The sequence below is a fragment of the Amycolatopsis vastitatis genome, from assembly GCF_002234595.1.
Lineage (GTDB): Bacteria > Actinomycetota > Actinomycetes > Mycobacteriales > Pseudonocardiaceae > Amycolatopsis > Amycolatopsis vastitatis.
In genome coordinates this window covers 55,599-168,798 of sequence record NZ_NMUL01000005.1, presented here as the reverse complement: position 1 = coordinate 168,798, position 113,200 = coordinate 55,599, and the positions used below count along the sequence as shown (strand labels likewise).

Annotated in this window: 116 protein-coding genes and 3 pseudogenes (2 of these 119 only partly in view); 66 read left to right on the top strand and 53 right to left on the bottom strand. The window is 70.6% G+C overall.

The features are described from left to right. Positions 1–242: the 5' portion of a hypothetical protein gene (locus CF165_RS04390; protein WP_093946105.1), read on the bottom strand. The gene continues 133 nt to the left of window position 1, outside the view; only the first 242 of its 375 coding nucleotides appear in the window; the start codon lies at positions 240–242; its stop codon lies beyond the left edge, outside the window. A gap of 113 nt (positions 243–355) precedes the next feature. Here CF165_RS04390 and CF165_RS04385 point away from each other — a divergent pair, with 113 nt between their 5' ends. The 13 genes and pseudogenes from CF165_RS04385 to phoU all read left to right on the top strand — a co-directional run bounded on the left by CF165_RS04385 (position 356) and on the right by phoU (position 11,770). Beyond that, a complete protein-coding gene (locus CF165_RS04385; RefSeq protein ID WP_093946104.1) occupies positions 356–1,021 on the top strand; it encodes a VC0807 family protein in 666 nt (221 codons plus the stop codon). 32 nt (positions 1,022–1,053) lie between these two features. Continuing rightward, positions 1,054–1,746 carry a GntR family transcriptional regulator gene (locus CF165_RS04380; protein WP_167441353.1) on the top strand — a complete coding sequence of 231 codons (693 nt, stop codon included), beginning with the start codon at positions 1,054–1,056 and terminating at the stop codon, positions 1,744–1,746. Further along, a complete protein-coding gene (locus tag CF165_RS04375) occupies positions 1,743–2,738 on the top strand; it encodes an ADP-ribosylglycohydrolase family protein (RefSeq protein WP_093946102.1) in 996 nt (331 codons plus the stop codon). Before CF165_RS04380 ends, CF165_RS04375 begins: the two co-directional genes overlap by 4 nt. After that, complete coding sequence (locus CF165_RS04370; protein WP_093946101.1) at positions 2,735–3,610, top strand: PfkB family carbohydrate kinase; 876 nt, start codon at positions 2,735–2,737, stop codon at positions 3,608–3,610. The genes CF165_RS04375 and CF165_RS04370 overlap by 4 nt, the downstream gene beginning before the upstream one ends. Continuing rightward, positions 3,607–5,040, top strand: a complete 1,434-nt coding sequence (locus tag CF165_RS04365) for a purine-cytosine permease family protein (RefSeq protein WP_093946100.1) — start codon at positions 3,607–3,609, stop codon at positions 5,038–5,040. The genes CF165_RS04370 and CF165_RS04365 overlap by 4 nt, the downstream gene beginning before the upstream one ends. Next, complete coding sequence (locus CF165_RS04360; protein WP_093946099.1) at positions 5,037–5,564, top strand: cysteine hydrolase family protein; 528 nt, start codon at positions 5,037–5,039, stop codon at positions 5,562–5,564. The genes CF165_RS04365 and CF165_RS04360 overlap by 4 nt, the downstream gene beginning before the upstream one ends. Positions 5,565–5,574: 10 nt before the next feature. Then, a pseudogene (locus tag CF165_RS54040) lies at positions 5,575–6,039 on the top strand (NACHT N-terminal Helical domain 1-containing protein); the annotation flags it as partial. A gap of 58 nt (positions 6,040–6,097) precedes the next feature. After that, a complete protein-coding gene (locus tag CF165_RS51060) occupies positions 6,098–6,436 on the top strand; it encodes a leucine-rich repeat domain-containing protein (RefSeq protein WP_158226732.1) in 339 nt (112 codons plus the stop codon). A 29-nt stretch (positions 6,437–6,465) separates the two neighbouring features. Next, a complete protein-coding gene (locus CF165_RS04350; RefSeq protein ID WP_093946098.1) occupies positions 6,466–7,299 on the top strand; it encodes an alpha/beta fold hydrolase in 834 nt (277 codons plus the stop codon). 86 nt (positions 7,300–7,385) lie between these two features. Then, positions 7,386–7,970, top strand: coding sequence for an isopentenyl-diphosphate Delta-isomerase (idi, locus tag CF165_RS04345; protein ID WP_093946097.1), 585 nt, complete (start codon positions 7,386–7,388; stop codon positions 7,968–7,970). Between the two features lie 99 nt (positions 7,971–8,069). Beyond that, a complete protein-coding gene (locus tag CF165_RS04340) occupies positions 8,070–8,774 on the top strand; it encodes a GGDEF domain-containing protein (protein WP_093946402.1) in 705 nt (234 codons plus the stop codon). Between the two features lie 807 nt (positions 8,775–9,581). Next, the gene (locus CF165_RS04330; protein WP_093946095.1) at positions 9,582–11,021 is read left to right on the top strand and encodes an LCP family protein; all 1,440 of its coding nucleotides are present in this window, start codon (positions 9,582–9,584) and stop codon (positions 11,019–11,021) included. An 83-nt stretch (positions 11,022–11,104) separates the two neighbouring features. Next, entirely contained in the window at positions 11,105–11,770 is a 666-nt protein-coding gene (phoU, locus tag CF165_RS04325; protein ID WP_093946094.1) for a phosphate signaling complex protein PhoU, read from the top strand. Between the two features lie 175 nt (positions 11,771–11,945). On the opposite strand, the gene pstB is transcribed toward phoU, so the two are convergent. From pstB to CF165_RS04295, 6 genes are all read right to left on the bottom strand, one after another. Beyond that, on the bottom strand, positions 11,946–12,722 hold the full coding sequence (gene pstB / locus CF165_RS04320) for a phosphate ABC transporter ATP-binding protein PstB (RefSeq protein ID WP_093946093.1): 777 nt from the start codon (positions 12,720–12,722) through the stop codon (positions 11,946–11,948). A 10-nt stretch (positions 12,723–12,732) separates the two neighbouring features. Further along, positions 12,733–13,653, bottom strand: a complete 921-nt coding sequence (gene pstA, locus CF165_RS04315) for a phosphate ABC transporter permease PstA (protein ID WP_093946092.1) — start codon at positions 13,651–13,653, stop codon at positions 12,733–12,735. Positions 13,654–13,655: 2 nt separating this feature from the next. Further along, a complete protein-coding gene (pstC, locus tag CF165_RS04310; protein ID WP_093946401.1) occupies positions 13,656–14,576 on the bottom strand; it encodes a phosphate ABC transporter permease subunit PstC in 921 nt (306 codons plus the stop codon). Positions 14,577–14,773: 197 nt separating this feature from the next. Then, positions 14,774–15,904, bottom strand: a complete 1,131-nt coding sequence (gene pstS / locus CF165_RS04305) for a phosphate ABC transporter substrate-binding protein PstS (protein WP_093946091.1) — start codon at positions 15,902–15,904, stop codon at positions 14,774–14,776. A 225-nt stretch (positions 15,905–16,129) separates the two neighbouring features. After that, the gene (mshD, locus tag CF165_RS04300) at positions 16,130–17,035 is read right to left on the bottom strand and encodes a mycothiol synthase (protein WP_093946090.1); all 906 of its coding nucleotides are present in this window, start codon (positions 17,033–17,035) and stop codon (positions 16,130–16,132) included. Between the two features lie 70 nt (positions 17,036–17,105). Beyond that, positions 17,106–17,864, bottom strand: coding sequence for a winged helix-turn-helix transcriptional regulator (locus CF165_RS04295; protein WP_167441352.1), 759 nt, complete (start codon positions 17,862–17,864; stop codon positions 17,106–17,108). A gap of 152 nt (positions 17,865–18,016) precedes the next feature. Between CF165_RS04295 and CF165_RS04290 the strand changes: the two genes are divergently transcribed. The 9 genes from CF165_RS04290 to CF165_RS04250 all read left to right on the top strand — a co-directional run bounded on the left by CF165_RS04290 (position 18,017) and on the right by CF165_RS04250 (position 24,102). Beyond that, a complete protein-coding gene (locus CF165_RS04290) occupies positions 18,017–18,916 on the top strand; it encodes an LmeA family phospholipid-binding protein (RefSeq protein WP_093946088.1) in 900 nt (299 codons plus the stop codon). A 10-nt stretch (positions 18,917–18,926) separates the two neighbouring features. Then, on the top strand, positions 18,927–19,352 hold the full coding sequence (locus CF165_RS04285; protein ID WP_093946087.1) for a TlpA family protein disulfide reductase: 426 nt from the start codon (positions 18,927–18,929) through the stop codon (positions 19,350–19,352). Between the two features lie 265 nt (positions 19,353–19,617). Then, entirely contained in the window at positions 19,618–20,049 is a 432-nt protein-coding gene (locus CF165_RS04280; RefSeq protein WP_093946086.1) for a DUF4395 domain-containing protein, read from the top strand. 88 nt (positions 20,050–20,137) lie between these two features. Continuing rightward, positions 20,138–20,974, top strand: coding sequence for a sulfurtransferase (locus CF165_RS04275; RefSeq protein WP_093946085.1), 837 nt, complete (start codon positions 20,138–20,140; stop codon positions 20,972–20,974). Then, on the top strand, positions 20,974–21,285 hold the full coding sequence (locus CF165_RS04270; protein ID WP_167441351.1) for a DUF1416 domain-containing protein: 312 nt from the start codon (positions 20,974–20,976) through the stop codon (positions 21,283–21,285). Before CF165_RS04275 ends, CF165_RS04270 begins: the two co-directional genes overlap by 1 nt. A 232-nt stretch (positions 21,286–21,517) precedes the next feature. Beyond that, positions 21,518–22,132 (top strand): heme-binding beta-barrel domain-containing protein, encoded by a 615-nt coding sequence (locus tag CF165_RS04265; protein WP_093946083.1) that lies wholly within the window; start codon positions 21,518–21,520, stop codon positions 22,130–22,132. Between the two features lie 4 nt (positions 22,133–22,136). Next, positions 22,137–22,733 (top strand): 5-oxoprolinase subunit PxpB, encoded by a 597-nt coding sequence (gene pxpB / locus CF165_RS04260; RefSeq protein ID WP_093946082.1) that lies wholly within the window; start codon positions 22,137–22,139, stop codon positions 22,731–22,733. Continuing rightward, positions 22,730–23,578 carry a 5-oxoprolinase subunit C family protein gene (locus CF165_RS04255; protein ID WP_205660762.1) on the top strand — a complete coding sequence of 283 codons (849 nt, stop codon included), beginning with the start codon at positions 22,730–22,732 and terminating at the stop codon, positions 23,576–23,578. The genes pxpB and CF165_RS04255 overlap by 4 nt, the downstream gene beginning before the upstream one ends. Before the next feature lie 98 nt (positions 23,579–23,676). After that, complete coding sequence (locus tag CF165_RS04250) at positions 23,677–24,102, top strand: hypothetical protein (RefSeq protein ID WP_205660761.1); 426 nt, start codon at positions 23,677–23,679, stop codon at positions 24,100–24,102. Here the strand turns inward: CF165_RS04250 and CF165_RS04245 are convergent. Beyond that, positions 24,081–24,929 (bottom strand): aminodeoxychorismate lyase, encoded by an 849-nt coding sequence (locus CF165_RS04245; RefSeq protein WP_093946081.1) that lies wholly within the window; start codon positions 24,927–24,929, stop codon positions 24,081–24,083. The two genes, CF165_RS04250 and CF165_RS04245, sit on opposite strands and share 22 nt — an antisense overlap. Before the next feature lie 31 nt (positions 24,930–24,960). On the opposite strand from CF165_RS04245, the gene ygfZ reads away from it, so the two are divergent. Genes ygfZ through CF165_RS04230 form a run of 3 tightly spaced genes read left to right on the top strand, consistent with a single transcriptional unit; the run spans position 24,961 to position 27,642 of the window. Continuing rightward, on the top strand, positions 24,961–26,100 hold the full coding sequence (gene ygfZ, locus CF165_RS04240; protein ID WP_093946080.1) for a CAF17-like 4Fe-4S cluster assembly/insertion protein YgfZ: 1,140 nt from the start codon (positions 24,961–24,963) through the stop codon (positions 26,098–26,100). A gap of 49 nt (positions 26,101–26,149) precedes the next feature. Continuing rightward, positions 26,150–26,710: an RsiG family protein gene (locus tag CF165_RS04235; RefSeq protein ID WP_093946079.1), complete on the top strand. Its 561-nt coding sequence runs from the start codon at positions 26,150–26,152 to the stop codon at positions 26,708–26,710. Continuing rightward, entirely contained in the window at positions 26,707–27,642 is a 936-nt protein-coding gene (locus tag CF165_RS04230; RefSeq protein WP_093946078.1) for an asparaginase, read from the top strand. Before CF165_RS04235 ends, CF165_RS04230 begins: the two co-directional genes overlap by 4 nt. An 81-nt stretch (positions 27,643–27,723) precedes the next feature. Here the strand turns inward: CF165_RS04230 and CF165_RS04225 are convergent, their stop codons facing one another. Next, positions 27,724–28,620, bottom strand: coding sequence for a DUF8083 family protein (locus CF165_RS04225; protein ID WP_167441350.1), 897 nt, complete (start codon positions 28,618–28,620; stop codon positions 27,724–27,726). 207 nt (positions 28,621–28,827) lie between these two features. Between CF165_RS04225 and CF165_RS04220 the strand changes: the two genes are divergently transcribed. Next, the gene (locus CF165_RS04220; protein WP_093946077.1) at positions 28,828–29,022 is read left to right on the top strand and encodes a DUF3073 domain-containing protein; all 195 of its coding nucleotides are present in this window, start codon (positions 28,828–28,830) and stop codon (positions 29,020–29,022) included. A gap of 119 nt (positions 29,023–29,141) precedes the next feature. Beyond that, positions 29,142–29,996, top strand: coding sequence for a 3-hydroxybutyryl-CoA dehydrogenase (locus tag CF165_RS04215; protein ID WP_276209716.1), 855 nt, complete (start codon positions 29,142–29,144; stop codon positions 29,994–29,996). On the opposite strand, the gene CF165_RS04210 is transcribed toward CF165_RS04215, so the two are convergent. From CF165_RS04210 to CF165_RS04195, 4 genes are all read right to left on the bottom strand, one after another. Beyond that, entirely contained in the window at positions 29,987–30,772 is a 786-nt protein-coding gene (locus CF165_RS04210) for an ECF transporter S component family protein (RefSeq protein ID WP_093946397.1), read from the bottom strand. The two genes, CF165_RS04215 and CF165_RS04210, sit on opposite strands and share 10 nt — an antisense overlap. A 74-nt stretch (positions 30,773–30,846) precedes the next feature. Continuing rightward, a complete protein-coding gene (locus CF165_RS04205; protein ID WP_093946075.1) occupies positions 30,847–32,457 on the bottom strand; it encodes an ABC transporter ATP-binding protein in 1,611 nt (536 codons plus the stop codon). Further along, positions 32,454–33,512: a CbiQ family ECF transporter T component gene (locus CF165_RS04200; RefSeq protein WP_167441349.1), complete on the bottom strand. Its 1,059-nt coding sequence runs from the start codon at positions 33,510–33,512 to the stop codon at positions 32,454–32,456. Before CF165_RS04200 ends, CF165_RS04205 begins: the two co-directional genes overlap by 4 nt. Beyond that, positions 33,502–34,134: an SCO2322-related protein gene (locus CF165_RS04195; RefSeq protein ID WP_093946073.1), complete on the bottom strand. Its 633-nt coding sequence runs from the start codon at positions 34,132–34,134 to the stop codon at positions 33,502–33,504. Before CF165_RS04195 ends, CF165_RS04200 begins: the two co-directional genes overlap by 11 nt. Positions 34,135–34,210: 76 nt before the next feature. Between CF165_RS04195 and CF165_RS04190 the strand changes: the two genes are divergently transcribed. The 3 genes from CF165_RS04190 to CF165_RS04180 all read left to right on the top strand — a co-directional run bounded on the left by CF165_RS04190 (position 34,211) and on the right by CF165_RS04180 (position 36,964). Then, a complete protein-coding gene (locus tag CF165_RS04190; protein WP_093946072.1) occupies positions 34,211–35,119 on the top strand; it encodes a Gfo/Idh/MocA family protein in 909 nt (302 codons plus the stop codon). Between the two features lie 267 nt (positions 35,120–35,386). Further along, positions 35,387–36,043 (top strand): VanZ family protein, encoded by a 657-nt coding sequence (locus CF165_RS04185; protein ID WP_093946071.1) that lies wholly within the window; start codon positions 35,387–35,389, stop codon positions 36,041–36,043. A gap of 174 nt (positions 36,044–36,217) precedes the next feature. After that, entirely contained in the window at positions 36,218–36,964 is a 747-nt protein-coding gene (locus CF165_RS04180) for a GNAT family N-acetyltransferase (RefSeq protein ID WP_093946070.1), read from the top strand. Here CF165_RS04180 and arfB read toward each other — a convergent pair. The 6 genes from arfB to CF165_RS04150 form a co-directional block, all read right to left on the bottom strand. Beyond that, positions 36,961–37,377, bottom strand: coding sequence for an alternative ribosome rescue aminoacyl-tRNA hydrolase ArfB (gene arfB / locus CF165_RS04175; RefSeq protein WP_093946396.1), 417 nt, complete (start codon positions 37,375–37,377; stop codon positions 36,961–36,963). The two genes, CF165_RS04180 and arfB, sit on opposite strands and share 4 nt — an antisense overlap. A 65-nt stretch (positions 37,378–37,442) precedes the next feature. After that, on the bottom strand, positions 37,443–38,513 hold the full coding sequence (purM, locus tag CF165_RS04170; protein WP_093946069.1) for a phosphoribosylformylglycinamidine cyclo-ligase: 1,071 nt from the start codon (positions 38,511–38,513) through the stop codon (positions 37,443–37,445). A gap of 28 nt (positions 38,514–38,541) precedes the next feature. Continuing rightward, positions 38,542–40,068 (bottom strand): amidophosphoribosyltransferase, encoded by a 1,527-nt coding sequence (gene purF, locus CF165_RS04165; RefSeq protein WP_093946068.1) that lies wholly within the window; start codon positions 40,066–40,068, stop codon positions 38,542–38,544. A 118-nt stretch (positions 40,069–40,186) separates the two neighbouring features. Then, the gene (locus CF165_RS04160; protein ID WP_093946067.1) at positions 40,187–40,492 is read right to left on the bottom strand and encodes a hypothetical protein; all 306 of its coding nucleotides are present in this window, start codon (positions 40,490–40,492) and stop codon (positions 40,187–40,189) included. Then, positions 40,479–40,718, bottom strand: a complete 240-nt coding sequence (locus CF165_RS04155) for a DUF397 domain-containing protein (RefSeq protein ID WP_020642237.1) — start codon at positions 40,716–40,718, stop codon at positions 40,479–40,481. Before CF165_RS04155 ends, CF165_RS04160 begins: the two co-directional genes overlap by 14 nt. A 254-nt stretch (positions 40,719–40,972) precedes the next feature. Continuing rightward, positions 40,973–41,851, bottom strand: coding sequence for a Sco1979 family transcriptional regulator (locus CF165_RS04150; protein ID WP_093946066.1), 879 nt, complete (start codon positions 41,849–41,851; stop codon positions 40,973–40,975). Between the two features lie 200 nt (positions 41,852–42,051). On the opposite strand from CF165_RS04150, the gene CF165_RS04145 reads away from it, so the two are divergent. Further along, positions 42,052–42,849: an SAM-dependent methyltransferase gene (locus CF165_RS04145; protein ID WP_167441364.1), complete on the top strand. Its 798-nt coding sequence runs from the start codon at positions 42,052–42,054 to the stop codon at positions 42,847–42,849. Between the two features lie 17 nt (positions 42,850–42,866). Here the strand turns inward: CF165_RS04145 and CF165_RS04140 are convergent, their stop codons facing one another. After that, positions 42,867–43,247 carry a sterol carrier family protein gene (locus CF165_RS04140; protein ID WP_167441348.1) on the bottom strand — a complete coding sequence of 127 codons (381 nt, stop codon included), beginning with the start codon at positions 43,245–43,247 and terminating at the stop codon, positions 42,867–42,869. Between the two features lie 56 nt (positions 43,248–43,303). On the opposite strand from CF165_RS04140, the gene CF165_RS04135 reads away from it, so the two are divergent. The 6 genes from CF165_RS04135 (at position 43,304) to CF165_RS04110 (ending at position 50,101) form a co-directional block, all read left to right on the top strand. Further along, complete coding sequence (locus CF165_RS04135; protein WP_093946063.1) at positions 43,304–44,008, top strand: type VII secretion system-associated protein; 705 nt, start codon at positions 43,304–43,306, stop codon at positions 44,006–44,008. Between the two features lie 120 nt (positions 44,009–44,128). Then, on the top strand, positions 44,129–44,959 hold the full coding sequence (locus tag CF165_RS04130; protein WP_167441347.1) for a lysozyme: 831 nt from the start codon (positions 44,129–44,131) through the stop codon (positions 44,957–44,959). Between the two features lie 172 nt (positions 44,960–45,131). Beyond that, on the top strand, positions 45,132–46,001 hold the full coding sequence (locus CF165_RS04125; RefSeq protein ID WP_093946062.1) for a lysozyme: 870 nt from the start codon (positions 45,132–45,134) through the stop codon (positions 45,999–46,001). Between the two features lie 175 nt (positions 46,002–46,176). Then, positions 46,177–47,121 carry a hypothetical protein gene (locus CF165_RS04120; RefSeq protein WP_093946061.1) on the top strand — a complete coding sequence of 315 codons (945 nt, stop codon included), beginning with the start codon at positions 46,177–46,179 and terminating at the stop codon, positions 47,119–47,121. 4 nt (positions 47,122–47,125) lie between these two features. Beyond that, a complete protein-coding gene (locus tag CF165_RS04115; RefSeq protein WP_093946060.1) occupies positions 47,126–48,238 on the top strand; it encodes a pentapeptide repeat-containing protein in 1,113 nt (370 codons plus the stop codon). Between the two features lie 261 nt (positions 48,239–48,499). Continuing rightward, positions 48,500–50,101 (top strand): IS1182 family transposase, encoded by a 1,602-nt coding sequence (locus tag CF165_RS04110; protein ID WP_205660760.1) that lies wholly within the window; start codon positions 48,500–48,502, stop codon positions 50,099–50,101. A gap of 478 nt (positions 50,102–50,579) precedes the next feature. Here CF165_RS04110 and purL read toward each other — a convergent pair whose 3' ends face one another. After that, complete coding sequence (purL, locus tag CF165_RS04105; RefSeq protein ID WP_167441346.1) at positions 50,580–52,886, bottom strand: phosphoribosylformylglycinamidine synthase subunit PurL; 2,307 nt, start codon at positions 52,884–52,886, stop codon at positions 50,580–50,582. Positions 52,887–53,226: 340 nt separating this feature from the next. Here purL and CF165_RS04100 point away from each other — a divergent pair, with 340 nt between their 5' ends. Both CF165_RS04100 and CF165_RS04095 read left to right on the top strand, forming a co-directional pair. After that, a complete protein-coding gene (locus tag CF165_RS04100; RefSeq protein WP_093946058.1) occupies positions 53,227–54,861 on the top strand; it encodes an ABC transporter ATP-binding protein in 1,635 nt (544 codons plus the stop codon). Next, positions 54,858–56,603 (top strand): ABC transporter ATP-binding protein, encoded by a 1,746-nt coding sequence (locus CF165_RS04095; RefSeq protein ID WP_093946057.1) that lies wholly within the window; start codon positions 54,858–54,860, stop codon positions 56,601–56,603. Before CF165_RS04100 ends, CF165_RS04095 begins: the two co-directional genes overlap by 4 nt. 93 nt (positions 56,604–56,696) lie before the next feature. On the opposite strand, the gene CF165_RS04090 is transcribed toward CF165_RS04095, so the two are convergent. Next, positions 56,697–58,271 carry a GMC family oxidoreductase gene (locus CF165_RS04090; RefSeq protein ID WP_093946056.1) on the bottom strand — a complete coding sequence of 525 codons (1,575 nt, stop codon included), beginning with the start codon at positions 58,269–58,271 and terminating at the stop codon, positions 56,697–56,699. A gap of 156 nt (positions 58,272–58,427) precedes the next feature. Between CF165_RS04090 and purS the strand changes: the two genes are divergently transcribed. Both purS and purQ read left to right on the top strand, forming a co-directional pair. Beyond that, positions 58,428–58,667, top strand: coding sequence for a phosphoribosylformylglycinamidine synthase subunit PurS (gene purS / locus CF165_RS04085; protein ID WP_093946055.1), 240 nt, complete (start codon positions 58,428–58,430; stop codon positions 58,665–58,667). Further along, the gene (gene purQ / locus CF165_RS04080) at positions 58,664–59,341 is read left to right on the top strand and encodes a phosphoribosylformylglycinamidine synthase subunit PurQ (RefSeq protein WP_093946054.1); all 678 of its coding nucleotides are present in this window, start codon (positions 58,664–58,666) and stop codon (positions 59,339–59,341) included. Before purS ends, purQ begins: the two co-directional genes overlap by 4 nt. A 287-nt stretch (positions 59,342–59,628) precedes the next feature. Here purQ and CF165_RS04075 read toward each other — a convergent pair whose 3' ends face one another. Beyond that, entirely contained in the window at positions 59,629–61,125 is a 1,497-nt protein-coding gene (locus CF165_RS04075; RefSeq protein WP_093946053.1) for an aldehyde dehydrogenase family protein, read from the bottom strand. 34 nt (positions 61,126–61,159) lie between these two features. Further along, positions 61,160–62,305 carry an MFS transporter gene (locus CF165_RS04070; protein ID WP_093946052.1) on the bottom strand — a complete coding sequence of 382 codons (1,146 nt, stop codon included), beginning with the start codon at positions 62,303–62,305 and terminating at the stop codon, positions 61,160–61,162. Between the two features lie 60 nt (positions 62,306–62,365). Here CF165_RS04070 and CF165_RS04065 point away from each other — a divergent pair, with 60 nt between their 5' ends. Continuing rightward, a complete protein-coding gene (locus CF165_RS04065; protein ID WP_093946393.1) occupies positions 62,366–63,304 on the top strand; it encodes a DUF5937 family protein in 939 nt (312 codons plus the stop codon). A 44-nt stretch (positions 63,305–63,348) separates the two neighbouring features. Next, positions 63,349–63,984: an MBL fold metallo-hydrolase gene (locus CF165_RS04060; RefSeq protein ID WP_093946051.1), complete on the top strand. Its 636-nt coding sequence runs from the start codon at positions 63,349–63,351 to the stop codon at positions 63,982–63,984. Here CF165_RS04060 and CF165_RS04055 read toward each other — a convergent pair. The 3 genes from CF165_RS04055 to CF165_RS04045 form a co-directional block, all read right to left on the bottom strand. Next, entirely contained in the window at positions 63,981–64,676 is a 696-nt protein-coding gene (locus CF165_RS04055) for a DUF2334 domain-containing protein (RefSeq protein WP_240521444.1), read from the bottom strand. The two genes, CF165_RS04060 and CF165_RS04055, sit on opposite strands and share 4 nt — an antisense overlap. A 75-nt stretch (positions 64,677–64,751) precedes the next feature. After that, a complete protein-coding gene (locus CF165_RS04050; protein ID WP_093946049.1) occupies positions 64,752–65,216 on the bottom strand; it encodes an NADPH-dependent FMN reductase in 465 nt (154 codons plus the stop codon). Next, positions 65,137–66,141, bottom strand: coding sequence for a phosphoribosylaminoimidazolesuccinocarboxamide synthase (locus CF165_RS04045; protein ID WP_093946048.1), 1,005 nt, complete (start codon positions 66,139–66,141; stop codon positions 65,137–65,139). Before CF165_RS04045 ends, CF165_RS04050 begins: the two co-directional genes overlap by 80 nt. A 47-nt stretch (positions 66,142–66,188) precedes the next feature. Here CF165_RS04045 and CF165_RS04040 point away from each other — a divergent pair, with 47 nt between their 5' ends. Beyond that, positions 66,189–66,995: an SAM hydrolase/SAM-dependent halogenase family protein gene (locus tag CF165_RS04040; protein ID WP_093946047.1), complete on the top strand. Its 807-nt coding sequence runs from the start codon at positions 66,189–66,191 to the stop codon at positions 66,993–66,995. On the opposite strand, the gene CF165_RS04035 is transcribed toward CF165_RS04040, so the two are convergent. The 9 genes from CF165_RS04035 to CF165_RS03995 all read right to left on the bottom strand — a co-directional run bounded on the left by CF165_RS04035 (position 66,878) and on the right by CF165_RS03995 (position 75,902). Continuing rightward, positions 66,878–67,759 carry an MOSC domain-containing protein gene (locus tag CF165_RS04035; protein ID WP_205660759.1) on the bottom strand — a complete coding sequence of 294 codons (882 nt, stop codon included), beginning with the start codon at positions 67,757–67,759 and terminating at the stop codon, positions 66,878–66,880. The two genes, CF165_RS04040 and CF165_RS04035, sit on opposite strands and share 118 nt — an antisense overlap. Before the next feature lie 42 nt (positions 67,760–67,801). Then, positions 67,802–68,542 (bottom strand): amino acid ABC transporter ATP-binding protein, encoded by a 741-nt coding sequence (locus tag CF165_RS04030; RefSeq protein WP_093946046.1) that lies wholly within the window; start codon positions 68,540–68,542, stop codon positions 67,802–67,804. Continuing rightward, positions 68,539–69,300 (bottom strand): amino acid ABC transporter permease, encoded by a 762-nt coding sequence (locus CF165_RS04025; protein ID WP_093946045.1) that lies wholly within the window; start codon positions 69,298–69,300, stop codon positions 68,539–68,541. Before CF165_RS04025 ends, CF165_RS04030 begins: the two co-directional genes overlap by 4 nt. A gap of 59 nt (positions 69,301–69,359) precedes the next feature. Next, positions 69,360–70,142 carry an ABC transporter substrate-binding protein gene (locus tag CF165_RS04020; RefSeq protein WP_093946044.1) on the bottom strand — a complete coding sequence of 261 codons (783 nt, stop codon included), beginning with the start codon at positions 70,140–70,142 and terminating at the stop codon, positions 69,360–69,362. 47 nt (positions 70,143–70,189) lie between these two features. After that, positions 70,190–71,005 (bottom strand): substrate-binding periplasmic protein, encoded by an 816-nt coding sequence (locus tag CF165_RS04015; RefSeq protein ID WP_093946043.1) that lies wholly within the window; start codon positions 71,003–71,005, stop codon positions 70,190–70,192. A gap of 119 nt (positions 71,006–71,124) precedes the next feature. Continuing rightward, complete coding sequence (gene purB / locus CF165_RS04010; protein WP_093946042.1) at positions 71,125–72,552, bottom strand: adenylosuccinate lyase; 1,428 nt, start codon at positions 72,550–72,552, stop codon at positions 71,125–71,127. A 67-nt stretch (positions 72,553–72,619) separates the two neighbouring features. After that, positions 72,620–73,960, bottom strand: a complete 1,341-nt coding sequence (locus CF165_RS04005; RefSeq protein ID WP_240521443.1) for an N-acetylmuramoyl-L-alanine amidase — start codon at positions 73,958–73,960, stop codon at positions 72,620–72,622. A gap of 60 nt (positions 73,961–74,020) precedes the next feature. Then, the gene (dgoD, locus tag CF165_RS04000; RefSeq protein WP_093946040.1) at positions 74,021–75,166 is read right to left on the bottom strand and encodes a galactonate dehydratase; all 1,146 of its coding nucleotides are present in this window, start codon (positions 75,164–75,166) and stop codon (positions 74,021–74,023) included. 13 nt (positions 75,167–75,179) lie between these two features. After that, positions 75,180–75,902, bottom strand: a complete 723-nt coding sequence (locus tag CF165_RS03995) for an SDR family NAD(P)-dependent oxidoreductase (protein WP_240521442.1) — start codon at positions 75,900–75,902, stop codon at positions 75,180–75,182. 66 nt (positions 75,903–75,968) lie between these two features. Here CF165_RS03995 and CF165_RS03990 point away from each other — a divergent pair, with 66 nt between their 5' ends. From CF165_RS03990 to CF165_RS03980, 3 genes are read left to right on the top strand one after another with little or no spacing between them, the layout of a single operon-like run. Then, positions 75,969–76,586 (top strand): bifunctional 4-hydroxy-2-oxoglutarate aldolase/2-dehydro-3-deoxy-phosphogluconate aldolase, encoded by a 618-nt coding sequence (locus CF165_RS03990; protein ID WP_093946039.1) that lies wholly within the window; start codon positions 75,969–75,971, stop codon positions 76,584–76,586. Then, a complete protein-coding gene (locus tag CF165_RS03985) occupies positions 76,579–77,586 on the top strand; it encodes a lactonase family protein (protein ID WP_093946038.1) in 1,008 nt (335 codons plus the stop codon). The genes CF165_RS03990 and CF165_RS03985 overlap by 8 nt, the downstream gene beginning before the upstream one ends. 40 nt (positions 77,587–77,626) lie before the next feature. Continuing rightward, on the top strand, positions 77,627–78,331 hold the full coding sequence (locus CF165_RS03980) for a FadR/GntR family transcriptional regulator (protein WP_093946037.1): 705 nt from the start codon (positions 77,627–77,629) through the stop codon (positions 78,329–78,331). 59 nt (positions 78,332–78,390) lie between these two features. Here the strand turns inward: CF165_RS03980 and CF165_RS03975 are convergent, their stop codons facing one another. The 3 genes from CF165_RS03975 to CF165_RS03965 are packed head-to-tail and all read right to left on the bottom strand — an operon-like array spanning position 78,391 to position 80,237. After that, the gene (locus CF165_RS03975; protein WP_093946036.1) at positions 78,391–78,984 is read right to left on the bottom strand and encodes a TetR/AcrR family transcriptional regulator; all 594 of its coding nucleotides are present in this window, start codon (positions 78,982–78,984) and stop codon (positions 78,391–78,393) included. Between the two features lie 34 nt (positions 78,985–79,018). Then, positions 79,019–79,735, bottom strand: a complete 717-nt coding sequence (locus CF165_RS03970; RefSeq protein WP_093946035.1) for a hypothetical protein — start codon at positions 79,733–79,735, stop codon at positions 79,019–79,021. Further along, the gene (locus CF165_RS03965; protein WP_093946034.1) at positions 79,728–80,237 is read right to left on the bottom strand and encodes a SigE family RNA polymerase sigma factor; all 510 of its coding nucleotides are present in this window, start codon (positions 80,235–80,237) and stop codon (positions 79,728–79,730) included. Before CF165_RS03965 ends, CF165_RS03970 begins: the two co-directional genes overlap by 8 nt. A 136-nt stretch (positions 80,238–80,373) precedes the next feature. On the opposite strand from CF165_RS03965, the gene CF165_RS03960 reads away from it, so the two are divergent. The 3 genes from CF165_RS03960 (at position 80,374) to CF165_RS03950 (ending at position 82,894) form a co-directional block, all read left to right on the top strand. Then, complete coding sequence (locus CF165_RS03960; RefSeq protein ID WP_093946033.1) at positions 80,374–81,396, top strand: threonine aldolase family protein; 1,023 nt, start codon at positions 80,374–80,376, stop codon at positions 81,394–81,396. Positions 81,397–81,410: 14 nt separating this feature from the next. Next, positions 81,411–81,989, top strand: a complete 579-nt coding sequence (locus CF165_RS03955; RefSeq protein WP_093946032.1) for an HAD family hydrolase — start codon at positions 81,411–81,413, stop codon at positions 81,987–81,989. An 83-nt stretch (positions 81,990–82,072) separates the two neighbouring features. Next, positions 82,073–82,894 carry an SAM-dependent methyltransferase gene (locus CF165_RS03950; RefSeq protein ID WP_093946031.1) on the top strand — a complete coding sequence of 274 codons (822 nt, stop codon included), beginning with the start codon at positions 82,073–82,075 and terminating at the stop codon, positions 82,892–82,894. Between the two features lie 3 nt (positions 82,895–82,897). Here CF165_RS03950 and CF165_RS03945 read toward each other — a convergent pair whose 3' ends face one another. The 9 genes from CF165_RS03945 to purD all read right to left on the bottom strand — a co-directional run bounded on the left by CF165_RS03945 (position 82,898) and on the right by purD (position 90,736). Continuing rightward, positions 82,898–83,086, bottom strand: coding sequence for a hypothetical protein (locus CF165_RS03945; RefSeq protein WP_093946030.1), 189 nt, complete (start codon positions 83,084–83,086; stop codon positions 82,898–82,900). A gap of 101 nt (positions 83,087–83,187) precedes the next feature. After that, positions 83,188–84,405: a pyridoxal phosphate-dependent aminotransferase gene (locus tag CF165_RS03940; protein WP_093946029.1), complete on the bottom strand. Its 1,218-nt coding sequence runs from the start codon at positions 84,403–84,405 to the stop codon at positions 83,188–83,190. A 9-nt stretch (positions 84,406–84,414) separates the two neighbouring features. Beyond that, the gene (locus CF165_RS03935; RefSeq protein ID WP_093946028.1) at positions 84,415–85,554 is read right to left on the bottom strand and encodes a transglycosylase SLT domain-containing protein; all 1,140 of its coding nucleotides are present in this window, start codon (positions 85,552–85,554) and stop codon (positions 84,415–84,417) included. Between the two features lie 20 nt (positions 85,555–85,574). Continuing rightward, entirely contained in the window at positions 85,575–85,886 is a 312-nt protein-coding gene (locus CF165_RS03930) for a hypothetical protein (RefSeq protein WP_093946027.1), read from the bottom strand. 132 nt (positions 85,887–86,018) lie between these two features. Further along, positions 86,019–86,777, bottom strand: a complete 759-nt coding sequence (locus tag CF165_RS03925; RefSeq protein ID WP_093946026.1) for an ESX secretion-associated protein EspG — start codon at positions 86,775–86,777, stop codon at positions 86,019–86,021. Between the two features lie 2 nt (positions 86,778–86,779). Next, entirely contained in the window at positions 86,780–88,351 is a 1,572-nt protein-coding gene (locus CF165_RS03920) for a PPE domain-containing protein (RefSeq protein ID WP_093946025.1), read from the bottom strand. 9 nt (positions 88,352–88,360) lie between these two features. Further along, complete coding sequence (locus tag CF165_RS03915) at positions 88,361–88,930, bottom strand: DUF3558 domain-containing protein (RefSeq protein ID WP_093946391.1); 570 nt, start codon at positions 88,928–88,930, stop codon at positions 88,361–88,363. Between the two features lie 25 nt (positions 88,931–88,955). Further along, positions 88,956–89,336: a hypothetical protein gene (locus CF165_RS03910; protein ID WP_205660758.1), complete on the bottom strand. Its 381-nt coding sequence runs from the start codon at positions 89,334–89,336 to the stop codon at positions 88,956–88,958. 125 nt (positions 89,337–89,461) lie between these two features. Beyond that, on the bottom strand, positions 89,462–90,736 hold the full coding sequence (gene purD / locus CF165_RS03905) for a phosphoribosylamine--glycine ligase (RefSeq protein WP_093946023.1): 1,275 nt from the start codon (positions 90,734–90,736) through the stop codon (positions 89,462–89,464). A 180-nt stretch (positions 90,737–90,916) separates the two neighbouring features. Here purD and CF165_RS03900 point away from each other — a divergent pair, with 180 nt between their 5' ends. The 3 genes from CF165_RS03900 (at position 90,917) to CF165_RS03890 (ending at position 94,659) form a co-directional block, all read left to right on the top strand. Further along, positions 90,917–92,068, top strand: a complete 1,152-nt coding sequence (locus CF165_RS03900; protein WP_093946022.1) for a glycerophosphodiester phosphodiesterase — start codon at positions 90,917–90,919, stop codon at positions 92,066–92,068. 55 nt (positions 92,069–92,123) lie between these two features. Continuing rightward, positions 92,124–93,047, top strand: coding sequence for a serine hydrolase domain-containing protein (locus tag CF165_RS03895; protein ID WP_240521441.1), 924 nt, complete (start codon positions 92,124–92,126; stop codon positions 93,045–93,047). A gap of 70 nt (positions 93,048–93,117) precedes the next feature. Beyond that, on the top strand, positions 93,118–94,659 hold the full coding sequence (locus CF165_RS03890; protein WP_093946020.1) for an amino acid permease: 1,542 nt from the start codon (positions 93,118–93,120) through the stop codon (positions 94,657–94,659). On the opposite strand, the gene CF165_RS03885 is transcribed toward CF165_RS03890, so the two are convergent. Continuing rightward, positions 94,586–95,863: an MFS transporter gene (locus CF165_RS03885; RefSeq protein WP_093946019.1), complete on the bottom strand. Its 1,278-nt coding sequence runs from the start codon at positions 95,861–95,863 to the stop codon at positions 94,586–94,588. The genes CF165_RS03890 and CF165_RS03885 overlap by 74 nt on opposite strands. Before the next feature lie 156 nt (positions 95,864–96,019). On the opposite strand from CF165_RS03885, the pseudogene CF165_RS03880 reads away from it, so the two are divergent. Then, positions 96,020–97,709 (top strand): annotated as a pseudogene (locus tag CF165_RS03880) (cation:proton antiporter). Between the two features lie 108 nt (positions 97,710–97,817). Next, complete coding sequence (locus CF165_RS03875; RefSeq protein WP_093946018.1) at positions 97,818–98,315, top strand: OsmC family protein; 498 nt, start codon at positions 97,818–97,820, stop codon at positions 98,313–98,315. A 7-nt stretch (positions 98,316–98,322) separates the two neighbouring features. Here the strand turns inward: CF165_RS03875 and CF165_RS03870 are convergent, their stop codons facing one another. Continuing rightward, the gene (locus CF165_RS03870) at positions 98,323–99,609 is read right to left on the bottom strand and encodes an adenylosuccinate synthase (protein ID WP_093946017.1); all 1,287 of its coding nucleotides are present in this window, start codon (positions 99,607–99,609) and stop codon (positions 98,323–98,325) included. Positions 99,610–99,685: 76 nt separating this feature from the next. Here CF165_RS03870 and CF165_RS03865 point away from each other — a divergent pair, with 76 nt between their 5' ends. The 4 genes from CF165_RS03865 to CF165_RS03850 all read left to right on the top strand — a co-directional run bounded on the left by CF165_RS03865 (position 99,686) and on the right by CF165_RS03850 (position 103,123). Beyond that, a complete protein-coding gene (locus CF165_RS03865) occupies positions 99,686–100,366 on the top strand; it encodes a hypothetical protein (protein ID WP_439098490.1) in 681 nt (226 codons plus the stop codon). A 245-nt stretch (positions 100,367–100,611) separates the two neighbouring features. Continuing rightward, positions 100,612–101,151, top strand: coding sequence for a hypothetical protein (locus CF165_RS03860; protein WP_093946015.1), 540 nt, complete (start codon positions 100,612–100,614; stop codon positions 101,149–101,151). A gap of 202 nt (positions 101,152–101,353) precedes the next feature. Further along, positions 101,354–101,992, top strand: coding sequence for an HNH endonuclease family protein (locus tag CF165_RS03855; RefSeq protein ID WP_205660757.1), 639 nt, complete (start codon positions 101,354–101,356; stop codon positions 101,990–101,992). A gap of 18 nt (positions 101,993–102,010) precedes the next feature. Beyond that, the gene (locus CF165_RS03850; protein WP_093946014.1) at positions 102,011–103,123 is read left to right on the top strand and encodes a glycosyltransferase; all 1,113 of its coding nucleotides are present in this window, start codon (positions 102,011–102,013) and stop codon (positions 103,121–103,123) included. A 42-nt stretch (positions 103,124–103,165) separates the two neighbouring features. On the opposite strand, the pseudogene CF165_RS03845 reads toward CF165_RS03850, so the two are convergent. Beyond that, positions 103,166–105,044, bottom strand: a pseudogene (locus tag CF165_RS03845) (FAD/NAD(P)-binding protein). Positions 105,045–105,348: 304 nt separating this feature from the next. Between CF165_RS03845 and CF165_RS03840 the strand changes: the two are divergent. The 3 genes from CF165_RS03840 to CF165_RS03830 all read left to right on the top strand — a co-directional run bounded on the left by CF165_RS03840 (position 105,349) and on the right by CF165_RS03830 (position 108,705). Next, positions 105,349–105,645: a hypothetical protein gene (locus tag CF165_RS03840; protein ID WP_093946013.1), complete on the top strand. Its 297-nt coding sequence runs from the start codon at positions 105,349–105,351 to the stop codon at positions 105,643–105,645. 314 nt (positions 105,646–105,959) lie between these two features. Further along, complete coding sequence (locus CF165_RS03835) at positions 105,960–107,219, top strand: MFS transporter (protein WP_093946012.1); 1,260 nt, start codon at positions 105,960–105,962, stop codon at positions 107,217–107,219. A gap of 322 nt (positions 107,220–107,541) precedes the next feature. Further along, positions 107,542–108,705 carry a sensor domain-containing diguanylate cyclase gene (locus CF165_RS03830; RefSeq protein ID WP_093946389.1) on the top strand — a complete coding sequence of 388 codons (1,164 nt, stop codon included), beginning with the start codon at positions 107,542–107,544 and terminating at the stop codon, positions 108,703–108,705. A gap of 3 nt (positions 108,706–108,708) precedes the next feature. Here CF165_RS03830 and CF165_RS03825 read toward each other — a convergent pair whose 3' ends face one another. Next, positions 108,709–109,353 (bottom strand): TetR/AcrR family transcriptional regulator, encoded by a 645-nt coding sequence (locus CF165_RS03825; protein WP_093946011.1) that lies wholly within the window; start codon positions 109,351–109,353, stop codon positions 108,709–108,711. A gap of 88 nt (positions 109,354–109,441) precedes the next feature. Here CF165_RS03825 and CF165_RS03820 point away from each other — a divergent pair, with 88 nt between their 5' ends. Further along, positions 109,442–110,665, top strand: a complete 1,224-nt coding sequence (locus CF165_RS03820; RefSeq protein ID WP_093946010.1) for a lipase family protein — start codon at positions 109,442–109,444, stop codon at positions 110,663–110,665. Positions 110,666–110,720: 55 nt separating this feature from the next. On the opposite strand, the gene CF165_RS03815 is transcribed toward CF165_RS03820, so the two are convergent. Next, a complete protein-coding gene (locus tag CF165_RS03815; RefSeq protein WP_093946388.1) occupies positions 110,721–111,131 on the bottom strand; it encodes a DUF3151 domain-containing protein in 411 nt (136 codons plus the stop codon). Between the two features lie 231 nt (positions 111,132–111,362). Between CF165_RS03815 and CF165_RS03810 the strand changes: the two genes are divergently transcribed. The 3 genes in view from CF165_RS03810 to CF165_RS03800 are tightly spaced (at most 22 nt apart) and all read left to right on the top strand, a layout consistent with a single transcriptional unit that may run on beyond the window. Continuing rightward, positions 111,363–112,535: a hypothetical protein gene (locus CF165_RS03810; RefSeq protein WP_240521440.1), complete on the top strand. Its 1,173-nt coding sequence runs from the start codon at positions 111,363–111,365 to the stop codon at positions 112,533–112,535. A 22-nt stretch (positions 112,536–112,557) separates the two neighbouring features. Further along, on the top strand, positions 112,558–112,839 hold the full coding sequence (locus tag CF165_RS03805; RefSeq protein ID WP_093946008.1) for a type II toxin-antitoxin system Phd/YefM family antitoxin: 282 nt from the start codon (positions 112,558–112,560) through the stop codon (positions 112,837–112,839). Beyond that, positions 112,832–113,200 carry the 5' portion of a type II toxin-antitoxin system VapC family toxin gene (locus tag CF165_RS03800; RefSeq protein ID WP_093946007.1) on the top strand. The gene runs 36 nt beyond the window's last position, so only the first 369 of its 405 coding nucleotides appear in the window; its start codon is at positions 112,832–112,834; its stop codon lies beyond the right edge, outside the window. The genes CF165_RS03805 and CF165_RS03800 overlap by 8 nt, the downstream gene beginning before the upstream one ends.

The following is a 113,200-nucleotide window of genomic DNA, read 5'->3' as shown; positions in this document are numbered from 1 at the left end:
TGCGCCAGTACGAGCCCCAGGAACACGGCCGCGTGGAGGATCGGACGGGCCGAGCCGCCACCCGGCCGCCACGCCAGCACCGCGGCGACGACGTGCACCATCGCCACGACGAACACCGTGTACGCCGAGGCGCTGTGGAGAGCGTGCCCGCTCGGAACGGTCAGCAGCAGGCCGGCCGTGACCGGTGCGAGGAAGACGGCCAGGGTCTGCAGCGCGATCGTGACGCGCAAGAAGGTTGCCATGCGGACCCGACGACGCAGCCTCTCGAAACGTGAGGCGCACCGTGACATCTGTCAGCCCGAAGTCGTGGCGGACAGCATCCTTCCCGGGCCCGCCTTCGCGACAAGCTCTTCTCATGACGACGAAGACGAACCAGCCCGCCAGCTCCCTGGTCAAGACCCTCGCGATCGAGATCGCCGTTCCCACCGGCGTCTACTACGCACTCCACTCGTTCGGCGCGAGCGACTTCACCGCGCTCGCCGCCGCCGGCGTCTTCCCGCTGGTCCGGACGCTCTACCAGTTCGCCAAGGACCGCACGCTCAACGGCCTCGCCATCGTCGTCCTGGTCACGAACGTCGTCGGCATGCTGTTGACCTTCGTCTCCGGCGACGCCCGGATGATGATCGCCAAGGACTCGCTCGGCAGCGGCATCACCGGCCTGGTCATCCTCGTCTCCGCGTTCACCGCGGCCCCGATCATGACCAAGACCATGCGCCCCTTCCTCACTCGGGGCAATGCGGAACGGGAAGCCGCATGGGAACGCCTGAGCGGCACCGCGCGGTTCGACGCCGTCCTGCGGCGCTGCAGCGTGATCTGGGGCATCGGCTTCGCGCTGGAAAGCTCGGTTCGCATCGTCGGCGCGTTCACGCTGCCCGTCGCGACCATGGTCTGGCTGAGCACCACCATCTTCGCGGCCGCCTTCGCGGTCATCATGGTCATCTCCGGCAAGGTCGCCGAGAAGGCCGGGAAGATGATCGCCCACGAGGCGGAGGCCGAAGCCCAGGAGCTGGTGGCCGCTTGACCACCCGCGGCCGGACCTGTACAGGTGTGTACATGTTCAGCAAGCGGCAGCAGCTGGTCGGGGACCTCACCGACCTGATCCGCTCCGGGCAGCTCGCCCACGGCGAACGGCTCCCCGGCGAGAACCAGCTCGCCCTGCGGTACCAGGTCAGCCGCGGCACCGTGCGCAGCGCGTTGTCCGAGCTGCAGCAGCTCGAGCTCATCTCCACCCAGGCGGGCGTCGGTTCGTTCGTCACCTTCGACGGGGTCCAGCTCGACCAGCGGATCGGCTGGGCCCGGGCCCTCGCCGACGCCGGTGCGCCCGTCACCACCGAACTCCTCGGCATCGAGACCGTCGAAGACGCCGCCCTCGACGAGGAGTTCGGCGAGAAGACCTACGTCGCGATCCGGCGGGTGCGGCGGGAGCACACCCGCGGGATCTCGCTGGAAACCGCCACCGTGCCCGCCGTCGGACCGCTCGCCGCCCTCCCCGAAACGGGCCTGCGGGACGGTTCCCTCACCAAGACCCTCGAAGCCGCCGGGCGGATCTCCGTCGGCGGCGACCAGTGGATCAGCACCGAACGCCTCGATGGCTGCGCGGCCGAACTGCTGGGCCGCGCCATCGGCGAACTCTTCCTCCGGGCCGAACGCACCTCCGTCGACGTCGAAGGCCGGCTCGTCGAGCGCGTCGTCAGCCTGCTCGACCCGGACCGCTTCCAGTTCCACCTCACCTTCGGACACCGATGAGCGCGCGGGACCGGGCGCTCGGCGCGTTCACCGGGCTGGCCGTCGGTGACGCGCTCGGCATGCCAACACAGTCGATGTCCCGCGCCGCCATCGCCGCGACCTACGGCCCGGTGACCGGCCTGCTCACCGCCGTCGCCGAGCAGCCGGTCGCGCCGTCGATGCCCGCCGGGTCGGTCACCGACGACACCGAGCAGGCCGTCCTGCTGGCCCGCCTGCTCATCGACGGCCGCGGCACCGTCGACCCGCACGTCTTCGCCGACGCCCTGCTGATCTGGGAGGCGGACATGGTCCGCCGCGGCTCCGCGGACCTGCTCGGCCCGTCCACCAAGCGGGCGCTTTCCCGGCTGCAGGACGGCGTCCCGGCGGACGAAGCCGGCCGCACCGGGACGACCAACGGCGCGGCCATGCGGGTCACGCCGGTCGGCATCGCCACACCTTCCGAAGACCTGCACACGCTGGTCGACGCCGTCGTCACGACCGCGCGGGTCACGCACAACACCAGCCTCGGCATCGCGTCGGCCGCCGCGGTCGCCGCCGCCGTTTCGGCCGGCGTGGACGGCGCGAGCCTGGCCGAAGCCCTCGACGCGGGCGAGCGCGCGGCCGTCGTCGGCGGGGAACGCGGGCACTGGGCGCCCGGCGGCGAGATCGCCGCCCGGATCCGGTGGGCACGGGGCTGGGTGCGCGGCATGGCCCCGGCCGCCGTCGCCGACGCGGTCGCGCGGGTGATCGGCACGTCGGTCGCGTCGCAGGAGTCCGTCGTGGCCGCCTTCGCGCTGGCCGAAGCCATGGGCGACGACCCGCCCGCGGCGCTGCGCCTGGCCGCCGGGCTGGGCGGCGACACCGACACCGTCGCCGCGATCTGCGGCGCGATGCTCGGTGCCGCGCACGGCATCGGCGCCTTCCGCCCCGACGTCGTCGAGACCGTGCTCGCCGTCAACCGGCTCGAATTCGGGCCGCTCGTCGACGAACTCCTGAAGCTGCGCCGTCGATGACCGGGCGGCTGGTGCACACCGGACAGGTCGTCGTCGACCTCGTCATGGCGGTCCCGGCCCTGCCGCCCCGCGGCGGTGACGTCCTCGCTTCGTCGACGAATCTGTTGCCTGGCGGCGGTTTCAACGTGATGGCCGCCGCCGCGCGGTCCGGTGCCGACGTGCTTTACGCGGGAAGCCACGGCACCGGCCCCTTCGGCGACCTAACCCGCGCCGCCCTCGCGGCCGAAGGCGTGGCCGTGGCGCACGAACCACTGTCCGAAGTGGACACCGGGATCGTCGTCGTTCTCGTCGACGCGAGCGGTGAACGCACCTTTGCCACGGGCACGGGCGCCGGCGGACGGCTGCACGCCGAACTGCTCGACCGAGTCACCCCAAAGAATGACGACGTCGTGTACGTGAGCGGATACAGTTGGTTGCACGAGATCAATCGCGCGGCCCTCATCGAGTGGCTGCCCCGGCTGCCCGGATCGAAGATCCTTTTCGATCCCGGCCCGCTCATCACCGACATCAACCCTGGAGACCTTCGTGACTTGCTGTCCACAATAGACATACTGAGCTGCAACGCCCGCGAAGCCGAGGTGCTGGGCGAGCTGCCGCCCGTCGCCGTCGTCCGCGAAGGCGCGAAGGGCTGTCGCGTCCACGAACACGGCCGGATCACCGACGTCCCCGGGTTCCCGGTCGAGGTCGTGGACACCACCGGCGCCGGCGACACGCACTGCGGTGTACTGGCCGCGGAGCTGCTGCGCGGCAGTAGCCTCCTCGACGCCGCCGTGCGCGCCAACGCGGCGGCCGCGCTGTCGGTGACCCGCCACGGCCCCGCGACCGCGCCCGGCCGCGAGGAGATCGACCACCTGCTGGAGGCCACGCGATGACCGGTTCTCGCAAGCTCGAGGTGGAGACCAACGGCCTCGACGTCATCGACGACGCCGAGCGCCGCGGGACGCCACGCCAGCTGTTCTGGCCCTGGTTCGGCGCGAACGTCTCGGTGCTCGGGCTGAGCTACGGCTCGTTCACCCTGGGCTTCGGCATCTCGTTCTGGCAGGCGCTGATCGCCGGCGTCGTCGGCATCCTCTTCTCGTTCCTGCTGTGCGGGTTCATCGCCATCGCGGGCAAACGCGGGTCGGCACCGACGATGCTGCTCTCGCGCGCAGCCTTCGGCGTCCGCGGCAACCGGCTGCCGTCGGCGATCTCGTGGCTGCTCACGGTGGGCTGGGAAACCGTGCTGACGGCGTTGGCGACGCTGGCCACGGCGACGGTGTTCGAACGCCTCGGCTGGGGCGGCGGGACACCGACGAAGGTGGTCGCGCTGGTCGTCGTGGCCGCGCTGACCGTCGCCGCCGGGGTGCTCGGCTTCGACGCGATCATGCGGCTGCAGACGTGGATCACCTGGATCACCGGCGTGCTCACGGTCGTCTACGTCGTCCTCGTGGCCGGCGACGTGCACTGGGACGCGGTCCGGGCGCTGCCGTCCGGCTCGCCGCAGCAATGGGTCGGCTCGCTGGTGTTCCTGATGACCGGCTTCGGTCTCGGCTGGGTCAACGCGGCCGCGGACTACTCGCGCTACCTGCCGCGGTCGTCGTCGAGCCGCGGCGTGGTCGGCTGGACGGCGTTCGGCGCGTCGGTGGCACCGCTGGTGCTGCTGGTCTTCGGGCTGCTGCTGGCCGGGTCCTCGCCGGACCTGAACAAGGCGATCGCGGCGGACCCGATCGGCGCGCTGACGACGTTGCTGCCGCTGTGGTTCCTGGTGCCGTTCGCGATCGTCGCGGTGCTCGGCCTGGTCGGCGGCGCGGTCCTGGACATCTATTCGTCCGGGCTGGCGCTGCTCTCGGCCGGGCTGCGCGTGCCGCGGCCGGTGGCGGCGCTCGTCGACGGCGTGATCATGGTGCTCGGCACGGTCTACATCGTGTTCTTCGGCGGCGAGTTCCTCGGCCAGTTCCAGGGTTTCCTGGTGACGCTGGGCGTGCCCGTCGCGGCGTGGTGCGGCGTGATGCTCGCGGACGTCCTGCTGCGGCACCGCGACTACGCCGAGCAGGAGCTGTTCGACCCGGCCGGCCGGTACGGCGACGTCCGGGTCGGGCCGATCGCGCTGGTGCTGGTGGCCACCGCGCTCGGCTGGGGCCTGGTGACGAACACGTCGGCGGACTGGCTGAAGTGGCAGGGCTACCTCCTCGAGCCGTTCGGCCTCGGCGGCCGGGACGGCTCGTGGGCGTTCGCGAACCTCGGCGTCCTGCTGGCGCTGGTGCTCGGCTTCGCCGTCACGCTGCTGACCCGGCCGCGCGTCCGCGCGCAGGAGGCGGCGTGAAGGCGATCCTGGCGGTCATCGACCTGCAGAACGTCTTCGCGGACCCGGCGAGCCCGTGGTTCACCCCGCGCTTCGCCGAAATCGTGCCGCGGATCCAAAGCCTGGTGACGGCGTTCGGCGACGACGTCGTGTTCACCCGGTTCGTCGCGCCCCGGCAGCCGGAAGGGGCGTGGAAGCAGTACTACGCGCGGTGGCCGTTCGCCCTGCAGCCGCCGCACGCACCGCTGTACCAAGTGGTCGACAGTTTCCAGCCATCGTCCACTGTGGACGCGACAACGTTCGGCAAGTGGCACGCGCGCATGGCGACCCGGGTGGGCGGCGCGAGCCTGGTCCTGGCGGGCGTGTCGACGGACTGCTGCGTCCTTTCGACGGCGCTGGCCGCGGCGGACGCGGGCGTCGACGTCACAGTGGTGGCCGACGCGTGCGCGGGTGCCGACGACACGAGCCACGCGAAGGCCCTCGACATCATGCGGCTGTACGGCCCGCTGGTGAAGGTGGCCACGACCGCCGAGGTGCTGGGCTAGCCTTGGCTCGGTGAGCCTCGAAGCCTCGGCGATCGCGTTGACCACGGCGGTGGTGAAGGCCGCCGCCAAGATCTGGCTCGGGGATCGCCCGATCGCCGCGGACGCTTCGGCCAAAGCGCTCGACCTGCTGGAGAAGCAGGTCACCGGGCTCAACGACCGCCGCAAGCTCCGGCTGCTGTTCACCAACCTCGAATCCCGGGTCGCCGATCGGCTGCTGCCCTTCCTCGACGTCGAGTTTCGCGCGTTGCCGGAGAACGAGCGCGCGGCCGCGGTGGACGCGGTGCACGAGACGTTCGAACGGGCCGCGTTGACCGATGACGACCTGTTCGCCGCCGACCTCGATGCCGCGTACCTCTACCGCTACCTGCTCCGGACCGTCCCCGGCGTCACCAGGCTCCTCTCGGCCGACGCGACCGAGCTGGACCAGCGGGTGCTGCGGGAATGCTGCGCGTACCTGGTGCAGGTGACGAGCACCCTGCCGCGCTTCCAGCCGGGCGCGCTCGTCAAGATCCTACGTTCCCGGCCTCGAAGACTTGCAGACGCTGTCCTATTTGGACCAGCCGCACCAGCTCGATTTCCGGCGCTGCCCGCACCTCCGGGACATCCGGGCCCTGCTCCGCTGGGCCGGCAGCCTGACCCGGCTCGGCTTCGCCGAATGCCCCGACGTGGATCTGAGCTCGCTTTCCTCCCTGACCGGACTCCGGGTGCTGGACCTCTCGGGCACTCCCATTCCGGACCTTCGGCCCGTGGCCGGTCTCGGCGAACTCCGGGAGCTGCACTTGTCCAGCACCAGAGACATCGATCTGAGTCCTCTCGCCGACCGGCCCGACCTCAAGGTGCAAGTGACCATTCACCCCACGCTCTTCGACTGAGACGCAGCAGCAAGCGATAAGTTCGGACCGTGATCGACCACATCAGCATCCCCACCGAGGCCGGTTCCTTCGACGCCATCGCGGCCGGGCCCGAGGACGGACGGCCCGTGCTGCTGCTGCACGGCTTCCCCGAAGCCGCCATCGAGTGGGAGCACCAGGTCGCCACCCTCGGGGTGCTCGGGTTCCGGGCCGTCGCGCCGGACCAGCGGGGGTACTCGCCGGGCGTGCGGCCCGAGCAGGCGGGCGACTACTCGATCGATCACCTCGTCGGGGACGTCGTCACCATCACGGAAGCACTGGGCTGGCCGAAGTTCGACCTCGTCGGGCACGACTGGGGTGGCGCCGTCGCGTGGTGGACCGCCGACGCGCACCCGGAGCGGCTGCGCAGCCTCACCGTCGTGTCGACGCCGCACCCCGCCGCGCTCGCCGACGCCATGAAGACCGACGAGGACCAGTACCTGCGGACCCGCTACATGACGGAGTGGCGGCAGACCCGCGTCACCGAGCGGCGGATGCTGGAGAACGACGCCCGTGCGCTGCGCGACATGTTCGAGCGGCGCGTGTCGCCGTCCAAGGTCGACGACTACGTGCGGCGGCTGGCCGAGCCGGGCGCGCTCACCGCCGCGCTCAACTGGTACCGCGCGGGCCGGCCGGGCGGGAAGATCGGCAAGATCTCCGTGCCGACGCTGTACATCTGGAGCACCGAAGACGTCTCGTTCGGCTCCACCGCCGCGCTCGACACCGCCAACCAGGTCACCGGGCCCTACCGCTTCGAAATGCTCGAAGACGTCACGCACTGGGTTCCCGAAGAGGCTCCGGAGGCCGTCACCACGCTGCTCGTCGAGCACCTCAACGCGCGGTGACGGCGCGTCACCCCGCCGGGCGGACGGACCGTAACCCACCCGCCTTGCGGTACGGCCCACCGCGGGCCGTCGTGTTCACTGGGCGGGTGGACACCGCGACCGAACCCGAGACCGAGCAGATCGTCTTCGTCACCGAGGACGGCGTGCCCACCGGCGAGACCGGCCCGAAACTGGCCAGCCACCACGAACACACCCGGTTGCACCTGGCCTTCTCGTGTTACGTGCTGCGCCGCGACGACAACGCTCTGCTGATCACCCAGCGCGCCCTCCACAAGAAGGTCTGGCCGGGTGTCTGGACCAACAGCGTCTGCGGCCACCCCGCCCCCGGCGAGCCCCTCGAGGACGCCGTCGTCCGGCGCGCGGCGTACGAGCTCGGGCTGCCCGCGCTGTCCGGGCTGCGCTGCGTGCTGCCGGCCTACCGCTACCGGACGCCGCCGTTCCAGGGGATCGTCGAGAACGAGTTCTGCCCGGTGTTCGCCGCGTGGGCCGACGCCGAGCCGTCGCCGAACCCAGCGGAAGTCGGAGACTGGCGATGGGTCGCTTGGACCGACTACACCGAGCTACTGAACGATCCGACGGCTGATGTGAGTTACTGGGCAAAGGATCAGTTCTCCCAGCTCAAGGGCATTGAGCCGTTCTCCGGACTCGGAACCCGAGACTCCGAAGAGTAATCGATCGGCTCCCGTTTGAGCGAAATTCACCTTCGTCCGCACCGACGCCTCAAGCGCGGCCTCCGCCGCGACGACAACCAATGCGTGGTGGAGGTGGGCGTGGTTGCCGAGAGCGAAGGCGCGATGCCCTGGCCCGGCAGCCCGCCGCCCCAGCAGCCGGACCTGCTCCGCCTGCACGAGGCCATCGCCGGTCTCTTCGCGACCCAGGGCGACTGGCGCCGCGCCTACCAGCACCTGCGGTCCGCGCTGGACATCGCCCGCGACGGCAGCCTGCGCGACGCGCTGACGTCGAGCTACAACCGCCGTTACCTCGACGAGCGGCTGTACGGACCGTTCACCGACCGGCAAGCGGCCCGTTCGCCGCTGGGCATCGCGCTCGTCGACCTCGACCGCTTCAAGAGCGTCAATGACACGTACGGTCACCTCGTCGGCGACCGCGTGCTCCGCCGGGTCGCCGATCTGCTCCAGGAGAACCTGCCGCCGGACGGCTTCTGCGCCCGCTACGGCGGCGAGGAGTTCGTGCTGTGGCTGCCCGGGGTCGACGCGGGACACGCCGTCCGCATCGTCGACGACGCCCGCCTCCGCGTCGCCCGTCATCCCTGGTCAGAACTCCAGCCGGGGCTGCGGGTGACCATCAGCGCCGGACTGGCGCACCACGCACCGGGATCCGGGACTACGCCCACATCACCGGAGCGGCAGCTGCGCAGCGCGGACACCTTGCTTTATGCGGCCAAACGTGCGGGCCGGAACAAAGTGGCCTATCACGACGCGCAAACGACGCAGTTAATGACCCACTCTGAGTAACGCAAACACCGCATTACTCCGCTTTGACGAGCAGGTGCATCACCCGTTTGTCGACGCACACCGGCCGTTCGTCGACTCAAGGTGAAGAAAATTCCGGGAGGGTGTCGTCACGAACGGGGGGTATCCGTACGATAACGAAAACCTCCCGGGGAACGATCACTTCCCGCGGGGGAAGACGGCCATGAAGACCTGTGTTCGAAAGGAGACCGAGTGCCGGACGAGCACGACAGCCCGGGAACCGGTCGCCGCCTCGACGGACCGGCGCGGCCCCGGGCCGGCAGGCGCCGGTCGATGGAAGACCAGGGCGGGATCAGCGTCTCCGACGTCGTCGCGAAGACCACCGGCGTCCGCCCCCTGCCGGTCCGCGAGCAGCAAGACCGCTCCGACCAGCCGGGACAGCGCGGCCGCGCCGCCGAACCACCCGCTCCGGCGGCTCCCGCCCGGGCCGCACGACCGCCGCGTGCGGCGCGGCCCGCGCAGGCTCCCGCCGAAGACCCAGTACCCACGGACGCCACACGTCAATCGCGCCCGCCGCGACCGCGTCAGCCGCGCCGCACGACCGCCGCCGCCCCGCTGCCCGAGGCCCCGCTCCAGCGCCGCCCGGCCGCGAACACGGGCCAGCAGACGTCGGCCGCACCCCAGCCGCCGCGTCGGCCCCGCCGCCCGGCCGCCGAAGCTGCCGCGCCCCAGGCCGCCGAGGGCGTCACGCCTCGCCGTCCCGCCGGCCCGGCAGCCCGGAGACCGGCAGCCGTCCCCGAGGGGGCCGCCCCGGCACCCGACGCACCGGCCCGGCCCCTGGCCGCCGGCGTGCCGCCGCGCGCCGAACTCGACCCGCTGACCATGACCGACGAGATGGAAGCGATCGACGAGGCGACGCAGTACCGTCGCAAGATCGACCACACGCTCGCTCGGTTCTCGGCCGCGCACGACGAGATGGAAGCCGAGGAGGCGAAGCGACGCGAACGCCGTGAGCGCCTCTCGCCGGCTTCACTGCTCGAAAGCACGCGTACGGCGCTTCAGCGCGTCGTCACTCCGACGCCGTCAGCGGAAGAAGAGGCCGACGCCGCCGAGAAGGCCGAGCAGGCCCGGCTGCTGGAGAAGAAGCGGCGGAAGATCGAGCGCTCGGCCCGGTTCGGCCGGATCGCCGCGGCCGTCGTCGCCGGTCTCGTGTTCCTCGGCATCGGCGGCGCGTGGGGCGCCCAGACGTACTTCGACGCCAAGTTCACGCAGGTCTCCGCGCTGGACGAGAACTCGGCCGACATCCAGGACGCCGCCGCGCAGGCCAACGACGAGAACTTCCTGATGGTCGGCTCCGACACCCGCGACGGCGCCTCCGACGAGGAAGGCGTCGGCACCGCCGACAGCACCCCGGGGGCGCGCTCGGACACCGTGATGGTGGCGCACGTCCCGGCCGACCGGAAGCGGGTCGTCGTCACGTCGTTCCCGCGCGACCTCGAGATCAACCGGCCCGAGTGCCAGCGCTGGGACCCGGTCCAGAACAAGACGACCGAGGAGAAGGTCCCCGCGCAGAAGATCGCCAAGCTCAACACCGCGTACGCGGTCGGCGGGCCGGCGTGCGTGACCAAGGTGATCCAGCAGATCACCGGCCTGCGGATCAACCACTTCGTCGGCATCGACTTCAACGGCTTCAAGGAGATGGTCGACGCGGTGCACGGCGTCACCATCCACAACGAGATCCCGATCGACGACGGCATCCTCGGCAAGGTGCTGCTGCAGACCGGCGACGTGACGATCTCGGGCGACCAGGCGCTGAACTTCGTCCGCGCCCGGCACGTCAAGGGTGACCCCACGTCGGACTACGGCCGCATCAAGCGGCAGCAGGAGTTCATCGGCGCGCTGCTGAAGAAGGTCATGTCGTCGGACGTCGTGCTCGACCCCGGCAAGCTCAGCGACTTCATCACGGCGTTCGCGAAGGCCACCTTCGGCGACAACCTCGGCGTCAAGCAGATGATGACGCTGGCGCAGTCGATGAAAGGCCTGGACCCGACGAAGATCACCTTCCTCACCGTGCCGACGACCGGCATGGCCAACAGCCGCGGCAACGAGGTCCTCGTCCTCAGCAAGACGAAGTCCCTCTTCGACGCGCTGCGCAACAACACCGCGCTGCCCGACCCGAACGCGCCGGTCCCGCGCAGCGAGCAGGCCCCGCCGACCAGCACGCCGAAGTCGAAGAGCAGCGGAAGCTCGAAGTCGACCACCACCCGGAAGAGCGGCAGCACGGGCTGATCCGCGAGGATCGTTAGACCGGGTTCACGTGCGGTTCACCCGGCGATGCGGTATTCGGTCACGGTTGGCCGTAGGGTTGGGCCATGCGTGAGGCTTACCATGTCGAACTCGAACAGCTCGCCGACCACCTGGCCGCGATGTCCGTCCAGGTCGCCGACGCCATGGAGCGCGCCACACGGGCACTGCTGGAGGTCGACCTCAGTCTCGCCGAGCAGGTGATCAGCGACGACGCCAAGGTCGACGACGCCCGTGCCCAGTGCGAGGAGCAGGCGTACGCGCTGCTCGCCCTCCAGGCCCCGGTGGCGACCGATCTGCGTACCGTGCTGGCGGCGATCCACGCCGCGGAAAGCCTGGAGCGGATGGGCGACCTGGCCCTGCACGTGGCGAAGGCCGCGCGGCGCCGTCACCCGGAGCCGGTGCTGCCCGACTCAGTCCGGCCGTACTTCGCCGAGATGGGCGAGGTCGCGGTCAAGCTGGCCCGCCAGACCGAGCAGGTCATCCACTCCAAGGACGTCGAAGCGGCGAAGACGATCGAGTCCGAAGACGACCAGGTGGACGACATCCACCGCCACCTGTTCACGGTCATCATGGACCGCGACTGGCCGCACGGCGTGGCCGCGGCGGTCGACGTGACGTTGCTGGGCCGCTTCTACGAGCGCTACTCCGACCACGCGGTGTCGGTCGCGAAGCGGATGATCTTCGTGGTCACCGGCAAGATGCCGGGCTACGGCTCCGACGAAGACCTCTGAGCCGCACCGACGAAAAGGGCCCCTGGCCACTCGGTCAGGGGCTTTCTCATGCGCCCGAAGCGCCCCAATGTGGCGTTGGTTGCGTCCAACGCACCGAACGCCACATTGGGTGCGTTGGACGCACCGAACGCCACATTGGGGCGCATGAGAACCGGCGCGACTGTCCTTTTCGGACTCAGCCGAAGCGACCGGAAATGTAGTCTTCCGTGGCTTTTTCGTTCGGGTTGGAGAAGATCTTCTCCGTGTCGTTCAGTTCCACCAGCCGGCCCGGCTGGCCGACGCCGGCGAGGTTGAAGAACGCCGTCTGGTCGGAAACCCGCGCCGCCTGCTGCATGTTGTGCGTGACGATGACGATCGTGTAGTCCTTCTTCAGCTCACCGATCAGGTCCTCGATCGCCAGCGTCGAAATCGGGTCCAGGGCCGAGCACGGCTCGTCCATCAGCAGCACGTCCGGCTGGACCGCGATCGCGCGGGCGATGCACAGCCGCTGCTGCTGGCCGCCCGAGAGGCCGCCGCCCGGCTTGTTGAGGCGGTCCTTGACCTCGTTCCAGAGGTTCGCGCCGCGCAGGGCGCGCTCGGCGATGTCGTCGAGGGCCTTCTTTCCCTTGGTGCCACCCAGCTTCAGCCCGGCGACGACGTTGTCCTTGATGGACATCGTCGGGAACGGGTTGGGGCGCTGGAACACCATGCCGATCGTGCGGCGCACCTGCACCGGGTCGACCGCCGACGCGTAGATGTCCTCGCCGTCGAGCAGCACCTGGCCGTCCACGCGGGCGCCGGGGATGACTTCGTGCATGCGGTTGAGCGTGCGCAGCACCGTCGACTTGCCACAGCCCGACGGGCCGATGAACGCGGTGACGTTGCGCGGCGGCACCGACAGGGTGACACCGTCCACGGCGTGGAACTTGCCGTAGTAGATGTCGACGTCCTTGACATCGAGTCGTTTGGCCATCAGGAACAGCTCACTTCTTCTTCGGGGCGACGAGGCGCGCGAACACGGTGGCGAGGAGGTTGATCAGCGCGATGATGAGCACCAGGGTCAGGGCCGCGCCCCAGATCCGGTCGAAGCCGACCGAGCCGGGGTCCATCGGGTTGCTGACGCGCTCGTTGTTCATCAGCAGGGGCAGCGCGGCCTGCTCGCCGTGGAAGATGTCCCAGTTCGTGTAGGCCGAATAGCCGACGAGCACCAGCAGCGGCGCGGTTTCGCCCATCACGCGGGCCAGCGCCATCATGACGCCGCCGACGATGCCGGACAGCGCTGTCGGGAGCACGATCTTCATGATCGTCTTCCACTTCGGCACGCCCAGCGCGTACGACGCCTCGCGCAGGTCGTCCGGGACGATCCGCAGCATCTCCTCCGACGAGCGGACGACCACCGGGATCATCAGCAGCACCAGGGAAAGCGACACGGCGAAACCGCTGCGCGGCATGCCGAGCGTGGTGATCCACAGCGCGTAGATGAACAGCGCGGCCACGATGGACGGAACACCGGAAAGGATGTCCACCATGAACGTCGTGGCCTTGGCGAGCCGGCCGTTGCGGCCGTACTCGACGAGGTAGATCGCGACGAGCATGCCGATCGGCACGGCGATGATCGCGCAGACGAGGCCCTGCAGCAGGCTGCCGATGATGGCGTGCAGCACGCCGCCGCCGACCTCGTCGGACAGCACGTCCCCGAAGTCCTCGGTCCACCAGTTGCTGTACGGGATGCGCTTGATGCCGTTGACGACCACCGTGTAGAGCACCCACACCAGCGGGACGACGGCGATCAGGAACGAGAGCCAGACCAGCGTGGTCGCGAGCCCGTTCTTGATCTTGCGGGCCGGGCTGACCTGCTGGAACGCCGGAGTCGACGCGGGCGCTTCGAGCGAGGTGACGGACATGCTCAGTCCCCCTTCTTGCCGATGACGGACCGCGCCGCGAAGTTCACGACGAAGGTGAGCACGAACAGCACCAGGCCGGCCGCGATGTACGCGCCGGCCGAGACCTCGTTGTTGAACTCGCTGTAGTTCGCGGCGATCTTCGACGCGAAGGTCGCGCCACCGTCGAAGAGGCTCCAGTCGAAGTTCTTGCCCTGCGGGATCAGCAGGATCACGGCCAGCGCGATCGTCTCGCCCAGCGCTCGGCCGAGGCCGAGCATGGACGCGCCGACGTACCCGGCCTTGCCGAACGGCAGCACCGTGGTCCGGATGACCTCCCAGCGGGTGGCGCCCAGCGCCAGCGCGCCCTCGATGTGCGGGGTCGGCGTCCGCTCGAACACCTCGCGCGAGAGCGAGGTGATGATCGGCAGGATCATCACGGCCAGCACGATGCCGGCGGTGAAGATCGTGCCGCGCACGCTCGGCGCGACGTTGCCGGGAGCCAGCAGCGGGAACCACGAGAACGTGTCGTTGACCCACTGCGTGAACGGCTCGATCGCCGGCGCGAAGACCAGGATGCCCCAGAGACCGAAGATGATCGACGGGACCGCGGCGAGCAGGTCGATGACGTACGCGAACGGCCGCGCGAGCCGCGGCGGCGCGTACTGGGTCAGGAACAGCGCGATGCCCAGCGAGATCGGCATCGCGATGACCAGCGCCACGAGCGACGTCGCCACGGTGACCTCGAGCAGGTCGAGGATGCCGAACGACATGTTCGCCGGATCGCTGGTGGACCAGCCGTGGTTGGTCAGGAAGTTGGCCTTGTCGGCCTTCAGCGCCGGGATCGCCTGGATCAGCAGGAAGAGCCCGATCAGGCCGATCAGGCCGACGACGAAGATCCCGGCCCCGGTGGTCAGGTTCTGGAAGATGCGGTCACCGGGCCGCACCTTCTTCGGTTTCTCGCTCGCGGGCGGCTGCGGCGCCGCCGGGGAGCCTGGTTGCTCCGAAATCGGGACCTCCGGGGGCGTCGTGGCGGACGACGAACGCCCACCGGGGTCGCCGGTGGGCGTTCGCGTCGAGGATGACTCGCTCATCAGCTACTTCTGACCAGCCTCTATCACTCGTTAGTCAGTCGCAACGCCGGTCAGGAGATCGCCTTGACGGCGGTCAGGACCTTGGTCTGCAGCGACTGCGGGATCGGCACGTACCCCTTGGCGGACAGCGGCTGCTGACCGTCGGTCGCGGCCACCGTCAGGAACGCCTTGACGGCCTTCGCGACGTCCGGGTTCGAGTACTTCGAGCAGACGATCTCGTAGGTCGTCAGCAGCAGCGGGTAGGCACCCGGGGTGTTGCTGGCGTAGATGCCGTTGAGGTCGAGCGCGAGGTCGTTCGTGCCGTCCTTGAGGAACTTGGCCGCGTCCAGGGACTTCGCCACGTTCTCCGAGGAGAGCTCGACGCCGCCGGAGCCGCTGTCGATCAGGGCGGGGGTCAGGCCGTCCTTGGCGAACGCACCCTCGACGTAGGTGATGCCGCCGTCGGAGGCCTTCACCGCGGTCGCGACGCCGTTGGAGCCCTGCGCACCGTTGCCGACGCCACCGTTGAACTTCTTGCCGGCACCCTTGGTCCAGTCGGCCTTCGCCGCCGCGCCCAGGTACTTCTGGAAGTTGTCGGTGGTGCCCGACTCGTCGGAGCGGGAGACGACCTGGATGGCCTTGTCCGGCAGGTTCAGGCTCTCGTTGCCCTTGACCGCCTTGATGGCCGGGTCGTTCCACTTGGTGATGGCGCCACTGAAGATCTTGGCGGTCACCGACGGGGTCAGCGTCAGCTTGTCCACACCGGACAGCTTGTAGGCGACCGCGATCGGGCCGACGACCAGCGGGATGTTCCAGGCGTCGCTGGCGCAGCGGGCCTTGGCAGCCGCGGCGTCGGCGTCCTTGATCGGCGAGTCCGAGCCGCCGAAGTCGATCTGGTTGGCGTTGAACTGCTTGACGCCCGCGCCCGAGCCGCTCGGGTTGTAGTTGACCTGCTGGCCCTTGCACTTCTTGCCGTACTGCTGCGTGAAGATGTCGATCGCGTTCTTCTGCGCCGACGAACCTTCCGCGGAAAGCGGGCTCTTGCCGCCGCACTCGACGTCGGCCGTGCCCGTCGCGGCCGGGGCGGCAGCGGAGTTGGAGCTGCTGCTGTTGGTCGCCGCGGGGTCGGAACCACAGGCGGCGAGCACGAGGGCGGCGCTCGCGACGATGCCCACCGCGCTCAGGGGCCGCATGATCTTCACTGCTGTTTCCTCCATCAGGAGCTTGACCGGGTCGTCGCGGCGTGCTGCCGCGCCGGATCCGGACATTAGGCAGCCCCGGTGGACGGTCTCCCCTGTCCGGATGAACGGAAAGTGAACAAGCCCTGGGATGTGAGGAGCGCGACTAGCCTGAGAGAGGCCCGTGTCCCGCCCGTGACCTGCGCGTTCGCGCACCGTGACGGACTGTTCGCGCGGCGTCCATCGTGTTCACCGACCGTACTGGACGTCGGTTTCGTGACGGGCAAACCCGAGCTTGGTGTAGACCGCCAGAGCCGGTGCGTTGTCGCCCTCGACGTACAGGATGATCTGCCGCAGCCCCCGGCTCGCGAGGTACCGCAGCCCGGCCAGCGTCAGCGCCCGGCCGAGGCCGCCGCCCTGCGCGGCGGGGTCGACGCCGACGACGTAGACCTCGCCGACGCGCTCGCCGTCGAACCGGCCCGGCGTCGGCTCGTGCACCTTCGTCCAGTGGAAGCCGATCACCTCGCCGCCTTCTTCAGCGAGAAAGAAGCCGTCGGCGTCGAACCACGGCCGCTGTTCGTCGGCGCGCACGTCGTCGACGGTCAGCGCGCCCTGCTCGGGGTGCCAGTCGAAGGCCCGCGCGTTGACCCCGACCACGGCGTCCTCGTCCTGACCCGGCACGAACGTCCGCAGCGAGACGCCGTCGCGCAGCACGGGCTCCGGCCAGTCCGCGCCTTCGACGCGGGTGTGGAGGATCAGCAGCTCGCGCTTGCGCTCCAAGCCGGCCTTCTGGGCCAGCCGCCGCGCTCCCGGGTGGTCGCCGTGCGCCCAGACGCGGAACCCGACCGCGGCACGCTCGTCGAGCGCCTGAAGCAGCTTCGCGCCGTAGCCGCGGTTGCGGTGGACTGGGTGCACGAACAGCTCGGCGACCTGGTGCCCGAACGAGTTACCGGTCGTGTTGAGGTGGGCGTAGCCGACGACGTCGCCCTCGACGCAGGCGACGAGGTGCTCACCGCCGTCGAACTCGCCGGGCAGCGGGCCCCCGGGCTCGACCTCGGGCCGCCCGTCCGCCTCGCGCACGGCCAGCAGCAGCCCGCGGACGTCCTCGAGCTGCTTCTCGTCCAGTTCCTGGCGCCACTCGCCGTCTCCGCTCACCCTGCGACCGTACCCGCGCGCGGCGCAACGCGACGGCTGTGCGAGACGTCTTCTGTGCGCGGAAGGGGGATCAGTGCGTGAGTTCGGGAGTATCGGCCGGGGCCTCGGCGGCCGCCTGCGCGGGCACGCCCGCCGGACGCGGCGCGCCGCTCTTGGCCGGCCGCTCGAACTTGTAGCCGACGTTGCGCACGGTCCCGATCATCTGCTCGTGCTCGGGGCCGAGCTTGGCGCGCAGCCGCCGGACGTGCACGTCGACCGTGCGGGTGCCGCCGAAGAAGTCGTAGCCCCAGACCTCCTGCAGCAGCTGGGCGCGGGTGAACACCCGGCCGGCGTGCTGCGCGAGGTACTTGAGCAGCTCGAACTCCTTGTAGGTCAGTTCGAGGGTGCGCTTGCGGAGACGCGCGGTGTAGGTGGCCTCGTCGATGACCAGCTCGCCGACCCGCAGCTCGGCGTCGACCTGCTGGGAACCACCGTCGCGGGTCGTCACCAGCCGCAGCCGGGCGTCGACCTCGGCCGGGCCCGCGGTGGGCAGCAGGATGTCGTCGGTGCGCCACTCGGCACTCACGGCGACGAGCCCGCCCTCGCCGACGACGGCGATGATCGGGGTGGCCGCCTCGTCCTCGCCCGTGCCCTTGAGCAGGCGGCAGAGGCTCTTCGCCGAGGCCAGATCGCTGCGTGCGTCGAGGAGGATCACATCGCGGTGACCCGCGTCGAGCAGGGCCGTCACCTCGGGAGCGCGGACGCGTACGGTGTGCGGCAGCAGGTCCAGCGCGGGCAGCACCGAGGTGGCGTCGGCCTCCGCAGTCAGTACCAGAAGGTCCAGGCTCATCAGCCGCACCGCCTTCTCGAGTCGTCGCCGCTCAGCGGCGTTGGTCGGTGCTAAGTGAGAATAGCGGCTGAACGGCCGGGCACCTAACCCTTGCTGGATCGATCACACCTGGAGAAATCCGGGTGTCCCCGACGAACAGGAGTACGGACGCGATGGTGAGCAGGCCCGTGACCCGGGACGACCGACCCGCACCGAGGCCCGACGCACGACGCCGCGGCCGCCGTGCCCGCCGCTGGGTGATCGCACTGGTAGTCCTGGTGTTGCTGCTGGTCGGCGCCGATTTCGGGGCCGCCGCGTACGCGGAGCACATGATTTCGCAGAAGGCCCGCACGCAGCTGCAGCTGAGCGACGACCCGTCGGTCACGATCCACGGTTTCCCGTTCCTCACGCAGGCGCTCGGCGGTGACTACAGTCACATCAGCGTGTCCGCCGCCGGCATCCCGGTCGCCCAGAAGCTGCAGGACGTCGCGGTGAACGCCGAGCTCGAAAACGTCAAGGCGCCGCTGTCCGACATCACGAACGGCAACACGAAGGCGATCACCATCGGCGAGCTGACCGGCTCGGTCACCATCAAGGCGGCCGACCTGGCCCGCCTCTCGCCGCTGGACAAGATCAAGGACCTCCGGATCGAGCCGTCGACCACGGAGTACGTCAAGAACGGCGACGCCGGGCAGAGCGAGCCGACGCCGACCACCACGAAGACCACCGAGGGCCAGGCCGACCAGGACCAGTCGAGCACCGGTGTCCGCATTTCGGGACACCTTCAGTTCGCGGGCCGCGATCTGGAAATCTTCTGTTTCGCGATGATCGAGGCCGACGCCGCCAAGGGAACGATCAACTTCCTCCCCAAGCGGCTGCAGTTCGGGAACGACCAGGAGACCACCGTGGTCCCCGCGGCCGTGCAGAAGGCGCTGATGCCGAACTTCGGCGTGTCGATCAACACGAAGGACCTGCCCCTGTCGGTCACCCCGACCGGCGTGCAGGTGCAGAGCGGATCGGTGACGATCAAGGGCAAGGCGGCGAACGTGTCGTTCGCGGACCTGAGCAAGTAAGGAGCGGCCGGTGACGGGGCTGTGGGTGCTCGTGGCGACGCTGGTGGCCGCCGTGGCCGCCGGCGCGCTGCTGCGGGCGCGCAACGGCCGGGTCCGGGACGCCAAACCCGCCCGCGAGCTGCCCGCGCCCGTCACCGACGTGCTCGACCCCGCGTCCGCCGTGACGCTGGTCCAGATCTCCACCACCTTCTGCGCGCCCTGCCGGCACGCGAAGGCCGTGCTCGCGCCGCTGGCCGAGCGGACGGCCGGCCTGCACCACGTCGAACTCGACGTGACGAACCAGCCGGAGGTCGCGCAGTCCCTCTCCGTGCTGCGGACGCCGACCACGATCGCACTGACCCCCGACGGCCGGGAGCTCCTGCGCGTCCGTGGCGTCCCCAAGGGGCCCGAACTGCTCGAGGCCCTGCGGCCCCATCTCACGACGCGGACACCCTGACCAGGGCGTTGTCCCAGAAACCGGGAACCGTCCCAAGGGATGAACGTGGTTCCCACTCTGAGGGAGCTCTGGGTACCCTCGCTCCCGTGACCGGGCTGACCACCTTCTTGACGCAGCGACGCGCAGTCGACCTCTGCCGCGTCCGCAGCAGCCTGTGTCGCGCTCAGTCCGACCGGCGCTGACCGACGTCCGGTCCCCAGCCAGCCCTGATGCCGCTGACGCGTGCCGTTCGCACGCACCCCCTCTGCTCCAGCTGGAGGAACGAATGCCCGCCGGACCGGCCGTCGACCCGCGAGGCCCGCGGTTCGCCGCCATCCTGACCACGATCGTCCTGGCGGTCGTGCTGGTCACCGAGTGGTGGCCGCTGCTGGCCCTCCAGACCGTCGTGTTCGCGATCGGTGCCTTCGTCGGGCTGAAGCCGGCGCCGTACTCGATCGTCTACCGCGCGCTCCTGGCCCCGCGCCTCGGCCCGACGGACGAGCGGGAGGACGCGGCACCGCTGCGGTTCGCCCAGGCCGTCGGGTTCGTGTTCGCCCTGGTCGGCACGGTCGGCTTCGCGCTCGACGTCCCCTCGCTCGGCATCGTCGCGACGGCGTTCGCGCTGTTCGCGGCCTTCCTCAACGCGGCCTTCGGCTTCTGCCTCGGCTGCGAAATGTACTTGCTGATCAAACGCTTCACCCCCGCCCGCGCGTCCTAGAAGTCCATCCATGCCCCCGCCACCACCCTCAACGGAAGGCGCTTCGCGCCGCAGTGTTATTCCGACCCAGAAAGAGAGTTCTGTTCACATGAGCCGTGAAGACGTCCTGGTCACCACCCAGTGGGCCGAAGAGAACCTGGACACCCCCGGCGTCGTGTTCGCCGAGGTCGACGAGGACACCACCGCCTACGACGCCGGCCACATCCGGGGCGCGGTGAAGTTCGACTGGCGGAAGGACCTGCAGGACGGGGTGCGCCGCGACTTCGTCTCCAAGGAGGGCTTCGAGAAGCTCCTCTCGGAGAAGGGCATCTCCAACGACGACCTCGTGATCCTCTACGGCGGCAACAACAACTGGTTCGCCGCGTACGCGTACTGGTACTTCAAGCTGTACGGCCACGAGAAGGTCAAGCTGCTCGACGGCGGCCGCAAGAAGTGGGAACTCGACGGCCGTGAGCTGAACTCCGACGAGGTCAAGCGCGCCGCCACCGACTACAAGGCGCAGGACCAGGACCTGTCGCTGCGCGCGTTCCGCGACGAGGTCGTCCAGTCGATCGGTTCGAAGAACTTCGTCGACGTGCGGTCGCCCGACGAGTTTTCCGGCAAGCTGCTCGCCCCGGCGCACCTCCCGCAGGAGCAGTCCCAGGTTCCCGGCCACATCCCCGGCGCGCTGAACGTGCCGTGGGCGAAGGTCGCCAACGAGGACGGCACCTTCAAGACCGAGGAAGAGATCAAGGAGCTGTACAAGGACGAGGGCATCGACGAGGGCAAGGGCACCATCGCCTACTGCCGCATCGGCGAGCGCTCCTCGATCGCGTGGTTCGCGCTCCACGAGCTGCTGGGCTACCAGGACGTGAAGAACTACGACGGTTCATGGACGGAATACGGCTCGCTCGTCGGCGTGCCGGTCGAGTTGGGAGCTAAGTGATGGCGGTTGACGACAGCTGCGGCGCACCGGTCCAGGAGGCCACGCCGTCGGACTACGACACGCGCGGGCAGGTCGTGCTGGCCGGCAAGGTGACGGGCGCGAACGGGCCGGTCGGCGGCGCGTTCGTCCGGCTCCTGGACGGCGGCGGCGACTTCACCGGCGAGGTCGTCTCGTCGGCCGACGGCGACTTCCGCTTCTACGCGGCGCCGGGCGAGTGGACGGTCCGCGCCCTGCACCGCACCGGCAACGGCGAAGCCTCCGTCACCGCGGACGGCCCCGGCCTGCACCAGCTGGCCATCTCCGTCGCCTGAGTTCCGTTCCGCGTGAAGGCCTTCCTGCTCCGGCAGGGAGGCCTTCACGGCGTTTCCGGGCGGGTGACTGTGCTCACCGCGGCGACCCTGGGCAGGCCCGGCCGCGGCCGGGCGGACTAAGCTCCCACCCGTGGAAGCTCTGTTTACGACCTTGCTGGTCCTCGCGGGCATCGCGATCACCTGGTTCGCCGTGTACGTCGTCTACCGGCTGTACGCGGACCAGCGCTGACCCATGACGGCCAGCGGCGACGAAGCCATCGTGGCAGCGGAGAGGCGCGCGGAGAGCACTCGCGCCCGCAACCTCCCGCTGTGGGACGACCTGCCCATCCCCAACGACACCGCGAACCTGCGCGAGGGGCCGAACCTCAACGACGCGTGCCTCGCGCTGCTGCCGCTCGTCGGCGTCTGGCGCGGTGAGGGCGAGGTCGGCTACCCGACCATCGACGGCCCCCGCAAGTTCGCGCAGCAGCTGACGATCTCCCACGACGGCCGGCCGTTCCTGATCCACGAGTCCCGCGCGTGGCTGCTGGACGACGACGGCAACGTCATCCGCCCCGCCGCCCGCGAGTCCGGGTTCTGGCGACCGCAGCCCGACGACACGATCGAGCTGCTGCTCACGCACAACACGGGCATCGTCGAGCTGTACTACGGCAAGCCCCGCAACCAGACGTCCTGGGAGCTCGGCACCGACGCGGTGATCCGCACGGCCACGGCCAAGGACGTCACCGCGGCCCAGCGCCTGTACGGCCTGATCGAAGGCTCCCTCGGCTACGTCGAGGAGCGGGCGATGATGGGCCAGGAGATGCAGCCGCACACCTCGGCCCTGCTGCAGCGCGTCGCCGGCTGACGCCGTGCGCTGGCGGCGCTGTGGCGAGGACGCGGCCCTGCTGGACTGCGACTCTCTGGAGCAGATGCGGGCGGCGCACGCGACCGTCCAAGCGGCGCGTCCCGACGGCGTCGTCGACCTCGTGCCGGGCGCGCGCAGCCTGCTGGTCGTCGGAGCCGTTGCGGCAGTGCGGGCGCTGCTGGAGGACGCCGATCTCTCGCACCCACCGCCGGGCGAGTCCCGCGAAGTGACCCTCGACGTCCACTACGACGGAGAAGACCTCTCGCTGGTCGCCTCGGACGCCGGAGTTTCCCCGGACGCCGTCGTCGAGCTGCACGCCGAGGCCGTCTACACGGTCGCCTTCACCGGGTTCGCCCCCGGCTTCGGCTACCTGACCGGGTTGCCCGAGCCGTTGCGGCAGCCTCGCCTGGAGTCGCCGCGGACCCGCGTCCCCGCCGGGTCGGTCGGGCTCGCCGGTGAGTTCACCGGCGTCTACCCGCGCGAGTCGCCGGGTGGCTGGCGGCTGCTCGGGCACACGACGGCGACGCTGTTCGACCCGCACGCCGACCCGCCCGCGTTGTTCGCGCCGGGTGACCGCGTCCGCTTCCGGAGCGTCCGATGAGGTGCCTGGAAGTGCTCGACCCGGGCCGGTACGCCCTCGTGGAGGACCTGGGCCGCCCCGGTTACGCCCACCTGGGTGTCGCACCTTCGGGCGCGTTGGACGCGGCTTCGCTGCGGCTGGCGAACCGCCTCGCCGGCAACCCCGAAACCGCCGCGGGAATCGAAGCCCTGCTCGGCGGCCTGTCGGCGCGGTTCACGGCGGCGGCGACGGTGGCCGTGACCGGCCCGGCCGTCGCGGTTTCCGTCGACGGCCGCGCGTTCGGCTCCCACGTGCCCGTCCCGGTCCGCGCCGGACAGACCTTGACGCTGGGCACCCCGTCCGCCGGGCTGCGCTGCTACCTGGCCGTCTCCGGCGGGATCGCCGTCGAGCCGGTGCTGGGCAGCCGGTCGCGGGACGTCCTCTCCGGCATCGGCCCCGAGCCGCTGAAAGCCGGGGACGTGCTCCCGCTCGGCGTCCCGGCGGGAGTTCCCGCGGGCGCGGACGTCGTCGTCGGAGTTCCGGCGCCCGCCGACCTCGTCGTCCCCGTGACGCTCGGCCCGCGCGACGACTGGTTCGACGACCCGGCGGGCGGGCTGTCGGCGGGGTGGACGGTCACGGCCGAGTCGAACCGCGTCGGCCTGCGCCTGGAGGGGACGCCGCTGCGCCGGGCCGTCGATGGCGAGCTGCCCAGCGAGGGCGTTCTCACGGGTGCGATCCAGGTGCCGCCGAGCGGGCTCCCCGTGGTGTTCCTGGCCGACCACCCGACCACCGGCGGCTACCCCGTCGCGGCCGTCGTCAAAGCGGCCGGCTTGGGTGCCCTCGCGCAGGCTCGGCCGGGCACCCGAATCCGGTTCCGGCCTTCCTGAGCAAGGCGTACCGCCACGCGGGTGAGAGCCGGGTCACGCGGTGCACCCGTCCGGGTAGGGGCCGGAACCATGTCGCGCCGTCACCCGTCCTCATAGGCGTGGAACAGGTGACGATCAGCGGTGGCACGGGTTTCCTCGACGTGAACACGCGAGCGCGGGCGGAGCTGCCGCAGGCCCTGCGGATCGCGCTGGCCACCGGGCAGCTGCGCCGTCCGCTGGCCACCACCCTGGGGCCGGTGCTCGACCTGCTCGTCGACGGCGACTACCACGTGAGCGGCCCCGAGCGTCTGCCCGACGACCAGCTGCTCACCCCGACCGACGCCTGGCCGCCGTCCGACGAGTCCCGCGTCGGGTACTACCGGACCGCCATCCGCACCGGCCACCGGCCGGTCGCGGTGGTGCTGGCCGTCGGCGAACGCGAGCTGATCATCGACGGCCACCACAAGATCGCCGCCTACCGCGCCGAAGAGGTCGCCCCCGCCGTCGTCCGGATCAGCCAGGGTCAGGCGTATTCGGCCTCGTAGGCCGCCACCAGCTCGGCGTACACCGCCGAGGAGTCGGGCAGCCGCTCGCCGTCCAGCGTGTGCACACGGGTCAGCTTGCGCACGCTCGACGCCATGAAGACGCCGTCGCCCTCGACGAGGTCCCGCACGGTCAACGGCGCCACCTCGACCGCCCAGCCCGCCTTCTCGGCGCCGCGGAACAACGCGGCCTGGGTCGTGCCCGGCAGGATGCCGATGCTCGGCGGCGGCGTGACGAGCGTCCGCCCCTTCGCGAGCACCACGGTCGACGTCGGGCCTTCGAAGACCGAACCGTCGGCGGCGGTGAAAATCACATCTTCGGCCCCGCGGCGCCCGGCTTCGCGCAGCGCGGCCATGTTGACCCCGTAGGACAGCGGCTTCGCGCCGAGCAGCAGCCACGGCGCGCGCTCGGCGAGGTCCGGCGCGAAACCGCGCTCCAGGGTGATCGCGGCGACGCCGTCGGCGCGGGCCCGCAAGATCGCCGGCGAGACCTCGGAACCGAGGGCGAAGCCGGTCGGCACCGCGGCCGGATCACCGTCGGATCCCCGCGTGTACACCAGTTTCAGCACCATCTCGCGGCCGCCGGCCCACCTTTCGAGCGCGAGCGAAACGACCTTCTCCCACGCCGCGAGGTCGGGCTCGGGCAGGTCGAGCATGGCCGCCGAACGGGCCAGCCGGTCGAGGTGCGGCCGGAGTTCGCGGGGCTTGCCGTCGGCGACGAGGATCGTCTCGAAGACGCCGTCACCGCGCATCAGCCCGAGGTCGTCGACCTTGATCTGGGCCACATCGGGATCGGCCTGGGTTCCGTCGAGGAGGACGAGCACGCGCATGCCGTCACGGTACTCACCTAGGCTGGGCGGTATGCCGTACCGCTCGCCGCTGCTGGACGTGCCCGGATCGATCCCCCCGCCCGAGTCGGACACTGCCCATCCCGAGGCCGGCGTCCCCTGGCATTGGGGAGACCCGTTCGCGGAGCAGCGCACGGCCTCGCGCGGCGTGGTCGTGATCGACCGATCGCACCGCGAGTTCATCGCCGTCACCGGCGAAGAACGGCTGTCGTGGCTGCACCTGGTCATCTCGCAGCACGTGACCGAGCTCGCCGAGGGTTCCGGCACCGAGGCGCTGGTCCTCGACAGCCAGGGCCGCGTCGAGACGCACATGGTGCTGGCGCACCTCGACGGCACCGTGTACCTCGACACCGACCCGGGCCCGAGCGTGACGAGCGCGCTGCCCAAGGGCGGTCCCCAGACGCTGCGCGAGTACTTCGAGGCGATGAAGTTCTGGTCCAAGGTGGACATCCGCGACGCGACGGGCGAGCTGGCGCTGCTCACCGTGCTCGGCCCGGACGCCGAGCGCGTCCTGAGCGCGGTCGGCGCCGAGGTCGGCCCGGAGCCGTACGCGGTGGCGGCGCTGCCGGGTGGCGGCTTCGCGCGGCGGATGCCGTGGCCCGGGCGGTGGAGCGTCGACCTGGCCGTGCCCCGCGCCTCGCTGGCGGACTGGTGGAAGCGCCTGACCGACGCGGGCGCCCGCGCGGCCGGCAGCTGGGTGTTCGACGCGCTGCGCGTCGAGTCGCTGCGGCCGCGGCTGGGCGTCGACACCGACGAGCGCGCCATCCCGCACGAGATGGGCTGGGTCGGCTCGGCCGCGCACGTGGCGAAGGGCTGTTACCGCGGCCAGGAGACGGTGTCGAAGGTCCACAACGTCGGCCGTCCGCCGCGGAACCTGCTCCTGCTGCACCTCGACGGCTCGCCGGAGGTCACGCCGGAGACCGGCGACCCCGTGCTGCTGGACGGCCGGACGGTCGGCCGGATCGGCACCGTGATCCAGCACCACGAGCTCGGCCCGATCGCGCTGGCCCTGATCAAGCGGTCGACGCCGGTGGGCGCGGAGCTGCTGACCGGCTCGGAGGACAACCTCGTCCAGGCGGCGATCGACCCCGACTCCGTGCCTTCGGAACAACCCGCACCGGGGCGTACGGCGGCGGCCCGACTTCGTGGCTGATCGAAAGCCCCTGACAGCGAGATCACGCTCAACCGGGATAAACTGCGCTGTGATCGAAGTGCGGCCCGGCGGCAGGCGGCGGATCGACCGCGTGCTCGGCCCGGGATACCTCAGCGGCTTGAGTGAGCTGCCGCTGAAGGTGCTGCGCGAGCGGCGCGACGAAGCGGCCCAGGAAGAAACCGACCTGTCCTACCTGCGCCGTCTCCTGCACGCCCGGATCGACATCGTGCGCGCGGAGCAGGCGCGGCGCAGCTCCGGCGGCGAGGCGAGCATCGTCGACCAGCTGGCCACGATCCTCGCCGACAACGCGCTGGGCCCGGCCGCGGGCTCGGGACGTCACCAGCAGCTGGAGCCGTCGCGGGCCGGCGAGCACCGGCGGCACGCCGAAGCCCTGATCGGCGACACCGACCTGACCGACGTCGAGTCCCTCTCGGACGAGAAGCTCGCCTCCGCTTTGGACACCTACGCGAGCGAAGAGCTGTCGGTGTCGTCCTTCCGCCGCGAAGTCCAGGGCGTGATGGACACGCTCAACGCCGAGATCGCGAAGCGCTACCAGCAGGGTTCGGCCACTGTGGACGAGCTGCTGGAGAACGAAGGCCGCGCCGAGTGACCAACCCCGTGCTCGCCGAAGTCGTCCGATCCGGCTTCGTCGAAAGCGTCCACCGCGGCGCGCTCGTGGTCACCGGTCCCGAAGGCGAAGCGCGGCTCGCGCTCGGCGACGTGGTTTCGCCGGTCTTCCCGCGCTCGTCGAACAAGCCACTGCAGGCCGTCGGCATGCTCCGGGCGGGGCTGGACTTCACGGGCGAGGACCTGGCGCTGGCCTGCGCGTCCCACTCCGGCGAGCCGGGGCACGTCAAGCGCGTCCTCGAACTGCTGCGGGCGGCCGGCCTGGCCGAGGACGACCTCGCGTGCCCGCCGGACTTCCCGCTCCACGTGCCGAGCATGCGCGACGCCGCCGAGCCGCGGCGCGTGACGATGAACTGCTCCGGCAAGCACGCGGCGATGCTCACCACGTGCGTCCAGGCGGGCCGGCCGACCGCGGGCTACGAGGCACCGGACCACCCGCTCCAGCAGGCGATCGCTTCGGCCGTCGAGGAGCTGACGGGCGAGCCGATCGCCCACACGGGCGTGGACGGCTGCGGCGCGCCGCTGTTCGCGTTCTCGCTGACCGGGCTGGCCAGGGCGTTCGGCCGCGTCGCTCTCGCTTCGGACGGGCCATTGCGGACGGTGGCGTCGGCGATGCGCGCGCACCCGTGGCTGGTCGCGGGCACCGGGCGCGAGGACACCGAGCTGATGTCCGCCGTGGACGGTCTGGTCGCGAAAGCCGGCGCCGAGGGAGTCCAGGCCTTCGCCCTGCCGGACGGCTTCGCGGTGGCCATCAAGATCGACGACGGCACCAAGCGGGCCTGCGCACCGCTGGCGGTGGAGGCGCTGCGGTACCTGGGAGCCGACGTGTCCGGCCTCGAAGCCCTCGCCCACCCTGTCGTCTCGGGTGGCGGCCGCCCGGTGGGCGAAGTACGGGTGCCGGAGCTGCGTGGCTGAGCTGAGCAGCCCCCGTTTTCCACGTTACCGGCAGGCACCGACGGTTCCGGGTGCCGAAGTCCGCGGGCCCGGTCGCCGTCGCTAGTTCGAGCGTTCGCGGGCGGCCAGGTCGCCCCAGAACTCCCGCAGGTCGGAGAACAGTTCGGCCAGCTCCTCGACGTTGCCGGAGCGCAGCGCGTCCAGGATGTCGTGGACCTCGTCGGCCGTGTTGTCGGCCTCCAGGACCGGGTCGGCGAAGAGCTGCACGAGGCCGCCGTAGTCCAGCTCGACGACGGAGTCCGGGTGGAAGCTGTCCAGCCACCGCCGGGTCTCGAAGAGCACGCGCCCCGGCCCGGAGTCGCCGAAGGTCTGTTCCAGCAGGTCACCGGCCTCGCGCGCCCGGTGCTGGGCGTCGGCGAGCGTGGCGCGCCAGGACAGTTCCCGCTGCGGGTCGTCGCGGCCGCGGCCGAGCACCAGCCGGCGTTCGTCCGGCTCGATCAGCACGAACCACGGCAGGGGAACGGTCCAGGTGGTGGAGAGCGTGTGCGCCGCCGTCGTGCTCAGGTCCGCCATGGCCGACTTGGTCCGGCCGCGGATCGTCTCCTGGGTGAAGCCGCCTTCGTCGAGGACGACGTTCTTCAGCGCCGGGTGCGCGTCGCCGAGGAAGGTGACCAGCGCGGCGGCCGAGCGGGCCCGCAGCTCGAGCGGGCAGACCAGCGGCCCGTTTTCGGCCTTGCCACCGGGCACCTCTTCGGCGTCGAGCACCAGGACGTCGGTCAGCAGGCTCGGCGCGGGACGGCCGTCGGCGAGCTCGGCGGGCAACAGCCGCCGCGGCGCGGCCACCTGTGACTTGAGCCACATGGCCTGCTCGCGCGCGCCCGCGTCCGTCCGCCGCAGCTTGGCCGCCGAGGCGGCCGCGCACAGCCGTTCGTCCGGCGGGTCGCCCAGGGCGAGCAGCGGTTCGTACACCCGCAAGTAAGCCACGAAGGGACGGAGCACGGGTAGATCGTGGCACGTTTACCTGCGCCGATCGCCACCGACCGGCCGGTAACCGGTGTCCGGCGAACACTGTCGGCTCCGGCACACCGTGCCACGTCGCATCCAACCCCCCGGACACGGTACGGTGTGAGCAGGAAAGAATTGTCGAGACGATGCGGGGCCGCCGATTCCCCCGGCCGCCCCGCCCCTGTGCGAGGGGGTCGAGCCATGGGGCGCGGCCGGGCTAAGGCCAAGCAGACGAAGGTGGCGCGTGAGCTCAAGTACAGCTCGCACGAGACCGACTTCGATGCTTTGCAGCGCGAGCTGTCGAGTAACTCCTCGAATGATCATCATCACCCCGAGGAGTCCGACAGCCGGTATGAGGACCCGTACGACGACGGGTACGACGAGTACCGTCGTTGAGCACGCGTAAACGCGCGAGGGCGACGCTGGGCATAGCCCCGGCAACCGCCCTCGCGCGTCGCGTGCTGCCCAAATACTGTCCACAAGCGCGGGCTGCGAAGCGATGAAGGAGTGAGCCGGTGGTAAGTCGGGTTGGAGTCGTCGGAGCGGGACTCATGGGTTCCGGCATCGCCGAGGTGCACGCCCGGTCCGGATTGGACGTCGTGGTCACCGAGGTGAACCAGCCGGCGCTCGACGCGGGGAAGGCCCGCATCGAGAAGTCGCTGCAACGCGGCGTCAAGAACGGCAAGCTCTCCACCGAGGACGCCGACGCGGCCCTCGGCAGGCTCCGGTTCACGACGGACATCGCCGAGTTCGCCGACCGCGACCTGGTCATCGAGGCGATCCTCGAGCAGGAGCAGGCAAAGGTCGACGTCTTCCGCCAGCTGGACAAGATCGTCGAGGCCGAAGACGCGCTGTTCGCGTCCAACACGTCGTCGATCCCGATCATGAAGCTGGGCATGGCGACGAGCCGTCCGCAGCAGGTGGTCGGCATCCACTTCTTCAACCCGGTGCCGGTGCTGCCGCTGGTGGAGCTGGTGCCCTCGCTGCTGACCAGCGAGGAGACCGCCCGCCGCGCGGAGGAACACGCGACGACGGCGCTCGGCAAGACGGTCATCAGGTCCCAGGACCGCGCCGGGTTCATCGTGAACTCGCTGCTGGTGCCGTACCTGCTTTCGGCGATCCGCATGATCGAGTCGGGTTTCGCCTCGGCGGAGGACATCGACCGCGGCATGGAGCTGGGCACGGCCCACCCGATGGGCCCGCTGCGCCTGTCCGACCTGATCGGGCTGGACACCATCAAGGCCATCGCGGACTCGATGTACGCGGAGTTCAAGGAGCCGCTGTACTCGTCGCCGCCGCTGCTGCTGCGCATGGTGGACGCGGGTCTGCTGGGCAAGAAGACCGGCCGCGGTTTCTACTCCTACAGCTGACTCTGGTCGAACCCGACGGGCGCGTCGAAGGCCGCCCGCCGGGCCGCCCGGCGAAGGACGGTCAGAACGGCCGGTCCCAGCAGGACGATGGCCACGGCGTTGGTGACGGCTCGGCCGGTGTCCCAGCCGAGGGTCGACGTCAGGACCGTGTAGACGGCGAACCGGTGCAGGTTCTCCGGCAGCGGCGCACCGGGCACGAAGCCGAGTTCGGTGGCGGTGCCGGCGAGGAACGGCCACGTCCACAGGCTCATCAGCACCCCGAAGAAGTAGGCCGCGAACACGCCGTACGCGACCAGCAGGGCGATCTCCGCCTTGCCACGGGCCTTCGGCAGCAACCCGGCCCCGAGCCCGATCATCGACGACGCGAGCATCTGGAACGGCAGCCACGGCCCGACCCCGGCGGTGAGCAGCGCCGACGTGAACAGCGACGTCGAGCCGAGCACGAACCCGAAGCCGGGCCCGAACACCCGCCCGGCGAGCACGAGCAGGAAGAACACCAGCTCGACGCCCCCGGTGCCGGCCCCGAGCGGCCGCAGACCGGCGTTCACCGCCGACAGCACACCGAGCAGCGCGAGCGCCTTGGCGTCGATGCCACCGCGGGACAGCTCGGCCAGAACGACGAGGATCAGCACGGGCAACGTCGCCATGAACACGAACGGCGCATCCATGGTGTGCGCGGCCGCGCTGGGCTGGGGGTGCGCGAAGAGTGGCCAGCAGAACATGGCCAGGCCGAGGAGGCTCGCGACGCTCAGGACGAGCGCGGGCCGCAGCGTCAGGCGGACGGCACGGGGCCGGAGCGTGCTCGCCTGCTTCGGCCCCCCGCCCCCACCCCCGCCCGCCTCCGCCGCCCTCACCGCAATGCCTCCGCGACCTCGTCGACCGTCAGCCACGGTTCCGGGGCCAGGATCTTCGCCACCTGGGGCGCGAACGCCGGCGAGGCGACGATCACCTCCTTCGTCGGGCCGTCCGCGACGATCTCGCCCTCGGCCATGACCACCACGCGGTCGGCCACCGTGGCCACGAACTCGACGTCGTGGGTGGCAAGCACCACCGCCCGGTCCTGCGAGGCCAGCTCTCGCAGGACCGCGGCGAAGCGCCGTTTCGCGTGGTAGTCCAGGCCGCGGGTGGGCTCGTCTAGCAGCACGACCGGCGGGGCCGCCGCCAGCTGGACCGCCAGCACCAGCGCCAGTCGCTGCCCTTCGGAGAGATCGCCGGGGTGCGCTTCACCGGCGATCCCCGGGGCGAGCCGGTCCAGCAGGGCCCGGGCCGTTCCCGCCGGTACCTCCGACTCGGTGTCCGCCTGTGCGCACTCGGCGTCCACCGAATCGAGGTACAGCAGGTCGGCCGGTGTCTGCGGGACCAGCCCCACGCGCCGACGGGCCACTCGTGGCTTGAGCGACGCAGGGTCCGCGCCGTCGACGTCGACCTTCCCCGCCGACCTCGGCCCGCTGCCCTGCACCGCCCAGAGAAGCGACGACTTGCCGGAGCCGTTGCGTCCCATCAGCGCGATCGTTTCCCCCGGCCCGGCACGCAGGTCGACCCCGCGCACCGCCAGGACATCTCCGTATCGGACCACCACCCCTCTCACATCCAGTGCCGAACCGGTCACCGAGAGACTACGACCCACCACCGACAGATTTTGACGATCCCGCGGGAGACGAGACCGCAGCGGCCCCGCGACCCGGCGAGCGTCCCGGACCGACAACGGCAGCGGTGACCAGCCCGCGAGCCGGCCCAGCTCGGCGATCGGCGGTGCGATCGACGACGTCGCCAGGATCTCGGCGGGCGGCCCGGACCGCACCGAACCGTCGCCCGGCAGGTACAGCAGCCGGTCGGCGTACTGGACGACACGCTCCATCCGGTGCTCCGCGACGACCACCGTGGTCCCGAGGTCGTGCACCAGCCGCGTGATCACCGCGAGCACGTCCTCGGCGGCCGTCGGGTCCAGCGCGGACGTCGGCTCGTCCAGAACCAGCACGCGGGGGTGGGCCGTCAGCACCGAGCCGATCGCGACCCGCTGCTGCTGCCCGCCCGAAAGTGTCCGAAGTGGACGGTTGCGCAGCTCCGCGATGCCCAGCAGGTCCAGAGTTTCCTCGACCCGCTTGCGCATGACGTCCGGCGGCACGGCCAGCTGCTCCATCGCGTACGCGAGTTCTTCCTCGACGGTGTCCGTCACGAACCCGGATAGGGGGTCCTGCCCGACGACGCCGACGACCGAGGCCAGCTCACGAGGCGGAAACCGCGCGGTGTCCAGGCCGTCGACGCGCACCCGCCCGGCCAGCCGCCCGCCGGTGAAGTGCGGGACGAGCCCGTTGATCGCGCCGAGGAACGTCGACTTGCCGGCTCCGGTCGGCCCGGCGACCAGCGCCAGCTCACCCTCCTCGATCTGCAGGGAGACGTCCGAAAGCACCGGCCGCGTCGCGTCCGGGTAAGTCACCGTGACCCGCGAGAACTCGATCACCGGACAACCTCCGGCGAAGGGGCGACGAACGCCGGGAGCACCGCGACCACCAGGGACAACGCGTGCACGAGGGAGACTTCCGGCCAGCGCAGCGGGCTCAGCGACGGGTACAGGTTCCCCGGGTCGACGCGGGCGGTCACGAACAGCAGCCCGCACGCCCCGGCGCCCGCCGCCACGACCAGCGTCTCCGGCCACCGCCACGGATCCGGCCGGTACGCCGTCCGCCGCACCCGCCGCCCGCCGAGGACGAACCCCGCGACCGCCACCGCCAGCCCGGCCGCCAGCAGCGGGACGCCGAGCCAGGGCGTCGTCCCGTCGAGCACGCCGTAGACGCCGACGCACACGCCGACCAGCCCTGACAGGACGCACGAAGCGATCAGCAGCCGCACGCCAGGGCTCAAGTACGCCCGGCGGCCGTAGCCTCGGGAGTCCATCGCGGCCGCCAGCCGCAGCGCCCGGTCCATCGCGTCCTCCAGCACCGGGACCACGATGCCCTTGACTGCCCGCAGCCCGCGAGTCCGGCCGGCCCGCAGCCGGCGGGCTCGCCGCACGCGCTGCACGCTCTCGACGAGCTGCGGTGCGACCGTCAGCGCCACCGTCACCGCCGTGCCCACCTCGTACAGCGCTCCCGGCACCGCCTTGAGCAGGCGTTTCGGGTTGGCCAGGGCGTTCGCCGCGCCGACGCAGATCACCATCGTCGCCAGCCGCAGGCCGTCGTAGAACCCGCCGAGCAGTTCCTCCGCCGACGTCGGTCCGAGCAGGGACAACCCGGCGGTCAGGGGGATTCGCGGCAGCGTGAACAGGACGTGCCCGCCGTTCTCGCCGCCGATCAGGATCCGGAACAGCACGCGTGACGCGACGATCAGCGCGCCGACGTAGGCGTACAACCGGAACGCCAGCGCCCAGGGCGCGTCACTCCGCCGGTTCGCGACGACGAACCCGGCGACCGCGATGATCAGGCCGAGCAGCAGCGGGTTCGTCGTCCGGCTGGCCGCGACGGCCAGCGCGAGCGCCCAGATCCACCAGGCGCCGGGGTGCAACGCCCTACTGTTCACGCCGACGCCGCCGGCGCGACGAGAGGTACACGCCCGCCCCGCCGATCACCAGGATCACCGCGGCGCCGATCACGAACCCCCACGGGAATTCGATGTCGCCGGCTATCGAGACGTCCGGGACAGCCGTCCCGGTTTGCCGCACGGGCGCCACTCGCGGCGGCGCCGGCAGGTCGTTCGCGGACTTCGGACGCGCGAACGCCCACCCCTCGAACCCGCCGGGCACCGGCTTCGCCGTCTGGGCGCCTTCCTGGCTCGACTGCCAGGTACCGCCCGCCGACGCGTGCCAGTAGCTCCAGTACGCCGTGGCCGACGGCATGCCCGCGCAGGACTCCACGTCGGGGCCCGGCTTGCCGTTGATCCGGCAGGCGATGGCGAGGCCGTACTTCTGCGAGCCCGCGACCTCGAACCCGGCCTCTTGCAGGGCGGCGATGCCGTTCGCGGGCGTGCCGGGGGCGCAGCGGATCAACGGCCCGGGGCCCAGGTCGCCGAAGTCGACGACCACCGTCACGCCGCCACTCGCGGGGCACGCGCCCTCGGTCGCCGTCGCCGACGCGGGTGCGGCGCCCGTGAAGCAGGCAGCGAGCAGCAGTGCACAGACGGCGACGAAACGGGACGCGATCATGCAGGCACCTTAACCAGGCCGGCAGCGCCGAAGGTGCGGTTCCGGCGCGAGGCGGGACACACCTAGACTGCGGGCCGTGGGACAGCTCATCGCGGACGGACAGCTGCGCGTCGGCCTGATCGGCGCCGGCCCGTGGGCGACGACGGTGCACGCGCCCGGACTGGCGGATCACCCCGGCACGGCGCTGACCGCGGTCTGGGCCCGGCGGCCGGAGGCGGCGCAAGCGCTTGCGGAGACGCACTGCACGAACGCCGCAAGCAGTGTCGAGGAGCTGTTCGAGCAGGTGGACGCGGTCGCCCTCGCGGTGCCGCCGTCGATCCAGGCGGAGCTGGGCGTGCGCGCGGCCGAAGCCGGGAAGCACCTGATCCTGGAGAAGCCGATCGCCGCCGACCTCGAGGGTGCGCGACGGCTGGCCGACGCGGTCGCGGCCGCTGACGTCGCCGCGCTCGTCGTGCTGACCCTGCGCTACTCGGCGCAGACCCAGGAGTGGCTCGCCGACCTCGCCCAGGCGGGCGGCTGGGCCGGCGGTGGGGCGCGCTGGCTGTCCGGGGCCCTGCTCGGCGGCCAGTACGCGGCGTCGGAGTGGCGCCAGGACGACGGCGGCGCGCTGTTCGACATCGGCCCGCACGCGCTCGACCTGCTGGACGCCGCACTCGGTCCGATCACCGAAGTCGTGGCCGCCCGGCGGAGCCCCGGCGATCTCTGGCACCTGATGCTGGCGCACGAAGGTGACGTGATCAGCACGGCGACGCTGTCGCTGCGGCTGCCGGTGCAGCCGACCGTCGTCGAGGTCGCCGTCTGGGGCCGGCACGGCTACCGGACGCTCGGGCGCAAACCGGGCTCGGCGCAGGAGTCCTACACCGCATTGCTGGACGACTTCGCGGCGATGATCGCGAGCGGCACGACGACGCACCCCTGCGACGTCCGGCGCGGCCTGCACCTGCAGGCATTGCTCGAGCAGGCGCGCGAACTGGCCGCGAAGTAGTACACAGGGGCACTTCTCGCCCTTTCCTTGCACCACAACACTTTCGCACTTTTCCCTGAAATTCATCCACAGGGTTGTCCACAGCCTCCACTGTGGACAGTGCGCACCTCGACCGAACCACGGGAAGGCCAACCGCGCCACCGGAAAGATCACCGAATAGTGCGGTCCGCTCAGAGTGCCGAGTCGATCTTGTGATGCGAAGGTGATCTTGGGAGGGGTCACTTCATCGCGCATTGTCGATCTTGAGGGGTTCGAGAAGGGAGGCGCATGGAATCTCTGCTGCGCGCCTTCTGGGGGATGATTCCGGTTTCGGCCATCGCGCTGCCGTACGCGCTGCTCGGCTGGCCGCTGCTCGCGGCCCGGCGCCGCCGAAGACTGCCTGCCCGCTACGCGACCGCGACCGCCGGCGTCGACAGCGCTGTCTTCTTCGTCGCCTTCCTGGTGTTCTTCCTGGTCACGATGCCGGTGGGCGGCTCCGCCGACAGCACGCTCGACCTCGTGCCGGGTGCGGACATCACCGCGGCTTTCAGCAGCGATGGTTCACTCTGGCAGGTGGTTGGCAACGTTCTGCTGCTGAGCCCGCTCGGCGCGCTGCTCCCGTTGCGGATCCGTCGCCTGCGCGCGCTGCCGCGGGTCGCGCTGGCCGCGTTGATCGCGTCGGTGCTGGTGGAAGGTACGCAATATCTGATCCACAACGGGCGCGTGACGTCGACGGACGACGTCCTGCTGAACACGGCGGGCGCGACGCTCGGAGCGGCCCTCAGCCGCCGCGGCTGGCGTTCGCTCGACGTGCCACCGCCGGCCCCGGTCGTGATCCCGGTGCCTCGCCGGACGATCTGCGAAGCTCCGGCGCTCAAGCTGCGGGTGCCGCGATCGGTGTGGGACACGCGTTACGCGGCCATCGCGCACCCGGAACGCCGGTAAACCGGTTGCGGGGCCATGTCAAGATGGCCGGGAAGAGCCCCTTCGAGTCAAGGAATGACTGCCTATGCCTGGCGCCGCCTCCGGCGTCGGCCTTCGCTAGGCCCGGCGCCCAGCGATCCGCCCGCAAGCCTGTCCGAGGGCTGCGGTTCCTTGACGTGCTTTCGAAAGGCTCGAATGTCTGCCATCCAGACCTATGTCCGCAAGACCGCGCCCCGTGGCCGCGAGACCGAGCGGGTCGGCCCGTTCCTCGCGACCTACTCACCCGGCACGGCGCACCCGATGCTCAACTACGCGATCCCGGACGACGGCGCGAAGCCGACGGCGGCCGAGATCGACGCACTGACCGGGGCGTACCGGCGGCGGGACCTGCTCCCGCGGCTCGAGTACTTCACCGACGTCGCTCCCGACCTGGAGAAATCGCTGGTCGAAGCGGGGTACGGGCTCGAACGGCGAGTCCCGCTGATGACCTGCACGCCGGCCGAACGGGTCGGCAAACCGGTCCCGGCGGGGATTCGGCTGCGTGTGCCCGAGTCCAGCCAGGACTTCCGGCGCATGCGCGAGGCGCAGAACACGGCGTTCGGCGAACCCGCGGACGTCGGCGACGACGAGGTCGAGCGCCTGAAGTCCGGAACCGGGGTGCGGCACCTCCTGGCCGAGGACACCGCCACCGGAGCGATCATCGGCGGCGGGCTCGCGCTCGAAATCGTCGACGGCACCACCGAGATCGCCGGGATCGCCGTGCTGGAGGCGTTCCGCGGCCGCGGCGTCGCCGCGGCGCTGACCTCGCACCTCACCCGTGAGGTCCACGAGGCCGGTGCGCACACGGCCTTCCTCACCCCCGGTGACCTGGGGATCGGGAACGTCTACGCCCGCGTCGGCTACCGGCCGGCGGGCGAGTGCGTGCATCTGTCGCTGGGTTAGTCCTCGAAGCGGCCGGAGCGGCCCCGTTTCACGTCGCTCCGGCGCTTCTTCGACGCCAGGCGGCGCTCCTTCGAACCGCGAGACGGCTTCGTGGGACGCCGCTTGGCAGGCGGCGGGGCCGACGCGTCGAGCAGCAGGTTCGCCAGGCGGCCTCGCGCCGCTTCGCGGTTCTGCAGTTGCGAGCGGTGTTCGCTCGCGGCGATCGTCAGGACGCCGTCGACCAGCCGGGAGCCGAGGCCGGTCAGCACCCGGTCACGCAGGTGCTCCGGGATCGACGGCGACGCGGCGACGTCGAAGGACAGCTCCACCCGCGAGTCGGTCGTGTTCACGCCCTGCCCGCCCGGGCCGGACGACCGCGAAAAGCGCTCGCTCAACTCGGCTCCCGGGATCGTGAACCGGGAGCCGATCACCACGTCTTCGGCTGCCACACCCTCAAGTGTGACAGCCGCGATCAAGTGGCTTCTTTGAAGAGACGCTGTCAGAACCGCGGGTGGTCGCCCGCGAGCACCGCGCGCGGGCCGTCGACGTCGCCGGCGGGCTGGACGTCGCCCAGCACCCACGCCGGGACGTGCCGCGCGGTGAGCATGGCCAGCGCCCGGTCGACGTCCTCGGCACCGACGATCGCGACCATGCCGACGCCCATGTTGAACGTCTTCTCCAGCTCGGCCCGCTCGACCTTGCCGCGCTGGCCGATCAGCGCGAACACCGGTGCCGGCGTCCAGGTGCCGCGGTCGAGCCGGGCGACCAGGCCGCGCGGCATGACGCGGGCCAGGTTGGCCTCGAGGCCACCGCCGGTGATGTGCGCGAACGTCCGGACCTCGGTCTCGGCGGCGAGCGCCAGGCAGTCCTTCGCGTAGATCCGCGTCGGCTCCAGCAGCTCCTCGCCGAGGGTGCGGCCGAACTCTTCGACGTGCCCGCCGAGGGGCATCCGGGCGATGTCCAGCAGCACGTGCCGGGCCAGGGAGTACCCGTTCGAGTGCAATCCCGACGCGCCGAGGGCCAGCACGACGTCACCCGGACGGACCTTTTCCGGCGAGAGCAGCTGAGACGCCTCGACGACGCCGACGCCGGTGGCCGACATGTCGTAGTCGTGCTCGCCCATCATCCCCGGGTGCTCCGCGGTCTCGCCGCCGAGCAGGGCGCAGCCGGCCTTGACACACCCCTCGGCGATGCCGCCGACCAGCGCGGCGATCTTCTCCGGGAATACCTTGCCGACGGCGATGTAGTCCTGCAGGAACAGCGGCTCGGCCCCGGTCACGACCAGGTCGTCGACCACCATGGCGACCAGGTCGATGCCGACCGTGTCGTGCTTGTCCAGCGCCTGCGCGACCGCGATCTTCGTGCCGACGCCGTCGGTTGAGGACGCGAGCACCGGCTCCTTCCACTTGTCGAGCTTCAGGGAGAAGAGCCCGGCGAAACCGCCGACACCACCCATGACCTCGGGTCGCGTCGCCCGCTCGGCGTGCGGCTTGAGCAGCTCGACGGCTTGGTCGCCGGCGTCGATGCTGACGCCGGCGGCGGCGTACGTGGCGCTCGTGGACTCGCTCACGGTGGAAGGACTCCCTACTGGAAGGAACTCACGGACGCCGGACGGCGTCTTCGGCACCGTACCCGGCGGGGCTGACGGGGGTCGCCGCGCCATTGACCGCGTCGAGGCTTTCGAGCAGGTGTTTCCCGATCAGCGCGTCCTCCGGGAGCGGGATCGGGTACTCGCCCGAGAAGCACGCCGTGCACAGCCGCGACTTCGGCTGCTCCGTAGCCGCGACCAGGCCGTCCAGGGAAATGTAGCCCAGTGAGTCGGCTCCGATCGAGCGCCGGATGCCGTCGAGGTCGACGCCGTTCGCGACCAGCTCCGCCCGCGACGCGAAGTCGATGCCGTAGAAGCACGGCCAGCGCACCGGCGGCGACGCGATCCGGACGTGCACCTCGAGCGCGCCGGCCTCCCGCAGCATCCGGACCAGCGCGCGCTGGGTGTTGCCGCGGACGATCGAGTCGTCCACCACGACCAGGCGCTTGCCGCGGATGACGTCGCGCAGCGGGTTCAGCTTGAGCCGGATGCCCAGCTGGCGGATGGTCTGCGACGGCTGGATGAAGGTGCGCCCGACGTAGGCGTTCTTCACCAGGCCGGTGCCGTAGGGAATGCCGGAGCCCTGCGCGTAGCCGATGGCCGCCGGCGTGCCGGACTCCGGCACCGGCATGACGAGGTCGGCCTCGACCGGCTGCTCGGAGGCGAGGCGGCGGCCGATCTCGACGCGCGTGGCGTGCACGCCGCGGCCGGCGATCGTGGTGTCGGGGCGGGCGAGGTAGACGTACTCGAAGACGCAGCCCTTGGGGTCCGGGTTCGCGAACCGCGAGGAACGCAGGCCCGCGGCGTCGATGGCGATCAGCTCGCCCGGCTCGACCTCGCGGACGAACGACGCGCCGACGATGTCGAGGCCCGCCGTCTCGCTCGAGACGACCCAGCCGCGCTCGAGCCTGCCGAGCACCAGCGGGTGTACGCCGTGCGGGTCACGCGCCGCGTAGAGCGTGTTCTCGTCGGCGAACACCAGGCAGAAGGCGCCCTGCAGGGTCGGCAGCAGCTCCATGGCGGCGGCTTCGATGCCCTTGTCGGCGGCGTTCGCGGCGAGCAGGCCGCAGATGAGGTCCGAGTCGCTGGACGAGCCGGTCAGGCCCGCGTGCGGCTTGAGCCCGGCCTCGATCGTGCGTTCACGCAGCTCGGCCGTGTTGACGAGATTGCCGTTGTGCGCGAAGGAGAGGCCACTGCCGGTCGCGGTGGTGCGGAAGATCGGCTGCGCGTTCTCCCAGATGGTCGCGCCGGTGGTCGAGTACCGGCAGTGCCCGACGGCGATGTGTCCCTGCAGCGACTGCAGGATCTGCTCGTCGAACACCTGGCTCACCAGGCCGAGGTCCTTGAAGACCACGATCTGCGAGCCGTCGGAGACGGAGATGCCGGCGGCCTCCTGCCCGCGGTGCTGCAGGGCGTAGAGGCCGTAGTAGGTCAGCTTCGCGACTTCTTCCCCGGGAGCCCAGACGCCGAAGACGCCACACTCCTCGCGGGGTTCCGGTTCGGGCTGGTCGGACACGAGCTGCGGGTCGGAAACCACCGAGGAGCTCCTGGGAAGACGTGGTCAGGCCGGTTTCAGTGTAGACCGTCCGGTCATGAGCGAAGCCCCGCCCGACGTGGCACTGACCACTTCGGACGGGGCTTGCAAGTCTTCACGTCTAGCACGCATCCGGCAGCGAGAGGATCTCCGCGAGGACCTGGGTGCCTTCGCCGTGGCGGCGCCACAGCCACCGCTCGGGTTCCAGGATGTTCTCTTCGGTGCCGGGCATCCGGGTCGCCACGACGTCGTCTTCGGCGTTGAGCCGGACCACGTCCACCACGTCGTCGTGCACCCGCACGCCGACGACGGCGAGGACTTCGCCGTGCTCGTCGGCGGGGTGCACGAACTGGTAGCCGCGAGCCACCAGTTCTTGCAGTCCGGTTTCGATGTCGAAGGCGGGGGCGACGGCCTCAGCCGAGGACATCGTCGAATTCACCGTCCTTCGCGCCCGCCAGGAACGCCGCCATCTCCGCGCGCGTGTACACGAGCGCCGGGCCGGTGGGGAACCGCGAGTTGCGCATCGCGATCTCACCGTTCGACAGCGGTGCCACTTCGACGCAGTTGCCCACAGCGCCGCTGTAGCTCGCCTTGCGCCACTGGGCGCCGGAGAGCCGATCGGCCGGGATGCCGTTCTCGAATCGCTCAGCCATGGTCCCACCTCTCGATGCGGAAAAATCTTCCGGGCCTATGCATCTGCATGTGCATTTGCCCGCGTATCCGAGGCTAGCACGTGTGCCTGCAACGGTAAATGCACGTGCAGAATTTCTTGCAAAGTTCTCGGACGGTAAAGAATCACGAGGCCGCCGTTAACCTGTCCGGTGACTGATACTCGCTCGATCGGGTGAATCGCTACGGTGGGTCACCGCTCAGCGGAGCACCGGATCGGCCCCGCACAAGGAATTTTTCAGATCTCCTGCCGGCGCTTCGCGAGCAAAGTCCGGCTCCGCTCCGGCGTCTCCGCATCGACCGCCAGCATGTCGAGCGCGCGGCTGTACTTTTCGATCTCTTCGCGTTTTTCGATGTAGTGCGCGCCGGTCAGATACTCGACATACGCGATGTTCGGCAGTTCCGGCTCACCGAACCGCAACAGCGAAAACGCGTGTTCCGCGGACAGCCCGCTGCGCGAATACGGCAGCACCTGGACCGACACGTGCGGCAGCGCGCTCATCTCGAGCAGGTATTCGATCTGCTGTTTGAGGACCTTCACACCCCCGATCGGGCGGTACAGCACCGACTCGTCGAGCACCATCCACACCCGCGGCGCGTCCGGCCTGCTGAACATCTTCTGCCGCCGCATCCGCAGCGCGACGAGCTGGTCGACCCGCTCGTCGGCCATCTCCGGACGGCCGTGGCTGAAGATCGCCCGCGCATACGGCTCGATCTGCAGCAGGCCCGAGACGTAGATCGGCTCCCAGATCTGGATGCGCGCGGCGGCCTCTTCCAGGCCGACGAGGTCGGTGAACCAGTTCGGCATGGTGTCGCCGAAGCGCCGCCACCAGCCCGGTTCGTTCGACTGCTTGACCATGTCGAGGAACGTCTGGCGCTCCGTCGCGTCCTCGACGCCGTACATCGTCAGCAGGTCGGTGACGTCGCGCTCCTTGAACCCGACCCGGCCCAGCTCGAGGCGGCTGATCTTGGATTCCGACCCGCGGATGTTGTAGCCCGCCTGCTGGCGGGTGATGCCGGCCTCCTCACGGAGCCGGCGCAGCTGCGAGCCCAGGATCATCCGGCGCGCCGTCGGGCCGATGTTCTGTTCACCACTGGACGCGTTCACCGCGTTCATTCCCGGACCTTCCGCGCTCACATCACCAGGGGGTTCTAGCCCGACTACCGAAAGTACACGTTGGGCCGTCCTGCGCAAAGAGGTGACCCGGTTTACCGCATGCGTGCGGAGTCCTACTCTACGTAGAGTACGAGATTTTCGACACAGAACTTGCGAGGTTCAAAATGCCCGACGCCGCGACCCGGACCGAACGAGTTCCCGTGGGGGTCGACCCGACCCGAGCGAGCATCGCGCGCGTATACGACGCCTTCCTGCTCGGGAAGGACAACTACGAGATCGACCGGGAGGTCCTGCACAAGGTGCAGAAGGCCGCCCCGGAGGCCCAGGACCTGGCGTTCGAAAACCGGGGTTTCCTCATCCGCGCCTGCCGCTTCCTCGCGAGCCAGACGGGAATCACCCAGTTCCTCGACTGCGGCTCCGGCCTGCCGACCGCCGAGAACACCCACCAGGTCGTCCAGCGGATCAACCCGGACATCCAGGTCGTCTACGTCGACAACGACCCGGTCGTGCTCGCCCACGGCCGAGCGCTGCTCGAGGAGAACGAGAACACCCACTTCGTCGCCGAGGACATCTTCGAGCCGCAGCGGATCCTCGAGAACGAGATCGTCCGGCAGCACATCGACTTCTCGCAGCCGGTCGCGTTCCTCCAGCTGGGCACGCTGCACCACTACAACGGCCCGAAGGAGCGGCCTGCCGAGATCATGAAGGAGTACATCGGCGCGCTGCCGTCGGGCTCGTTCGTGGCGATCTCGCACTTCTTCGACCCCGAGGACGAGGACTCCGCGACCGCCCGCCGCATGGAGGACTTCTTCCTCCACAGCCCGATGGGCTCCGGCACCTTCCGCACCCAGAAGGAGATCGAGGGCCTGTTCGCCGGTCTCGACATGGTGCCCCCGGGCGTGGTCCGGTGCGCCGACTGGTGGCCGGACGGCCCGCGGCTCAAAGAGCTCAACGTCGCCCAGCGGACCATCGCCGGCGGAATAGGCCGCAAGCCGTAACCCTCGCTCCCCTCGCGTCAGACGCGGAGCAGGGGAAGCCAGTGGGAAAGGTCGGCCCGGGTGCCCGACGCGGACACCCGGCCGTCCGCCACGGCCGTGGTCCAGTCCAGTCGCCCGGTGGCCAGTTCGAGCCACGTCCGCGGGTCGGTCTCGATCACGTTCGGCGGCGTGCCCCGGGTGTGGCGCGGCCCGTCCACGCACTGCACCGCCGCGAACGGCGGCACCCGCACCTCGACCGTCCGGCCCGGCGCGTCCGCCGCCAGTGCGCGCAGGCTGAGCCGGACCGCCGCGGCCAGTTCCGCCCGCGCCGGATCGGGCGCATCGCCCTGCAGCCACGGGGAAATCACCAGCACCGCCGCACGTAACTGTCCGGGGTCGACCGAACGCGAAGAGGCCATGGGCAAACAGTAGAGTGGCGCACCAAGAGTTCGCAGGCACACCCGAGAACGTGGGGATGACGATGGCGCAGCGGGACGAGGCGGATCGGACGGTTTCGCAGCAGCCCACCGGAAGCGGAGCCGATCGCCCCGGCGGGCACGGCAAGCACAACCGCGCCGCGCGACGCGAAGGCCGGCAGGCGCGGCGCTCCGGCAAGCACGGCACACCCGAGATCACCGCGGAGATGCGGGAAAACGCCCGCGCCAACCCCAACAGCTGGCTCTACGTCATCGACGAGGCCTTCGACCCGAACGGCCCGGTGCCGTCGTGGGCGGTCGTCGGCGCGTACCCGGTGAACGCCGACGGCGAAGTCGTCGCCGACTTCCACCCCAACGACCGCTACCGCCCCTCGCCCAAGGCGCTCGGCTTCCCCGAGCCGGCGAACGACCTCGAGCGGCTGCTGCAGCTCGTCCGCACCGAGCACCGACCGCCGTCGGACCTGCCGAAGATCGTCCTCGACTCGACGTTGTTCGTATACGCGATGTCGCCGGTGCAGCGGACCGTCGTCGGCTTCCACAACACCGACGGCCGGGTCATGGTGCCCGCCTACACCCGCAAGGCGCTGGTGCCGCGCGAGTGGCCCCACGCGCGGGCCGTGCTCGGCCGGGACATCGTCGGCCTGCTCGGCGGGCACCCCGTCGCGATCAACCCGCACGACCTGATCACGGCGGTCGTGCCGGCGGAGCACCTGCTGAAGGCCATCGCCGACGAACAGCGCTGACCTGCGAGTTTCACTCCACCGAGTGACCATCCGAGTCGCCGATCTGGCGACTCGGGTGCATCGTGAGGCTGAAGAAGTCTCACGAGATCGGTGGGGAGCAAGAGGGTGCTGTGCCGTTCGTTGCCAATCCGGCCACGGTCACGTTCGCTGCCCTTCGCCGCCGTCCTCGCCGCCGCCCTCCTCGTGGCCGGGCAGGCGCCGGCGAAGGCCCTCGACGTCTACGCCGGCGCCGAAGACCACTACGCGGGTTCGCAGATCGCCAAGGTGGAAGGCGTCGAGGCAGTGCCCGGCCTGGTGTACGGGGGCAGCGACCAGCAGCTCGGGCACGACGTCAGCGGGCACCAGGGCCCGGTCGACTGGCCCGGCGCGGCGGGGGCGGGCGCCAAGTTCGTCTACATCAAGGCGACCGAGGGCACCGGCTTCGTCAACCCGCAGTTCGCGCAGCAGTACAACGGCTCCTACAACGCCGGCCTGATCCGCGGCGCCTACCACTTCGCGCGGCCGGACGTCTCCGACGGCGCGTCGCAGGCGCGGTACTTCCTCGCCCACGGCGGCGGCTGGTCGGCCGACGGCAAGACCCTGCCCGGCGCGCTCGACGCGGAGTACAACCCGTACGGCGAGACCTGCTACGGCAAGGACGCGGCGGGCATGGTCGCCTGGATCCGCGACTTCTCCGACACCTACCGCGCGGCGACCGGCCGGTTCCCGACGATCTACACGTCGACGAGCTGGTGGAAGCGGTGCACCGCCAACAACGGCGGCTTCGGCGGCAACCCGCTCTGGATCGCCCGCTACAACACCTTCATCGGCGAGCTGCCGTCCGGCTGGAGCGTGCACACGATCTGGCAGTTCGCCGATCGCGGCACCCTGCCCGGCGACCAGAACTGGTTCAACGGCGGCGCCGACCGGCTGCTCGCCCTGGCCCTCGGCCGACCGGCCGCGGTCCAGTGATAAGTGTTAACCACTGACCAATTGAAGATCAATTGCTCGGGTAAATCACCCACACGTATACCCAATTTCACGGAACTGAGTGACAAACGCCACTTCGTCCTCAACAATCGTGCGCGGGCGGCTACCTGCAGTAAGCCGCTCTCAGCGAGGGTATCTGTGAAGGGATTCCATGATGTCCACATCCCGAAGAGGGCGGTTCCGCGCTGCCCTGGTCGTCCCGGTCACGCTGCTCCTGCTCGGCGGCACGGCCCAGGCGACGACGTTCTCCCCCGAGGTAGACCCGGTGACCGCGATCAACGCGGACATCGCGCAGCACGACCACGAGCTGGGGTCGCAGATCCGGCGCGTCGAAGGCGACTCCTCGACTCCGGAAACGCAGCAGGCGGCTCAGCAGCCGCAGCCGGCGCAGGCCATCCCGAACCAGGTGCTGGCCACCGTGGCCGGGATGGACGTCGCCGGCTACCAAGGCAACGTCGACTGGGCGAGCTGGTGGAACCAGGGCAAGCGGTTCGTCTGGACCAAGGCCACGGAGAGCACCAGCTACACCAACCCCTACTTCGCGCAGCAGTACAACGGCTCCTACAACCAGGGCTTCCTCCGCGGCGCCTACCACTTCGCCACCCCGAACACCTCGAGCGGCGCGGCGCAAGCCCGGTACTTCGTCGCCCACGGCGGCGGCTGGTCGAAGGACGGCAAGACGCTGCCCGGCACGCTGGACATGGAGTACAACCCCTACGGCGCGACCTGCTACGGGCTGAGCAAGGCCGGGATGACGTCGTGGATCCTCGACTTCCACGACACCTACCACTCCCTGACCGGGCGCTGGCCGGTGATCTACACGTCGACGAACTGGTGGGGCCAGTGCGTCAGCGGCGACTTCTCCAGCACGGCCCCGCTGTGGGTCGCGCGGTACTCGTCGTCGGTCGGCACCCTGCCCTACAACTGGGGCTTCTACACCGTCTGGCAGTACACCTCGAGCCCGCTCGACCAGGACACCTTCAACGGTGCCTACGACCGGCTCCAGGCCCTCGCGACCGGCTGATCCACACCTGCCCGGCTCCCGGCCCGCGACGACTTCGCATCGTCGCGGGCCGGGAGCCGGTTTCATGCCGTACCGTCCGAGCTTGCAGAATGCTGCTGTCACGTCCTGGGGAACCGCACACGCCCACCGGACGTCGGAAGCGCACTGACACTCCAGCGCCCGGAAGGCACGAAAGATGACGTACCCGCCTCAGCCGGGCCAGCCCGGTCAGCCCGACCCGTACGGCACGCAGCCGCAGTCCGGCGGCTACCCACAGCAGGGCGGGTGGGACCCGAACCAGCAGCAGCCGTACCCGACGCAGCAGTACCCGCAGGGCTGGGACCCGAACCAACAGGGGTACGCGCCGCCTTCCGGCGGGTTCCCGGCGAGCCCGCAGCCGACGTGGGGAGATCCGCACACGCAGCAGCAGGCGTGGGGTGACCCGAACGCCCAGCAGCAGGCGTGGGCGGATCCGAACGCGCAGCAGTCGGCCTGGGCGGATCCGAACGCGCAGCAGTACGGCCAGCAGGCGTGGACGCCGAACGCGGGCGGCCAGGTGTCCGGCTGGGACCCGGCGACCGGGGGCTACGCGCAGGGTTTCGGCGGGCCGCCGGCGCCGCCGAAGAAGAGCCGGACCGGGATGTGGGTCGCCGTCGGCGCCGCCGTGGTCGTCGTGCTCGCGCTGGTGGGTGTCACCGGCTTCGTCACCCCCGGGTTCTTCCTGTCGAAGGACGAAAACTCCGCCGCGGCCCCGCAGTCGAGCACGTCCGCCAAGCCGTCGGCGCCGAAGACGACCCCCAGGAAGACCACCGCGCCGACCACGAAGCCGTCGACGTCCGACGGCGGCGGCGCCTCGGACGCGAAGGCCCTGCTGCAGTCCTTCATCACCAAGCTCAACGCCGGCGACAACGCCGGCGCGGTCGCGCTGGGCTGCTCCGACTCGAAGAGGCTGCTCGACTCGTGGCTCAGGACGTTCCTCAAGCCGCCGCTGCAGCTGCAGCTCGGCGAGGTGCCGGACGACGAGTACCTGGTCGAGGGCGAGGTCACCGGGACGGCCGCCGGCAAGCCGGTCAAGGGCACGCTGAGCGCGACGAACTTCGACGACAAGGGTTTCTGCATCAGCACCATGCTGGTTTCCTGAGCCGGTGAAGCTGTGGCGATCACCGCTGGCGTGGACGTTCGTGGCCTCGCTGGTGTTGCTGCTCGGGGTCGGCGGCTGGCTGCTGACCGACCCCGCCACCAGCCGCAGTGAGGCGCTGAAGACGGGCGGCCTCGCCGGCGGCGCGATCGTGGCGCTGTACGCGCTGTGGCTGAACGACCGGCGGCGCCGGGTCGAGGAACGGCGCCAGGACATCGAGCGGCGACGGCACGAACTGGAAGCGCAGCGCGCGGAACAGGATCGCGAGCGGGTCGCCGACGAGCGGTTCGCGAAGGCTGTCGAGCTGCTCGGGCACGCGGCCGACCAGGTGCGGGTGGGGGCGCTGCACGCGCTGGCGGGCCTGGCCCGCAGCCGTCCGGAGTACACGCAGACGGTGCTGGACGTGCTGTGCTCGTACCTGCGGCGGCCGTTCCAGCACCCGAGGTACAAGAACGACAGTGCGGAGGACAGCTCGAAGAGGAACAGCAACGACGAGGGCAGCCCGGAGGAGGAGCGCGAGCTCACGGTCCGGCTGACGGCGCAGCGGCTGGTGGTCGGGTTGCTGCCCCCGGCGTCCGAAGCGTCGGCTGAGTCCTTCGACCTGGACCTGACCGGCGCGACACTGGAGTACTTCGACCTGTCGAAGCGCCGGGTCGGAGACCTCTGGCTCCGCTACGCGAGCCTCTACAGCAGCACGAACCTCAGCGGCGCGGTGTTCACGGGCAAGGCGTACTTCACCGGCGCCGGCACGGGATCCGGCAGGCTGGTCGGGATGTTCCGCTGCAAGGGCGCGCGGTTCGAGAGCAACGCGTGGTTCAGCGGCACCGGCTTCGCCGAGCTGGCGGACTTCACGAACACGACGTTCGCGGGCCCGACCACGTTCAAGGACGCGAAGTTCGCGCGGGACGCGGACTTCCAGGGCGTGACCGTGCTCGATTCGCTGGACCTGCGGCGGACTTGTTTCAGCGGTCAGACGGACCTGCGGTTCGCTTCCCTGCCGGACGCGGTTTCGCTGTACAACACACGGGTGCGCGTCGAGAAGGAGATCCGGTTGCCGTCGAGCTGGGACACGGAGGAACTCCCCGACGGCGAAGCTCGGATCGTCGCCAAAGCCGGCTGAGCGGTCGGCCGCCTGAGTGAGAGGCGCCGCTGCGATGTTGTGAACGACTCCTTGACTCTGTCGGGAATCTTGGAAGAGTTGACGTGTCGCGGAGGGTGACCGGTAAGTAACAGTCAGGCTTCTGGGGGTCGGTGAAGTCGCAACTCTCCCCGAGGTGGTCAGATGTCCTTACCGGTTGGTTCTCGGTCCGCAGTGGAGGTCCCGGAGCTCACCGCGCGTATGGCTCGTGCCAGCAATCCCGTTGGTACAACGGCGATGTGGGTGCGTGACCGCCTCGACGGCCTGTGGAAAGACGAGGACTTCGTCGACTGCTACTCGCGTAACGGGCGCCCTGGGCTCTCACCCGCCCAGTTGGCCACGGTGAGCGTGCTGCAGTTCCTGCTGGGCCTGTCCGACCGTGATGCCGCCGAGGCGGTCCGCTGCCGTATCGACTTCAAGTACGCGCTCGGCCTGGAGCTCGACGATCCCGGCTTCCACCACAGCGTGCTCGGCGACTTCCGCGACCGCCTCCTGCGCGACGGGCGGCCCGACCGGCTCCTCGATGTCGCCCTGGCCCGCATGAAGGAGGCCGGACTTGTCCGCGAGCGCACCACCCAGCGCACCGACTCCACCCACGTCCTGGCCGCCGTGCGCGCCCTGACCCGCCTCGAACTGGTCACCGAGGCCGTGCGCGCGGCCCTGGAAGAACTCGCCGGCACCGCCGACCACGCGCTGGACGGCCTGGTCGACGAGCACTGGGGCCGCCGCTACGGCCGACCGGTGCGTCTGGGCAAGAACCCCACCCGACCCAAGACCAGAATCAACACCACCGGGGCAGACGCCCGCCACCTGCTCGAACACCTGAACCGTCATCATCCCGACCTGCTGGACGGTCCGCAGGTGCAGGCCCTGCGGCAGGTGCTGGTGCAGAACTACCACTGGGACCCCACGGGCCGTCTGCGCTGGCGCGACGATGACAAGGACAGCGGTCTGCCGCCTTCCGCGAACCGAATCGTCTCGCCCTACGACCTGACCGCCCGCTACGCGCGTCGAGGGCAGGTCACCCGCTGGACGGGGTTCCTCGCGCACGTGACCGAGACCTGCTCCGGCGACAGCCCCAACGTGATCACCGACGTGGCCACCATGCCCGCCACCAGTTCCGACGCCGAAGTCCTGCCCGGTATCCACACCAGACTGCACCACCGGGGCCTACAGCCGGACCAGCACTTGGTCGACGGCGGCTACACATCCCTGGTCCACCTGGAGCGGGCCGAACGCGAACACCGGATCACCGTCGTGGGACCACTGCCGGGCAACCCCACCCACCAGCACCGTCAGGGCGAGGGCTTCGCCCGCGACGACTTCCGGATCGACTTCGACCGCCAGCAGGTCACCTGCCCGCAGGGCCAGGTCAGCAAGGGCTGGCACGGCCCTTACCCGACATCCTCGCCGATCGCGGCACCGCTGATCGTGGCCCGCTTCACCAAAAGTCAGTGTCAACCTTGCCCTGTCCGGGCCAAGTGCACCACCTCCCGCGACTCCGCACGCAACGTGGGCTTTCCTCCGCGAGAACTTCTCGAACTGCAGTTGCGCAACCGCGCCGAGCGGCAGGAACCGGCCTGGCGCAAGCGTTACGCGGTGCGGTCCGGCATCGAGGGCACCATCTGCGAGTTCGCTCACGGCCACGGCATGCGCCGTTGCCGCTACCGCGGGCAGCCCAAGACCCACCTGCAGCACGTGCTCACCGCCATCGCCGTCAACATCGAACGCCTCAGCCGACAGCCTCCCGGCGACAGTGCGCCCCCACGACCACCGACGGCCTTCCAGGACTACCTCGACCGGCAGGAGATCCCACGCCTGCGTTCCTGGCGAGCCGTCAGCTGACACCGCAGAGACCAAGATCCCCGACAGAGTCAAGGACTCATTCATGGCGCCGGACGACAGGAAAGAGTCGTTCATGACGTTGCGAACCTCGTCCGCGGACTTTCAGGCGCCTCACCGGCGTGAACGGCACGTCGACGGCACAAGCGGCGCCCCACCCAGACCCCTCCCCGCAACCCCGATACGAAGCCAGAACACGGACGGCAGTGCCGGGTCAAGGCACGCTTTCCCGCCTTGACCCGGCACTGCCGTCCGTAGTCACAATCCGGCTTCGGGGTGGTGGGCCAACGAGTGCTTTGCAGAACCACCTGCAACGACACGACTTCGCCGAAGCCCCCGCCCCAGAAACCTCCCCCGCCCTCCCTGGGGGGCGTCCCCAAGTCCAGTCTATCGGTGCGGTGGGACGAAAACCGTGGAATCGCCTCGGCGGCCCCGACCTGTCCACAATCGAGCCCGGCTGTGGACAGGTCGGGTTCCCGGGTCAGTCGAACAGCGCGGGGAGGGTACCCTCCCAGGCTTCGCGCAGCTCGTCGAGCGTGAACTCCGTGATGCCCTGCAGCTCCAGCGTGCCGGACTCCGGGTCCACCACACCCGTCTTGCGCCACGGCAAGCCGCGGGCCGTGCACATCTCCGTGAAGCGCAGCTCTTCCGTGCGCGGGACCGCCACCAGCACGCGGCCCGCCGACTCGGAGAACAGCTGGACGAACGGGTCCTGGTCGCTGTCCAGGAACACGCGGGCGCCGCACTGTCCGATGAGGACGGTCTCGACCAGCGTCTGGATCAGGCCGCCGTCGGAAAGGTCGTGCGCCGCCGAGATCATGCCGTCGCGGGAACCCGCCACCAGGATGTCCGCCAGCAGCTTCTCGCGGGCCAAATCGACCCTTGGCGGAACGCCGCCGAGGTGGCCGTGGAGCTCACGGGCCCACGCCGAGCCGTCCAGCTCGTCGTGCGTTTCGCCCAGCAGCAGCAGGGTTTCGCCCGCCTCCGCGCCGATGCCCGTCGGGATGCGGCGGGTCACGTCGTCGATCACGCCGAGGACACCGATCACCGGTGTCGGGAGGATCGCCGTCGAACCCGTCTGGTTGAAGAAGCTCACGTTGCCGCCCGTCACCGGGATGCCCAGCTCGACGCAGCCGTCCGCCAGGCCGTGCACCGCCTGCTCGAACTGCCACATCACGCCCGGGTCGGTGGGGGCGCCGAAGTTCAGGCAGTCCGACACCGCGACCGGGGTCGCGCCGCCCGTCGCCACGTTGCGGTACGCCTCCGCCAGCGCCAGCTGCGCGCCGCGGTACGGGTCCAGGTACACGAACTTGCTGTTGCAGTCCGTCGCCACCGAGACGCCGCGGCCCGACGACTCGTCGATCCGGATCATGCCGGAGTCCGACGGCTGCGCCAGCACGCTGTTACCCCGCACGTACCGGTCGTACTGCGACGTCACCCATTCCTTCGATGCCTGGTTGGGCGAAGCGATGAGGCGCAACACGTCCGCACGCAGTTCGTCCGGAGTGGACGGACGCGGCAGCTTCGCCGAAGTGTCGGCGATCAAAGAGTCCTGAGTGGACGGCCGCTCGATCGGCCGGTCGTACACCGGGCCCTGGTGGGCGACCGTGTGCGCCGGGACGTCGACGACGACCTCGTCGTTCCACGTGATCACCAGGTGCTCGCCGTCGGTGACTTCGCCGATGTCCGTGGCGATGACGTCCCACTTCCGGCACACCGCCATGAACGCGTCGACGTTCTCCGGCGAGACGACCGCGCACATGCGCTCCTGCGACTCGCTGGAGAGCACCTCCGCCGGGGTCATCCCGGTGGCGCGCAACGGAACCCGGTCGAGGTAGATGTGCATGCCGCCGTCACCGGCCGCGGCCAGCTCCGACGTCGCGCAGGACAGCCCGGCGCCGCCGAGGTCCTGGATGCCGACGACGAGCTTCTGCGCGAACAGCTCGAGGCAGCACTCGATGAGCACCTTCTCGGTGAACGGGTCACCGACCTGGACGCTCGGGAGCTTCTTGCGGCCGCCCGAGGATTCGTCACCCGAAAAGGTGTCACTCGCCAGGACGGAAACGCCGCCGATGCCGTCGAGGCCGGTGCGGGCGCCGAACAGGATGATCTTGTTGCCGGTGCCGGACGCGAACGCCAGGTGCAGGTCCTCGACGCGCATCGCGCCGACGCACAGCGCGTTCACCAGCGGGTTGCCCGAGTAGGACGGGTCGAAGACCAGCTCGCCGCCGATGTTCGGCAGGCCGAGGCAGTTGCCGTAGCCGCCGACACCCGCGACGACGCCGGGCAGCACGCGCTTGGTGTCGGGGGCGTCGGCCGGGCCGAAGCGCAGCGCGTCGGCGACCGCGAGGGGCCGCGCGCCCATCGCCATGATGTCGCGGACGATGCCGCCGACGCCGGTCGCCGCGCCCTGGTACGGCTCCACATAGGACGGGTGGTTGTGGCTCTCCACCTTGAAGGTGACCGCCCAGCCTTCGCCGATGTCGACGACGCCCGCGTTCTCGCCGATGCCGGCCAGCATCTTGGCCTTCATCTCGTCGGTGGCGGTCTCCCCGAAGTAGCGCAGGTGCTTCTTCGAGGACTTGTAGGAGCAGTGCTCGCTCCACATCACCGAGTACATGGCCAGCTCGGCGTCGGTGGGCCGGCGGCCGAGGATCTCCCGGATGCGGGCGTACTCGTCGTCGGCGAGCCCGAGCTCGCGATACGGCTGGGTGTGGTCCGGGGTCGCCCCGGCCCGCTCGGTGGTGTCAACGGTGCTGGTCACGGTGTCCGTGTCAGGGTTCGCCACGGCCGCCAGGATACGTGCCGGGCCCGGGCGCCCCGGACGGTGGGCCGTCGAAATCGGACGGCCCGCGGCCGGTGTGACCGAGCCGACATCGCTGGCGGCCCGGGTGGCCCGATGCGGCCCTGGGACGCTGGGCGCGCCCTGGGGACAACTCGGATGCGCGGGCCCGGAATTGTCGGTCCCCGCGAGTAACGTTGAAACCGGGGGTCCCCCAAGCGGCGGGGGCGCATGAACCAGGCCTCTCCGGCGGCTGGGACGCGGGCGCATGAACGAGTCCCCCGGCAGGGGCGGGCGCGCGAAAATCGGTCGCCTTTGCCCTGGCCTCGGCTTACCGTCGGGAATCGTGCTTTCCGCCACGTATCCCTTTCCGCCGCTGCGGCTGCCCGCACGGCCGAGCGCGAGCCGCTTCCTGCTCGCCGTGTTCCGCGCCCGGCTGGGCACGGTGCTCGGCGCGGCCGCGATCGGTGTCGTCTGGGCGCTTCCGGGTGCGCTGGTGCCGCTGGTGATCGGCCAGGGCATCGGCGCCGTCAGCGCGCACGACGGCGCCGCCGTCGGACGGTGGGCGCTGGCCGCCGCCCTGCTCGGGGTCGTGCAGACGCTGACCGGGACCTGGCTGCACTTCCTCAACTTCGGCTTGTGGCTGCACGGTGCCGGCTCGACGCAACGCGTGGTGTCGGCGCACACCACGCGCGTCGGCGCCGGCCTGCGCGAGCAGACGACCACCGGCAACCTCGTCGCGATCAGCACGACCGACATCAACCACATCGGCAACACCGTCGAGATGACCAGCCGGGCCTTCGGCTCGATGATGGCGTTCGTCGTGGTCGCGGTGTGGCTGATCTCGACGTCGCCGCTGCTGGGCGTGGTCGCGCTGGTCGGCGTGCCGGTCGCGGTGCTGGGCATCGGGCCGCTGCTGGCGCCGCTGCAGAAGCGCAAGACGAAGCAGCGCGAGAAGCGCGGAGACGTCAACGCGCTCGGTGCCGACATCGTGTCCGGCCTGCGGATCCTGCGCGGCATCGGGGGCGAGCGGCGGTTCTTCGCCCGCTTCCGGGAAACGAGCCAGCGGGTGCGGTGGGCCGGCATCGAGGTCGGCAAGGCCGAGTCGTGGCTGGCCGCGGCGGAGATCGCCCTGCCCGGCCTGGTCACCGTGGTGATCACCTGGCTGGGGGCGCGGCTGGCCGTGGCCGGGGAGATCGGCGTCGGGCAGCTCGTCTCGTTCTACGGCGTTTCGGCGTTCCTGATCTGGCCGGTCACCGCGGCGACGGAAGCGGTCGGCTCGATCACGTCCGGGCTGGTCGCGTCGCGGAAGGTCGTCGCGTTGCTGGCCATCCGCCCGAAGCTGGCGGAGCCGGAGACGCCGGTGCCGCTGCCCGAAGGGCCACTGGAACTGGTCGACACCGAGTCCGGGGTCCGCGTCGCGGCCGGACGGCTGACGGTCGTCGACTTCGGCGCCGACGGGGAGGCGGTGGCCGACCGGCTGGCCCGGTTCGCCGACCCGGCCGAGGGCGAAGACGTGCTGGTCGGCGGCGTCCGGGCGGACCAGGTCGCGCTCGCGGAGCTGCGGCGGCGGGTCGTGTACGCGCACAACCAGGACATCTGGTTCTCCGGCGTGCTGCGCGAGCAGCTCGCGCCGGCGCGGCCGAGCGGCGTGGACATCACCGAAGCGCTGTACGCGGCCGACGCCGACGACATCGTCGAGGCGCTGCCCAACGGCGTCGACGAGGTGATCGGCGAGCGCGGGCGCGAGGTGTCCGGCGGTCAGCGGCAGCGGCTGAACCTGGCCCGCGCGCTGGCGACCGACGCGGACGTCCTGGTGCTGGACGAGCCGACGTCGGCGGTCGACGCGCACACGGAGGCACGCATCACCGAACGCGTCGCCGCGCTCCGGCGCGGCAAGACGACAGTGGTGTTCAGTCAGAGTCCCTTGTGGACACACGTGGCGGACGAAGTCTTCACGGCGAAGGTGGTGACGGTATGAAACGGCTTCCCACGGCGTCCCGGCGGGACGTCCGCCGCTGGACGCTGAAGACGGCGGCGACCCACAAACGCGAGTTCGCGCTGCTGCTGGGTTCGCTGGCCGTGGCCACGCTCATCGGGCTGGCCGGCCCGCAGCTGCTCGGCACGCTCGTCGACGACGTCGCGGCCGGCACCACGACCGGGCACGTCGACGTGCTGGCGGTGGCGTTCGTCGCGATCCTGGTGCTCCAGGCGCTGGCGCGGAAGATCGCCCGGATGCGCGGCGCGGTGTTCGGCGAGCTGGTGCTGGCCGAGACGCGCGAGGAGTTCGTCGGGACGGCGCTGCAGCTGCCGCTCGGCACCGTCGAGGCGGCCGGCACCGGCGACCTGCTCAGCCGGGCCACCACCGACCTCGGCCGGATCGACCACGCGGCGCGGTTCGCGGCGCCGGAGATCCTGGTCGCGGCGGTGACCGTGGTGTTCACGGTCGTCGCGATGGTGCTGACGTCGCCGCTGCTGGCGCTGGGCCTGCTGGTCGCGGTGCCGCTGCTGGTGCCGGTCAACATCTGGTACCAGCGGCGCATCCCGTCGGTGATGCAGTGGATGCTGGACCGCTGGGCGGACCTGACGACCAGCGTCCACGAGACGGCGGAAGGCGCGCGCACGGTCGAGGCGCTCGGGCTGACCGGGCGGCGGATCGACGCCGCGCACGACGCGCTGGACCGGAGCATCCTCGGCGAGCGCCGGCTGCGGGTGCTGCAGCTGCGGTGGCTGCCGTCGCTGGAGATCAGCTACGTGCTGCCGCTGGCGGTCATGCTGCCGCTCGGGCTGCTCGCGTACACGCGCGGCTGGGCCGGGCTCGGCGAGATCACCACGATGCTGCTGTACATGCAGGCCATGGCGGCACCGCTCAACGAGGCGCTGTTCTGGCTGGAGGACCTGCAGGTCGCGGCGGCCGCGGCGCGCCGGATCCTCGGTGTCCACACGGTCGCCACGGAGGGCGAGCCGAAGGTGACGGAGGTGCCGCGCGGGCGCGACATCGACGTGCACGGCGTGCGGTTCGCCTACACCGCCGACCGCGAGGTGCTGCACGGCATCGACCTGCGGGTGCCGCGCGGCGAGCGGCTGGCGATCGTCGGGCCGTCCGGCGCGGGCAAGTCGACGCTCGGGCGGCTGCTGGCCGGTATCGCGGCGCCGTCGTCGGGCTCGGTGCGCATCGGCGGCCAGGACGTCTCGGCGCTGGCCGACGACGTGCTGCGCGGCGAGGTCCTGTTGCTGACCCAGGAGCACCACGTGTTCTCCGGGACGCTGCGGCAGAACCTGGCGCTGCCGGCCCGCCGGGCGGGCGGCGACTGGACCGACGACGAGCTGCTCGCGGCCCTGGCCTCGGCGGGCGCGTCGGACTGGGTCGCGTCGCTGCCGGACGGCCTGGACACGAAGCTCGGCTCGGGCGAGCACCCGGTGCCCGCGGCGATCGCGCAGCAGCTGGCGCTGGCCAGGGTGGTGCTGGCGGACCCGCACACGCTGGTGCTCGACGAAGCGACGTCGCTGCTGGACACGGGCTCGGCGCGGGACCTGGAGAAGTCGCTGAACAGCGTGCTGGAGGGACGCACGGTGATCGCGATCGCCCACCGCCTCCACACGGCCGCGGCGGCCGACCGGGTCGCGGTGGTCGAGGGCGGCCGCATCACCGAGCTGGGCCCGCACGAGGAGCTGCTGTCGGCGGGCGGGTCGTACGCGCGCCTGGTGGCCGCGGCCAGCTAGTCCCGGGGTTGTGGACAACTCGCGTCCGCAACCCCGGAACTGTCGGTACCCCCCGATAAACTGGATCCCGGGGGGCCGAGGGCCGCACCCGCGCTAAATCGACCGCCCCCGGATCAGGTCCGCGGCCTTCTCCGCCACCATGACCGTCGGCGCGTTGGTGTTCCCCCGCGGCACCACGGGCATCACCGACGCGTCCACCACCCGCAGCCCCTCCACGCCCTGGACCCGCAGCTGGGGGTCGACCACCGAACCGATGGCGCACGTCCCGACCGGGTGGTACAGCGTCTGCGTGTGCTCGCGGACGTGCTCGGCCAGCTCGGCGTCACTCAAGTCGTGGCGCGTCGGCAGGAACGGCTGGTCCAGGAACCGCGTGAGCGGCCCGGACTTCCCGATCTCGATCAGCGCCCGCAGGCCGGCGATCATCGTGTCCATGTCACGGGAATCCGCGTAGTAGGCCGGGTCGATTTCCGGCTTCCACTGCGGGTTCGCCGACTTCAGCCGCAGCCGGCCGCGGCTGGCGACGTCCACCACGGTCGCCGCCGACGTGAAGCCGGAGACGGTCGGCTCGCGCAGGCCGTTGTCGTAGAACAACGTCGGCGCGACGTGGATCTGCATGTCCGGCCCGGCCAGGCCGTCGGTGGTCGGGAAGAACGCGCCCGCTTCGCCGATGTTGGACGTCAGTGGCCCGCGCTTGGTCAGCTGGTAGCGGATCAGGCCGCGCGGCGTGGCCGCGTCGACGAGGTCGGTCGTCCCGCGCGTGGACCAGATGATCCCGCAGGCCGGGTGGTCGTGCAGGTTCTCGCCGACGCCGGGCAGCGCGGCGACGACGTCGATGCCGTGCTCGCGCAGGTGCTCGGCGGGTCCGACGCCGGAGACCATCAGCAGCTGCGGTGAGTTGACCGCGCCGCCGCTCAAGACGACCTCGGCCGATGCCCGCGCGGTGCGCTCGACGCCGTTGTCCAAATAGGACACTCCGACGGCGCGGGTGCCCTCGAAGACGACGCGGGTGGCGGGCGCGCAGGTCTTCACGGTGAGGTTCGGCCGGTCGAGCGCCGGGCGCAGGTAGGCGTCCGCGGTGGACCACCGGCGGCCCTTCTTGCAGGTCACCTGGTAGACGCCGGCGCCTTCCTGGCTCTCGCCGTTGAAGTCGTCGGTGCGCTTGAGTCCCCACGCGACGGCCGAGTCGACCCAGGCGTGCGACAGCTCGTGGGTGAACCGGCGGTCTTCGACGTGCAGCGGGCCGTCGGTGCCGTGCAGCGGGCCGCCGAGCCGCTGGTTGCCCTCGGCGCGCTTGAAGTACGGGAGGACGTCGTCCCAGCCCCAGCCTTCGGCGCCGTGCTGATCGCGCCAGCCGTCGTAGTCGGCGCGGTTGCCGCGGATGTAGATCATCGCGTTGATCGACGAGCAGCCGCCGAGCATCTTGCCGCGCGGCCAGTACGCGGGCTTGCCCGTGTGCTTCTGCTCGACGGTCTCGTAGTTCCAGTCCCACTTGGTCTTGAACAGCGACGAGAAGGCGGCCGGGATGTGGATCTCGTCCGCGGTGTCCGCCGCGCCCGCCTCGAGCAGCAGGACCCGGGCCGCCGGGTCTTCGGTCAGCCGGTTCGCCAGTACACAGCCGGCGCTGCCCGCGCCGACGATCACGTAGTCGTAGGAGTCCTGGACGGCCACGGCGCCTCCTGTTGGCGAGATGTCAACGACCCATCATGGCGCAGGGCCGCGTAGTCGGCCAGTCTAGGTTTCCCGGTGGGCCCCGCCAGGGGGACGAGAGGGTGAACTATGCTCGCGCAGGTATCCACGACCTGCGTGAATAAGGAGCAGCCTGCCGTGGCCCGAGTCGTCGTCGACGTCATGCCGAAGCCCGAAATCCTCGACCCGCAGGGACAGGCCGCGCTCGGCGCCGCCGGCCGCCTGGGGTTCACCGGGATCACCGAGATCCGCCAGGGCAAGCACTTCGAGATCGAGGTCGACGACACGGTCGACGACGCCACGCTGGAGAAGATCGCCGAAGGCTTCCTCGCGAACCCGGTCATCGAGCAGTGGACGATCAGGCGGGTGGACGCGTGAGCGCCCGCATCGGCGTCATCACCTTCCCGGGCACGCTGGACGACGTCGACGCGGCCCGCGCGGTCCGCTACGCCGGCGGCGAGGCCGTGTCGCTCTGGCACGCCGACGAGAACCTGCACGAAGTCGACGCGGTCGTCGTCCCGGGCGGCTTTTCCTACGGCGACTACCTGCGCGCGGGCGTGATCGCCCGGTTCGCGCCGATCATGACCTCGGTCATCGAGGCGGCGCGCGGGGGCATGCCGGTGCTCGGCATCTGCAACGGGTTCCAGATCCTGTGCGAAGCCGGCCTGCTGCCGGGCGCGATGATCCGCAACCAGGGCCTGCACTTCATCTGCCGCGACCAGTGGCTGCGGGTGGAGAACACCTCGACGACGTGGACGACGCGGTACGAGGCGGGCGCGGAAATCCTCATCCCGATGAAGAACATCGACGGCTGCTACATGGCCGAGCAGTCCACTTTGGACGCTCTGGAGGCCGAGGGGCGCGTCGTGTTCCGGTACGTCGGGGGCAACCCGAACGGGTCGCGGAACGACATCGCCGGGATCCGCAGCGAGAACGGCCGGGTGGTCGGGCTGATGCCGCACCCGGAGCACGCGATCGACGCTTTGACGGGTCCGTCGGATGACGGGCTGGGGATGTTCTTCAGCGCGGTGGACGCGCTCGTGAAGGCCTGAGGGCCGGTCTCGGACCCAACCGCGAAAACGGCACGCGAGGGCACGACCGGCACCCACCCAGACCCCTCCCCACCGCCCCGATACGAAGCCAGAACACGGCCGGTAGTGCCGGGTCAAGGCACAATTTCCCGCCTTGACCCGGCACTACCGGCCGTAGTCACAATCCGGCTTCGGGGTTGGTGGGCGCACGACTGGAGCCGGCCCTCGGCCCCCCGGTATCCAGTTTAGCGGCGAGGACCGACAGTTCCGGGGTTGCGGACGCGAGCTGTCCACAACCCCGGGCCGTCTCAGCGCTTGCCGTGGAGGATCGTCACCAGCTTGGCCACCATCGCGTCCGTCGACGGCTTGCGGGTGAACGACGTCAACGTCATCGGGGCCGTGAAGCGCTGGCGGGCGATCGCCTTCGTGCGGGCGAACTCGCGCAGGCCCTCCGGGCCGTGGATGCGGCCGAAGCCCGAGTCGCCGACGCCGCCGAACGGCAGTGACGCGATGCCCGCGAACGACAGCGGTGCGTTGATCGCCGTCATTCCCGTGCGCAGCTTCTCCGCCAGCTCGACGCCGCGGGACTTCGAAAACACCGTCGATCCGAGGCCGTACTTCGTGTTGTTCGCGCGCTCGACCGCTTCGTCCATGTCGCGGACCTTCGCGATCGTCACCGTCGGGCCGAACGTCTCCTCCTGCACCGCTTCGGAGTCCTCCGGGACGTCCACCAGCACCGTCGGCTGGGCGTAGCGGTCGCCGACCGCGTCCTCGCCGCCGAGCACCGCCTTGCCGCCGCGGGCCAGTGCGTCGTGGATGTGGCGCTTGATCACGCCCAGCTGCGACGGCATCGTCACCGGCCCGTACTGCGCGGCCTCGTCCGAGCCCGCGCGCACGTCCTTCGACTTCTCGACGACCTTCGCGACGAACTCGTCGTGGACCTTCTCGTGGACGTACACCCGCTCGACGCCGATGCAGGTCTGACCGGAGTTGGAGAACGCGCCCCAGACCGTGGCGTCCGCGGCGGCGTCGAGGTCGGCGTCCGCGTCGACGAGCACCGGGTCCTTGCCGCCCGCCTCGATGACGACCGGGGTGAGCGTCTCGGCCGCCGCGGCCATGATCCGCTTGCCCGTCGCCGTCGAGCCCGTGAACGCGATCTTGTCGACACCCGCGCCGACCAGCGCCGCGCCCGTCTCGCCGAAGCCCGTGATCAGCTGCAGCACCGGCTGCTCCGGCACGATCTCGGCGAACGCGTCTACCAGCCACTTCCCGACACCCGGCGTGTACTCGCTGGGCTTGAACACCACCGCGTTGCCCGCCGCCAGCGCGTACGCGATCGAGCCGAGCGGGGTGAACACCGGGTAGTTCCACGGCCCGATCACACCGACCACGCCCAGCGGCTGGTACTCGACCGTCGCCGCCTGGTTCGACATCAGCAGCCCGGCGGACCGCTTCTGCTTGCCGAGGATCTTCTTCGCGTGCTTGCCCGCCCACGCGATGTGCTCGATGGCCAGGACGCTCTCCAGCTGCGCGTCGGCGATCGGCTTGCCCGTCTCGTCGCGCACCACCTGGCACAGCTGCGGCAACCGCCGCGTCAGCACGCCCTTCCAGCTCTTGAGCCGCTCCGCGCGGCCGGCGAAGCCGAGGTCCGCCCACCACGCCGCCGCGACGCGCGCCCGTTCGACGGCCGCCTTGACGTCTTCCGCGGTGTGGATCGGATAGGTTCCGACCACCTCGTCGGTCGCCGGGCTGAGCGAGTCGAAGGTCTCGCCGACCGACGTCGGCTTCGGCTGGACGGCAGTCATCGGCGTCTCCCGTGAGGTCTAGGGTCTGCCCAGGTTACGACCTTACTGACATCGTGCCAATAGCTCGTGCGGGCTTCAGCACCAGCATTCCACCGGCGACCGCCGCGGCAAAGACACCAGGCAGCGGCGCGAGCCACAGCGGCAGCACGCCGACCGCCAGCGAACCGAGCCCGAAGCCGCACGACTGCACGGTGAAACTCAACGAGAACCCCGCTGACCTGCGGTTCTTCGGGAGCAGGCGCTGGAGGTTGACCGAGGTCGCGGCGAACAGCGGCCCGGTGCACGCGCCGACCACGGCCACCGACACGAGCAGGCCGGCCCAGCCGAGGTCGGCGGCGAGGGTGAGCCCGCCGGCGACGAACCCGGCGAGGAACAGCCGCGGGTCGCCGGTCTTGCCCCGCCACGCGTAGACCGCGCTGCCGGCGATGCTCGCCCCGCTCAGCACGGCGATCACCAGCGGCGCGGCCGTCTCGGGCGCGCCGAGCCGCTGGACCAGCGGCAGGGGCGCGACCTCGATCGTCGACAGCAGCAACCCGACGGTGAAGGCGCAGCACAGCCAGGGCAGGTAGGTGACGAGCCGTGCCGGGGCCGCATCGGCGCCGGATTCCACCCCATCGTGCGGTGCCGCGCGGCGCGGGACGAGCGCGGCGGCGGCCAGGTAGGCGACGGCCATGGCCGTGACCGGGATGAACGTGCCGGCGACGTCGAGCAGCGCGACCAGGGCCGGACCGCCGATGAGGACACCTTCGAGGATCATCGCGTCGACGGAGATCGCCCGTGGCAGGAGCACGTCGTCGACCGCGTCCGCGAGCAGCGTCCGGAAGCCGCCCGACAGCGCGCCGCCGGCGATGCCGGGCAGCAGGACGAGCGCGAGCAGCGCGGCACTGGGCGCGTCGGCCGCGGCCGAGGCGGCCAGGACGGCGAACCCGGCGGCGGTCAGGACCAGCAGCACCGGCAGCCCGCGTGCCGGACCGACGCGGTCCAGCAGCCGCCCGACCGGCACCGCCCCGGCCATCTCGGCGGCCACGTAGACCGACATCAGGACGCCGCCCAGCCGGTACGAGCCGGTCGTGGCGGTGGTCAGCAGGGTGAACGCGAGCGGCGCCATGGTCCCCGGGAGCCGGGTGAGCTGGACGGCCGCCGACCAGCGCCAGTAGGCGCGATGGGTGAACAACGACATGCGCACACGCTGGCTCGGCGGCGGCGTGCGGCACACTGATTCGGAGAGGAGCGAATGTCGATGATCGAGCTGGTCCTCACCGCGGCCGGCGCGCAACGCGTCCGCTTCGCGATCTCGCCCCTGGAAGAGGTGCTGGGCGCCGTCCAGACGCTGCTGGGCGTCCGCGGGCACCCGGCGACCCTGCCGTGGGCGTCCGGCGTGGCCGTCCCCGACGTTCCCGAGCTGGCCGCGGTGCTGAGCGCGCGGCACTACATCACCGAGTTCCTGAGCCCACCGCCCGACGGCCCGGAGACGACGGCCGAAGCGCAGCTGCGGGTGGTCCGCGCGACGCCGGCCGCGCAGGTCGCGTTGGAGCTGGGCATGGTGGACGCGGACCTGTCCGGCCTGCCCGCCGACCCGGCGACCGCGCGCGACCTCCTCGCCGGGCAGCTCGAGCAGGTGTGGCAGGCCCTGCTGGCACCGGAATGGCCTCGCCTGCGCGAGCTGCTCGCGGCGGACATCGCGTACCGGACGCGGCAGCTGGGTTCGGGTGGCCTCGCGTCGATGCTGGCCGGGCTAAACCCGCGGGTCCGGCTTTCGGGGACGTCGGTGCTGGTCGACATCCGGTCCAGGGAACGCCTTTCGATCGACTCGCGCGGATTGCTGCTGATCCCGGCGGTCTTCGCGTGGCCGAACGTCGGCGTCGTGACGGTGCCGCCGTGGCAGATCTCCCTGCTCTACCCGGCTCGGGGCGTGGCTTCGCTGTGGACGTCGTCCGCGGTGCCCCCGGAGCCACTCGCCGAAATCCTCGGCCGGACGCGGGCCCTGCTGCTGACCGTACTCGACGCTCCCGCGGCGACGAGCGACCTGGCCCGGCGGCACGGTTTGGCCCCGGCGACGGTTTCGGCGCACCTCACGGCCTTGCGCGGCGCCGGATTGCTCGCCTCGGAGCGTCGAGGACACCGGGTGCTGTACCGGCGGACCGGCCTGGGCGACGCTTTGCTCACCGGGAAGCTCTGAGCGGGACTAGGCTGGAAGCGCCTACCCGTGAAGGAGAACCATCGATGCGTATCGTCCATTTCGGACACGCCTGCGTGCTGCTGGAGACCGGCTCCGAACGGATCCTGATCGACCCCGGCGTGTTCTCCACCGGCTTCGAGGGTGAACGCGAGCTGTCGGCCGTGCTGATCACGCACCAGCACTTCGACCACCTGGACGTCGAGCGGCTGCCGAAGGTCCTCGAAGCCAACCCCGGCGCCAAGCTGATCGCCGACCCCGGTTCGGCGCCGGAGATCGAGAAGCTGGGCCTGCCGTTCGACGTCGCGAACGTCGGGGACGCCTTCGCCGTCGGGGACACCTCGATCAAGGCCGTCGGCGGGGAGCACGCCGTGATCCACGCCGACATCCCGGTCATCCCGAACATCGGCTACGTCTTCGACGACGGCGCCTTCTTCCACCCCGGCGACTCGTTCTTCGTGCCCGAGCAGAAGATCGACGTGCTCGGCCTGCCCACCGGGGCGCCCTGGCTCAAGGCCGGGGAGGCCGTGGACTACCTGCGGGCGGTCGCGCCGCGGGTCGCCGTGCCGATCCACGAAGCCGTGCTCGCCAACCCGGCCATGCACTACGGCCTGTTCGGCAACCTCGCGCCCGAAGGCACCGAGCTCAAGGTGCTGGAGCGGGCCGAACCGGCGAAGTTCTAGGCCGTCACGGCGCGCAGCGAGCCGTAGGTGGCGCCGTAAGCGCGGTTCTCCAGCGCGACGTCGACGGCGTCGAGCAACGCCTGGCGGAGGCCGGGGCGGGTGAGGTCCGTGGCATCCGCCCCCAGCCGGACCAGCCCGCCCCGGCGAGCCGCGCGCGCGGCCGCCAGCACCAGCGTGAAGCAGCGCACCGTCTCCGTGCGGTGCGACTGGCTGGTGAACTCACTCACGCGGGCGCGGCGCACCTCGCCGGTGACGAGGTCCCGCACCGCGCCGAGGTCCGCGCACAGCCGGAAACCGTGCTCGGCCAGCGCCTGCAGCGTGCCCTGGGACGCGACCCACCGCGGCGGCGCGAAGCCGTCGACGGTCAGGCTCGCGTTGTCCAGCGCCGCCTTCGCCGCGATCAGCCGCAGCCGGGCCTCGTGCGCCGGCAGTGTCGCGAATTCCGCCTTCTTGCCCAGGTAGACCGTGCGGTGCGTGGGCGTGACGGTGTGGTCGTACCCGTGCAGCAGCACGGAATCACCGCCGCGGGCGCGGGTGCGCACCCACTCCGTCACCGGCCCTTCGCCGGTGCGGGCGGCGTACAGCACCGAGAGCGGCACCTTGCGGCGGTCGAGCTCGGCCGCGAGGTCGGCGCACCGGTGCAGCGTGCGCGGGGTGATTCCCGACAGCGAAACCAGCAAGTGAGCGTCCACGCCACCATTGGGACGCACGCGCCTGACGTCGTCGTGAACTGCGCAGAACGGGCAGGCGACCGTTGCCGGAAGAGGTCAGATACCTTCGCGTAGGCGCTTCACAGCCACCGCGATCCGGCCGCGAAGGTCGGGGTCGGCGACCTGGCCGCCGGCGACGTCCGCCCGCGCGACCGGGATCCGCACGCACGCCTCCTCGACGATCTTCGCGCCCGCGTACGTCAGCACCTTGCGCAGCGAGTCGTGCGCGTCCCGGCCGCCGGTCGGGGCCGCGACCGACGACGCGTTGATCCACGCCACCGGCTTGCCGTACATCTCGCCGCCGCCGACCGTCCAGTCGAGGAGGTTCTTGAACGAGCCCGGCAGCCCGCCCGCGTACTCGGGCGTGCAGATCAAGACCGCGTCGGCTTCCTTGATCGCCGCCCGCAGCGAGGCGACGGCGGGGTCCAGGGGGTCGCGGTCGTCATCGGGGTTGAAGTGTGGCAGGTCGGCAAGGCCGGTGTACGTCTTGCTCGCGGTGAGGGTCGCGACGGTCCCCAGCACCGCCGCATTGCCCGAGCCTGCTCGCAGGCTGCCGCAGATCAGCAGGATCACGAGGCCAGTCTGCCAGCGAAAGCCCGGTGATGCGGTGGTACGCCTCGATGTACCGGTCGCGGGTGGCCGTCACCACTTCGGGTGGCAACGGCGGCAGTGGCGACACGCAGTCCCAGCCGGACGCCGGGTCGACCAGCCAGTCACGCACGTGCTGCTTGTCGAACGACGGCTGCGGAAGGCCGGGCTCGTGGCCGTCGGCGAGCCAGTAGCGCGCCGAATCCGGCGTCAGCAGCTCGTCCGCGAGCACGAGCCTGCCCCGGGAGTCGGTGCCGAACTCGAACTTCGTGTCGGCCAGCAGCAGGCCCTGCTCCGCGGCCCGCGCGGCACCCCGGCGGTACAGCTCCAGCGACGCCTCCCGGACCTCCTCGGCGAGCGCGCGGCCGAGCACCGACACGCACGTGTCGAAGTCGATGTTCTCGTCCTTGTCACCGGGCCGCGCCTTGGTGGACGGCGTGAAGATCGGCTCGGGCAGCCGGGCCGACTCGGCCAGCCCGGGCGGCAGCGCCAGCCCGCACACCTCGCCGTACCCGCGGTAGTCCGCGTACCCGCGGCCGGTGAGGTAGCCGCGGACGATCGCCTCCACCGGCAGCATGTCGAGCCGCTCGACCAGCAGCGCCCGGCCGCGGACGGCGTCGGGCACGAGCGGCCCGTCGCAGACCACCAGGTGGTTCGGCAGGACGTCGGCGAGCTCGCCGAACCAGAACGCGCTCATCGCGGTGAGCACCCGGCCCTTGTCGGGGACGGGGGTGGGGAAGACGCGCTCGAAGGCCGAAATACGGTCGGAGGCGACGATCAGCAGGTGGTCGTCGCCCACTTCGTACAGGTCACGGACCTTGCCGGAAGCGAGCCTCCGGCGTGTGGGGAGGGGTGTCACGCACCGAACCCTAACGCGCACCCTCCGCCACCATGGATGATGCTGGCATGGCGTACGACTGGATCTCGGTGACCACCGACTACGGCCTGCGCGACGGCTTCGTGGCGGCCTGCCACGGCGTGATCGCGCGGCTCGCACCCGCCGTGCGGGTGATCGACGTGACCCACGAAGTCCCCCCTCAGGACATCCGGCACGGCGCGATGGCGCTGGCCCAGACGGTCCCCTTCCTGCCGGAGGCGGTGCACGTCGCCGTCGTCGACCCGGGTGTCGGCACGAGCAGGCTCGGCGTGGTCGTCGTCGCCGAGGGCGGGCTGCTGGTCGGGCCGGACAACGGCCTCCTGCTGCCGGCCGCGCAGGCGCTGGGCGGGCTCCGGGAGGCGTACGAGCTGGCGGAGCCGTCACTGCGGCTGCCGACGACGTCGGCGACGTTCCACGGCCGGGACGTCTTCGCGCCCGCGGCCGCGCACCTCGCGCTGGGGGTGGCACCGGCCGACTTCGGCGGCCCGGTCGACGACCTGGTCGCGATGCCGGAGCCATTCGTGGCGGCGTTCCCCGGCAAGCTGGTGTCGGAGGTACTGACAGTCGACCACTTCGGCAACGTCCAACTCGCCGCGACCCCGGCGGACCTGGAGCTGTCGGGCCTGTCCGGCGCGGTATCGGTGCACAGCGAACGGGTGGCCGTGACGACGGTGATCGGGCGGACGTTCGCCGACGTGCCCGCGGGGGCCAGCGTGCTCTACACGGATTCGGCGGGACGTCTCGCGGTCGCGGTCAACGGCGGCTCGGCGGCGGCCGTGCTCGGGCTGGGACCGGCCCAGGAGTGCACGATCACCTCGTCGCCGACCGCGACCTGACCCACCCGGAGCACGGCGGCCTTCATACCGAAGGTGACGCCCCCATCCGGGTGACGGCGGTAGGTCGCGAGGGTACGGATCGGTTCCGGGCCTGCCTTGGCCCCGGTCTCCTGGTCGACCATCGGGACCGTGCAGCGGACGCATTGCTTCGCGTACCCGAACTTCGCGGTGCCGGCGTCCATTTCGAGAACTTCGTCCTCCTGATGGGGTCCGAGCCAGCCGGAGACGACGATGTTGGGGCGGAAGCGGTCCATCGGGACGGGTTCCCCGCCACGTTCAAGGATACGGGCGTTCAGTCCGTCCAAAGAGGACTCGGAGGCGACGAGGAGCGCGTGGCCGTCGGCGAACGCGGCCGTACCCGGGGTTTGGCCGCTGGTGACACGCTGGTGGTCCGGGGCGACACCGACCAGTGCGGACGGCACTCGCAGCAGGTCCGAGAACCACTCGGACGCGTCCTCTCCCTGGTGGACGCCTTCACCCTGCCAGGAGAACGTCGAGGCCGGGTGCCGCGGGCCGTCCACCCGGACGTCGATGACAAGGTCTCCCCGGCCGGGTGCGGACAGCGTGAGCAGGCCGTCTCGTAGGATCGGCCGGACCGCGGCCAGGACCGGGTGACGACGCTGGCTGCGGAAGTCACCGTCGGGTGCGACGACCTGGAAGACGCGGTCGTGCGCCAGCCCGGCCGGGGTGACCTCGGCGACCGGCACTTCGACGCCGGCGCAGCCCTTGACCGGGTAGTACGTCAGCCGCGCAATCCTCGCCATGCCCGCAGGCTACCCGCGGGCACGGCGGCGAAGCGCCCGGTTTCAGAGCACCTGCGACAGGAACCGCTGCAAGCGCGGGCTCTGAGGCTCGTCGAAGATCCGCGCGGGTGGCCCCTGCTCGACGATGCGCCCGGCGTCCATGAACGCCACTTCGTCGGCCACGCTGCGGGCGAAGCCCATCTCGTGCGTCACCACGATCAGCGTCAGGCCGCGTTCGGCCAGGCCCGCCATCAGGTTCAGCACCCCTTTGACCAGCTCGGGGTCGAGTGCGCTGGTGGCCTCATCGAACAGCATCACTTCAGGATCCATCGCCAGCGCCCGAGCGATGGCCACGCGCTGCTGCTGACCACCGGACAACGCGCTCGGGCGGTAGGGCGCCTTGTCCGCGAGGCCCACCTCGGCGAGGCGGGCCCGGGCGATCTCCGCCGCTTCCTCCTTGCCCAGCTTCTTCACGCTGCGCAGCGGCAGCACGATGTTGTCCAGCACACTCCGGTGCCCGAACAGGTTGAAGTGCTGGAACACCATGCCCACCCGCTGGCGCAGGGCGTCCGGGTCGGACCGGATCACGGACTCGCCGTCGAGGAGGAGGTCGCCGGAATCCGGTTCCTGCAGGCGGTTCACGCACCGGAGCAACGTCGACTTGCCCGAGCCGGACGGGCCGATCACGCACGTCGTCCTGCCGCTCGCCACGCGGAGGTCCACGCCGCGCAGGACCTCCAGCGTGCCGAAGCTGACGTGGATGTCCCGCAGTTCCACACTGGACGAACGCACCGCTGTCGTCACGCGCCGACCTTCCCGCCGGCCACCAGGTCCAGCTCGTCCTCGCCCGGGTCGTCGACGCGCACCTTGCGGCCGGTCCGGAGCTTCTTGTCGATGTAGTTCACCAGGTGCGTCAGCGGCACCGTGATCACCAGGTAGACGAACCCGGCGGCCACCAGCGGCGAGAGGTTGCCCGTGTTGGCCGCGAGGTCCTGCCCGATGCGGAACAGCTCACGCTGCTCGGACAGCAGGCCAAGGAAGTACACCAGGCTGGAGTCCTTGATCAGCGAGATGAACTGGTTCACCAGCGCCGGCAGCACCCGCCGCACGCCTTGCGGGATGATCACCAGCAGCATCGCCTTGCCGTAGCTCATCCCCAGCGCACGGCTGGCCTCCAGCTGTCCTTTGTCGACACTCTGGATGCCGGACCGGAAGATCTCGCCGATGTAGGCGGCCGCGATCAGGCTCAGCGCCAGGATGCCCAGCGGGTACGGGTTGGTGCCGACGACGTCCCGCGCGAGGGTGCCGAGGCCCTGGCCGATCACGAGGATCGTCAGGATCGCCGGCAGCCCGCGGAAGATGTCGGTGTACACCCGCGCCGGCCAGCGCAGCCAGATCTTGGTCGACAGGCCCATCACCGCCAGCACCATGCCGAGCACGGTGCCGATGAGCGCGGACGTGACCGCCAGGATCAACGTGTTGAGCAGGCCGGTCTTCAGCAGGTCGGGGAAGACCTGCCAGATGTACTCCCAGTTGAGGAAGGTGTCGAAAAACTGTCCCACCCGTCACCCACCGCCGCCCTCAACGGAAACGCTTCGCGCTACTGCGTTTTTCATGTGGACTACTGCCCCGCCTTGAATTCTGCGGGCACGGGCGCGTTGGGCTCGAACTGGTCGTGCACCTTGACCCAGGTGCCGTCCGCGATGACCTTCTTCAGGCCGTCGTTGATCTTGCCGATCAGCTCCGTGTTGCCCTTCTTGAACGCGAACCCGTGCGGAATCGTCGTGGTGATCGCCTTCGTCACCTTGAGCTTCGCGTCCGGGTTGTTCTTCGCGTAGTCCTCGGCGGTGGCCTGGTCGAACACCGCGCCGTCGACCGCGCCGGTCTTCAGCGCGCTCAGGGCCGCGGCATCGTTGGGGAACCGGACGGCCTGGGCGGTCGGCGCGTTCGAGCCGAGCCAGCTGTCCGACACCGTGCCCTGGACGACGCCGATCCGCTTGCCCGCCAACGAGTTCTCGTCGGTGATGCCCGCCGTTTCCTTCGCCTCGATGCCGAGGGCCTGGTAGTTGTACGGCGCCGAGAAGTCGACCGTCTTCTTGCGAGCTTCGGTCTGGGAGATCGCCGAGCTGCCGATGTCGAAGGTGCCGTTCGCGACCTGGCCGAGCAGCGCCGAGAAGTCGGTCGCGACGAACTCGAGCTTCAGGTTCTCCTTCGCCGCGATGGCCTTCAGCAGCTCGTTGTCGAAGCCGGTGAAGGTGCCGTTCTCCTGGTAGGCGTTCGGCTTGGAGTCACTGAGCGTGCCGACGCGCAGGGTCTTCCCGCTCGCGCTGTCGGAGCCGCCGCCACACGCTGCCAGTGCCGCGAGCAGCGTCGCCGCGATCGCCGTGACCAGTGTCTTCTTCATGCCTCTCCTCACCCCGGAACCCGAACCCATGCAGCTTAGGCCGGATTTCACGCGCTCGCGTTCTGCACGGGGAGCCCCTGGCCGCCGGGCTGCAGCTCCTTCGACAACGGCGTGTTCTTGTAGAACTGCCCGTAGATCCGGGCGACCGTGCCGTCCGCGACGGCCTTGGCCAAGCCGTCGTTGAGCTTGTTCAGCAGGTCCGCGTTCTTCTTGGCGACGGCGAACGCCGACGGCGTGTCCTTGTCCTCGACCGTGTACCCGAGCTCCAGCGGGACCGCCGGGTTCTGGTCCAGGTACTTCTGGCCGATGTCCTGCGGCACGACCCAGCCGTCGAGCGTGCCGTTCTTCAGCTGCGCGAAGCCCGCGTTGTAGTCGGGGAAGCGGACGACCTGGGCACCGGCGACCTTGCCCGCGAACTCGTCCTGCACCGAGCCCTGGACCACGCCGAGGCGCTTGCCGCTCAGCGAACCGACCGCCTTGAGGTTCGCGCCCTTCGCGGTCACGACCGTGGTGAATCCGGTGTTGTAGCCGTTGGAGAAGGTGACCGTCTTCTTGCGGGCCTCGGTGCTGGAGATCGACGAGCTGCCGATGTCGAACTTGCCGTTCGCCACACCGGCCAGCAGCCCGGCGAACTCCGTGCCGACGAACTCGACCTCGAAGCCCTCACGCTTGGCGATGTCGCGCAGCAGCTCGTTGTCGTAGCCGGTGAAGCGGCCGTTCTCCAGGTAGATCGACGGCGGGGCGTCGCTCAGGGTGCCGACGCGCAGAGTGGTCGAACCACTGTCCGAGCCGCAGGCGGCCAGGGTCAGCGCCAGCGCGCCCGAGGTGACGACCGCGGCGATTTTCGACAGCGTGGATCTCATCGCTTCTTCCATGGTTGAGCGCGCGAGTGGCGCGCGAAGAGCACGGGGTTCAGCGATCGAGATTAGGGATTTCGCCTGTTCGTGTGGATTCGTTCCAGTCCGTGGACGGGTGCGTCAGCTCACAGGATCGGCTGCGGCGCGTAGCCCGCCGCCTCGGGGAACCGCTCGAGAACCCGCGAGACGCGCTCGGCGACCTGCGCCACCTGACGCCCGGCCGTGCCGGTGAAGGAAATCCGGTCCGCGAGGAGTTTGTCCAGCTCACCGCGGTCGAGCGGGATGCGCTCGTCCGCGGCGAAGCGGTCGATGAGGTCGTTCTCCGCGCGGCCTTCCCGCATCTCCAGTGCGACGGCGACGGCGTTCTCCTTGATGGCTTCGTGGGCCGTCTCACGTCCGACGCCGGCGCGGACGGACGCCATGAGCACCTTCGTCGTGGTGAGGAACGGCAGGTAGCGATCAAGCTCACGCTCGATCACCGCCGGGAAGGCGCCGAACTCGGTGAGCACCGTGAGGAACGTCTCCAGCAGGCCGTCGAGCGCGAAGAACGCGTCCGGCAGCGCGACGCGGCGGACGACCGAGTCGGAGACGTCGCCTTCGTTCCACTGGTCGCCGGCCAGCTCGCCGATCATCGACAGGTAGCCGCGCAGCACGACGGCGAGGCCGTTGACGCGCTCGCACGAGCGGGTGTTCATCTTGTGCGGCATGGCGGACGAGCCGACCTGGCCGGGCTTGAAGCCCTCGGTGACGAGCTCGAGTCCCGCCATCAGCCGGATCGTCTTGGCCAGGCTGGACGGCGCCGCGGCGAGCTGGACCACAGTGGACAGCACGTCGAAGTCGAGCGAGCGCGGGTAGACCTGGCCGACGCTGACGAACCGGCGGCCGAACCCGAGGTGCTGCATCACGCGCTCTTCAAGCTGGTCCAAAGTGGACTCGTCGCCGAGCAGGTCGAGCATGTCCTGCGCGGTGCCGACCGGGCCCTTGATGCCGCGCAGCGGGTAACGGCCGATGAGGTTGTCGAGCCGGTCGAAGGCGACCAGCAGCTCGTCGGCGGCCGTGGCGAACCGCTTGCCGAGGGTGGTGGCCTGCGCGGCGACGTTGTGCGAGCGCCCGGTCATGACGGTGTCGGCGTGCTCGACGGCAAGGGCGGCGAGCCGGGCCAGCACGGCGGCGACCCGGGTCCGCACGAGCTCCAGCGAGCGGAGCAGCTGGAGCTGCTCGACGTTCTCGGTGAGGTCGCGCGAGGTCATGCCCTTGTGGATGTGCTCCTGCCCGGCGAGCTCGCTGAACTCCTCGATTCGGGCCTTGACGTCGTGGCGGGTGACGCGCTCCCGGGCGGCGATCGACTCGAGGTCGACGTTCTCGAGCACCCGCTCGTAGGCCTCGACGACGCCGTCCGGCACCTCGACGCCGAGGTCCTTCTGCGCCTTGAGGACGGCGAGCCACAGCTGCCGCTCGAGGACGACCTTGTGCTCCGGGGACCAGAGCGAGACCAGCTCCGCCGAGGCGTAGCGGGCGGCGAGTACGTTCGGAATGCGGGGCTTGTCCGTCACGCCCTCACGATACCTGTGCAGGTCAGGGCGGTGACGGCCCGGGGCGCGGGCCGTCACCGCACCCCGGTCAGGACTCGTACGGAAGCGCCTTGACGTCGGACGCCTTCACGTACACCACCCGGTGGTTGTACGAGATCTGGAAGTACGTCTCACCGCCGACGACGAGCGTGTGGTTGGCCGGCACGCCCGCCGGGTCGAACCGCGCGTAGTAGTTCTCCGCCTTGAACGAACCGGTCGCCACGTAGGTCTGGCCGGCCGGCAGCGTCCACGGGACCGGCGCGACGGTCCAGATGGGATCGAACGGGATCGCCGCCGGGTACTCGGACTGCTCGGGGTAGGCGCGCCCGTAGAGCGGCACCGACGAGACGCCGTCGGGAGCGGTCAGCAGCAGGCCGCGGCCGGGCACGGTCGAGCAGTGCCCGGGGTTGTGGAACCACGCCTTCTGCCCGCCGTACCAGATGGCCGTCCAGTCACCCTGCTGCCCGGCGAGCGCGTAGGAGCGGCCGGTGACCGCCTTGTCGCTCCAGTCGTCGATCGCGGTGGTGCCGGGCGAACCGTCCGGGTGGTTCACCGGGTCGGTGATCAGCGGCGCGGTCTCGTCGGGCGCGGTGCGCAGGTAGACGAAGTTCGCGCCGTGCGCCGGCAGCGGCGTGCACGTGCCCGCCGCGTCACACGTCGTCATCGGGGGCTGGTTCGTCGCGTAGCGCGGGTTGATCGTGACGACCTGGCTGTCCGGGGAACCGGTGGGCCTGATCGGCGCGCCGAGCAGGTCCATGTAGTGCGCCCAGTCCCAGTAGGGGCCCGGGTCCCAGTGCGCGGCCACGAAGTTCTTCGTGCGCTCCCGCGAGATGTCTTCGTGGCCCAGGATGTGCTGGCGGTCCAGCGGGATGTGGTACTTCGCCGCCAGGTACTTCACCAGCGCCGCGGAAGAGCGGTACATCTGCTCGGTGTACCAGGTGCCGCCCTGGGCCGCGATGCCTTCGTGCTCGATGCCGATCGAGTGCTCGTTCATCGTCCAGTTGCCGGCGTGCCAGGCGACGTCCTTGGTCGGCACCATCTGCGTGACCTGCCCGTCGGACGAACGGATCACGTAGTGCGAACTGGCTCCGCTCGCCGGGTTCTTGAACGACGCGATGGCCTGGTCGTACGGGCTCGCGGTGCTGCTCGGCACGCTTTCGGTGTCGTGGATGACGATGTACTGGATTTTCTGGCCGTCAACCGGCCGGTTCGCGGGGTCGTAGTTGCCGTAGTTGTTGGGGTCGCTGTGGTCGGCGGTGGACCAGTCGTACCCCGCGGGCACGAACTGGCAGTCGAGATTCGCCGGGCATTCCGGCGCCGGGGCGTCCTGCGCGTGCGCCGTGACGGGCAGCGCGGCCGAGGCGACCAGCGCGAACACCGCGGCAGTCAAGGTTCTGACGGTGAAGGGCATCAGGCATGATCCCAGAAATCCCGCTTCTGTAAAGCGCTTTCACCATTCCGCGAAGCCGCCGTCGTCGTGACGCCACACCGGCGACCGCCACGCGTGCCCGATCTCGTCGGCCCGGCGGACGGCGTCCTCGTCGATCTCGATGCCGAGGCCGGGCCCGAGCGGGCGGGCCGCGTAGCCGTCGCGGAAGGCGAAGATCGACGGGTCGGCGAGATAGCTGTGTTCCCGGCCTCCGTGGTAGTGCATGCCCGCACTTTGTTCCTGGATCAGGAAGTTCGGTGTCGCGAACGCGACCTGCAGCGACGCGGCCAGGGAGATCGGGCCGAGCGGGCAGTGCGGCGCCAGGGAAGCGCCGTACACCTCGGCGAGCGCGCCGATCCGCCGCAGCTCGGAAATCCCGCCGGCGTGCGACGGGTCCGGCTGGACCACCGCGACGCCGGCGTCGAGCACCGGCTTGAACTCCCAGCGCGAGAAGAGCCGTTCGCCGAGCGCGATCGGCACGGTCGACGCCTCGACGATCGAGCGCAGCGCGTCACCCTGGGTCTCCGGCAGGATCGGCTCCTCGACGAACATCGGCTGGACGTCTTCGAGGAGGCGCACCAGCCGGCGCGCCATCGCGGGCGAGACGCGGCCGTGGAAGTCGATCGCCAGGTCGCGGTGCGGGCCGAGGGCCTCCCGCGCCTCCCACGCCCGCGCCACCGCGGCGTCGGCTTCCGCTGGCGACGCGATCGCGGGCAACGGGCCGGCGACGTTCATCTTCACCGCCGTGAACCCCGCCTCGACCTGTGCGGTCACGGCTTCGCGGATGCCGGCGGGCCGGTCGCCGCCGACCCAGCTGTAGACCCGGACGCGGTCGCGGACCGGGCCGCCGAGCAGCTCGTGCACCGGCGCGTCGCGGACCTTCCCGGCGATGTCCCACAGCGCGTGGTCGAAGCCGGACAACGCGCTCGACAGCACCGGGCCGCCGCGGTAGAAACCGCCGCGGCGCAGCACCTGCCAGTGGTCCTCGATGCGCAGCGGGTCCTGGCCGATGAGCAGTTCGGACAGCTCGTGCACGGCCGCGCGGACGGTCTCCGCGCGGCCCTCGACGACGGGCTCGCCCCAGCCGCTGATCCCTTCGTCGGTGCTGACCTTGAGGAACAGCCAGCGCGGCGCGACCAGAAATGTTTCGATGCCGGTGATCTTCACCCGTGTCCCCGATCTACGCGGAATCCTTGGCGGCGGACCAGCCGCCGTCGACGGTCAGTTCGGCCCCGGTGACGAACGACGCGGCGTCCGAAAGCAGGAACGCGATCACGTTCGCCACCTCCTCCGGTTGGCCGAGGCGGCCCGCCGGCGTCGCCCGCGCGCTGCGTTCGCGGTCTTCCGGCGAGATGCGGTTCCAGGCCTCGGTGAGGACCGGACCCGGCAGCACGGAGTTGACCCGCACGGCGGGGGCGTATTCCACGGCCAGCTGCCGGGCCAGCGCGACCAGCGCGCCCTTGCTCGCGGCGTACGCGGGGTGGCCCGGCAGGCCGAAGTGCGCGTGCACCGACGAGACGAGCACGATCGCGCCGCGCCGCTCTCGCAGCGACGGCAGGCAGGCCCGGACAGCGAGGTAGGTGCCGGTCAGGTTGACGTCGAGCTGGCGCTGCCACTCGGCCAGGCCGATCTCGTGCAGCGGCCCGGTGCTGGGCACGTAGGCGTTGCTGACCAGGGCGTCCACTTCGCCGATGGCCGTCCAGGTGGCCTCGTCGCGGACGTCGCCCCGGACCGGGACGACACCGTCCGGGAGTTCGGCGATGTCCACGCCCAGCACGCGGTAGCCGGATTCCAGGAGCTTGGCCGCGGTCGCCGCCCCGATCCCGGACGCCGCTCCCGTCACCACCGCCGTACGCGCGGACATCGCCGTCTCCTCTCGGATTTCGTCAGCCAGGATCAGCATGCCGTGTCCTCGCGACCTTCGCAAGATTAAATACTAAAATATGATTTCACTGGGTAGCCTCCTCGCATGACCTATCGCTGGGAGATCACGGCGGACGCGCTGCGCCAGGGCGTCGTCGGAATCGTGCGCACACACGACGCGGAATCGGCGGTTTCGGCGGCCCGCGCGGCCCTCGAAGCCGGACTGAGGTCGATCGAGCTGCCGCTGACCAACCCGGGAGCACTGGACGCGATCTCCGTGCTCGCCGGGGCTTACCCGGCCGCGACGATCGGGGCCGGCACGGTGCTCGACGAGCCGTCGGCGGTGCTGGCGATCCGCGCCGGCGCGCGGTTCCTCGTGTCGCCGTCGGTGGACGCCGCGGTGATCCGGACGGCGCACCGCCACGGTGCGGCGGCCTTCCCGGGCGCCGGCTCGGTCACCGAGATCGTGCGCGCGCTGGAAGCGGGCGCCGACGCGGTCAAGGTGTTCCCGGCTTCCGCGCTGTCGCCGTCGTGGATCTCCGACGTGCGGGCGGCGCTGCCGCAGGCGCCACTGGTACCCACCGGGGGCATCGCCCCCGGTGACGTGCCACGCTGGCGGTCGGCGGGAGCGGTGGCCTGCGGGATCGGCTCGGCGCTGACCCGCGGCACCAGCGCGGAGATCTCCGCCCGGGTCGAGACGCTGTTGAGGAGCGCGCATGGCTGAACTGGTCTTCGTCGGGTGCTACACAGGCGACGCCGGGAAGGGCACCGGGATCACGACGCTCTCGCGTTCGCCGTCGGGCGAGCTGACGGAGATCGCGGCACTGGCCCTGGAGTCGCCGTCGTGGCTGGTGCGCCACCCGTCGTTGCCGGTGCTGTACGCGGCGAACGAGACGGCTTCAGGCGCGGTGACGGCGTTGTCCTTCTCCGCCTCCGGCGAGCTGTCGGTGCTGGGCTCGGCCGAGACGGGCGGCGCGCACCCGTGCCACCTGGCGGTGACACCGGACGGGGAGTTCCTGCTGTGCGCCAACTACACCGGCGGCAGCCTGGCGGTGTTCTCCCTGACGTCTTCGGGTGCGCTCGGCGGCCGGACGGCGCTGGTCCAGCACAGCGGCAGCGGCCCGGTTTCCGACCGCCAGGAGGCCGCGCACGTCCACATGGCGGTGCCGTCGCCGGACGGGTCCGTGGTGAGCGCGGTCGACCTCGGCACGGACGAAATCCGCAGCTACACGCTGTCTTCGTCGGGTTCGCTGGAGCCGCTCGCGGTGTCTTCGCTGCCGCCGGGAACCGGTCCGCGTCAGCTGGTGCGCCGCCCGGGCACCGATCTGGCGTACGTCGTCGGGGAGCTGGCCGGGACCGTCGTGACGGTCCGGGAGACCTCGCCGGGCGCCTTTTCGGTGGTGTCGTCGACGGCTTCGACGCTTTCGCCGTCCTCGGGCCCGAACCTGGTGGCGCACCTCGAACTGACGGGCGAGCGCCTGTACGTGTCGAACCGCGGCCCGGACTGCGTCACGGAGTTCGCCCTCGACGACACGGCCGCGGTGGCGGACCAGCCGTGCGGCGCGAACCCCCGGCATTTCGCCTTGGTCGACGGAACCTGTTACGTCGCGGCGCAGTCGGAGGATGCGATCACAGCGTTCACCCTGACCGCGTCGGGCGATGCGGAGCTGCGGTACCACCCGACGGGGTCGCCGACGTTCGTGCTCCCGGTTTCCCTGCCCTGACCGTAGGATCGCTGCACCTGCCAGCTGAGAGGGTCCTCCATTGACCGAACACCGGCCACGCGGCTTGCACGGCCAGACCGTGGAGGCACTGGCCAGCCGGATCCTCTCCGACGAGTGGGGCGAGGGCACCGTCCTGGACCTGCCCGCGCTGCGCGAAGAGCTCGACATCAGCCTGACCGCGCTGCGCGAGGCGCTGAAGGTGCTGGCCGCGAAGGGCATGATCGACGCGCGGCAGAAGCGCGGCACGTTCGTCCAGCCGCGCGAGAAGTGGAACATGCTCGACGCCGACGTCATGCGCTGGCAGACCGCGGCCGCCGACGATCCGGGACTGCTCGACGAGCTCACCGAGGTCCGCGCGGTCGTGGAACCCGCGGCCGCGCGGATCGCCGCCGGGCGCGCGTCCGACGAGGACCTCGAGGCACTGCGGGAAGCGCTCTCCGACATGGCCGCCGCGGGCGACGACCCCGAGGCGTGCGTCCAGGCCGACCTGGCCTTCCACCGGCGGCTGATGGCCGCCACCCACAACAACTTCCTGGTGCGGATGGAGCGGATCATCGCGATCGGCCTGGCCGAGCGCGACAAGCTGGTGCACGGGGCACCGACCGCGGAGGACCCGGTGCCGAGCCACCGGAAGGTGGTCGACGCGATCGCCGCCCGTGACGCCGCGGCGGCCGAGCAGGCGATGCTCACCCTGGTCGCCAAGTCCCGCGAGGACCTGGAGAAGGCTCAGCGCGGCCGGTCGTGAGTGAGAAACAGTGTTCTGACCCCGTTTCTCACTCACGACCGGCCACGGCGGCAGGCTGCTCATTCGGCGAGGGCCGCCTGCAGCATCCGGGCCGCCGCCGCGCGCGGGGCCGGGTCGACGGCGATCAGCGCGTTGACGACCGCGCCGTCGACCAGTGCCACCAGCCGGTCCAGCTCGGCCTCCGTGACGGGCGTGCCCGAGCGGGCGAAGATCTCCGTCAGCAGCTCGTTGAGCTGGGCCGACAACGTCCGCATCAACGGCCGCAGGTACGGACGGCGGCCGGTCGCGACCAACCGCTCGTACCGCAGCAGCACGGCTTCGGCGTCGGCATCGGCGTCACCGCTCTCCTGCCCCAGCAGCATCTCCAGCACCAGCTCGACGGTCGCCTGCACGCCGCGGTGACGGGTCGCGAGCTCCTCCAGCCGTCGGCGGCCGGTCGCCAGCTCGGCGTTCGACTGGTGCTCGACGGCCGCCGTGACCAGGTCTTCCAGGGAGTCGAAGTAGTACGTCGTCGACGCGAGCGGCAGGCCGGCGCGTTCGGCGACCGCCCGGTGCCGCACGGCGTCGAACCCGCCCTCGACGAGCAGTTTCGCGGCGGCCTCGACGAGCGCGGCGCGCCGTCGCTCCCCTTTCGGGGTGGTCGCAGCGGTCATGGCCGGTCATTCTGCCAACCGGGCCGCCCCGGGTTCAGAAGCGGGGCGCGAGACGGTGCGCGAACTGCTCGACCTGCCCCGCGAGCGGCGCCGCCGCCCCGGAGGAAGGCACGCTGACCAGCACCAGCGCGCCCCCGGACGCCGTGCCCACCTGCGCGGTCACCGTGCCGGCGGGCTGGAACTTGCGGGCCACCGGGACACCCTTCGGGTACACCGCCGCGGCGATCTCGCCGCCCGGGACGGGGAACCCCGCGGACCGCGCCGCCGTCGAACAGGCGCCGCCCGGGACGGCCTGGGTGTCCGAGACGTGGCCAGGGAGCTCGCCAGCGAGGGCGATGGCGAGCTCCCTGTCCACCTGTTCGCACCCGGAGGCGCCTTCGGCCAGAGGGCCGGTCTTCCCGTCCGTGGTACCCCCCTGCTGGGGTACCTCGGACGAGAAGTTCGGTGACTCCCCACCGACTTGAGGACGCATCGGGCCGTCCCCAGGTTGTGAGGAGCCCAGATCCGATTGCGAGGACACGGCGTCGCCGTTCGCCGCGGTCATCGACTTCGGGGTACTCCCGGACAGCACGCCGTACGCCCCGAACCCGGCGACGACCAGCACCGCGGCGCTCACCCCGGCGGTGATCCGGTTGCGGTGGCGCACGGTCTGGCGGCGGGACTCGCGGACGACGTCGTCCTGCGAGAACGTCGGCTCGGGCGCGTCGCCCGGCGCGGCGGAGAACAACGAGCGCAGCTCCTGCTCATCCATTGGTCTCCACCTCCCGTTCCAGGACCTGCTTCAGGTTCGCCAGCCCGCGCGCGGTCTGGCTCTTCACGTTGCCTTCGCTGCAGCCCAGCTCCTTCGCCGCGCTGGTCACGTCCAGTCCTTCGAAGAACCGCAGGACCAGCACCGCCCGCTGCTTGGGCGGCACTTCCTTCAACGCCGCGAGCAGGTCTTCCCTGGTCGCGACGAGGTCGTCGAGGCCTGGCGTGTCGTCGGCGGGCTCCGGCAGCGTCTCGGTCTGCCACTCGCGCCGCCACGGACGCCGCGATTCGTCGATCGACGCCCGGACGAGTGTCTTGCGGACGTACGCGTCGGTCGCCGCGCGATCCCTGATCTTCTTCCACCTCCGGTGCAGTGCCACGAACGCCGTCTGCGCGAGGTCGTCCGCCCGGTGCCAGTCACCACAGAGCATGTACGCGGTCCGGCGCACGGCGTCCCGCCTGGCGGCGAAGTACTCCGCGAACTCCTGCTCGTCGCGCTGGTCCACGCGCAGTCGTGCTCCGCTCTGTTGTCGTTCGCCCGGGAGGACGGAATCAGGGGCGTCCACGGTTGCACGGACGGAGTGGGTTCGACCACTCAAGGGCAGATTGATCCCCGCGACGTGGGTGTGATGTGATCGCTCTGTGACCTTCTCGCTGCCCGTACTGGACTTCCGCTCCGACACCGTCACCCGGCCGGATGACGTGATGCGGGCGGCGATGGCCTCCGCCGAGGTCGGCGACAACGTCCTCGACCACGACCCGACGGTCGCGGAGCTGGAGGAGCGGGCCGCGCACGTCCTGGGCATGGCCGCCGCCCTGTGGGTGCCGAGCGGGACCATGGCGAACCTGGTCGCGCTGAGCATCCACCTGCGTCGCGGCGAACGCTTCCTCGCCACGCGCGGCGCGCACGTGCTGGCCAACGAGCTGGGGTCGGCGGCGTGGCTGGCCGGCGGCATGCCGGAGCCGGTCGAACACGACGGCGGCCCGGGCCGTCCCTCGCCCGACGGCCTCGCGGCCGCGATCGGACGACCCGCGCCGTACTTCCCGCTGCGGACCTCGCTGCTCTGCCTCGAGAACACGCACAACGCCGCCGGCGGCGCGGTGACCCCGCCCGACGAGCACGCCCAGCTGCTGTCCGTCGCCAAGGAAGCCGGCCTGACCGTGCACCTCGACGGCGCCCGGATCTGGCACGCCGCCGTCGCGCTCGAAGTGCCGCCGGCCGCGCTCACCGTCGGCGTCGACAGCGTGTCGGCCTGCTTCAGCAAGGGCCTCGGCGCGCCGGTCGGCTCGGTCGTCGCGGGCAGCGCGGAGTTCGTCCGGGAGGCCCGCCGGATGCGGCAGATGCTCGGCGGCGGTGTGCGGCAGGGCGGCATCCTGGCCGCGGCCTGCCTGGTCGCGCTGGACCGCGTCCCCGAGCTGGCCGAGTCGCACGAGAACGCCCGGCGGCTCGCCGAGGGCCTGCGCGAACACGGCTGGCCGGCGAACGAGCCGGACACCAACATCGTCCTCGCCGAGGTGCCGGACAGCCTGGCCGCGCAGACGTGGCTCGACTCGCTGGGGATCCGCGCGATCGCGGTGTCGGGCCGGGTCCGGTTCGTCACCCACCGGGACCTGAGCGCGGCCGACGTCGAAGAAACCTTGCGCCGGCTCAAGACCGGCGCGTGACCTGGGGGGTACCGATGAACTGGATCGTGTTCGACTACGGCGACGTGCTCAGCAAGCCGAGCGTGGCACGCCCGGACCTGGCCGCGACGATGGGCGCGCCGCTGCCGGAGTTCGAGAAGGCGTACTGGGACTACCGGATCCCGTACGACGCCGGCAGCACGCCGCTGGAGTACTGGCAAGCCGTCGGTGACGCGGTGGGCGTGCCCGTCGACGAGGCGATGTCGGCCGAGCTGACCCGCATGGACGTCGAGGGCTGGGGTCACCTGGAACCGGCTTCGGAGGCGCTGCTCGAGGCGCTTTCCGAGGCCGGCGCGGCACTGGCGCTGCTGTCGAACGCGCCGTCGGTGTTCGGCGAGTGGGTCCGCGCGCAGGACTGGGCGCGGCACTTCCGCGTGACGCTGTTCTCGGGCGACGTCCGGTGCGTCAAGCCGGACGCGAAGATCTTCCGCCTCCTGCTCGACGAGCTCGGCGCCGAACCGGCCGACTGCCTGTTCTTCGACGACCGGGAGTCCAATGTGGACGGCGCACGCGCCGTGGGTCTGCGCGCCCACGTGTGGAACGGCGCCGACGCGGCCCGCGCCTGGCTGGACTGAAACTCACCCACACCGCACGGCCGCCTACCGGCCGTGATCCCCATGACCTAGGCTGGGCGCCCCCGACTTCCCCGGCAGGTGCCATGGCGACGAGCGAACGACCGTCGGACCGCGTCGACTTCGACCGGCCGAGCATCGCGCGCGTCTCCGACGCGCTCATGGGCGGGCAGAACAACTACGCGGCCGACCGCGCGGTCCTGGGGCAGATCCTGGACATCGCACCCGAGTCCCCGGCGATGGCCCAGGAGGTGCGGCAGTGGCTCGTCCGCGCCGTCCGCTACCTGACCGAACGGCTGGACGTCGACCAGTTCCTCGACCTCGGCTCGGGCTTCCCCACGGTGGAGAACACCCACCAGGTCGCGCAGAAGTACAACCCGGAAGCGCACGTCGTCTACGTCGACAACGACCCGGTGGTGCAGGCGCACGGCCGGGCCCTGCTCGTCGACAACGACTTCACGCACTTCTCCGGCAACAACCTGCTGCACCCCGAAGAAACGCTCGCCGACGACACGGTGAAGCAGTTCATCGACTTCGAGCGGCCCGTCGGGCTCGTGCTGTGCGCCATCGTCCACCACATCACGGACCTGCAGCTGGCGCAGCAGGTCGTCAAGTCCTACGTCGGCGCGATGGCGCCGGGCTCGTACCTGCTCCTGCTGCACCAGCACAACCCGGACGACGGCTCCGAAGCGGCCGCCGTCGCGGCATCACTGCAGGACCGGTTCGCCGGCACCGGCCTCGACACGCGCTACCGCACGCGAGCCGAGATCGCGTCCTTCTTCGACGGCCTCGAACTGCTCGAACCCGGGCTGACCGCGCCGCACCTGTGGTGGCCGGACGGGCCGCGCCTGGCGCCGCTGACGCCCGTCAACTGGACGTCGCTCTGCGGCGTGGCGCGGATCCCGTAAAGCTCAGTAGCGGTTGATGCGCTTGTTGTCCTTCTTGCCGGTGATGGCGCCGTACGCGGCCGTGCCCAGGAAGACCACGCCACCGATGATGGCGATCCACAGGACAGCCTTGAACAGGAAGCCGAGCACGCTCCCCAGCACCATGAACGCCACCCAGGCGACGATCAGGCCGCCGACGATCTTCCAGAACATGGCTCCTCCGATGCTTTCCCGTGGCCCCACCGGCCCGGTGACTCCACACTGCCACCCGCGGCGGTGAAACTCCCCTCGAAGAGCCAACGTTCGGGGTTAAATCAGGGTTCCCCCTGGCCGAGCCAGGCCCCCAGCCGCCGCACCCCTTCGTCGATGTCCTCGGCGCTGCCGGCGAAGGAGAACCGGACGAACTTGCCGCCGTCGACCGGGTCGAAGTCTACGCCGGGGGTGATGGCGAGCCCGGTGTCGGCGAGCAGCCGCTGACACCAGCTCAAGCTGTCTTCGGTGTACTCGCTGACGTCGGCGTAGGCGTAGAAGGCACCGTCGGCGGGGGCGAGGTTGCCGATGCCGATGCGCTTCAGGCCCGCGAAGAGCCGGTCGCGGTTGGCGCGGTACCGCTCGACGTGCGCGTCGGCTTCCGCGTACGCCTCGGGCGTGAAGGCGGCGAGGGCGGCGTACTGCGAGACCGCGGGCGGGCAGATGGTGAAGTTGCCGGTCAGGACGTCGACCGCGCGGTGCAGGCGCTGCGGCGCGAGCATCCAGCCGAGCCGCCAGCCGGTCATCGCGAAGTACTTGGAGAAGCTCCCGAGCACGATCGGCTCACGGCCGAACTGCCACGCGCAGTCGAGCTGTTTCCATGCGCCCTCGGCGGGAAAGCGTGCCTCGGGCGGTGCACCGTAAGAGATGCCGTGGTAGATCTCGTCGCTGATGAGCTGCACCCCGTGCGACGCGCACCAGCCGGTGATCGCGGCGAGCTCCCCGGGCGGCAACACGGTCCCGGTGGGGTTGCTGGGGCTGGCGACGATCAGCCCGTCGATCGGGCCGAGCTCGTCGAGCAGGGCGACGGTGGGCTGGAAGTTCGTCTCAGCGGTGGTGGCGAACTCGACGACCTCGCAGCCCAGCACGGACAGCAGGTTGCGGTAGGCCGGGTAGCCGGGCCGCGCCATGGCGACCTTGGCACCGGGATCGAAGGCGCTGAGGAAGGCGAGCAGGAAGCCGCCGGACGAGCCGGTGGTCAGGACGACGTCGTGCGCTTGGACGTCGACGTCGTACCGGCTCCGGTAGTGCCCGGCCACGGCTTCGCGCAGCTCCGGGAGGCCGAGCTGTTCGGTGTAGCCGAGCGTGCTGTTCCGCAGCGCTTGGTGCGCGGCCTCCAGGACGGGCTTCGGCGCGGGCGCGGACGGCTGCCCGGCCGCGAGCGACACGAGATCCCCGTGGCTGCGCTGCCGGGCGCCGGCCGCCGAGAGGACGTCCATGACGTGGAAGGGCGGCACGCCGGCCCGCAGCGCGGGCCCGGCGAAGGCTCCGAGGTCGACCATGCGGCCAGGCTAGTAGCCGCGGTAGGCACCGCCGTGGGCCATGGCCTTGATGCCGGGCACGTTGTCGAGGCCGCCGTACCGGTCGAAGGAGTACCGCACCCCGGCGATGATGTTGTCGACCGGGTTGTAGATGTTGTCGTGCCCGGGCAGCTTGTGGGCGTTGAACGTCGAGTCGATGCATTGCATGAGCCCCTTGGACGGGTGCCCCGCGGCGGCATTCGAATCCCAATTGTTTATGGCGTTGGGATTTCCGCCGGATTCGTGCTGGATGATCGCCCAGATCTTCGGGATATCCGCATCCGTCACCGGAATTCCCGCGGCTTGAAGGGCCTTCATCGCTTCCTGAATCCATTGTTGCACATTGCCGGGAGGCGGCGAGGAAGGCGGGCCGCCACTGGGTCCGAGGCCGCCGCCACCACCGCCTCCTCCACCGCCGCCACCGCCACCCCCACCGCCGTGGTGGGAGCCGCCGTTGCTGTGGATGCCGCCGGTGCTCTGCGGTGCCGTCGAGGCGCTGCTCGGCAGCGGGACCTGGTCGTAGCCGCCCTCGATCTGCTGGGACATCAGCTTCTGGGAGGCCTTGATCGCGGTGTCGGCCTGGGTCTGCAGGCCGGTCACGTCGCCGTCGAAGCCCGCGGTGATGGTGTGGATGTCCGTTTTAGCCGTGGCCAGGATTTCGTCGGACGAAGGGCTCGGGCCGGGCTTGCCCTCGTCGTGCGCCGTCTTCTCCGCGGCTTTCGCGTTGTCGATGGCGGTCTGCGCCTGCTGGTTCCGGGCGTTGACGGCCTTCTCCGCGGCCAGCTGCTTGTCCTGGACGTTCTTCTTGATCTGCTCGAGGGTCGACGCGAGGTCGTCGAGGTCCTTGGCGACGTCCTCGAGGTGGTTCTGCACCTTGGTCCCGGCGTCCCGGACCTGGCGGACGTACTGGAAGAACTGGTCCGCCGCCGGACCGGCCCACACACCGCCGTTGAGCGCGTCGGTCGAATTCTTCAGCGACGCATTGTGGTCACCGGCGTTCTTGCCCGCCTCGCGGAACTGCGTCGCCGCGTCGGTGATTTTCTGCAGGTTCACCTTTTCGACCTGGTCGACCTTCTTCATGAAGGCGTCCCAGTTGTCCGGTGTCCCGGCGCCGGTCGGAGTCAAAGCCACTGTCGTGCCCCCTGCTCAGTTCACTTGTCGACGTGCAGCTCGAGGTCGCTCGCCCCGACCTGGTCGGTTTCGGCGATCAGGCCCGCGGCCTTGCGCATGGCGAACCCCAGCGCCTCCATGTGCTTGCCCGCGGCGTCGAACTGGCTGTGCACGCCGTCCTTGAACTTGCCGACCGCGCCGTGCGCGTCGCCCTTTTCGTCCATCCCGCCGAAGGGGCTTTCCTTCTCGTGGTCCAGGCCGGTGACCTTCTGCTTGGACTTCTCGAACTCGTCCTTCAGCTTCTCCACCTGACCGGCCGCGATGGCCATCGAGTCCGAGTCGTAGACAGGCACGGTTCGTCATCCCCTTCGGAAACTTGTCTCCGCCCGGTCAGACGTCGCCGTGACCAGGACGGTTCCCGCGCTTACTTTATGACTTCGCGCGGGCCGGGTGTACGCCTCTCGGCGAACTCCACCCGGCGGGGCTCAGGCCTCCGCCATCAGTTCGCGGATCCGCGTCGCGAGCAGGGCGTTGTCCGCCGGGGTCACCGTCGCCCACTCGCGGCCGTCGCGGTCCGGGGCCACCTGGAACAGGTACCTTCCCGCGTCCGTGTCGAAGAACGCCACCACCCGGCCCGCCCGGTGGACGACGCCGTCGCGCGAAGTGCGTTCGGCGCCGAATTGGCCGCGGGCTTCCTGCCCCAGCAGCATCCCGGACAGCTCCTGGGCCTGGAACAGCGCCACCCCGCGGTCCTCCAGCGCCGTGACCAGCGCCTTCGGGTCGCCCTTCGCCGCCTCGTCGGCGGAACGGAGAGCCGCGTACGGGATGCTCACCGTCTGGCCGATGCCCGGGCCGAGGTCGCCCGCCACCGACACCGCCGCTTCCGGCAGGCCGTCCTCCGTGGCCGGGATCAGCCAGACCTCGCCGTGGTCGACGACCGCCAGGACGGCCTGGCCGCGGACGCTCACCGCACGGCCGCGGATCTCCCGTTCGGCCCACACCCACACGTCCAGCCCGAACTGGGGGCGGCCCAGCAGGTGCAGCATGTCCGCCACTTCGCCGGACACCCGGCGGTTGCGGGCGAGGCGCCGCTCGCTCAGCGACGCCCACGCCGACTCCACCAGCTCACGCCGTTCCGTGTGGGTCGCTCCCGCGCTCGGCACGTCGAACGCGACGTGCCGCCGGGGCAGTCCGAACGACTCCCAGAGCACGTCGAACTCGAGGGCGGACAGCACGAGCGACACGGTCAGTGCACATCCCCGCCGTGGTCGCCGAGCACGTCGGGCGAGACCATCCGCTGGTCGGCGAACAGGTCCTTGTCGTCGACGCCGTAGCGGCGGACGTGCTCGGCGTCCTCGTCCTGCGGTGCCGCCTCGGACAGGAACTTCGCCTCGCCCGGCTGGTGCTTCGGGCTGATCTGCTCGGACTTCCGCAGCGCGACGGCTTCCTCCTCGGGCAGCTCGCCGACCGGCAGCGGCCGCACCGGGCCCTTCGGCTGGCCCTTCTCCCGCCGCTGGCGGTCCTTGTCGCCGCTCAACGCGCCACCGGCCGCGCCCGCGCCGACCGCCGCCGCACCCGCGCCCAGCTCGCCCGGCGTCGCGCCCGGCTTCACCGCGAAGCCGCGTTCGGCCGTGTACTGCCCAGGCGGCAGGGGCGCCTGCGGGCCTGCACCGACCGTGCGGCCCTTGGCCAGCAGGTTGTCCGGGCCGCGGCCCGCCGAGCTGTCCACGCCGGTCGAGCCGCCGGAAGCACCTCCGCCGCCGAGTGCCTTGATCGGCGCCGTCGCCGGCGACGAACCGGGCGGCATAGCGCCCGGCGCCCCGGGCGGGACGAACGGTTCGCCACCGCCACCGCCTCCGGCGGACGGGCCGGGGGTGAAGCGGCCGCCCTCGTGGGACGTGCCGCGCCCCGGAGCGTTGACCCAGCCGGGGCCGGGCGACGACGTCGGCGGCTTCACGCCCGACGGCGTCGTCGACGAACTGGGCGTCGTGTGTTGGGCGGGCGGAGGGCTCACCAGGCCGCTCTGCCGCGGCTGCTGCGCCGGCCGGGACGGCGGCTGGGCCGCGACGCCGTAGACGGGGGTCGGCGGGTCGGCGTGCACGTGGTGCGACACCGGCTGCACCACGGGCGGGTCGACGTGCACCGACCGGACCTTGTCCGAAGCCGGTTTCACGCCACCGTCCGGGGTCACCTGGACCGCGGCGCCGGCAACGTCGAGTACGCCCGGCGTGACGCCCGGGGCGGCCAGCTTGAGCGACTCCGGGTCGCCGAGCGACTGCGTCGAGAGCAGGTTCGTGCCGCTCTCCTGCGCGTACTCGTTCAGCGCCTGCGTCGCCTGCGCCTTGGCGTCGTTCGCGGCCTCGACCTGCCGGGCGTGGTCGGTCTCGAACCCGATGAGGCTGAGCAGCACGCCGTCGGTGAGGGTGAAGCCGCCCGCGCCCTTCCGGACCGTTTCGGCGTCCGGGAGCTTGTACTTCGTCCGGTTGAACGCCTCGCCCTGCTCGAACACCATTTCCGCGGCGTGCGCGACCTTCGTCGTGGCGTCCTGGGAGAACCCGGCCTGCTCGGTGAACACCTGGCTCGCCGCGCCCCCGGCCTGGCTCTGCCACTCGACGCCGAGCTTGAGCAGCTGCGCGCGCAGGGTCTGGTCGGTGTGGGCGAGCGCGGTCGCTACAGCCTTCAGCGCGTCGACGGCGGTGCCGATGCTGCCGGTGCCGTCACCGTTGATCATCCGCGTGATCTGGGTGGCGACCGCGGTGTTGGTCCAGCCGTCGAACCGGTGGTTCCGGATGCCGGCCGCGAGCTCGGAGAATTCCACGCGCCCTCCCTAGTTGCGTGCTTTCAGGGACTGCAGCGCCAGGTCGGCGGCGTGCGCCGACATGTCGCACAGCTGCGGCTGCGTGAGCTTGCCGCGGGTGATGGCGAAGGTCTGGACGGCCAGCGTCTGGCCCTTCGCGACGCCGACGAGCGTCTCGCAGTCGGCGGGTTCGCCGGCCGCGCGGTAGTTCGTCAGCGCCGGGTATCCGCCGATGGTCTTCGGCTCGGTGGTCATGCTGTTCTTCTTGCGGGCCCCGGTGATCCACTGGTCGAGGTCCGCCTGGACCGCTCGGACGTGGTAGGAGTGCACCGGCTCGGCACCGTCGGCGTCGAACACGCAGGTCGGGCCGTCCGTGGCAGCTGTGACACTTCGAGGCAGGCTGGTGATCTTCAGCTCGTCGAGCCGCACCTGCGGGAAGATTTCGCACAGGTCGACGCCCTGCAGCGGCAGGTCGGCCGGGCGCTGGGGCAGCTGGGCCGCCTTGGCGCTCTGCGAAGCCGCGGTCGCGGCCGTCTCGACCGGGTAGGGGGTGCCGCCGGTGCCCGCCGAACAGCCGGCGAGCGCCGCCGTCGCGAGCACGCCCCCGGTGATCCGCCACCGCCGGTTACGCACCGTGCCTGCCGCGGTCACCGAACACCGCCGCCTTCTCCTCGTCGCTGATCTTGTAGTCCTTCGCGGCTTCGCGCAGCTGCGTGACCAGCCGCTTGAGACCGGCGACGTACTCGCGGACCTGGCCGGCGTAGGAGCGGTCGCCGTCCGCGATCAGGCTGTTCCAGGCCTCGATCGACTGGGTGCTGATCACGTCGGCGGACGGCGCGTCGATCCGCAGCTGGCCGAGCCGGGTGAGCAGCTGGTCCTCGAGGGCGTTGGCCTGGTCTTCGACGATGCGGGCGACGTCGAGGAGCTTGTCCGGGCGGACCAGGACGTCCGCGGCCGCGGGCGCCACCGGGACCGCCGAGCTGAGGTCGTACGAGGGTCCTGACATGCTCTCCCCTGACGTCGTACGGAAGGTGACCGGCCGGCTCCCGTCGAGGCTACCAACGAGCGTGTGGCGGCAGCCTGAGTTTGGACGCAGAACGGCTCCGGCCGGTTCCCCCGATCCGGGAATCCTCAGGCTCGTTGTGTCGCCGTCGGTGCGCCGATCTCCCCGTTCGCCGCCTTCAGCGCGATGTCGGTGCGGTGGTGCGAGCCCGCGAGGTGGACCTTCTCGACGGTCTCGTAGGCGTGCTTGCGCGCCGACTTGAGCGTCTTGCCCGTGCCGACGACCGACAGCACGCGGCCGCCGGCGGAGACGACGGCGCCGTCGTCACGGCGGCGCGTGCCGGCGTGCAGCACGCCTTCCAGCTCGGCCCCGGTGATGACGTCGCCGGTGCGCGGCTTGCCCGGGTAGCCGTCGGCGGCGATCACGACGGTGACCGCGGCGCCGCCCGCCCACTCCAGCGGCGGGTGCTCGGCGAGCTTGCCGGTGGCGGTGGCGTGCATGAGCCCGGCGATCGGGGTGCGCAGCAGCGCCAGCACGACCTGCGTCTCGGGGTCGCCGAAGCGGCAGTTGAACTCGATGACCTGCGGGCCTTCGGAGGTGAGCGCGAGGCCGGCGTAGAGCAGGCCGGAGAACGGCGCGCCGCGGTTCACCATTTCGTCGGCGACCGGCTGGACGACCTTCTCGACCAGCTCGTCGACCAGGTTCTCGGGCGCCCACGGCAGCGGCGCGTACGCACCCATGCCGCCGGTGTTCGGGCCCGCGTCGTCGTCGCCGACGCGTTTGAAGTCCTGCGCGGGCAGCAGCGGCACGACGGTCCGGCCGTCGACGAAGCAGAACAGCGACGCCTCGGGACCGTCCAAATAGGACTCCAGGAGGACCGGGTGGCCACCGTCGAGGAGCATGATCGCGTGCTTGCGCGCGACGTCGTAGTCAGTCGTGACGACGACGCCCTTGCCCGCGGCCAGCCCGTCGTCCTTGACCACCCAGGTGGGGCCGAAGCGGGCGAGCGCGGCGTCGAGGCGGGCCGGGTTGTCGACCACCTCGCTGCGCGCGGTCGGCACGTTCGCCGCGGCCATGACGTCCTTCGCGAACGCCTTCGAGCCTTCGATGCGGGCCGCCGCGGCCGACGGGCCGAAGCAGGCGATGCCCGCCTTGCGGACGGCGTCGGCGACGCCGGCGACGAGCGGGACCTCCGGCCCGACCACCACCAGGTCGGCCTGCCAGCTCTTCGCGAGCGCCGCGACCGCTTCGGGGTCGGACGCCTCGACGCCGACCTGCTCGGCCATCGCGGCCGTCCCGGCGTTGCCGGGCGCGCAGGCCAGCGCGGTGACGGAGGGGTCGCCGGACGCCGCGAGGACGAGTGCATGCTCACGGGCGCCGGAGCCGATTACCAGTACGCGCACGCCGCACAGCGTATCGGCCCGGGTTCGCGGGGGACATCGCGCCGTCCTCCGGCAACCGGACGAACAGGAGTCCACGCGCCGTTTACCGCGCCGACCGGCCAGGTACGTACTTCGGACGCTTGCGACATCGAGGGTGGCGCGAGTAGTCAGTGAGCACCCTGTGTGAAAAGAGGTCACCAGATGAAGCGCAACCGTGTTGGCTTACTGGCTCTCGCCGGACTGGCACTGCTGAGCGTCACCGGAGTCGCGGTCGGGTCGGCCAGTGCATCCGAAACGAGTGCATCCGAAACCAGTGCCGCCGATGCGGCCGCGCGCGGGCGGGGCCACCATGACCCGGTGATCATCGGACACCGCGGCGCGCCCGGGTACCGGCCGGAGCACACCCTCGCCTCGTACGAGCTCGCCTTCCGGATGGGCGTGGACTGGGTCGACGTCGACCTCGTGCCGACGAAGGACGGCCAGCTCGTCGCCCGGCACGAGCCGGAGATCGGCGGCACGACCGACGTCGCCAAGCACCCGGAGTTCGCGAACCGGAAGAAGACCGTCGTGCTCGACGGCGTCACGACGACCGGCTGGTTCACCCAGGACTTCACGCTGGCCGAGCTGAAGACGCTGCGCGCGGTCGAGCGGATCCCGCAGAACCGGCCGCACAACACGCTGTACAACGGCCGCTACCGGATCGCTTCCTACCAGGAGGTCCTCGACCTGACCACGCGCCTCGGCCGCGAGCTGCACCGGACGCTGGGCACCTACCCCGAGGTCAAGCACTCCACGTTCTTCCAGTCCATCGGCAACCCGACCGAGCCGAAGCTGGTCGCGATCCTCCGGCGCAACGGCCTCGACCGGCCGGACGCGCCGGCGATCATCCAGTCGTTCGAGGTGTCGAACCTGATCGCGCTGCACCAGCAGGTCCGGACGCCGCTGCTGCAGCTGACGTCGGCGACGGGTGCCCCGGCGGACTTCGTCGCGAAGGGCGACAAGCGGACGTATGCGGACCTCGTGACGCCGCAGGGGCTGCGTGACGTCGCGAAGTACGCGAAGTACCTCGGGCCGGACAAAGCCCAGGTCATCCCGCGGGACAAGAACGACAACCTGGGTACGCCGACCGCGCTCGTCGCGGACGCGCACAAGGCGGGCCTGAAGGTGCAGCCGTACACGTTCCGGAACGAGAACCCGTTCCTGCCGGCCAACCTGCGTTCGTCGGCCGAGCCGGACGCCTACGGCGACGTCTTCACCGAGGAGGCGGCGTTCTTCGCGGCCGGCGTCGACGGCTTCTTCGCCGACCAGCCGGACACCGCGCTGGAGTCGCTGCACGCGTTCCTGGGCCGGTAATCGCTTTGCCGTGGAGGGCACCCTCATGGACGCTTGACCCATGAGGGTGCCCTCCATGAGGTTCGACGACTTCTCCGGTGTCGTGCTGGTCAGCCGCGGTGACGAGACGCTGCTCGCCCATGCGTCCGGGTACGCGCACATCGCCTACGGCGTCGAGAACACGATCGACACCCGGTTCGCGATCGCCAGCGGCACCAAGGGGTTCACCGCGCTGGTCGTCATCGGGCTCATCGCCGAGGGGCGCCTCGAGCTGTCGACGAGAGCGCGTGACGTCCTCGGCGACGACCTGCCGCTGATCGACGAGCGCGTGACGGTCGAGCACCTGCTGACGCACACGTCCGGCATCGGCGACTACTGCGACGAGGAAGCGGACCCACCGCCACCACCCACCCCGCTCCTCGCCACGTCGGCCGACTACCTCGCCGCCCTCGACGGGTATCCGCAGGTCTCCCCGCCCGGCACGGAGTTCCGGTACAACAACGGCGCGTTCGCCGTTCTCGGCCTGATCGCCGAACGGATCGCGGGCATACCTTTCGCCGACCTCGTGTGGACGCGTGTCACCGAGCCCGCCGGGATGACCGACACGGCGTTCCTCCGCTCGGACGCGCTGCCCGCCGGGACGGCCACCGGCTACCTGGAAGACGGCCGCACCAACGTGTTCAGCCTGCCCGTCGTCGGGCACGGCGACGGCGGGATCTACAGCACCGCATCGGACTTCCGGAAGTTCTGGCCCGCCCTGTTCGACGGCCGGATCGTGCCGCGGAAGTGGGTCGACCGGCTGCAGCGCGCGGAGGGCTACGGGCTCGGCTTCTGGCTGCCGCGGCCGGGTGTGGTGCACCTGAACGGCGGCGACCACGGCGTCACGTTCTGGAGCACGCACCAGCCGTCGTCCGGGCTCACGGCCACCCTGATCTCGAACGACCACCGAGGTGGCGGGCCGCTCCTGCGGCGGCTGGACGAGTTCTTCACCGAGGCTTGACACCTTCGGGGACCCAGGCTACTTTCGGCGAATTCAATGGTCTGGCCGCATACCTTTCAAGAGGTGCTCGATGGACGTTTCCGACCAGCAGACCACCCCCGACCACGACGACGACAGCGCCCGCCTGCACCAGCTGGGGTACGCGCAAGAGCTCAAACGGACGATGTCGGCGTTCTCGAACTTCGCCGTCTCCTTCACGATCATCTCGATCCTCTCCGGCTGCCTCACGCTTTACAAGTTCGGCATGCAGACCGGCGGACCGGCCGCGATGATCTGGGGCTGGCCGCTGGTCGGCGTGTTCGTCGTGCTGGTCGGGCTCGGCATGGCCGAGGTCTGCTCCAGCTACCCGACCGCCGGCGGGCTCTACTACTGGGCCGCGAAACTGGCCCCGGCCAAGTCCGGCCCGGCGTGGTCGTGGTTCACCGGCTGGTTCAACCTGATCGGGCAGATCGCGGTCACCGCGGGCATCGACTTCGGCGCGGCGCTGTTCCTCAACGCGTTCCTCGACCTGCAGTTCGGCTTCGAGGCGACGGCCGGGCACACGATCCTGCTGCTGGTGATCATCCTGGTCCTGCACGGCCTGCTGAACACCTTCGGCGTGCGGCTGGTCGCGATCCTCAACAACGTCAGCGTGTGGTGGCACGTGCTCGGCGTGCTGGTGATCGTCGGCGTGCTGTTCTTCGTGCCGGACAAGCACCAGGACGCGTCGTTCGTCTTCGGCAGCTTCGTCAACCAGACCGGCTGGGGTTCGTCGATCTACGTCTTCGCGCTCGGGCTGCTGGTCGCGCAGTACACGCTGACCGGGTACGACGCTTCGGCGCACATGACCGAGGAAACGAAGAACGCGGCCAAGGCCGGCCCGCGCGGCATCGTGACGTCGATCGTGGTCTCGCTGGTCGCGGGCTGGATCCTGCTGATCGGCCTGACGTTCGCGATCCAGGACTACGACGGCGCGGTCAACTCCGCCACCGGCGTGCCGCCCGCGCAGATCTTCATCGACGCCACCGGCGCGGTCACCGGCAAGTTCCTGCTGCTGATCTGCATCGGCGCCCAGCTGTTCTGCGGCATGGCGTCGGTGACGGCGAACTCGCGGATGATCTACGCGTTCGCCCGTGACGGCGCCATCCCGGGTTCGGGCTTCTGGCACAAGATCAACAAGCGCACGCAGACGCCGACCAACGCCGTGTGGCTCGCCGCGGGCGGCGCGCTGATCCTGGCCCTGCCGTACCTGTGGAGCGCGACGGCCTACGCGGCGGTGACGTCGATCGCCGTGGTGGGGTTGTACGTGGCTTACGTGATCCCGGTGTTCCTGCGGGTCCGCCGCGGCGACTCGTTCGAGCCGGGGCCGTGGTCGCTCGGCCGCTGGGGCAAGCCGGTCGGCATCGTCGCGACGATCTGGGTCGTGCTGATCTTCTTCCTGTTCATGCTCCCGCAGGTTTCACCGGTCACGGCGAACTCGTTCAACTACACGCCGATCGCCTTCCTCGTCGTCCTCGGCGGCGCGGGGCTGTGGTGGGTGCTCTCGGCCCGCAAGTGGTTCACGGGGCCGAAGGTCCAGGGTTCCGAGGCGGAACTGGCTGCGGTCGAGCAGGAACTGAAGGAGCTGGGCTGACGTCGTCGCGGGCCGGGCTGCGGCGGCCGGGACGGACCACCGTCACGGCCGCCGCGCCCAGCGCGCCGACGCCCGCGAACGCGTAGAAGCCCCACGGGTACGCGATTCCCGCCGTCAGCAGCGCGCCGCCGAGGATCGGGCCGGAGATCGCGCCGATCCGGCCGATGCCGGCGGACCAGCCGAGACCGGTCGCGCGGATCGCGTCCGGGTAGATCCGGCCGATGTAGGCGTACACGAGCACCTGCGCGCTGAACACGAAACACCCGGTCAAGAACACCGTCGCGTACAGCCCGACGGCGGTCAGCTTCACGCTCAGCAGCGCGAGGAACAACGCGCCCGCGCAGAACCAGGCGATCGCCGACGGGCGGATGCCGACGCGGTCGGCGACTCGCCCCGCGACGAGCAGGCCCACGATGCCGCCGACGTTGAGCGTCAGCAGCAGGCTCAACGCGGCGCCGAGCGGATAGCCGGCTTGCCGCATGATCTCCGGCAGCCAGGTGTTGAGCCCGTAGACCAGCAGCAGCCCCATGAACGACGTCACCCAGAACGCGATCGTCGCGCGCAGCAGACCACCGTGGAACAGGCCGGCGACGGCGTGCCCGGCCGACCGCTCGGTCTCGCGGACCCGCTGGAACGTCACGGACTCCGGCAGGAACTTCAGCATCAGCGGGATCAGCACGACGGCCGGGACCGCGCCGGCGACGAACATCGCGCGCCAGCCCAGCGGCGAGATCAGCACGATGCCCAGCAGCGCGGTCAGCACCGCGCCGACGTGGTAGCCGGTCATCACCGTGGTCGTGGCGCTGCCCGCCTTGCCGTGGCGCGCGTACTCCGTGACGAGCGTGATGGCCGTCGGCAGGCAGCCGCCGAGGCCCAGGCCGGCGACGAACCGCAGCAGGCCGAAGACGAACGTGGACGGCGCGAAGGCGCACAGCAACGTGCACAGCGAGAACAGCGCCACGGAGATGATCAGGGACTTCCGGCGGCCGATGACGTCGGTGACCGTGCCGATCGCCAGGCCGCCCAGCATCATCCCGGCGAGCCCGACGGTCGACACGACCGAGGCCGTGGCGGGCGTCAGGCCCCAGACGTGGCCGCGAAGCAGCACGGGCAGCACGCTGCCGAGGACGACCAGGTCGAACCCGTCCAGCAGGACGGCGGTCCAGGCCAGGGGCACGACCCAGGAGCGGGTGCCAGGGGACATGGGAACCTCCGGTGGTGCGTCGGTGCACGGCTTCCGCACACGTGTGCGGATTGCGAACGAGTATGCAGAGCACCCCCGACGGAATCCATCGCACTTCCACTCGCCGGAAGCCGAGCAGGGCCGCGCGACCTGCGGAAAGATCGCCCGAGTGGAAATTTGACGTTGGTGGGCGTGCTCGCGGGTTCGCTGGCCCTCACGGCCTTCGCCCGGCGCTACAACCTGTCCGCGCCGCTGCTCGTGGTGGTCGTCGCGCTCGGCGTCGCGCTGATCCCCGGCGTGCCGCGGCTGGAGCTGCAGCCGGAGCTGATCCTCACCGTCGTGCTGCCGCCGCTGCTGTACTCGACGTCGCTCGAGAGCTCGCTGACGCACTTCAAGACGAACCTGCGCCCGATCGTCGCGCTCGGCGTCGTGCTGGTCGCCGTGACCGCGGTGGTCGTCGCCGTCGTCGTGCACCTGCTGTGACATCCGGGGCTTCGCCCCGGGCCGGGGGCTCCGCCACCCGGAACCCCCGTAGAAGCCGCTGCTGCCGGACGTGCCGTTCGCGTCGGCGCTCGTCCTCGGCGCCGTCGTCGCGCCGCCGGACGCGGTGACGGCGGTGGCGATCGGGCGCAAGCTCGGCCTGCCGCGGCGGGTGATGGCCGTGCTGACCGGCGAAAGCCTGGTCAACGACGCCGCCGCGCTGACGCTGTACAAGGTCGCGCTCGCCGCCGTCGCGGGCACGGCGGGCTCGGCCGGGCACGGGTTCGCGGTGTTCGGCGTGGCGACCGTGGTGGGCATCGCGGCCGGCCTGGCGATCGGCGGGGTCGTCGTGCTGATCCGGCGGCAGCTCGACGACCCGCTGATGGAGTCGGCGTTCGGGATCATCGTCCCCTTCGCCGCGTACGTCACCGCCGAGCACCTGCACCCCTTCAGCGACGGCTTCAGCGGCTCCGGCGTGCTCGCCGTCGTCGCGGCGGGCCTCTTCCTGGGCCACCGCTCGATCCACGCGTCTCCCGCGACGCGCATGCAGGACCGGTCCGTGTGGGCGTCCGTCGACGTCCTGCTGGAAGCGCTGGTGTTCGCGCTCATGGGGCTGCAGCTGCCGTTCGTGCTCGAGGGCGCGCAGCACGCGGCGCGCGACGACGGGACGCTCGCGCTGGTCGCGGTGGCCGTGCTCGGCGTGACGATGCTGGTGCGGATCCCGGCGGTGTTCGTCTCCGCCTACCTCCCGCAGACGGTGCGGCTGTTCGGCCGCGACCGCGCCGCGCCGTCGTGGCGGACCCTGGCCGTCGTGTCGTGGACCGGCATGCGCGGCGTCGTCACGCTCGCCGCCGCGGCCGGTGTCCCGGCGGACACCCCGGGCCGCGCGGAAATCCAGCTGTTCGCGTTCGCGGTCGCCGTCGGCACGGTGCTGATCCAGCGGCTGACGCTGCCGCCGCTGATCCGGGCCCTGAAGGTCGAGGACCCTTCGGAGGCGTCGCGGGACGAAGCGGAGGAACTCGCCGCGCGCGAAGTCGCGAAGAAGGCCGCGCACGAACGGCTGCGCGAGATCGGCCGTGAGCGGCTGGCCTCACTGGATCTGCCGCCCGAGCGGATCACCACGCTCAAGGAGCGGCTGGAACGGCTGATCGACATGCGGTACCGGTTCGCCAAGGCGGCGATCACGCTCTCCGGCGAGGAACAGTCCGGCAGCCCGCAGGCGCAGTTCGCGAAGGCCCGGCGCGAGCTGCTGATCACCCAGCGCAAGGCGATGATCGAGGAGAACCGCGCGGGCCGGCTCGACGACGAGGTGCTGCGGAAGGTGCTGCGGGAGCTGGATCTGGAGGAGCTGTCGGTGTCGGCCACTCTCACGAACCGCATGGGCTGAGCAAGCGCTTCCGCATCGCGAGCACCCGCGCTCCCACCGCGTGAGAACCCGAGCGGGCGGCCGTGAATTCGCTCACCCTGAAGCAAATCCCGATCTTCAGGAGAGCCCATGTCGCTGACCGACGTCATCGAAGGCACCCGCAAGGCCGTCGACGCCGACCCGCACAACGCCGCCGCTTCCTTCAGCGTCGGCAACGTCCTGAAGCCCGGCACCGCGACCGAAGTCGCCGTCAAGGTGCGGGGCCACGAGTTCACCGTCGACGAGCCGCCGTCGCTCGGCGGGGCCGACCACGCCGCCAACCCCGTCGAGTACGCGCTCGCCGCCCTCGGCTCCTGCCAGGTGATCACCTACCAGTTCTGGGCGGCGAAGCGCGGGATCCCGCTCGACTCGATCAAGGTCACCGTCGACGGCGACCTCGATCTGCACGGCTTCTTCGGCTTCTCCCTCAACACCCGCCCCGGCTTCGGGGACGTCCGCGTGTCCGTCGAGCTCGAGGGACCGGCGGACCGGGAGCGCTACGAAGACCTCAAGCGCGAGGTCGACGAGCACTGCCCGGTGCTCGACCTGTTCCGCAACGAAACGCCGGTCAGCACGAAGCTGACCTGAACGAGCCTCAGACGAACTGGTGCCGCACGATCGTCTGCTCGCGGCCCGGGCCGACGCCGATCGCGGAAATCCGGGCGCCCGACAGCTCTTCCAGGCGCTCGACGTACGCGCGGGCGTTCGCCGGGAGCTCCTCGAACGTGCGGCACGCCGAGATGTCCTCGAACCAGCCCGGGTGCTCTTCGTAGATCGGGATCGCGTGGTGCACGTCGGTCTGCGTCATCGGCATGTCCTGCGTGCGGAATCCGTCGACTTCGTAGCCGACGCACACCGGAACCTTCTCCAGGCCGGACAACACGTCCAGCTTCGTGAGGAAGTAGTCGGTGATGCCGTTGACGCGCACCGCGTACCGCGCGATCACCGCGTCGAACCAGCCGGTGCGCCGCGAGCGGCCCGTCGTGACGCCGAACTCGCCGCCCTGCTTGCGCAGGTACTCGCCCGACTCGTCGTGCAGCTCGGTCGGGAACGGGCCGGAGCCGACGCGCGTGGTGTAGGCCTTGAGGATGCCGAGCACCGTCGTGATGCGGCCCGGCCCGATGCCGGAGCCGGCGCTCGCGCCGCCGGACGTCGGGTTCGACGACGTCACGAACGGGTAGGTGCCGTGGTCGACGTCGAGCAGCGTGCCCTGTGAGCCTTCCAGCAGCACGGTTTCGCCGCGCTCCAGCGCCTGGTTGAGCTGCAGGCGCGTGTCGGCGATGCGGTGCGCGAACTTCTCGCCGGCGGCCAGCACCTCGTCGGCGACCTGGTCGGCGTCGAGCGCCTTGCGGTTGTAGACCTTCACCAGCACCTGGTTCTTGAACTCCAGCGCGGCTTCGACCTTCTGGCGGAAGATCTTCTCGTCGAGCAGGTCCTGCACGCGGACGCCGACGCGGGCGATCTTGTCCTGGTAGCACGGCCCGATGCCGCGGCCGGTGGTGCCGATCTTGCGGCTGCCGAGGTACCGCTCGGTGACTTTGTCGATGGCCACGTGGTACGGCATGATCAGGTGCGCGTCGGCCGAGATCAGCAGCTTGGACGTGTCGACGTCCCGCGCTTCCAGCCCGGACAGCTCTTCCAGCAGCACACCGGGATCCACCACCACGCCGTTGCCGATGACGTTCGTCACGCCGGGGGTGAGGATGCCGGAGGGGATGAGGTGCAGGGCGAAGTTCTCGCCGTTCGGCAGGACGACCGTGTGACCGGCGTTGTTGCCGCCCTGGTAGCGGACGACCCACTGGACGCGGTCACCCATCAGGTCGGTGGCCTTGCCCTTGCCTTCGTCTCCCCATTGGGCACCGATGAGCACGATGGCCGGCATGTGACACTCCAGGTGTTCGAGGACGTGAGGTTTAGTGTCCCGGACGGACACCGGTGGCGCTGCTAAATGCCGGTGCATGAGCGTAACGGAGGACCCGCGGGTGCGCGGAATAGTGGTGGCTTGTGGCGACGGAGCGGCGGGCTTCGAGGAGGTCGACGACGTCGAGTCGATCCGCGTGCCGAGCCTGCCCGGCAAGGCGGAAATCGACCCCTTGCTGGGCGAACACGATCACCTGGTCGTCTCCGGCACGGACGCCGACCTCGCCGCGGTCGTGCTGCGCCTGCTCCGCAAGGACGCGCTCTCCGGCGTGTCGGTCGGGTTCGTGCCGTCGTCGCCGGACTCGTCCGTCGGCGCGCTCTGGGGGCTGCCGAAGACGCCGCTGCGTGCTCTCGCGCTCGCTCTGCGCGGCGAGGTCGACCCGGTGCCGCTGATCCGCGACGACGTCGGCGGCGTGCTCGTCGGGCGCGGGCAGCTCCGGCTCGTCCGCGGCGTCGCCTACGCCGACGAGCAGGTGGCGCTGCGGGGGCCGGCCGCGTCGATCGAGGTGACGCCCGACCCGGGCGGCCCGGGCCTGGCCGTCCGCGTCGTCAAGGGCACGATCTTCAAGCGGCCGACGACGCTGTACTCGCGGGCGTTCCAGATCGGCTGCATCCCGACCCGGCCGGTGCGCGACGACGTCGTCTACGAGCGCGCGGTGAACAAGTGGACCTGGTACCGGCACACCGAAGACCTGCGGTTGGTCCGCGGCGCCGTTTGAGCCCCCGACTTTCGGATGAAAGTTCGACATCGGGCTGACGTCCGGCGCGTAAGCCCCAGACATCGCAAAACCGGGCAATTCGGTGACTGATTGCCCGGTTTGACGGTGTTTCCTGCGGTATCCGCGGCGTATTGCCGCAAGGGTGTCACCTCGCGTTAACAAGGGGTCACCCACAAGTGTTGCCTCACTGCCACTTCCGTGTTTGATGGTTATTCGGTCCCCACCGATGACACGGAGGCAGTCGCATGCCCACCATTCGTGCTTTTTATTGTTCCTTTACCACGATCGCCGCGATCGCCGTTTTGTCCGGCAGCGTCGCCGGCGTCGCCGACGCGGCGCCCGCGGCGACCGGATCCACCTGCTCGCAGGCCTATCTGCCACTGCCGGACCCGTCCTGCACGCCGGGCGCCCTCAACCCGGACGTCACGCAGTCGACGATCGGCTCGACCATTTGCGTTTCGGGTTGGACCGCGACGGTCCGCCCATCGACTTCCTACACCAACAAGCTGAAGGTGCAGGGCATCGCGAACTACGGCTATTCCGACACGAGCCTTTCCGACTACGAAGAGGACCATTTCCTCCCGCTCGAATTGGGCGGCGCGCCGAAGGACCCGAAGAACCTCTGGCCGGAACCGCACTCGGGCGACGAGAATTCCTCTTCGAAGGACAGTGTGGAAAACAAGGTGAAGAAGGCCGTGTGCGCGGACCAGGTCACCCTGACGGACGCACAAAACGCCATGCTCACCGACTGGACGACAGCCGAGTCGGTACTGGGGATCGGCTGACCAGGGCGAACGAGCCAGGCCGGGTGGGGGCCGCCCACCCGGCCCGGCTCGTTCGCGGAAACTACCTACTGCTGACGGGCAATTCGGCGACGACTCGCGACAACTGCATCGCGAGGAGTTAACCTGCCACCTATACGTGTTGTACGCGCCACTCTCCTGCCTCAGGGTTAGCTGTCCCCACTTCTGACCCGGAGGCGGCAAGATGCCAACCAGGCGTGCTGTTCGTCATTCGTTCACCATTCTCGCCGTAACCGCGGCGCTGTCCGGCACCTTCGCCGGCGTCGCGGACGCGACCCCGCCGGGAATCCCGTCGGCCACCACGGCGAAGTCCGACCTCGCGGCGCTGACCGTCAAGGCCGACGGCTCGCAGACCGGCTACAGCCGGGACAAGTTCCCGCACTGGATCGACCAGGGCAACAGCTGCAACACCCGCGAAGTGGTGCTGAAGCGCGACGGCACGAACGTGGTGACCGACTCGAGCTGCGCCGCGACCTCCGGCAAGTGGGTCAGCCCGTACGACGGCACGACCTGGACCGCGGCGTCCGATGTGGACATCGACCACGTCGTGCCGCTGGCCGACGCGTGGCGCACCGGCGCGTCGTCGTGGACGACCGCGCAGCGCCAGGCGTTCGCGAACGACCTCACCGACCCGCAGCTGATCGCCGTGACGGACAACGTCAACCAGGAGAAGGGCGACAAGTCGCCCGACGCGTGGAAGCCGCCGCTCGTGAGCTACTGGTGCACCTACGCGAAGATGTGGGTCGCGGTGAAGCACAAGTTCAAGCTGACGATCAACTCCGCCGAGAAGACCGCCCTGACGGACATGCTCAACCGCTGCTGACGCCGGTACGCTCGGGCGGTGCGGATCCTCTTCACGTGCCGCCCGGCATACGGCCACCTCTTTCCCCTGCTGCCGCTGGCGAACGCGGCGCGCGCGGCCGGGCACGACGTCGTGTTCGGCACCGGCGAGGCGTTCGTGCCCAAGGTGCGTGAGCTCGGCTTCGCGGCCCACCGCGTCGGCATTTCGATCGGCGACGCGGAAACCGAAGCCAAGCGGCGGCACGGCGAGGACGCCGGCTTCTTCGACGTCGCCATCACGATGTTCGCCGAGCTGCTGCCGCAGGCGACCCTCGACGACCTGACGCCGCTGCTCCCCGGGCTTCGGCCCGATCTGGTGGTCTACGAGCAGAGCGATGTCGGCACCGGAATCGCGGCCCGCCGGGCGGGCCTCCCCGTCGTCTCGGTCGTGATCGGACGGTCGATGCCGCCGGAGGTCCTGGCCGTCGCGACCGAACGGCTGCGGCCGCTCTGGGGCACCCTGCCCGCGGACGCCCTGTTCGGCGACACCTGCGTCGACGTCTGGCCCGACAGCGTCCGCGACCCGGGCACGGCGGCGGTGCCGAAGGTGTTCCGGATGCGCCCGACGCCGTTCGATCCCGACGTCCCGCTGCCGGCCCTCCCGGACGACGGCTTCGTCTACCTCACGCTGGGCACGGTGGTCTTCGGCGCGACCCAGGTGCTGCGCGGGGCGATCCGCGCGCTGTCCCGGCTGGACGCGGACGTGCTGGTGGCGGTGGGTCCCGGCGACCCGGCACTGCTGGGCGAGCTGCCGGAGCGGGTGCGGGTGGCGGGCTTCGTGCCGCAGGCCGAAGTGCTGAAGCACGCGGGACTGGTGGTGCACCACGGCGGCTCGGGGACGGTGCTCGCCACGCTCGCCACCGGCCTGCCGCAGCTGATCCTGCCCCAGGGCGCCGACCAGTTCGCCAACGCGGAAAACCTGTCGGCGCTCGGCGCGGCGAAGGCCCTGGTGGGCGACGCCATCCGGATCGACGCGATCGAGGCGGCCGCCCGCGAACTGCTGGACGACCCGGCGGCCCGCGACATCGCGCGCGGTATCGCGGCCGAGATCGCCGGAATGCCGTCACCCGAACAGGTTCTCGACGAGTTGGTCGCCTGGAGCCGGGAGACGTAGTGAATGACTCATTCCTGTCGTCGGACGACAGGAATGAGTCATTCACTCCATCGCGGCCAGCGTCAGGATTTCCCGCGCCACGGCGTCGTTCTGGCGGAAGGACGGCGCGTTCGTCCGCGGCCGGGAGAACGCCGCCGCCGAGCGGGCGCTCGTGTGCGGGCCCACCGCGAAAAGGCGCGGGTGGGGGCGGCCGGTGCCGTCGAGCAGGCGGGAGTCCGAGACGCGCGTGTGGATCCGGCCCGACGGCAGGAGCGCGCCCGTCACCGGGTCCACCACTGTCTCTTCGGCCAGCTCGCCCGCATCGCGCAACTGCCGGAGCAGGCCGTCGGCCGCGCGGGTTACGCTCGGGCCCGGCAGCCGCGCTTCGATGAGCGTGCGAGCCTCGACGGTCTCCGGGTGGCTCGTGCCGGACGCCACGAAGACGCCGTGTTCCGCGGTCACCCGCATCTCCGCGCCCACGAAGGAAACCAGGGCCTGCCTCGTGGAGGGCCAGCAGCTCCTCCAAGCGGCGTGGCGGCGGTCCGCTCGCATAGTACGAGAAGAACCCGTGGAACCAACCATCCACATCGGACACCTGCGAGACGGCGTCCAACCGTCCCGTGTGGACCAAAGCGGGCAGCTGGGAATACACCGACAGCAGCGCCGTGAACGCGCCGAGGTCGGCACTGGACTCCGGGTCGGCCCGGCGCGCCAGGTCGGCTTCGACGTACTCCCGCAGTTCCTTGCCGAACTCCTCCGCCGAGCCGAACTCGCGGCCCGCCATCGGGCGGTCCAGCCGGTCGAGGTCGAGCCGGTCGGCCTCGGCGGGCACCGCCCGCGCGACGAGGTCCCGCATGCCCGGCGAAGCCCAGTCCAGGTCGGCGAAAGCGTCGGCGAACACGGCGAAGTCCAGGCACACCCGGTCCGGGTGCCCGGTGAACAGCTCGTGGTAGTAGCCCCAGGCCAGCTCCTTCGCGACCAGCGGCCAGACGTCGCGGCGGAAATCGAGGACGTCCCCGGCCAGCGCGTCGATGGCGTAGGCGTCGAAGAACCGGGGCAGCCGCAACGGTTTCCCGCGCGGCCGGTAGCCGATCTTCGCGTGGTAGGGCACCCCGCGCCGCGAACCCACGTGCAGCACCGGCTCGGCGCCGCTCGGGTGGTAGCGCAGACCGCCGCACGCCGGCTCCTCGAACCGGCCGCCGCGGCCCTCGGTCAGCAGCAGCATCAGGTCGACGAAGGCCAGCCCGAACCCCCGGACCAGCACGGTTTCCCCGGGTTCGATGCCGGAGTAGTCGACGTCGGCGGTGTAGCCGGCCGGGTAGTAGGAGAGCCCGTGGCGCGCGGCGAACGACGCCAGCTCGCGCTCCCGCTCGTCCGGCTCGGCGTCGAGGTGCCCGACGGTGAACAGGACGGCGTCCGCGGACACCGTCGAACCGTCGGACAGGCTGACGTCGCCGCCGTCCACCCCGACCGCCCGGGCCGCGTGCTCGACGACGTCGATGCCGTCAGGCAGGTCCTCGACGACGGCCTGGTACACCCACCTCAGGTAGGCGCTCTGCAGCCGCCGGGTGGGGAAGTCGAAGGGGTCGAGCGCCGTCAGCTCGGCGACGACGTCGGACGGCACGTCGGCGTCGAGCCCGCCGTCCCGCACCTTCCGCGCCCACTCCAGCAGGGACGGGCCCGGCCGCACCGGGCCCGCCATCTTCACCGAGTCGTCGGTGAACATCGTGACGTCCTCGGGCATGGAGTTCATCCGCAGCAGCGGCGACTGGTCGTACCGCCACACCCGGCCGGGCCCTGGCGGGAAGGGGTCGATCAGGTGCACCTCGAGCCGCCGGCCGCCGAGCAGCTCCGCGGCGTTCGCGCCGAGCCGCTCGAGGACGCCGACCCCACGGGGTCCGGCGCCCACGACAGCGAGGGTGAACGGCGGAAGATCGGCCACGGAACCGAAGCTACGCCGGGGTTCCGGCGGCAACGGCGCTTCCCACACTGCGGAACTGGCCCCTGGCCCGCCGCCGGAGGGCTTGGCGGCCGCCGCGTCCGGACGGCCCAACCTCGCACCCGCCACCAATCGCATCCGCTCGCGGCTCCGAATCCCCCGGGCACACCGGCGAAAGGAGCGGATTTGTCCCTCGTCCACCGAGGCGCCCGGGCCTGCACAGCATCCCTTCGGGGGTCCGGGTGGCGAAGCCCCCGGCCCCGCGGCGAAGCCGCGGATGTCACAGCGCCGCCTCGCAAGCGAAGACTTGGCCGATGAGATCGGTTCGCCGCACCGCGTCCACACCGCGCAGGACGTGGTCGGCACCCTGCTCAGGGGAAACTGGGCGGTCTTCGCCCACGAATGGGCCGATCCGGACGGGATCGACCCGAAGCACTGGCGGGACGTCGTCGAGGCCGCCGCGGAGGCGGCCGGGGTCGACGTCGAGTTCGTGGTCATCCCGCGCCGGTCCCTGACCGTCGTGTTCAACCGGGCGGTGCCGCCCACTTTCGAGCAGGTCCGCGCGTCGATCGAGGTGATCGAACGCACGCGCCGGCCGAGCTGAACCTCCGACACCCAAGTAGCCACCTCGCCGGCGCGAGGTGGCTACTTTTGCCCCTGGTCCAGGGCCAGGCGGTACGGAATGATCGATTCGTGACTCCTGAGCGACCGATCAGACACTGCGGGCTATCGTCTGACCCGTTCGGGAAAGTTCCGTGACACTTTGGATACCAGCGAAAGAACCTAGATATTTACCAACCGTCACGGGACACTGATCGGGGGACTCACGTACCGTAACTGACTCATGACTGCCTGGTTGTCTCGTCACCTGCGGTCATAGAGGGGTCACGGTCTGCACAAACAGTTCGGGAGAAACGCATGGCAGCACCGCCCGACCGGGTCACGTTCCGCGAGGTGTTCGGAGTCGCCGAGTTCCGGGCGCTGTGGTTCGGGGAACTGCTGTCGATCGCCGGTGACCAGCTGGCCAGGGTCGCGCTGTCCATCCTCGTGTTCACCGGGACCAGCTCGGCGACCCTGACCGGCCTGACGTACGCCCTGACCTACGCCCCTTCGCTGCTGGGCGGCATCTTCCTGACCGGCTTCGCCGATCGCTTCCCCCGCCGCAGCGTGATGGTGCTCGTCGACCTGCTGCGGGCCGCGCTGATCCTGCTGGTCGCGTTGCCCGGCATCCCGTTCTGGCTGATGTGCGTGCTGGTCGGCGGGGTCTCGCTGGTCAACCCGCCGTTCAAGGCGTCCCAGCTGGCACTGCTGCCGCAGGTGCTCGAAGGCGACCGGTTCGTCGTCGGGATGGGCATCCGCAGCATGACCGTGCAGAGCGCCCAGCTGCTCGGCTTCGCCGGCGGCGGCGCGCTGCTGATCGCCCTCGACCCGCACGTCGCGCTGGTCGTCGACGCCGCCACTTTCGTGCTGTCGGCCCTCTTCGTCCGGTTCGGCGTCCGCGCGCGGCCGGCCGCGGCGACCGGCGAGCAGCGGAAGTCCTTCTTCGCGACGCTCGGCGGCGGTGGCCGGACGGCGTTCGCGAGTTCGCCGTTGCGGGCGCTGGTGCTGTTCACCTGGCTGATGGGGCTCCTGCCGGTCTACGAAGGCATCGCCGCGCCGTACGTCTCGGCGTCGGGCGGCGGCCCCGAGGCGATCGGCCTGCTGCTGGCGGCCGACCCGATCGGCAGCGTCATCGCGACCTTCGCCTACACGCGCTGGGTGCCTGCGCGGCTGCGGCCGAAGCTGATCGGCCCGCTGTCGGCGCTGTGCGCGGTCCCGCTGGTGCTGTGCTTCCTGAACCCCGGCCCGGTGTCGTCGATCGCGCTCTTCATCGTGTCGGGCGGCTTCGGCACGATCTGCCTGCTGCAGGCGACCGCGTCACTGACCCTGGCCGTGCCCGACGAGCAGCGCGCGCAGGTGATGGGCCTGTCCAACACCGGGCTCACCACGATGATGGGCGTCAGCCCGCTGATCGGGGGCGTGCTCGCGGACCAGCTCACGCCACACGGGACGGTGGGGATCTTCGGCGTCGCCGGGATCCTGCTCACCCTGCCGCTGGCCGCGCTGTGGGCTCGCACCCTGTCCGGCGATCCTCAACGATCCGGTGACAAAGAAGCCGCACGCGCCGAACATGCTTGACATGCTCCGCGCGTGGGCCCGACCCTGCGCGACCTTGCGGTGCGCTGTGCGGTCACTGATCTTTGCCGCGCATCGCTGGCCACCTCTCGTTCCGGTGTCAACCAAAAAGTACACACCGAAAGCCCTTGTGGACAGCACGCAAACGATCTGAAACTGTCCGTGAGTAGATTGTCACCGTTCAGCTGCGCAAGGGTCTGGGGGAAAAATGGTCACATCGGGGGAACGGTCTGGACAAGGCTCGGTTCATGGGGTTGCCGACTGGGCACTGTGGACCCGGCCACGAGCCTGGGTCGCCGTCACGCTCACCGCCATCGCCGTCATGCTGGCCTGGACCGCGGCCGCCACGCTCACGATCCCGGTCACGCTCGCGAACGTGGGGACGTTCGCGCTGCTCACCGCCCTGGCGGTGACCCAGACCGAGGTCAGCAGGCGCATCGAACGCCAGCGCCGGATCCTGAGCAACGGCCCGCACATCAACATGACGTCGGTCTGGCTGCTGCCCGCCGGGCTGCTCGTGCCGCCGCAGCTGGTGGCCGTCCTGGGCACGGTGCTCTACGTCTACCTCGCGTTCCGTAGCTGGTCTGGCACCCGTCCGGGTGAAGCTCACCGGGTGGCGGCCAACGCGACCACGATGATCCTTTCCGGCTTCGCCGCCGGTCTCGTCGCGGACGTCTTCAGCGGGCACGGGATGGTGGCCGTCGCACTGGCCGCCACGGCGTTCTTCACCGCCAACACCGCGCTGACCGGCCTCGGCCTGTACCTGGCCGCCCCGGAGAAGGCGACCGCCGAAGGCTGCCTCGGCAACATGGACGACAACCTGCTGGAGCTGGCCACCCTGTGCGTCGGCGGCCTGCTCGTCATGGTCCTGACCACCGAGCCGCTGCTGTCGGTGCTGGTCATCCTGCCGCTGTACGTGCTGCAGCGGTCCGTGCTGATCAAGCGGCTCGAGGAGCTCGCCACCACCGACCAGAAGACCCAGCTGCTCAACGCCACCACGTGGCAGGACGGCGCGCAGCGCGAGATTTCGCGCGCCCAGCGGGAAAACGGCAGCTTCGGCGCCCTGATGATCGACCTCGACCACTTCAAGCGGATCAACGACACCTACGGGCACCTCGCGGGGGACGACGTGCTCAAGGCGGTCGCCGCCGTGGTCAAGCAGGAGACCCGGGCGCACGACCTGGTCGGCCGGTTCGGCGGCGAGGAGTTCGTCGCCCTGCTGCCCGCGACGTCCAAAGAGGACGCGATCGTCACGGCGGAGCGGATCCGGCAACGGGTCAGCGAGCTGATCATCAGCACCAAGACCAACGAAGGCGCCGCCGTCGACATCCAGCGCCAGACAGCATCCATCGGCGTCGCCGCCTACCCGCTCGACGGGGCGTCGATCGAGGAAGTGATGGCGTCCGCCGACGCGGCCGTGTACGCGGCCAAGCACGGCGGCCGCAACCGGGTGGTGGGGTCCGTCGAAGTGGCCTTGGCCGCGGCTTAGCTGTCACCGCAGCCGGTCGATGACGTCGCTCGCCTTCGTCTGGAGGCGGGCGACCCCGCCGACGGTGAACTCGGTGAGCAGGTCGATCAGGGCGTCCTGGTCCGGCGGCTCGCCGTCCCAGGTGGCCTGCACCAGTGACTCGGTCATGGCGAAGAAGAGCGTGACGAGGGCGCGGTCCGCGCGCCCGGAGTCGATGCCGTGCGCGGCCCACCGCTTGCGGCTGGCTTCGGCGTAGACGACGGCCAGCCTCTCCCTCAACCGGGTGAGAGCGGGGTCGCCCGCGCGCTCGGCCGCGCGGAGCACTCCGTAGCCCTCGGGGTGGGCGGCGACGAAGGTGACCATGTTGGCGTAGTTGGCGCGCGCCCAGGCACGCAGGCCGGGCTGCGTGTCGGCCACCGACGGCCCCGCGATGGCGGCGAAGGCGCTTTCCTCGGTAGCGGCCACGACCTCGGCGAACAGGGTCGCGCGGTCGCCGAACTGCTCGTAGACGGCCTGCCGCGAGACGCCGGCTTCGCGCGCGATCTGCTCGATCGTCGCGCCTTGCATCCCGTGCTGCGCGACGACCCTCGCCGTCGCCTGCAGCACCCGGGCGCGCTGCTCGGAGACGGGCAGCTTGCGCGGCCGCCCGCGCGGGGCCGGGCTTGACATAGTGCTCCACCTCACGTGATTCTTTTTCCGACACCTCTGTCCAAAAAGGTGTTCCCCGCGCACCCGCCCTGCTCAACGAGGAGCAAGCATGCGTATCTTCCTCCGCCGCGCCCTGTCCGCGGCCGTCGCCACGATTTCCGTTCTGGCACTGGCGACGCTCGGCCCGCCATCGGCCTCCGCCGCGTCCTTCTACGATCCCCCGTCCCCCTTGCCCGCCGGCCACGACGGCGACGTCATCCGCCACGAGGCGTCGACGTTCTACATCGACCCGATCCAGCTGATCAAGGCCGACGCGAACGTGCAGCGGATCATGTACCTCAGCCGCGACACGCACGACGCGCCGATCGCGGTGACCGGCACGGTGCTGACCCCGCGGTCGGCGTGGCACGGCACCGGCGCGCGCCCGATCGTCTCCTACGCCGCCGGCACCCAGGGCGAGGGCGACGACTGCGCGCCGTCGAAAGCGCTTGCCGCGGGCTTCGAGTACGAAGGTCCGTTCATCGCCGGGCTGCTGACGCGGGGCTACGGCGTCGTCGTCACCGACTACGAAGGGCTCGGCACCCCGGGCGACCACACGTACGTCAACCGCGCGGCGGAGGCGCACGCGGTGCTCGACGCGATCCGCGCGGCGCAGCGACTGCCGGAAGCGGGGCTCCCGGACGACGGCCCGGTCGCGATCGCGGGCTACTCCCAGGGCGGCGGCGCGTCGGCCGCGGCGGCGGAGCTCCAGCCGAGCTACGCGCCCGAGCTGAACCTCAAGGGCGCCTACGCGGGCGCGGTGCCGGCCGACCTCGCCGAGGTGGCCAAGAACCTCGACGGCCACTACGCGGTCGGCTTCCTCGGCTTCGCGCTGGTGAGCATGAACTACGCGTACCCGGAGCTGAACATCCCGGCGCTGCTCAACACGCGCGGCAAGCAGCTGTTCGAGCAGGTCCGGACCGAGTGCACGGTCGAGGCGATCGCCGCCCACGCGTTCACGCAGTCGTCGACGCTGACCAACGACGGCCGCTCGCTGATCTCGTACCTCGGTGACGAGCCGTACCGGTCACGGGTGGCCGAGCAGAAGATCGGGGCGCTGAAGCCGGCGGTGCCGGTGCTGATCGTGCACAGCGCGCTCGACGACATCGTGCCCTACGCGCAGGACCGCGACCTGGGCCGGACGTGGTGCGGCAAGGGCGTGCAGGTGCAGTTCAGCACGACGCTGATCCCGACCCACGTGCTCGCCGCGGTACGAGCGTTCCCGGAGGCGTTCGCCTGGCTGGAAGGCCGCTTCGCCGGCCTCCCGGCGCCCGTGAACTGCGGCTGGTTCTGACCGCCTCGTGAGTGAGTAACAGTGTTCTAACACTGTTACTCACTCACGACACGGGTCACTTCAAGCCGGTGGCCTCGGACGCGGCGGGGTCGGAGTCGGCGAGGAACGTCCGGCAGCGCTCGTACTCCTCGGTCTCGCCGATCTTGCCGGCGGCCTTGCCCAGGACGGCGAGGGCACGCAGGAACCCCTGGTTGGGGCGGTGCGACCACGGCACCGGGCCGAAGCCCTTCCAGCCCGCGCGGCGCAGCTGGTCGAGACCCCGGTGGTAGCCGGTGCGGGCGTACGCGTACGCGGCGACGGTCTCGCCCGCGTCGAAGGCCTTCTCGGCCAGCGAAGCCCACGCCTCGCTGTAGTAGGGGTGTTCGGCGGCGACGGCGGCCGGGTCGTTCCCGGCGTCGAGCGCGGCCTGGGCGGCGGTGTGCTCGGGCAGCAGCGTCGGCTCGGGGCCGAGCAGGTTGTGCGTCATGCCGCCCATTCTGCCTCTAGAAGAACAGGCTCCCGATGACCCCGGCACCGGCCAGCACCCGTGCGGCGACCAGCACGCCCGCGACAACTCGTTTCGGCATCATGGCGGCACACCCTGCCAAGCCGGGCCTGCCGGAAGCAAGTTCGCCACCCCTACGGGTGAACCCCGATTTTCGCGTCCTTTGCCACGGTCTTGGCCCACTCGTGACCATGACCGGCCATGATGTCCGGCATGGCCAAGACAGTCGACGTCCCGGCGGACGTGATCCCGCGCAGCCCGATCGCCAAGACGCGGCTGTTCTTCACGCGGCACTGGCACCGCGGCGCCCCTGGGCAGCCGACGCCGGACTGGGTGCTGCGGTTCTGCTACGGGATGTGGCTGACGGCGTTCGCGTTCAAGCTGGTCGGCTCGTCGTGGGACATGTCGTGGCACTTCCGGTGGCTGCGCGACGACCTGGCACCGCCGCACCTGATCAACACCGTGGGCACGGTGATCATCGTGGTGCTGGTGGCGATCCACAGCTACACGGGCCTGGGAGCCGACAAGACGTCACTGCGGCTGATGCAGATCGGCCTGCTGACGTTCCTGGTCGCGGCACCGCTGGACGTCATCAACCACCGCGTCAACGGCCTCGACCTGACCGCGTGGAGCCCGTCGCACATGATGCTCTACCTGGGCACGGGCATCATGCAGGCCGGCGTGCTCCTCGGCTGGCTGCGCCTCGCGCCGCCCGGCCGCTTCCGCACGGGCGTGCTGCTCGGGCTGTGGGCGTTCTTCCTGGAGAACACGTTCTTCCCGAACGGCCAGCAGGAGTACGGCATCCTCGGCCTGCGGGCGTGGGAGCGCGGGACGCCGGAGGCCGAGAAGTCGCTGCTGGACTTCGCGGCCAACCAGATCGGCCACCCGGTCGACCGGACCGCGGTCCTGCACTTCACGATGCCGATCCCGGAGTGGGTGTACCCGCTGTGGGGCATCGGAGTGATGGCGTTGATCCTGGTCTTGGCGCGCCGCACGCTGGGCTTCCGCTGGGCGGCTTCTTCGGTGGCGCTCGCGTACGTCGCGTACCGGTCGGTGATGTGGCCGCTGCTCCTGGGCCTGGGCTTCCCGGTGTCGACGGTGCCCTTCTACCTGCTGGCGGTGGGCCTCGCGGTGGACCTGGCGTTCGCGATGGCCACCGGCGTCTTGCGCGCCGGCGCGGGGGCGCTGCTGGTGACGGCGTTCGGGTACGGCGCGTTCTGGCTGCAGTCGCAGTTCCGCCCGTGGGTCCTCGGGGACGCCCACACGGAGTCGGCACCCCCGGCGGCGTACTGGACGGCTTTGGTGGTGCTGGCCGGGGTGTTCGTCCTGTGGGCGGCGGCCGGCCCGGCCTCGCGCCGCTGGTCAGCGAGGCGAGTAACGGTGTAGCACACGGTGCTACACTCGCTTGGTGAACGTCATCAGCCAGCGGGAGTTCCGGAACAACTCGGCCGCGATCATGGACGCGGTCGAAGCCGGCGAGACGTACCACGTCACCCGGAACGGCGTGGAGATCGCCGAACTGCGCCCGGTGTCACGCCGGAAGCGGTTCACCGCGGCAGAGCTGGTCAAGCGGCACAAGCGACTGCCCCGGGTCGACGCCGCCGAGTTGCGGCGAGATGCCGACGAGTTCTTCGGCGACGACGGTCGCCTCAGCGACGACGACAACCCCTGGGAACGCAAGCGTGCCTGAACGTCATGCCGCCGGCGTGCTCGACACCTGTGCTTACCTCGAACTCGGCTCGCTGGATCCGGGACTGCTTCCGGACTTCCCGGAGATCACCGCAGTGACCATGGCCGAACTCCACCAAGGCGTCGTCATGACGACAGACCCGGCTGTGAAGGCGCTGCGGAACGAGCAGCTGGGAGCAGCCATCGTCGAATTCACACCCTTGCCGTTCGACGGTGAGGCCGCAGCGCGATACGGCTCGCTGGTGGCGATGACCTTGGCCGCGGGCCGGTCACCCAGACCGCGCCGGCTGGACTTGATGATCGCCGCGATCGCCTCCGTGCACGGCCTGCCCCTGTACACCCGCAACGCAAAGGACTTCCGC

Coding starts and splice junctions, on each gene's coding strand:
- CF165_RS04385 (WP_093946104.1), top strand. CDS start 356: ATGACGACGAAGACGAACCAGCCCGCCAGCTCCCTGGTCAAGACCCTC.
- CF165_RS04380 (WP_167441353.1), top strand. CDS start 1,054: ATGTTCAGCAAGCGGCAGCAGCTGGTCGGGGACCTCACCGACCTGATC.
- CF165_RS04375 (WP_093946102.1), top strand. CDS start 1,743: ATGAGCGCGCGGGACCGGGCGCTCGGCGCGTTCACCGGGCTGGCCGTC.
- CF165_RS04370 (WP_093946101.1), top strand. CDS start 2,735: ATGACCGGGCGGCTGGTGCACACCGGACAGGTCGTCGTCGACCTCGTC.
- CF165_RS04365 (WP_093946100.1), top strand. CDS start 3,607: ATGACCGGTTCTCGCAAGCTCGAGGTGGAGACCAACGGCCTCGACGTC.
- phoU (WP_093946094.1), top strand. CDS start 11,105: ATGCGTGAGGCTTACCATGTCGAACTCGAACAGCTCGCCGACCACCTG.
- pstB (WP_093946093.1), bottom strand. CDS start 12,722: ATGGCCAAACGACTCGATGTCAAGGACGTCGACATCTACTACGGCAAG.
- pstA (WP_093946092.1), bottom strand. CDS start 13,653: ATGTCCGTCACCTCGCTCGAAGCGCCCGCGTCGACTCCGGCGTTCCAG.
- CF165_RS04295 (WP_167441352.1), bottom strand. CDS start 17,864: ATGAGCCTGGACCTTCTGGTACTGACTGCGGAGGCCGACGCCACCTCG.
- CF165_RS04290 (WP_093946088.1), top strand. CDS start 18,017: ATGGTGAGCAGGCCCGTGACCCGGGACGACCGACCCGCACCGAGGCCC.
- CF165_RS04280 (WP_093946086.1), top strand. CDS start 19,618: ATGCCCGCCGGACCGGCCGTCGACCCGCGAGGCCCGCGGTTCGCCGCC.
- CF165_RS04275 (WP_093946085.1), top strand. CDS start 20,138: ATGAGCCGTGAAGACGTCCTGGTCACCACCCAGTGGGCCGAAGAGAAC.
- CF165_RS04270 (WP_167441351.1), top strand. CDS start 20,974: ATGGCGGTTGACGACAGCTGCGGCGCACCGGTCCAGGAGGCCACGCCG.
- CF165_RS04265 (WP_093946083.1), top strand. CDS start 21,518: ATGACGGCCAGCGGCGACGAAGCCATCGTGGCAGCGGAGAGGCGCGCG.
- CF165_RS04255 (WP_205660762.1), top strand. CDS start 22,730: ATGAGGTGCCTGGAAGTGCTCGACCCGGGCCGGTACGCCCTCGTGGAG.
- CF165_RS04245 (WP_093946081.1), bottom strand. CDS start 24,929: ATGCGCGTGCTCGTCCTCCTCGACGGAACCCAGGCCGATCCCGATGTG.
- ygfZ (WP_093946080.1), top strand. CDS start 24,961: ATGCCGTACCGCTCGCCGCTGCTGGACGTGCCCGGATCGATCCCCCCG.
- CF165_RS04220 (WP_093946077.1), top strand. CDS start 28,828: ATGGGGCGCGGCCGGGCTAAGGCCAAGCAGACGAAGGTGGCGCGTGAG.
- CF165_RS04195 (WP_093946073.1), bottom strand. CDS start 34,134: ATGATCGCGTCCCGTTTCGTCGCCGTCTGTGCACTGCTGCTCGCTGCC.
- CF165_RS04185 (WP_093946071.1), top strand. CDS start 35,387: ATGGAATCTCTGCTGCGCGCCTTCTGGGGGATGATTCCGGTTTCGGCC.
- CF165_RS04180 (WP_093946070.1), top strand. CDS start 36,218: ATGTCTGCCATCCAGACCTATGTCCGCAAGACCGCGCCCCGTGGCCGC.
- CF165_RS04160 (WP_093946067.1), bottom strand. CDS start 40,492: ATGTCCTCGGCTGAGGCCGTCGCCCCCGCCTTCGACATCGAAACCGGA.
- CF165_RS04155 (WP_020642237.1), bottom strand. CDS start 40,718: ATGGCTGAGCGATTCGAGAACGGCATCCCGGCCGATCGGCTCTCCGGC.
- CF165_RS04150 (WP_093946066.1), bottom strand. CDS start 41,851: ATGAACGCGGTGAACGCGTCCAGTGGTGAACAGAACATCGGCCCGACG.
- CF165_RS04140 (WP_167441348.1), bottom strand. CDS start 43,247: ATGGCCTCTTCGCGTTCGGTCGACCCCGGACAGTTACGTGCGGCGGTG.
- CF165_RS04135 (WP_093946063.1), top strand. CDS start 43,304: ATGACGATGGCGCAGCGGGACGAGGCGGATCGGACGGTTTCGCAGCAG.
- CF165_RS04125 (WP_093946062.1), top strand. CDS start 45,132: ATGTCCACATCCCGAAGAGGGCGGTTCCGCGCTGCCCTGGTCGTCCCG.
- CF165_RS04120 (WP_093946061.1), top strand. CDS start 46,177: ATGACGTACCCGCCTCAGCCGGGCCAGCCCGGTCAGCCCGACCCGTAC.
- CF165_RS04095 (WP_093946057.1), top strand. CDS start 54,858: ATGAAACGGCTTCCCACGGCGTCCCGGCGGGACGTCCGCCGCTGGACG.
- CF165_RS04075 (WP_093946053.1), bottom strand. CDS start 61,125: ATGACTGCCGTCCAGCCGAAGCCGACGTCGGTCGGCGAGACCTTCGAC.
- CF165_RS04070 (WP_093946052.1), bottom strand. CDS start 62,305: ATGTCGTTGTTCACCCATCGCGCCTACTGGCGCTGGTCGGCGGCCGTC.
- CF165_RS04065 (WP_093946393.1), top strand. CDS start 62,366: ATGATCGAGCTGGTCCTCACCGCGGCCGGCGCGCAACGCGTCCGCTTC.
- CF165_RS04060 (WP_093946051.1), top strand. CDS start 63,349: ATGCGTATCGTCCATTTCGGACACGCCTGCGTGCTGCTGGAGACCGGC.
- CF165_RS04040 (WP_093946047.1), top strand. CDS start 66,189: ATGGCGTACGACTGGATCTCGGTGACCACCGACTACGGCCTGCGCGAC.
- CF165_RS04035 (WP_205660759.1), bottom strand. CDS start 67,759: ATGGCGAGGATTGCGCGGCTGACGTACTACCCGGTCAAGGGCTGCGCC.
- CF165_RS04020 (WP_093946044.1), bottom strand. CDS start 70,142: ATGAAGAAGACACTGGTCACGGCGATCGCGGCGACGCTGCTCGCGGCA.
- CF165_RS04015 (WP_093946043.1), bottom strand. CDS start 71,005: ATGAGATCCACGCTGTCGAAAATCGCCGCGGTCGTCACCTCGGGCGCG.
- CF165_RS03995 (WP_240521442.1), bottom strand. CDS start 75,902: ATGCTGATCCTGGCTGACGAAATCCGAGAGGAGACGGCGATGTCCGCG.
- CF165_RS03990 (WP_093946039.1), top strand. CDS start 75,969: ATGACCTATCGCTGGGAGATCACGGCGGACGCGCTGCGCCAGGGCGTC.
- CF165_RS03985 (WP_093946038.1), top strand. CDS start 76,579: ATGGCTGAACTGGTCTTCGTCGGGTGCTACACAGGCGACGCCGGGAAG.
- CF165_RS03975 (WP_093946036.1), bottom strand. CDS start 78,984: ATGACCGCTGCGACCACCCCGAAAGGGGAGCGACGGCGCGCCGCGCTC.
- CF165_RS03970 (WP_093946035.1), bottom strand. CDS start 79,735: ATGGATGAGCAGGAGCTGCGCTCGTTGTTCTCCGCCGCGCCGGGCGAC.
- CF165_RS03955 (WP_093946032.1), top strand. CDS start 81,411: ATGAACTGGATCGTGTTCGACTACGGCGACGTGCTCAGCAAGCCGAGC.
- CF165_RS03950 (WP_093946031.1), top strand. CDS start 82,073: ATGGCGACGAGCGAACGACCGTCGGACCGCGTCGACTTCGACCGGCCG.
- CF165_RS03945 (WP_093946030.1), bottom strand. CDS start 83,086: ATGTTCTGGAAGATCGTCGGCGGCCTGATCGTCGCCTGGGTGGCGTTC.
- CF165_RS03940 (WP_093946029.1), bottom strand. CDS start 84,405: ATGGTCGACCTCGGAGCCTTCGCCGGGCCCGCGCTGCGGGCCGGCGTG.
- CF165_RS03910 (WP_205660758.1), bottom strand. CDS start 89,336: ATGTCAGGACCCTCGTACGACCTCAGCTCGGCGGTCCCGGTGGCGCCC.
- CF165_RS03900 (WP_093946022.1), top strand. CDS start 90,917: ATGAAGCGCAACCGTGTTGGCTTACTGGCTCTCGCCGGACTGGCACTG.
- CF165_RS03895 (WP_240521441.1), top strand. CDS start 92,124: ATGAGGTTCGACGACTTCTCCGGTGTCGTGCTGGTCAGCCGCGGTGAC.
- CF165_RS03890 (WP_093946020.1), top strand. CDS start 93,118: ATGGACGTTTCCGACCAGCAGACCACCCCCGACCACGACGACGACAGC.
- CF165_RS03885 (WP_093946019.1), bottom strand. CDS start 95,863: ATGTCCCCTGGCACCCGCTCCTGGGTCGTGCCCCTGGCCTGGACCGCC.
- CF165_RS03875 (WP_093946018.1), top strand. CDS start 97,818: ATGTCGCTGACCGACGTCATCGAAGGCACCCGCAAGGCCGTCGACGCC.
- CF165_RS03870 (WP_093946017.1), bottom strand. CDS start 99,609: ATGCCGGCCATCGTGCTCATCGGTGCCCAATGGGGAGACGAAGGCAAG.
- CF165_RS03865 (WP_439098490.1), top strand. CDS start 99,686: ATGAGCGTAACGGAGGACCCGCGGGTGCGCGGAATAGTGGTGGCTTGT.
- CF165_RS03860 (WP_093946015.1), top strand. CDS start 100,612: ATGCCCACCATTCGTGCTTTTTATTGTTCCTTTACCACGATCGCCGCG.
- CF165_RS03855 (WP_205660757.1), top strand. CDS start 101,354: ATGCCAACCAGGCGTGCTGTTCGTCATTCGTTCACCATTCTCGCCGTA.
- CF165_RS03835 (WP_093946012.1), top strand. CDS start 105,960: ATGGCAGCACCGCCCGACCGGGTCACGTTCCGCGAGGTGTTCGGAGTC.
- CF165_RS03825 (WP_093946011.1), bottom strand. CDS start 109,353: ATGTCAAGCCCGGCCCCGCGCGGGCGGCCGCGCAAGCTGCCCGTCTCC.
- CF165_RS03820 (WP_093946010.1), top strand. CDS start 109,442: ATGCGTATCTTCCTCCGCCGCGCCCTGTCCGCGGCCGTCGCCACGATT.
- CF165_RS03815 (WP_093946388.1), bottom strand. CDS start 111,131: ATGACGCACAACCTGCTCGGCCCCGAGCCGACGCTGCTGCCCGAGCAC.
- CF165_RS03810 (WP_240521440.1), top strand. CDS start 111,363: ATGGCCAAGACAGTCGACGTCCCGGCGGACGTGATCCCGCGCAGCCCG.